Source organism: Paenibacillus sp. fava2, assembly GCF_058313675.1.
In genome coordinates this window covers 4,780,441-4,895,079 of the sequence record NZ_CM177755.1, presented here as the reverse complement: position 1 = coordinate 4,895,079, position 114,639 = coordinate 4,780,441, and the positions used below count along the sequence as shown (strand labels likewise).

The 114,639-nt window shown below is 52.4% G+C and carries 121 protein-coding genes, 1 riboswitch and 1 other annotated feature (1 of these 123 only partly in view); of the genes, 106 read left to right on the top strand and 15 right to left on the bottom strand.

Features of this window, described 5'->3' with window-relative positions:
• The 21 genes from ribH to glpK all read left to right on the top strand — a co-directional run.
• A protein-coding gene (gene ribH, locus AC4G46_RS21575) for a 6,7-dimethyl-8-ribityllumazine synthase (protein ID WP_039879072.1) crosses the window boundary here: on the top strand, window positions 1-143 show its 3' portion. Its footprint begins 325 nt before the window's first position; 143 of the gene's 468 nt are visible here — the last part of the coding sequence; its start codon lies beyond the left edge, outside the window; it ends in the stop codon at window positions 141-143.
• Window positions 144-294: 151 nt separating this feature from the next.
• Entirely contained in the window at window positions 295-1,086 is a 792-nt protein-coding gene (locus AC4G46_RS21570; RefSeq protein WP_491124510.1) for a segregation and condensation protein A, read from the top strand.
• Window positions 1,055-1,660, top strand: coding sequence for an SMC-Scp complex subunit ScpB (gene scpB, locus AC4G46_RS21565; protein ID WP_491124509.1), 606 nt, complete (start codon window positions 1,055-1,057; stop codon window positions 1,658-1,660). The genes AC4G46_RS21570 and scpB overlap by 32 nt, the downstream gene beginning before the upstream one ends.
• 207 nt (window positions 1,661-1,867) lie before the next feature.
• Window positions 1,868-2,554: a DUF2953 domain-containing protein gene (locus AC4G46_RS21560; protein WP_491124508.1), complete on the top strand. Its 687-nt coding sequence runs from the start codon at window positions 1,868-1,870 to the stop codon at window positions 2,552-2,554.
• A 116-nt stretch (window positions 2,555-2,670) separates the two neighbouring features.
• A complete protein-coding gene (gene ytfJ, locus AC4G46_RS21555) occupies window positions 2,671-3,168 on the top strand; it encodes a GerW family sporulation protein (protein ID WP_491124507.1) in 498 nt (165 codons plus the stop codon).
• A gap of 272 nt (window positions 3,169-3,440) precedes the next feature.
• Window positions 3,441-4,646, top strand: coding sequence for a D-alanyl-D-alanine carboxypeptidase family protein (locus tag AC4G46_RS21550; protein WP_491124506.1), 1,206 nt, complete (start codon window positions 3,441-3,443; stop codon window positions 4,644-4,646).
• A gap of 43 nt (window positions 4,647-4,689) precedes the next feature.
• Window positions 4,690-5,355: a nucleoside recognition domain-containing protein gene (locus AC4G46_RS21545; protein ID WP_491124505.1), complete on the top strand. Its 666-nt coding sequence runs from the start codon at window positions 4,690-4,692 to the stop codon at window positions 5,353-5,355.
• A 52-nt stretch (window positions 5,356-5,407) separates the two neighbouring features.
• Window positions 5,408-5,896 (top strand): spore maturation protein, encoded by a 489-nt coding sequence (locus tag AC4G46_RS21540; RefSeq protein WP_179088059.1) that lies wholly within the window; start codon window positions 5,408-5,410, stop codon window positions 5,894-5,896.
• A 243-nt stretch (window positions 5,897-6,139) separates the two neighbouring features.
• Entirely contained in the window at window positions 6,140-7,597 is a 1,458-nt protein-coding gene (locus AC4G46_RS21535; protein ID WP_491124504.1) for a glycoside hydrolase family 1 protein, read from the top strand.
• 174 nt (window positions 7,598-7,771) lie between these two features.
• Entirely contained in the window at window positions 7,772-8,623 is an 852-nt protein-coding gene (gene licT, locus AC4G46_RS21530; RefSeq protein ID WP_491124503.1) for a BglG family transcription antiterminator LicT, read from the top strand.
• Between the two features lie 128 nt (window positions 8,624-8,751).
• Window positions 8,752-10,668 (top strand): beta-glucoside-specific PTS transporter subunit IIABC, encoded by a 1,917-nt coding sequence (locus tag AC4G46_RS21525; protein WP_491124502.1) that lies wholly within the window; start codon window positions 8,752-8,754, stop codon window positions 10,666-10,668.
• A gap of 42 nt (window positions 10,669-10,710) precedes the next feature.
• Complete coding sequence (locus AC4G46_RS21520; RefSeq protein WP_068730014.1) at window positions 10,711-10,986, top strand: HPr family phosphocarrier protein; 276 nt, start codon at window positions 10,711-10,713, stop codon at window positions 10,984-10,986.
• 220 nt (window positions 10,987-11,206) lie between these two features.
• The gene (locus AC4G46_RS21515) at window positions 11,207-11,698 is read left to right on the top strand and encodes a hypothetical protein (RefSeq protein WP_491124501.1); all 492 of its coding nucleotides are present in this window, start codon (window positions 11,207-11,209) and stop codon (window positions 11,696-11,698) included.
• A 606-nt stretch (window positions 11,699-12,304) separates the two neighbouring features.
• Window positions 12,305-12,649, top strand: a complete 345-nt coding sequence (locus tag AC4G46_RS21510; RefSeq protein ID WP_491124500.1) for a peptidoglycan recognition protein family protein — start codon at window positions 12,305-12,307, stop codon at window positions 12,647-12,649.
• A 20-nt stretch (window positions 12,650-12,669) separates the two neighbouring features.
• Window positions 12,670-13,428 carry a pseudouridine synthase gene (locus AC4G46_RS21505; RefSeq protein WP_491124499.1) on the top strand — a complete coding sequence of 253 codons (759 nt, stop codon included), beginning with the start codon at window positions 12,670-12,672 and terminating at the stop codon, window positions 13,426-13,428.
• Window positions 13,429-13,538: 110 nt separating this feature from the next.
• Window positions 13,539-14,063, top strand: a complete 525-nt coding sequence (locus AC4G46_RS21500; RefSeq protein WP_221798098.1) for a redoxin domain-containing protein — start codon at window positions 13,539-13,541, stop codon at window positions 14,061-14,063.
• On the top strand, window positions 14,060-15,748 hold the full coding sequence (resB, locus tag AC4G46_RS21495) for a cytochrome c biogenesis protein ResB (protein ID WP_491124498.1): 1,689 nt from the start codon (window positions 14,060-14,062) through the stop codon (window positions 15,746-15,748). Before AC4G46_RS21500 ends, resB begins: the two co-directional genes overlap by 4 nt.
• On the top strand, window positions 15,745-17,007 hold the full coding sequence (gene ccsA / locus AC4G46_RS21490; RefSeq protein ID WP_491124497.1) for a cytochrome c biogenesis protein CcsA: 1,263 nt from the start codon (window positions 15,745-15,747) through the stop codon (window positions 17,005-17,007). The genes resB and ccsA overlap by 4 nt, the downstream gene beginning before the upstream one ends.
• A 181-nt stretch (window positions 17,008-17,188) precedes the next feature.
• Window positions 17,189-17,905: a response regulator transcription factor gene (locus AC4G46_RS21485; protein WP_068730002.1), complete on the top strand. Its 717-nt coding sequence runs from the start codon at window positions 17,189-17,191 to the stop codon at window positions 17,903-17,905.
• Window positions 17,906-19,351 carry an ATP-binding protein gene (locus AC4G46_RS21480; protein WP_491124496.1) on the top strand — a complete coding sequence of 482 codons (1,446 nt, stop codon included), beginning with the start codon at window positions 17,906-17,908 and terminating at the stop codon, window positions 19,349-19,351. It abuts the gene before it with no gap.
• Between the two features lie 116 nt (window positions 19,352-19,467).
• The gene (glpK, locus tag AC4G46_RS21475; protein WP_491124495.1) at window positions 19,468-20,961 is read left to right on the top strand and encodes a glycerol kinase GlpK; all 1,494 of its coding nucleotides are present in this window, start codon (window positions 19,468-19,470) and stop codon (window positions 20,959-20,961) included.
• A 103-nt stretch (window positions 20,962-21,064) separates the two neighbouring features.
• On the opposite strand, the gene AC4G46_RS21470 is transcribed toward glpK, so the two are convergent.
• The 5 genes from AC4G46_RS21470 to AC4G46_RS21450 form a co-directional block, all read right to left on the bottom strand.
• Entirely contained in the window at window positions 21,065-21,415 is a 351-nt protein-coding gene (locus tag AC4G46_RS21470) for a hypothetical protein (protein WP_491124494.1), read from the bottom strand.
• 52 nt (window positions 21,416-21,467) lie between these two features.
• Window positions 21,468-21,836: a carboxymuconolactone decarboxylase family protein gene (locus AC4G46_RS21465; RefSeq protein ID WP_491124493.1), complete on the bottom strand. Its 369-nt coding sequence runs from the start codon at window positions 21,834-21,836 to the stop codon at window positions 21,468-21,470.
• Window positions 21,837-21,861: 25 nt separating this feature from the next.
• Window positions 21,862-23,502, bottom strand: a complete 1,641-nt coding sequence (locus tag AC4G46_RS21460; RefSeq protein ID WP_491124492.1) for a thiamine pyrophosphate-binding protein — start codon at window positions 23,500-23,502, stop codon at window positions 21,862-21,864.
• A gap of 123 nt (window positions 23,503-23,625) precedes the next feature.
• Window positions 23,626-23,718: riboswitch (cyclic di-GMP riboswitch) on the bottom strand.
• 196 nt (window positions 23,719-23,914) lie between these two features.
• Window positions 23,915-25,165 (bottom strand): methyl-accepting chemotaxis protein, encoded by a 1,251-nt coding sequence (locus tag AC4G46_RS21455; RefSeq protein WP_491124491.1) that lies wholly within the window; start codon window positions 25,163-25,165, stop codon window positions 23,915-23,917.
• Between the two features lie 91 nt (window positions 25,166-25,256).
• Entirely contained in the window at window positions 25,257-26,249 is a 993-nt protein-coding gene (locus AC4G46_RS21450; protein WP_491124490.1) for a helix-turn-helix transcriptional regulator, read from the bottom strand.
• Window positions 26,250-26,344: 95 nt separating this feature from the next.
• On the opposite strand from AC4G46_RS21450, the gene AC4G46_RS21445 reads away from it, so the two are divergent.
• Complete coding sequence (locus tag AC4G46_RS21445) at window positions 26,345-27,247, top strand: SDR family NAD(P)-dependent oxidoreductase (protein ID WP_491124489.1); 903 nt, start codon at window positions 26,345-26,347, stop codon at window positions 27,245-27,247.
• A gap of 96 nt (window positions 27,248-27,343) precedes the next feature.
• Here AC4G46_RS21445 and serA read toward each other — a convergent pair whose 3' ends face one another.
• Together serA and AC4G46_RS21435 are read right to left on the bottom strand one after the other, a co-directional pair.
• On the bottom strand, window positions 27,344-28,936 hold the full coding sequence (serA, locus tag AC4G46_RS21440; RefSeq protein WP_491124488.1) for a phosphoglycerate dehydrogenase: 1,593 nt from the start codon (window positions 28,934-28,936) through the stop codon (window positions 27,344-27,346).
• Window positions 28,937-29,177: 241 nt separating this feature from the next.
• Window positions 29,178-29,404: a binding site (T-box leader), on the bottom strand.
• Between the two features lie 112 nt (window positions 29,405-29,516).
• Window positions 29,517-30,425, bottom strand: coding sequence for a hypothetical protein (locus tag AC4G46_RS21435; RefSeq protein ID WP_491124487.1), 909 nt, complete (start codon window positions 30,423-30,425; stop codon window positions 29,517-29,519).
• A gap of 66 nt (window positions 30,426-30,491) precedes the next feature.
• Here AC4G46_RS21435 and AC4G46_RS21430 point away from each other — a divergent pair, with 66 nt between their 5' ends.
• The 3 genes from AC4G46_RS21430 to AC4G46_RS21420 are packed head-to-tail and all read left to right on the top strand — an operon-like array spanning window position 30,492 to window position 32,304.
• Window positions 30,492-31,085 (top strand): CPBP family intramembrane glutamic endopeptidase, encoded by a 594-nt coding sequence (locus AC4G46_RS21430; protein ID WP_491124486.1) that lies wholly within the window; start codon window positions 30,492-30,494, stop codon window positions 31,083-31,085.
• The gene (locus AC4G46_RS21425) at window positions 31,082-31,462 is read left to right on the top strand and encodes a hypothetical protein (protein ID WP_491124485.1); all 381 of its coding nucleotides are present in this window, start codon (window positions 31,082-31,084) and stop codon (window positions 31,460-31,462) included. The genes AC4G46_RS21430 and AC4G46_RS21425 overlap by 4 nt, the downstream gene beginning before the upstream one ends.
• Window positions 31,456-32,304: a metallophosphoesterase gene (locus AC4G46_RS21420; RefSeq protein ID WP_491124484.1), complete on the top strand. Its 849-nt coding sequence runs from the start codon at window positions 31,456-31,458 to the stop codon at window positions 32,302-32,304. Before AC4G46_RS21425 ends, AC4G46_RS21420 begins: the two co-directional genes overlap by 7 nt.
• A 124-nt stretch (window positions 32,305-32,428) precedes the next feature.
• On the opposite strand, the gene AC4G46_RS21415 is transcribed toward AC4G46_RS21420, so the two are convergent.
• Window positions 32,429-33,370 carry a polysaccharide deacetylase family protein gene (locus tag AC4G46_RS21415; RefSeq protein WP_491124483.1) on the bottom strand — a complete coding sequence of 314 codons (942 nt, stop codon included), beginning with the start codon at window positions 33,368-33,370 and terminating at the stop codon, window positions 32,429-32,431.
• Between the two features lie 85 nt (window positions 33,371-33,455).
• Here AC4G46_RS21415 and AC4G46_RS21410 point away from each other — a divergent pair, with 85 nt between their 5' ends.
• The 43 genes from AC4G46_RS21410 to AC4G46_RS21200 all read left to right on the top strand — a co-directional run bounded on the left by AC4G46_RS21410 (window position 33,456) and on the right by AC4G46_RS21200 (window position 71,226).
• Window positions 33,456-33,836, top strand: coding sequence for a hypothetical protein (locus tag AC4G46_RS21410; protein WP_491124482.1), 381 nt, complete (start codon window positions 33,456-33,458; stop codon window positions 33,834-33,836).
• 227 nt (window positions 33,837-34,063) lie between these two features.
• Complete coding sequence (locus tag AC4G46_RS21405; protein WP_068729974.1) at window positions 34,064-34,678, top strand: genetic competence negative regulator; 615 nt, start codon at window positions 34,064-34,066, stop codon at window positions 34,676-34,678.
• Between the two features lie 81 nt (window positions 34,679-34,759).
• Window positions 34,760-35,455: a glutamic-type intramembrane protease PrsW gene (gene prsW, locus AC4G46_RS21400; RefSeq protein ID WP_491124481.1), complete on the top strand. Its 696-nt coding sequence runs from the start codon at window positions 34,760-34,762 to the stop codon at window positions 35,453-35,455.
• A gap of 338 nt (window positions 35,456-35,793) precedes the next feature.
• Window positions 35,794-37,158 carry a germination protein YpeB gene (gene ypeB / locus AC4G46_RS21395; protein WP_491124480.1) on the top strand — a complete coding sequence of 455 codons (1,365 nt, stop codon included), beginning with the start codon at window positions 35,794-35,796 and terminating at the stop codon, window positions 37,156-37,158.
• 158 nt (window positions 37,159-37,316) lie between these two features.
• Complete coding sequence (locus tag AC4G46_RS21390; RefSeq protein WP_491124479.1) at window positions 37,317-37,970, top strand: flagellar brake protein; 654 nt, start codon at window positions 37,317-37,319, stop codon at window positions 37,968-37,970.
• Window positions 37,971-38,140: 170 nt separating this feature from the next.
• Complete coding sequence (cmk, locus tag AC4G46_RS21385) at window positions 38,141-38,851, top strand: (d)CMP kinase (protein WP_068729968.1); 711 nt, start codon at window positions 38,141-38,143, stop codon at window positions 38,849-38,851.
• Window positions 38,848-39,435, top strand: coding sequence for a lysophospholipid acyltransferase family protein (locus AC4G46_RS21380; protein WP_491124478.1), 588 nt, complete (start codon window positions 38,848-38,850; stop codon window positions 39,433-39,435). Before cmk ends, AC4G46_RS21380 begins: the two co-directional genes overlap by 4 nt.
• A 168-nt stretch (window positions 39,436-39,603) precedes the next feature.
• Window positions 39,604-40,917 carry a 30S ribosomal protein S1 gene (rpsA, locus tag AC4G46_RS21375; RefSeq protein ID WP_068729964.1) on the top strand — a complete coding sequence of 438 codons (1,314 nt, stop codon included), beginning with the start codon at window positions 39,604-39,606 and terminating at the stop codon, window positions 40,915-40,917.
• Between the two features lie 199 nt (window positions 40,918-41,116).
• On the top strand, window positions 41,117-42,442 hold the full coding sequence (der, locus tag AC4G46_RS21370) for a ribosome biogenesis GTPase Der (protein ID WP_068729962.1): 1,326 nt from the start codon (window positions 41,117-41,119) through the stop codon (window positions 42,440-42,442).
• 12 nt (window positions 42,443-42,454) lie between these two features.
• Window positions 42,455-43,072 carry a glycerol-3-phosphate 1-O-acyltransferase PlsY gene (gene plsY, locus AC4G46_RS21365; RefSeq protein WP_491124477.1) on the top strand — a complete coding sequence of 206 codons (618 nt, stop codon included), beginning with the start codon at window positions 42,455-42,457 and terminating at the stop codon, window positions 43,070-43,072.
• On the top strand, window positions 43,065-44,105 hold the full coding sequence (locus AC4G46_RS21360) for an NAD(P)H-dependent glycerol-3-phosphate dehydrogenase (protein ID WP_491124476.1): 1,041 nt from the start codon (window positions 43,065-43,067) through the stop codon (window positions 44,103-44,105). The genes plsY and AC4G46_RS21360 overlap by 8 nt, the downstream gene beginning before the upstream one ends.
• A 67-nt stretch (window positions 44,106-44,172) precedes the next feature.
• Window positions 44,173-44,448, top strand: a complete 276-nt coding sequence (locus AC4G46_RS21355; protein WP_491124475.1) for a stage VI sporulation protein F — start codon at window positions 44,173-44,175, stop codon at window positions 44,446-44,448.
• Between the two features lie 161 nt (window positions 44,449-44,609).
• Window positions 44,610-44,789, top strand: coding sequence for a DUF2768 family protein (locus AC4G46_RS21350; protein WP_068729955.1), 180 nt, complete (start codon window positions 44,610-44,612; stop codon window positions 44,787-44,789).
• Between the two features lie 76 nt (window positions 44,790-44,865).
• A complete protein-coding gene (locus AC4G46_RS21345; protein WP_491124474.1) occupies window positions 44,866-45,504 on the top strand; it encodes a hypothetical protein in 639 nt (212 codons plus the stop codon).
• On the top strand, window positions 45,501-45,869 hold the full coding sequence (locus AC4G46_RS21340) for a 2Fe-2S iron-sulfur cluster-binding protein (protein ID WP_491124473.1): 369 nt from the start codon (window positions 45,501-45,503) through the stop codon (window positions 45,867-45,869). The genes AC4G46_RS21345 and AC4G46_RS21340 overlap by 4 nt, the downstream gene beginning before the upstream one ends.
• A gap of 87 nt (window positions 45,870-45,956) precedes the next feature.
• Window positions 45,957-46,709 (top strand): YphF family lipoprotein, encoded by a 753-nt coding sequence (locus AC4G46_RS21335; protein WP_491124472.1) that lies wholly within the window; start codon window positions 45,957-45,959, stop codon window positions 46,707-46,709.
• A gap of 416 nt (window positions 46,710-47,125) precedes the next feature.
• On the top strand, window positions 47,126-48,604 hold the full coding sequence (spoIVA, locus tag AC4G46_RS21330) for a stage IV sporulation protein A (RefSeq protein WP_090719780.1): 1,479 nt from the start codon (window positions 47,126-47,128) through the stop codon (window positions 48,602-48,604).
• Between the two features lie 311 nt (window positions 48,605-48,915).
• Window positions 48,916-49,188 (top strand): HU family DNA-binding protein, encoded by a 273-nt coding sequence (locus AC4G46_RS21325; RefSeq protein ID WP_042178229.1) that lies wholly within the window; start codon window positions 48,916-48,918, stop codon window positions 49,186-49,188.
• A 163-nt stretch (window positions 49,189-49,351) separates the two neighbouring features.
• On the top strand, window positions 49,352-49,600 hold the full coding sequence (gene mtrB / locus AC4G46_RS21320) for a trp RNA-binding attenuation protein MtrB (protein ID WP_068729947.1): 249 nt from the start codon (window positions 49,352-49,354) through the stop codon (window positions 49,598-49,600).
• Between the two features lie 107 nt (window positions 49,601-49,707).
• The gene (locus tag AC4G46_RS21315; protein WP_491124471.1) at window positions 49,708-50,241 is read left to right on the top strand and encodes a hypothetical protein; all 534 of its coding nucleotides are present in this window, start codon (window positions 49,708-49,710) and stop codon (window positions 50,239-50,241) included.
• A 113-nt stretch (window positions 50,242-50,354) separates the two neighbouring features.
• The gene (locus tag AC4G46_RS21310; RefSeq protein WP_491124470.1) at window positions 50,355-51,224 is read left to right on the top strand and encodes a heptaprenyl diphosphate synthase component 1; all 870 of its coding nucleotides are present in this window, start codon (window positions 50,355-50,357) and stop codon (window positions 51,222-51,224) included.
• Window positions 51,225-51,227: 3 nt separating this feature from the next.
• Complete coding sequence (locus tag AC4G46_RS21305) at window positions 51,228-51,980, top strand: demethylmenaquinone methyltransferase (RefSeq protein WP_491124469.1); 753 nt, start codon at window positions 51,228-51,230, stop codon at window positions 51,978-51,980.
• Window positions 51,973-52,845: a UbiA-like polyprenyltransferase gene (locus tag AC4G46_RS21300; protein ID WP_491124468.1), complete on the top strand. Its 873-nt coding sequence runs from the start codon at window positions 51,973-51,975 to the stop codon at window positions 52,843-52,845. The genes AC4G46_RS21305 and AC4G46_RS21300 overlap by 8 nt, the downstream gene beginning before the upstream one ends.
• Entirely contained in the window at window positions 52,842-53,450 is a 609-nt protein-coding gene (locus AC4G46_RS21295; RefSeq protein WP_491124467.1) for a UbiX family flavin prenyltransferase, read from the top strand. The genes AC4G46_RS21300 and AC4G46_RS21295 overlap by 4 nt, the downstream gene beginning before the upstream one ends.
• Complete coding sequence (locus AC4G46_RS21290; RefSeq protein ID WP_491124466.1) at window positions 53,447-54,307, top strand: menaquinone biosynthetic enzyme MqnA/MqnD family protein; 861 nt, start codon at window positions 53,447-53,449, stop codon at window positions 54,305-54,307. The genes AC4G46_RS21295 and AC4G46_RS21290 overlap by 4 nt, the downstream gene beginning before the upstream one ends.
• A complete protein-coding gene (locus AC4G46_RS21285; RefSeq protein WP_491124465.1) occupies window positions 54,304-55,272 on the top strand; it encodes a polyprenyl synthetase family protein in 969 nt (322 codons plus the stop codon). The genes AC4G46_RS21290 and AC4G46_RS21285 overlap by 4 nt, the downstream gene beginning before the upstream one ends.
• Before the next feature lie 88 nt (window positions 55,273-55,360).
• Window positions 55,361-55,804: a nucleoside-diphosphate kinase gene (ndk, locus tag AC4G46_RS21280; RefSeq protein ID WP_068729935.1), complete on the top strand. Its 444-nt coding sequence runs from the start codon at window positions 55,361-55,363 to the stop codon at window positions 55,802-55,804.
• A gap of 26 nt (window positions 55,805-55,830) precedes the next feature.
• The gene (locus AC4G46_RS21275) at window positions 55,831-56,631 is read left to right on the top strand and encodes a CheR family methyltransferase (RefSeq protein WP_491128946.1); all 801 of its coding nucleotides are present in this window, start codon (window positions 55,831-55,833) and stop codon (window positions 56,629-56,631) included.
• 110 nt (window positions 56,632-56,741) lie between these two features.
• Window positions 56,742-56,903 carry a hypothetical protein gene (locus tag AC4G46_RS21270; protein WP_167360800.1) on the top strand — a complete coding sequence of 54 codons (162 nt, stop codon included), beginning with the start codon at window positions 56,742-56,744 and terminating at the stop codon, window positions 56,901-56,903.
• A gap of 269 nt (window positions 56,904-57,172) precedes the next feature.
• The gene (aroC, locus tag AC4G46_RS21265) at window positions 57,173-58,342 is read left to right on the top strand and encodes a chorismate synthase (RefSeq protein WP_221798043.1); all 1,170 of its coding nucleotides are present in this window, start codon (window positions 57,173-57,175) and stop codon (window positions 58,340-58,342) included.
• Window position 58,343: 1 nt separating this feature from the next.
• Entirely contained in the window at window positions 58,344-59,447 is a 1,104-nt protein-coding gene (gene aroB / locus AC4G46_RS21260; protein ID WP_491124464.1) for a 3-dehydroquinate synthase, read from the top strand.
• The gene (aroH, locus tag AC4G46_RS21255) at window positions 59,441-59,812 is read left to right on the top strand and encodes a chorismate mutase (protein ID WP_090719796.1); all 372 of its coding nucleotides are present in this window, start codon (window positions 59,441-59,443) and stop codon (window positions 59,810-59,812) included. The genes aroB and aroH overlap by 7 nt, the downstream gene beginning before the upstream one ends.
• A gap of 341 nt (window positions 59,813-60,153) precedes the next feature.
• Window positions 60,154-61,707 carry an anthranilate synthase component I gene (gene trpE / locus AC4G46_RS21250; RefSeq protein ID WP_491124463.1) on the top strand — a complete coding sequence of 518 codons (1,554 nt, stop codon included), beginning with the start codon at window positions 60,154-60,156 and terminating at the stop codon, window positions 61,705-61,707.
• Between the two features lie 72 nt (window positions 61,708-61,779).
• Window positions 61,780-62,820, top strand: a complete 1,041-nt coding sequence (gene trpD / locus AC4G46_RS21245) for an anthranilate phosphoribosyltransferase (protein WP_491124462.1) — start codon at window positions 61,780-61,782, stop codon at window positions 62,818-62,820.
• Window positions 62,810-63,640: an indole-3-glycerol phosphate synthase TrpC gene (gene trpC, locus AC4G46_RS21240; protein WP_491124461.1), complete on the top strand. Its 831-nt coding sequence runs from the start codon at window positions 62,810-62,812 to the stop codon at window positions 63,638-63,640. The genes trpD and trpC overlap by 11 nt, the downstream gene beginning before the upstream one ends.
• A complete protein-coding gene (locus tag AC4G46_RS21235; protein WP_491124460.1) occupies window positions 63,633-64,313 on the top strand; it encodes a phosphoribosylanthranilate isomerase in 681 nt (226 codons plus the stop codon). Before trpC ends, AC4G46_RS21235 begins: the two co-directional genes overlap by 8 nt.
• Window positions 64,310-65,506 (top strand): tryptophan synthase subunit beta, encoded by a 1,197-nt coding sequence (gene trpB, locus AC4G46_RS21230; protein WP_491124459.1) that lies wholly within the window; start codon window positions 64,310-64,312, stop codon window positions 65,504-65,506. The genes AC4G46_RS21235 and trpB overlap by 4 nt, the downstream gene beginning before the upstream one ends.
• Window positions 65,506-66,327 carry a tryptophan synthase subunit alpha gene (gene trpA / locus AC4G46_RS21225; protein WP_491124458.1) on the top strand — a complete coding sequence of 274 codons (822 nt, stop codon included), beginning with the start codon at window positions 65,506-65,508 and terminating at the stop codon, window positions 66,325-66,327. The genes trpB and trpA overlap by 1 nt, the downstream gene beginning before the upstream one ends.
• Before the next feature lie 55 nt (window positions 66,328-66,382).
• Entirely contained in the window at window positions 66,383-67,480 is a 1,098-nt protein-coding gene (gene hisC, locus AC4G46_RS21220; RefSeq protein WP_491124457.1) for a histidinol-phosphate transaminase, read from the top strand.
• 48 nt (window positions 67,481-67,528) lie between these two features.
• On the top strand, window positions 67,529-68,623 hold the full coding sequence (locus AC4G46_RS21215; protein WP_491124456.1) for a prephenate dehydrogenase: 1,095 nt from the start codon (window positions 67,529-67,531) through the stop codon (window positions 68,621-68,623).
• Between the two features lie 675 nt (window positions 68,624-69,298).
• Window positions 69,299-69,886: an RNA polymerase sigma factor gene (locus AC4G46_RS21210; RefSeq protein WP_090719818.1), complete on the top strand. Its 588-nt coding sequence runs from the start codon at window positions 69,299-69,301 to the stop codon at window positions 69,884-69,886.
• Between the two features lie 5 nt (window positions 69,887-69,891).
• Window positions 69,892-70,485 (top strand): anti-sigma factor, encoded by a 594-nt coding sequence (locus tag AC4G46_RS21205; RefSeq protein ID WP_491124455.1) that lies wholly within the window; start codon window positions 69,892-69,894, stop codon window positions 70,483-70,485.
• 153 nt (window positions 70,486-70,638) lie between these two features.
• Window positions 70,639-71,226, top strand: coding sequence for a histidine phosphatase family protein (locus AC4G46_RS21200; protein ID WP_491124454.1), 588 nt, complete (start codon window positions 70,639-70,641; stop codon window positions 71,224-71,226).
• Here the strand turns inward: AC4G46_RS21200 and AC4G46_RS21195 are convergent.
• Window positions 71,217-71,471, bottom strand: a complete 255-nt coding sequence (locus tag AC4G46_RS21195) for a hypothetical protein (RefSeq protein WP_491124453.1) — start codon at window positions 71,469-71,471, stop codon at window positions 71,217-71,219. The genes AC4G46_RS21200 and AC4G46_RS21195 overlap by 10 nt on opposite strands.
• Here AC4G46_RS21195 and AC4G46_RS21190 point away from each other — a divergent pair.
• From AC4G46_RS21190 to AC4G46_RS21150, 9 genes are all read left to right on the top strand, one after another.
• Complete coding sequence (locus AC4G46_RS21190; RefSeq protein WP_491124452.1) at window positions 71,460-72,407, top strand: hypothetical protein; 948 nt, start codon at window positions 71,460-71,462, stop codon at window positions 72,405-72,407. The two genes, AC4G46_RS21195 and AC4G46_RS21190, sit on opposite strands and share 12 nt — an antisense overlap.
• A gap of 11 nt (window positions 72,408-72,418) precedes the next feature.
• On the top strand, window positions 72,419-72,925 hold the full coding sequence (locus AC4G46_RS21185; RefSeq protein ID WP_491124451.1) for a gamma carbonic anhydrase family protein: 507 nt from the start codon (window positions 72,419-72,421) through the stop codon (window positions 72,923-72,925).
• 18 nt (window positions 72,926-72,943) lie between these two features.
• Window positions 72,944-73,123, top strand: coding sequence for an IDEAL domain-containing protein (locus AC4G46_RS21180; protein ID WP_038594463.1), 180 nt, complete (start codon window positions 72,944-72,946; stop codon window positions 73,121-73,123).
• A gap of 90 nt (window positions 73,124-73,213) precedes the next feature.
• Complete coding sequence (locus tag AC4G46_RS21175; RefSeq protein ID WP_491124450.1) at window positions 73,214-73,639, top strand: DUF2487 family protein; 426 nt, start codon at window positions 73,214-73,216, stop codon at window positions 73,637-73,639.
• Between the two features lie 218 nt (window positions 73,640-73,857).
• Window positions 73,858-74,412 carry a Rieske (2Fe-2S) protein gene (locus AC4G46_RS21170; protein ID WP_491124449.1) on the top strand — a complete coding sequence of 185 codons (555 nt, stop codon included), beginning with the start codon at window positions 73,858-73,860 and terminating at the stop codon, window positions 74,410-74,412.
• A 5-nt stretch (window positions 74,413-74,417) separates the two neighbouring features.
• The gene (qcrB, locus tag AC4G46_RS21165) at window positions 74,418-75,089 is read left to right on the top strand and encodes a menaquinol-cytochrome c reductase cytochrome b subunit (protein ID WP_042178168.1); all 672 of its coding nucleotides are present in this window, start codon (window positions 74,418-74,420) and stop codon (window positions 75,087-75,089) included.
• A 28-nt stretch (window positions 75,090-75,117) separates the two neighbouring features.
• Entirely contained in the window at window positions 75,118-75,996 is an 879-nt protein-coding gene (locus AC4G46_RS21160; RefSeq protein ID WP_491124448.1) for a c-type cytochrome, read from the top strand.
• Between the two features lie 96 nt (window positions 75,997-76,092).
• Entirely contained in the window at window positions 76,093-76,740 is a 648-nt protein-coding gene (locus AC4G46_RS21155) for a DUF1405 domain-containing protein (protein WP_491124447.1), read from the top strand.
• Between the two features lie 56 nt (window positions 76,741-76,796).
• Window positions 76,797-77,633 carry a sporulation protein YpjB gene (locus tag AC4G46_RS21150; RefSeq protein WP_491124446.1) on the top strand — a complete coding sequence of 279 codons (837 nt, stop codon included), beginning with the start codon at window positions 76,797-76,799 and terminating at the stop codon, window positions 77,631-77,633.
• A gap of 627 nt (window positions 77,634-78,260) precedes the next feature.
• On the opposite strand, the gene AC4G46_RS21145 is transcribed toward AC4G46_RS21150, so the two are convergent.
• The gene (locus AC4G46_RS21145) at window positions 78,261-79,130 is read right to left on the bottom strand and encodes a YitT family protein (protein ID WP_491124445.1); all 870 of its coding nucleotides are present in this window, start codon (window positions 79,128-79,130) and stop codon (window positions 78,261-78,263) included.
• Window positions 79,131-79,288: 158 nt separating this feature from the next.
• On the opposite strand from AC4G46_RS21145, the gene AC4G46_RS21140 reads away from it, so the two are divergent.
• The 23 genes from AC4G46_RS21140 to AC4G46_RS21030 all read left to right on the top strand — a co-directional run bounded on the left by AC4G46_RS21140 (window position 79,289) and on the right by AC4G46_RS21030 (window position 102,270).
• Complete coding sequence (locus tag AC4G46_RS21140) at window positions 79,289-79,618, top strand: nucleotide pyrophosphohydrolase (RefSeq protein ID WP_491124444.1); 330 nt, start codon at window positions 79,289-79,291, stop codon at window positions 79,616-79,618.
• Between the two features lie 59 nt (window positions 79,619-79,677).
• Complete coding sequence (locus AC4G46_RS21135; protein ID WP_491124443.1) at window positions 79,678-80,199, top strand: tetratricopeptide repeat protein; 522 nt, start codon at window positions 79,678-79,680, stop codon at window positions 80,197-80,199.
• Between the two features lie 35 nt (window positions 80,200-80,234).
• Window positions 80,235-81,038 carry a 4-hydroxy-tetrahydrodipicolinate reductase gene (dapB, locus tag AC4G46_RS21130; RefSeq protein ID WP_068723337.1) on the top strand — a complete coding sequence of 268 codons (804 nt, stop codon included), beginning with the start codon at window positions 80,235-80,237 and terminating at the stop codon, window positions 81,036-81,038.
• A gap of 17 nt (window positions 81,039-81,055) precedes the next feature.
• A complete protein-coding gene (mgsA, locus tag AC4G46_RS21125) occupies window positions 81,056-81,478 on the top strand; it encodes a methylglyoxal synthase (RefSeq protein ID WP_277468383.1) in 423 nt (140 codons plus the stop codon).
• The gene (bshB1, locus tag AC4G46_RS21120; RefSeq protein ID WP_491124442.1) at window positions 81,478-82,188 is read left to right on the top strand and encodes a bacillithiol biosynthesis deacetylase BshB1; all 711 of its coding nucleotides are present in this window, start codon (window positions 81,478-81,480) and stop codon (window positions 82,186-82,188) included. Before mgsA ends, bshB1 begins: the two co-directional genes overlap by 1 nt.
• Window positions 82,189-82,272: 84 nt before the next feature.
• Window positions 82,273-83,430 (top strand): N-acetyl-alpha-D-glucosaminyl L-malate synthase BshA, encoded by a 1,158-nt coding sequence (bshA, locus tag AC4G46_RS21115; protein WP_491124441.1) that lies wholly within the window; start codon window positions 82,273-82,275, stop codon window positions 83,428-83,430.
• 10 nt (window positions 83,431-83,440) lie between these two features.
• Window positions 83,441-84,871 carry a CCA tRNA nucleotidyltransferase gene (locus AC4G46_RS21110; RefSeq protein ID WP_491124440.1) on the top strand — a complete coding sequence of 477 codons (1,431 nt, stop codon included), beginning with the start codon at window positions 83,441-83,443 and terminating at the stop codon, window positions 84,869-84,871.
• The gene (locus tag AC4G46_RS21105) at window positions 84,861-85,661 is read left to right on the top strand and encodes a biotin--[acetyl-CoA-carboxylase] ligase (protein ID WP_491124439.1); all 801 of its coding nucleotides are present in this window, start codon (window positions 84,861-84,863) and stop codon (window positions 85,659-85,661) included. The genes AC4G46_RS21110 and AC4G46_RS21105 overlap by 11 nt, the downstream gene beginning before the upstream one ends.
• A gap of 325 nt (window positions 85,662-85,986) precedes the next feature.
• The gene (gene panB / locus AC4G46_RS21100; protein ID WP_491124438.1) at window positions 85,987-86,853 is read left to right on the top strand and encodes a 3-methyl-2-oxobutanoate hydroxymethyltransferase; all 867 of its coding nucleotides are present in this window, start codon (window positions 85,987-85,989) and stop codon (window positions 86,851-86,853) included.
• A gap of 1 nt (window position 86,854) precedes the next feature.
• On the top strand, window positions 86,855-87,745 hold the full coding sequence (panC, locus tag AC4G46_RS21095; RefSeq protein WP_491124437.1) for a pantoate--beta-alanine ligase: 891 nt from the start codon (window positions 86,855-86,857) through the stop codon (window positions 87,743-87,745).
• Entirely contained in the window at window positions 87,738-88,121 is a 384-nt protein-coding gene (panD, locus tag AC4G46_RS21090) for an aspartate 1-decarboxylase (protein WP_068728666.1), read from the top strand. The genes panC and panD overlap by 8 nt, the downstream gene beginning before the upstream one ends.
• 114 nt (window positions 88,122-88,235) lie before the next feature.
• Window positions 88,236-88,877, top strand: a complete 642-nt coding sequence (locus tag AC4G46_RS21085) for a tetratricopeptide repeat protein (protein WP_491124436.1) — start codon at window positions 88,236-88,238, stop codon at window positions 88,875-88,877.
• A 114-nt stretch (window positions 88,878-88,991) separates the two neighbouring features.
• The gene (gene dinG, locus AC4G46_RS21080) at window positions 88,992-91,850 is read left to right on the top strand and encodes an ATP-dependent DNA helicase DinG (protein WP_491124435.1); all 2,859 of its coding nucleotides are present in this window, start codon (window positions 88,992-88,994) and stop codon (window positions 91,848-91,850) included.
• A 117-nt stretch (window positions 91,851-91,967) separates the two neighbouring features.
• Window positions 91,968-92,621: a redox-sensing transcriptional repressor Rex gene (locus tag AC4G46_RS21075; RefSeq protein WP_221797995.1), complete on the top strand. Its 654-nt coding sequence runs from the start codon at window positions 91,968-91,970 to the stop codon at window positions 92,619-92,621.
• Window positions 92,608-93,909 (top strand): amidohydrolase, encoded by a 1,302-nt coding sequence (locus AC4G46_RS21070; protein ID WP_491124434.1) that lies wholly within the window; start codon window positions 92,608-92,610, stop codon window positions 93,907-93,909. The genes AC4G46_RS21075 and AC4G46_RS21070 overlap by 14 nt, the downstream gene beginning before the upstream one ends.
• 58 nt (window positions 93,910-93,967) lie before the next feature.
• Entirely contained in the window at window positions 93,968-94,486 is a 519-nt protein-coding gene (locus AC4G46_RS21065) for a cell wall elongation regulator TseB-like domain-containing protein (protein ID WP_491124433.1), read from the top strand.
• A 657-nt stretch (window positions 94,487-95,143) separates the two neighbouring features.
• Complete coding sequence (locus AC4G46_RS21060) at window positions 95,144-95,686, top strand: hypothetical protein (protein WP_491124432.1); 543 nt, start codon at window positions 95,144-95,146, stop codon at window positions 95,684-95,686.
• Window positions 95,679-97,181 carry an AAA family ATPase gene (locus AC4G46_RS21055; RefSeq protein WP_491124431.1) on the top strand — a complete coding sequence of 501 codons (1,503 nt, stop codon included), beginning with the start codon at window positions 95,679-95,681 and terminating at the stop codon, window positions 97,179-97,181. Before AC4G46_RS21060 ends, AC4G46_RS21055 begins: the two co-directional genes overlap by 8 nt.
• Before the next feature lie 132 nt (window positions 97,182-97,313).
• On the top strand, window positions 97,314-98,186 hold the full coding sequence (locus AC4G46_RS21050; protein ID WP_068728657.1) for a 3-hydroxyacyl-CoA dehydrogenase family protein: 873 nt from the start codon (window positions 97,314-97,316) through the stop codon (window positions 98,184-98,186).
• Window positions 98,183-99,391 carry an acetate/propionate family kinase gene (locus AC4G46_RS21045; protein ID WP_491124430.1) on the top strand — a complete coding sequence of 403 codons (1,209 nt, stop codon included), beginning with the start codon at window positions 98,183-98,185 and terminating at the stop codon, window positions 99,389-99,391. The genes AC4G46_RS21050 and AC4G46_RS21045 overlap by 4 nt, the downstream gene beginning before the upstream one ends.
• A gap of 21 nt (window positions 99,392-99,412) precedes the next feature.
• The gene (gene asnS / locus AC4G46_RS21040) at window positions 99,413-100,708 is read left to right on the top strand and encodes an asparagine--tRNA ligase (protein WP_491124429.1); all 1,296 of its coding nucleotides are present in this window, start codon (window positions 99,413-99,415) and stop codon (window positions 100,706-100,708) included.
• A 22-nt stretch (window positions 100,709-100,730) separates the two neighbouring features.
• Complete coding sequence (locus AC4G46_RS21035) at window positions 100,731-101,462, top strand: DnaD domain protein (protein WP_491124428.1); 732 nt, start codon at window positions 100,731-100,733, stop codon at window positions 101,460-101,462.
• Between the two features lie 286 nt (window positions 101,463-101,748).
• The gene (locus AC4G46_RS21030; RefSeq protein ID WP_491124427.1) at window positions 101,749-102,270 is read left to right on the top strand and encodes a hypothetical protein; all 522 of its coding nucleotides are present in this window, start codon (window positions 101,749-101,751) and stop codon (window positions 102,268-102,270) included.
• 181 nt (window positions 102,271-102,451) lie between these two features.
• On the opposite strand, the gene proC is transcribed toward AC4G46_RS21030, so the two are convergent.
• From proC to proB, 3 genes are all read right to left on the bottom strand, one after another.
• A complete protein-coding gene (gene proC / locus AC4G46_RS21025) occupies window positions 102,452-103,327 on the bottom strand; it encodes a pyrroline-5-carboxylate reductase (protein WP_491124426.1) in 876 nt (291 codons plus the stop codon).
• A gap of 81 nt (window positions 103,328-103,408) precedes the next feature.
• Entirely contained in the window at window positions 103,409-104,656 is a 1,248-nt protein-coding gene (locus AC4G46_RS21020) for a glutamate-5-semialdehyde dehydrogenase (RefSeq protein ID WP_491124425.1), read from the bottom strand.
• 44 nt (window positions 104,657-104,700) lie between these two features.
• Window positions 104,701-105,804 (bottom strand): glutamate 5-kinase, encoded by a 1,104-nt coding sequence (proB, locus tag AC4G46_RS21015; RefSeq protein ID WP_491124424.1) that lies wholly within the window; start codon window positions 105,802-105,804, stop codon window positions 104,701-104,703.
• Window positions 105,805-106,242: 438 nt separating this feature from the next.
• Between proB and AC4G46_RS21010 the strand changes: the two genes are divergently transcribed.
• Window positions 106,243-106,440, top strand: coding sequence for a hypothetical protein (locus tag AC4G46_RS21010; RefSeq protein ID WP_491124423.1), 198 nt, complete (start codon window positions 106,243-106,245; stop codon window positions 106,438-106,440).
• 130 nt (window positions 106,441-106,570) lie between these two features.
• Here the strand turns inward: AC4G46_RS21010 and AC4G46_RS21005 are convergent, their stop codons facing one another.
• The gene (locus AC4G46_RS21005; protein WP_491124422.1) at window positions 106,571-107,482 is read right to left on the bottom strand and encodes a LysR family transcriptional regulator; all 912 of its coding nucleotides are present in this window, start codon (window positions 107,480-107,482) and stop codon (window positions 106,571-106,573) included.
• Window positions 107,483-107,588: 106 nt separating this feature from the next.
• Window positions 107,589-108,158 (bottom strand): hypothetical protein, encoded by a 570-nt coding sequence (locus tag AC4G46_RS21000; RefSeq protein WP_491124421.1) that lies wholly within the window; start codon window positions 108,156-108,158, stop codon window positions 107,589-107,591.
• A gap of 219 nt (window positions 108,159-108,377) precedes the next feature.
• Between AC4G46_RS21000 and leuC the strand changes: the two genes are divergently transcribed.
• The 5 genes from leuC (at window position 108,378) to AC4G46_RS20975 (ending at window position 114,618) form a co-directional block, all read left to right on the top strand.
• Window positions 108,378-109,802 (top strand): 3-isopropylmalate dehydratase large subunit, encoded by a 1,425-nt coding sequence (leuC, locus tag AC4G46_RS20995; RefSeq protein ID WP_491124420.1) that lies wholly within the window; start codon window positions 108,378-108,380, stop codon window positions 109,800-109,802.
• A 33-nt stretch (window positions 109,803-109,835) separates the two neighbouring features.
• Window positions 109,836-110,441: a 3-isopropylmalate dehydratase small subunit gene (leuD, locus tag AC4G46_RS20990; protein ID WP_491124419.1), complete on the top strand. Its 606-nt coding sequence runs from the start codon at window positions 109,836-109,838 to the stop codon at window positions 110,439-110,441.
• Window positions 110,442-110,632: 191 nt separating this feature from the next.
• Window positions 110,633-112,234, top strand: coding sequence for an N-acetylmuramoyl-L-alanine amidase family protein (locus AC4G46_RS20985; RefSeq protein WP_491124418.1), 1,602 nt, complete (start codon window positions 110,633-110,635; stop codon window positions 112,232-112,234).
• Window positions 112,235-112,396: 162 nt separating this feature from the next.
• The gene (locus AC4G46_RS20980) at window positions 112,397-113,839 is read left to right on the top strand and encodes an N-acetylmuramoyl-L-alanine amidase family protein (protein ID WP_491124417.1); all 1,443 of its coding nucleotides are present in this window, start codon (window positions 112,397-112,399) and stop codon (window positions 113,837-113,839) included.
• Between the two features lie 110 nt (window positions 113,840-113,949).
• On the top strand, window positions 113,950-114,618 hold the full coding sequence (locus tag AC4G46_RS20975; protein WP_491124416.1) for a GerMN domain-containing protein: 669 nt from the start codon (window positions 113,950-113,952) through the stop codon (window positions 114,616-114,618).
• Window positions 114,619-114,639 lie beyond the last annotated feature (21 nt).

The window sequence follows — 114,639 nt, the reverse complement described above, 5'->3', positions numbered from 1 at the left end:
GCGTTCCGACAATCTTCGGCGTGGTGACTACCGAGAATATCGAACAGGCAATCGAGCGCTCCGGAACCAAAGCGGGCAACAAAGGCTGGGATGCGGCTACTTCGGCAATCGAGATGGCTAACCTTAACAAGCTGTTTAAGTAAGCGGAATAAGCTCTCCCCTCTTGACGGATTAACCGGATTCGTGCTTATTTATATGTATAAGAAGAAAGCATGGACTATAAGAAATCTTTCTACTTGTGTAGCGTCCTTTTAGCGGCGCTGCACTTTACTTTTTTTAGCAGGGGGAAATCGCGTGACTGTATTGTACAAGCTGGAGACGTTCGAAGGTCCGCTCGATCTGCTCTTACATTTAATTGACAAGGCGGAAATCGACATCCAGGACATTCCGGTCAGCGAGATCACCGAGCAGTATATGGAATACCTGCACAGCATGCAGGAGCTTGAGCTGGATATTACAAGCGAATTCCTCGTCATGGCGGCAACGCTGCTGTCGATCAAGAGCAAGCTGCTGCTGCCCAAGCCGCCGGTGATCGAGATTGAAGATTTTGAATATTACGAGGACGACGGGTATGACCCGCGTGCAGAGCTGGTGGAGCGGCTGATCGAATACCGCAAAATCAAAAGCATTGCCGTGCAGCTCATGGATATGGAAAGCGAACGCAGCCTCATATTTACAAAGGAGCCGGAGGATTTGGGTCCCTTTGTGCCGGCCCAGCTTGATCATACGCTCAAGGGGCTGCATACCTCTGATCTGATCGCCGCCTTCCGTAAGGCGCTTAGCAAAGCGGCGAGAAGATCGTCCTATCAGAGGATTACCCGAGATGAAATTTCAGTGAAGGACCGGATCCGCGATGTTTCGGAGGCGCTGATGCGCAAGGGAATGGGCGGCCGGCTGCGTTTTTCTGCGCTTTTGCATGAGAGCATGGACCGGCATGAGATTGTTACTACCTTCCTGGCTATTCTTGAGCTGATGAAGATGAAGGCGATCTTCTGCTATCAGGAGAAGCTGTTTGATGACATTGTAATGGAGTGGAGAGGAGGAGAGGACTTCAGTGGACTACAAAACGCTGAAATCAATTATTGAGGGCCTGCTGTTTCTGTCCGGGGATGAGGGGCTGTCCGTCCGGCAAATTGCCGACATTACCGAGCAGCGTCCGGATCTCGCGACCCGGGCACTGGAGGAACTGAAAGAGGAGTATGTATCCCAGGAGCGGGGCCTGCAGGTCGTGCAGATTGCCGGAAATTACCGGCTGGCTACCCTGCCGGATCACGCTCCGTATTTCGAGCGCCTGGCTTACTCGCCGGCGCGGTCATCCCTGTCCCAGGCCGCACTGGAGACACTGGCGATTGTGGCCTACCGCCAGCCGATTACCCGGGTGGAAATCGAAGAGATCCGGGGTGTGAAGTCGGAACGGGCGATTCATACGCTGAACAACAAGGATCTGATTCATGAGGTTGGACGGGCAGAGGCTGTAGGCCGGCCAATTCTGTACGGAACGACCAAATCGTTCCTGGACAGCTTCGGGCTGGCCAGTCTGAAGGAGCTGCCGGAGCCGTCGAATTTTGATACTTCCGACAGTCTGGAAGAGGAAACCCAGCTGCTGTTCAACAAGCTGGACAGCCAGATGTCATTCGATGATGTGGATGTTGAACAATAAAGCCCTTATACTTCAGTTCTGACAGCCGTTGCCCCGTATGGGGCAGCGGTTTTTTTATGTTCTCGCTGCGCGTTAGGGACAGGTTTAAGCGGATTTTACGGCCTGTCAGCCAGTTTTCCTGCTATTTGCGTCTGTCCGAATGTTTTCCAGTCCACTTTGCCATACTAACCCAAGGATTCTACAAAAAGGCTGCTTGGAGGTAAAACCGTGACTCTATGGCTTGTTATACCCTTAGCCCTGCTGCTGCTGGCAATTATACTGGTGCTGTCTTCCTCTATTCATTTTCACTTCCGTTTAAACAGAATCGGCAAGGATGACCGTGTGGAATTCGATATAAAAGCTTTATTCGGGCTGGTTAAATTTCACTATGAGCTGCCGAAGCTGGTCTTTGAAGGAATTGCCCGGGGAGTAAAGGTGAAGCTTGAACAAAGCGGGATTACCCCTGCCCGTAAGGAGGATGAATCAGAAGAACAGATCGACAAGGATAAGGTGGAGAACTGGAGGGAGAACGTGAAGGAGGCGCTGCGGGCAACCCGCGGATTCAACCGCTGGATGAAACAGGTTCTATCCCATGTCCGTATCACCCGGTTCGACTGGTCGACAGATTTCTCGCTGGGCGATGCAGCCTCTACTGCCATCGCTACAGGCGTTGTGTCCGGCCTGAAATGGGGACTTGTCGGCTGGATGTCGCAGATGGTAAGACTGCAGCGCAGTCCGAGGATGTTCGTTGTCCCGGTGTTCCGCGATGAGGTTTGTTTTTCAACAGAGGCTGTCTGTACCGGAAAATTAAATGTTGCTTATGTTCTCTATTCAGGAGTGCAGCTGCTGCGTCGTATTGCCAAAGTGGAGGGCGGGCTGTCGAGCTGGAAACGTCTGCTTAAACGTGAGGGCTGATTCCGGCAGGAGAAGCCTATTCTAAGTAACATCTTACATACAAATGCTGCGCACGGGGGATGATATCACCTGTGAAAGACTTGAGAAGTCTTTATAAGCCAAAGGAGGATATCAACATGAGCGACCATCCGATCCAAGGACTAATGCAGACGGCAATGGAAAATATCAAAGGTATGGTGGATGTTAATACGATTGTCGGAGATCCGGTGGAAACCCCGGATGGCAGTGTCATTCTGCCGATCAGTAAAGTAGCCTTCGGGTTTGCCGCAGGGGGCAGCGATTTCCGGGTAGAGGATGACGGTCCGGGCGTCAATGCTAGCGGCAGCAGCGTCAAAATGCTTCCTTTCGGGGGAGGCAGCGGGGGCGGGGTATCGATCCGTCCGATCGCTTTTCTCGTTGTAGGCAGAGAAGGGGTACATATTGTGCCGCTGGATAACCAGACTCACCTGTTTGAGAAGATCATTGACTCCGCTCCCAACCTGATCGACAAAATCCAGAATATGTTCCAGAACAACAACGGGACGCCGGTGGGAGCAGAAATCGTAGGAAATCCGCCAGTAAAAGCGACACCAGTTAAAACAGAAGCCGCGCATCCGAGTTCATCGGCCCATTAGAAGGCTTATAACGGAATGTGCCCGTCTGGAATGCGGAGCTGTATATCAGGGACACCGCCTGCTTATGGCGGTGTCCTTTTTTGGTGCAAGAAAATAGTTGTGTTACGGAGGCAATCGTAAGTACGTGCATCAGCCTGCAGGTTAAGACCGCACCCCGCTATGCGGGGTTATTTTGCTTTTCCAAGGAAGGACATACCTGCCCGGCGTTCAGCATACACTTGTACAGGCAGGAGGAAAAGGACAGGTGAACTGATCAAAACCGGAGGATGAACATGAAACCATTAACTGTAATTACTGTGAAGCCGTCGTTAATTCTGATAATGTGCCTGCTGCTCGCAGTGCTTGTCCCGGTGAATCCGGTAGCTGCTGAGAACGCTTCTGTTTCGACCCATGCCAGGGCGGCGGCACTCATTGATGTGGAATCCGGAAGGCTCCTGTACAGCAGCCGGGGGGATGAGCCGATGCTGATTGCCAGTCTGACCAAAATCATGACGGCGATCGTGGCGATAGAGAACGGGGATCTGGCTTCCAAAGTGAAGGTGGGTAAAAACGCCTTTGCCAAGGAAGGCTCCTCGCTGTATTTGAAGCAGGGCGAAGAGATGCTGCTGGAGGATATGCTGTACGGGCTGATGCTGCGCTCAGGAAATGATGCAGCAACGGCGATCGCTGAGCATGTCGGCGGTTCGGAGCAGGGGTTTGTCTATCTGATGAATGCCAAGGCGGAGGAGCTGGGGCTGAAGAATACCCATTTTGCGAATCCGCACGGGCTGGATGCAGATGGGCATTATTCCAGTGCCAACGATATGGCTGTGCTGACTGCTTATGCGCTGCATAATCCTGTATTCAAAGAAATTGTGGGGACACAGGAGAAGACGGCTGACAATCCGTATGAAAAATGGGATTACAAATGGGCCAACAAAAATAAAATGCTGCGCCTGTACGAAGGTGCGGACGGGGTTAAAACCGGTTATACCAAAAAAGCGCTGCGCTGCCTGGTCAGCTCCGCTACCCGCGGCGGCCAGCAGCTGGTGGCGGTGACGCTGAATGACGGCAATGACTGGAATGATCATGCCGCACTGCTTAATTTCGGATTCAACCATTATCCGCTCAAAACCTTAATTGAACGCGGGGAGGGCATCAGCGGTTACAGCTTTGTTACGTCCCGCAAATTTGCCTACCCGCTTGGTCAGGGCGAGGAAGCCAGAATAACGACCAAACTGGTTCTGAATGGTGAGCCGGCTGCCGCCGGGGAGAAGACAGTCCGGGGCAGCAGCTTCGGACTGAAGGGCACTGTAGTGCTGCAGCTCGGAGGTAAGGAGATTGGCCGGGTGCCGGTCTATGAGCCGGACCGGCTCCCGCCCGAGGAATCCATGTACATGAAGCGTTACAGTCCGGCGGGAACAGCCGCATATCCGGCAGATAACTGGCTTCAGGCGCTGGGGAGTGCACTGCGGGCACTGCTGCAAATGGGAAGATAATAAGCGTACCGGGGAAGAGAGCCGGGTAGGAGGAGGGACCGGGATGATTAACGGGATCTGGCTGGGGATGATCGTGATCGGCTTTGTGTTTGCAGCCGTGAACGGCCGGATGGATGCTTTTACTGCCGCCGTCTTTGACGGAGCCAAGAACGGGGTCACTGTAAGCTTTGGCCTGATTAGCGTACTGGTATTCTGGATGGGGATGATGCGGGTGGCCGAGGATGCGGGCCTGCTTCGCAAAATAGCCCGGCTGCTCGGGCCGGTGGTAGGCTTTTTGTTCCCGGATGTGCCTAAGGGCCATCCGGCGATCGGCTATATTCTGTCCAATATGAGCGCCAATCTGCTTGGGCTGGGCAATGCGGCAACGCCAATGGGCATCAAAGCAATGCAGGAGCTGCAGACGCTGAACCCTGATAAGGAGACAGCGACTCCGGCCATGTGCACCTTGCTGGCACTGAATACCGCCAGCATTACGCTTATTCCGGCTACGCTGATTGCGATCCGGCTCAACTACGGCTCAGCCGACCCGGCCGGTATTGTCGGCACAACGCTGGCGGCAACCGCCGTAGCCACGCTGGCCGCGATTGGTGCGGACAGGCTGATGCGCAGGCTGACTCTGCTGCGCAGGCCGCCGAAGCCCCCCGCAATCAGTTCTGGCGATCACACCGCCGGAGGCCGCGCCCTCCCGCATACTTCAATGAAAGGGTGAGCATGCCTTGTTCCAGCTAATCAGCCTCATCTCGGCCTGGGCGATTCCGGTCATGATCACCTTTATCCCGCTATATGCTTTTACACGCAAGGTTCCCGTGTATGAATCCTTTGTAGAAGGAGCCAAAGACGGCTTCGGCACGGCAATCGCCATCATTCCGCATCTGGTCGGCATGCTTGTTGCCATCAGTGTGTTCCGGGCCTCCGGGGCGCTGGATTTCCTTATGGGCTTCATTGCCCCGGCGCTGGAAGGCCTCGGTGTCCCGCCGGAGGTGCTGCCGCTCGGGCTGCTGCGTCCGCTGACCGGCACCGGCTCGCTGGCCTACACAACGGATCTGATCCGCGTTCACGGGCCTGATTCCCTGATCGGCATGATTGCATCGACTATTCAGGGGAGCACAGACACCACATTGTATGTGCTGACAGTCTATTTTGGCGCTGTGGGAATCCGCAATGGGCGTTATGCGCTCAAGGTAGGCCTGTTCTCCGATATCGTCGGCTTCATTGCCGCCATTGCTGTATGTTTATTGGTCTTCGGCTAGCCGGATCTGGGCGGTTGAAAATGAGGGTTTGAAATTCCAGAATTGCTGTGTTAGGATTAAAGTAATTAAATAATCCTTAAATTCATCGTTTAATGGATTGTTACTGGCCGGGCCAGGCAAAACCTAAACTGATGGTAAAGCATTTGTCTTCTCTTTTTGGAGGTGGCAATTTCTTTACTAACGGTTTAGGTTTTTCTTGTTTTCGGGCATCATACTTATAAAATACAGAAAGAGGTTATGTTCATGGCTACAGCAAACACAGGATTCCCGAAGAATTTTTTGTGGGGCGGCGCTACGGCAGCTAACCAGCTTGAGGGCGGTTTTGACTTGGACGGCAAGGGCTTGTCTACCGCCGATATGATTGCCCATGTGCCGAAGGCGCTGCGTAAAGGCGATCATTCGATGGAGATTTCCTCGGAGCGCATTGCCGAAATTCTTGCGGGTGACCTCAGCGAGCGTTTCCCCAAACGTGAAGGGGTGGACTTCTACCACCGTTATAAAGAGGATATTGCCCTGTTTGCCGAATTGGGCTTCAAAGTATTCCGCATGTCGATCAACTGGGCGCGGATTTTCCCGAACGGTGATGATGCCGAGCCAAACGAAGCTGGCTTACAGTTCTACGATAATGTGTTCGATGAGCTGCTAAAATACGGTATTGAGCCGCTGGTAACACTGTCCCATTATGAGACACCGCTTGGTCTGACCCTGAAGTATAACGGATGGGCCAGCCGTGAAGTGATTGGCCATTATGTAAAATACGCCGAGACTGTATTCACCCGCTACCGGAACAAGGTGAAATACTGGCTGACCTTTAACGAAATTAATGTCCTGACTATGAGCCCATACACGGGTGGCGGCATTCTGTCCGACAAGGTTGAGCACAGGCTGCAGACCATTTATCAGGCACTGCATCATCAATTTGTGGCAAGTGCTATGGTAACGAAGCTGGGTCATGAGATCATTCCTGGTGCGCAGATCGGCTGTATGCTCGCCCGCATTGAGTCTTATGCACACACCTGTAACCCGGAAGATGTGCGCAAAGCCCAAGTGGAGAACCAGATGAACCTGTTCTTTACCGATGTGCATGCCCGCGGGGAATATCCGCACTACATGAACCGTTATTTTGCCGAAAATAACATCGTGATTGCACGCGAGCCCGGGGATGATGAGATCATTGCCGAGCACACTGTCGATTTCATTTCCTTCAGCTATTACATGACACTTACTGTAACTGCTGGTCCTGAAGGCGAAGTAACAGCGGGTAACCTGGTCGGCGGGGTGAAAAATCCTTATCTGGAGGCTTCCGACTGGGGCTGGCAGATCGATCCTGTAGGTCTGCGCATTACGCTCAACACGCTGTATGACCGTTACCGGAAGCCGCTCTTTATTGTGGAGAATGGACTGGGCGCCATCGACCGTGTTGAAGCTGACGGCTCAATCCATGATACCTACCGGATCGATTACCTGAAGCAGCACATTATCCAGATGAAAGAAGCAGTCAAGGACGGCGTTGAGCTGATGGGCTATACAGCCTGGGGGCCAATTGACCTGGTGAGCATGTCCACTTCGGAAATGTCCAAGCGTTACGGCTTCATTTATGTTGACCTGGATGATGAAGGCAAAGGCACGCTTGCACGCAGCAAAAAGGATTCATTTGACTGGTACAAACAGGTGATTGAATCGAATGGTGAAGTGTTATAAAACGTTTTCATAATATTGTTGTCATTCTGCCGGCAATGTGATAATATGCATATACGGGAAAACTAAAACTGGATTGTTACTGAACTTTCAGGCAAAACCAGAAGCTGGCATTAAGTATTCAGTGCCTGTTTTGGTTTTGCCTTTTTACTACTCTGACGGGCGTAAGGTGATGGAATGAAAATTGAGAAGGTGCTCAACAATAATGTCGTGACCGTACTCGATGCCAGTCAGAATGAGCTGGTTATCATGGGCCGGGGAATTGCCTTCAAGAAGCATACCGGCGATGTTATTGATGAGGACAAGATTGAGAAGGTATTCTCACTGGATAACAAAGAAGTCTCACAAAAGCTTATGACGCTGCTGTCGGACATTCCGATTGAATATGTTGAATGCTCCGATGAAGTGATCCGCTATGCGGAGACGGTGCTGGGCGAGAAGCTGCATGACAGTGTGTACATCTCGCTTACAGACCATATCCATTTCGCCATCGACCGGCACCGTCAGGGGCTTCAGCTCAAGAATGCGCTGCTGTGGGAGATCAAGAGGATGTACCGCAAGGAATTCTCAATCGGCCTCAAGGCGCTGCAGATTATTGAAGACCGCCTTGGCGTATTGCTGCCGGAAGACGAGTGCGCTTTCATCGCAATGCATCTGGTCAACGCCCAGCTGAACGGGGAAATGCGTGAAACGGTCAGCATCACGAATATTGTGAAGGACATCTCGAATATCGTGAGGCGCAGCTTTTTGATCGAGCTCGACGAGGAGTCGCTCAGCTATTACCGCTTTCTGACGCATCTGAAGTTTTTTGCCCAGCGGGTGGTTCAGGGCTCACCGGTTGACGAACGGGACAGGGATCATACGCTGCACGATCTGGTCCGCGTCCAATATCCGGAAGCCTACGCCTGCGCAGAGAAGATTGCGGATTACACCCGCAAAATATACAAGCGGAACTTGTCCAAGGAAGAAATTTTGTACATGACGATTCACATTGAGCGGATTGTCAGAAACGATGAAACAACCGAATAAGAGCACGGGATTGTTACTCTAAGCAGGCAAAACCTAAACGCTGAATAGTATATGCGGCATTATCGCGATACTATGGGTGTTTAGGTTTTTTTGTTCCAAAAAACTCGGAATTGAAGGAGCATATTAAGATGGATAAAACAGCACTCTCCAAAGACATATTGAAGCTGGTGGGCGGAGAAGAGAATATCGAACAGGTTACCCACTGCATGACCCGCCTGCGCTTTAACCTTAACGACAACAATAAAGCGGATAAAGCCACCCTGCAGAAAACACCGGGCGTTATGGGTGTAATGATCAACGGGGGCCAGTTCCAGATTATCATCGGTAACGATGTGCCGGTTGTATATAACGAGCTTGTCAAGAATATGAAGGGCGCTCCTGAAGGAAGAGTGGGTGCAGCCTCAGCTGATGCGGGGCCCAAGAAGAAAAAGAATGTGCTGAGCAGCATTCTCGATTTCATCTCCGGCAGCTTCACTCCGATCCTGCCAGCGATCACCGGCGCAGGTATGATCAAAGGGATCATTGCCCTGCTGGTTGCGGCAGGATGGATGGGTACCACCAGTTCAACCTATGTCATTCTTTCGGCGATCGGTGACGGCGCCTTCTACTTCCTGCCGATCATTCTGGCAGTCAGTGCGGCCCGCAAGCTGGGCAGCAATATGTATATTGGCGCAGCAATCGGTGCTGCCATTCTGCATCCGACGATAACAACGCTGCTTGGCACTGGTGAGCCGGTTACTTTTGCCAGCCTGCCGGTTGTTGCAGCAACGTATTCCTCGTCGGTTATTCCAATCATTATCGCGGTATGGCTGGCTTCCTATGTAGAAAAAGCAGTAGATAAGGTTACACATGCTTCACTTAAGCTGATTATTGTTCCGACTGTTACGCTGCTCGTAATCGTGCCTCTAACCCTGATTGCAGTTGGCCCGATTGGCGTTATCATCGGTAACGGCCTGACCGACGGCATTTCCTGGCTGTTTGATAATACAGGCTTGTTTGCGGGCCTCCTACTGGGCGGCACCATGTCCCTGCTAATCATTACAGGTATGCACTATGCGCTGATTCCGATCATGATCGCCTCCATTGCCAGCCTTGGATATGACTATATGATTCCGATTATGATGGTAGCCAACTTTGCCCAGGCCGGAGCAACCTTCGGTGTGTTCCTGAAAACGAAAAACAGCAAGCTGAAGCCGCTGGCGCTCTCAACAAGTGTTACAGCGCTGATGGGGATTACAGAGCCGGCAATGTATGGTGTAAATATGCGTTTCAAAAAGCCTTTTATCGCCGCGTTGATCGGCGGAGCTGCCGGCGGAGCATTCCTGAGCCTGTTTAAAGTTAAAGCTTATGTTATCGGCGGTCTGGCTGGATTGTCCGGGATTCCGATGGTACTTGGCGCAACGTTTATATACTCGCTGATCGGATTTGCCATTGGTATTGCTGTAGCTGCGATCGTAACTTATATCCTGGGCTTTGAAGATGAGCCTGAAGCTGCAGCAGCAGCGGTTCCGGCTGCAACGGCTGATGCAAATGCCGCTTCAAACTCAGCTGTGATTGCTGATGCGCTGGAAGCTGAAGCTGCTCCAAAGGTTACTGAAGATATCTACAGCCCGATTACCGGTGAAGTTAAACCGCTCAGCGAAGTGAATGATCCGGCCTTCTCCGAAGAAATTATGGGTAAAGGCTTTGCGATTCAGCCGTCTGAAGGACGGGTAGTATCTCCTGTAAACGGCAATGTGTTCTCCCTGTCAAAGAGCGGACATGCAATTGGTCTGGTCAGCGACAACGGCGCTGAATTGCTGATTCATATCGGAATCGATACCGTGAAGCTGAAAGGCCTGCATTTCTCGCCAAAAGTGACAGCCGGCACCAAAGTATCCGTTGGTGATCTGCTGATGGAATTCGACCGTGCCGAAATTGAAAAAGCGGGCTACAGCACCATTACACCTGTGATTATCACCAACATTGCCGAGTACAGCTCCATTAAGCCTGCAGGCCGTTCCACAGTGAAGGAGCAGGAGCTGCTCTACACCGTGCAGGCCTAAAACCCAAAACTATTCCAATAGAAGAAAGTGAGTGAAGCTGTTATGCAAAAAACATTCAAAATCGTTGATGAAGACGGCATCCATGCCCGCCCGGCCACAGCGCTGGTCAACACAGCTACCAAGTTTAAAGATACCGAGGTGTTCGCCGAAAGCGGCGGCAAGAAGGTTACCCTCAAATCAATTCTCGGCGTGTTGTCGCTCGGCCTGGAGCCCGGCGATACGCTGAGCCTGATTGCCGAAGGCGGCCAGGCTGAGGAAGCACTGAGCGCGCTCCAGGATGTTATGGTTAAGGAAGGGCTGGGAGAGGTTCAGGAGTAGGACTGGCTGAATGCCGCCGGGTAATCACACTGGCCTTGTCACAGATGATGAAATACTGGTGTTCCGGTGCCTGCATTTGCAGGTATTCGGGCACCAGTTTTTGGTGTGAGCTGCTTTACTCCAGGAATCCCGGAAATATGCTATCGTCTTATGGATGATAAGACAGGAAGTTTGTTTGAAGTGTCTGTTCCAAAGCATATTTCGTTGGGGGGATCTAAACATGCCGATGGTGCTCATTCTGCTGGCCTTATATGCAGGCATTTTGTACTATCTGTTTAATAATGGGGCCGATTTTATTCAAAAGGAATGGGACGCCGACAGAGAGTGGCTCCTGAAAAAAGCCGGCTGTGTCCTGGGAGTTTGGGTGCTGATCACCGTACTAAATATTTTCCTCCTGCTCTTTAACGGCCAGTTTCTCGATCAGAGCAGCTTGATCTTTTATAATGTGTTTTGCGCTGCGGTTGGTTTCTCGGCAGCACTTGGATTATTAGCAGACAGACGGATATTTAGCGGGGCTATTTTCCTGCTGTACCTGTTGGATCTGTTTCAGTTCAACCGCTACGCAGCAGTGGTAACGGGTGACTCACTGGAGGATAGCGGGGTTAGCTTGGGACTTTCCTTTAATTTGTTTATTAATTTTGTCGTGTTTCCGCTCGCTATGCTGGCAGACTATCATATCAGCCTGGAGGAGCCGGAGAATGAATACTGGTGACATACAGGTGGTTTGTACAAGCCGGCGATGACGCCAGCGTCGGCATCTCATATCACATAGTTGTATTTAATCCGCTTACATTTCGTGTTCTCACCCAGTTGCCGGAACTAGTTGGAAAAAAGACATCTAATTCCGCCTGTTTTGGCTAAAATGATGCTTTTGCGATAATCTAAGTGTGCTTTTTCCACCTAATTTCTGGATTTGTCTGAAAAAGAGTAAATTAGATAGCATTTTTCCACTTAGGTTTTGCTGATGCTCCTTTCTGAAGTGTACTCCGGGGTGAGGGTTTGTTTTTGCCTTCAAGCGCAGCGGATGGGCGGGAGTATGGGAGGGGATTTTGGAACTGTAGGAGCGTAGCGTCCGCCTGAAAGCTTTTCGGAGAAAAGCTCGCTACGGAAGCATAGTCAGTCTGCAGATTTCTAACGCAAATGCGGTACAAAATCAGGAAATCCAAACCTAACAGCGGCCGGAAGTCCAAAAGTTCTCGCAGTTACGGCTGCAGCCCATCCGCCCCCCATCAGCAAGATTTTAAGGAAACCAACCCGTCACCCCGCCCTTCCCCCAATCATATGCTAATGCAGCAATACGGAGGGAGGCCGGCATGCGTTGGAATATAAAGGATTTATTCTGCATCATTCCCGCTGTCCGTCGATAAACGGCAAGGGGTTTGATTTTTGGGTAGGGACGGACGGCGGAATTTACGCTGCTCCGCTGTTGACGGACCCGGATTATATCCACATTTGTCTGGAAGGGGATTACGGGGAGGAAGTGGGAATTCCGCGGCTTCCGGGCCGCCGGGAGCAGCTGTTTGCCGCAGGCAGGCTTATTCTGGAGCTGGCTGCGCGCTATCATATTTCGCCGCTGGTGATTGAGCCGCATAATAATTCATGTCCGGGAGCATTTTTTCCATGGAATGAACTTGTGATTTATCCCGCTGATGGTTATCATTAACCTGAGGTGAGTAGTCGAAAATGGAAAGATTACAGAAAATTTTGGCGCAAGCAGGTGTTGCGTCCAGACGCAAGTGTGAAGAATTGATTTTGGCCGGTAAAGTGGAGGTCAACGGGGAGCTCGTAACTACGCTTGGCACGAAAGTGGACCCCGAACAGGATATTATTAAGGTGGCCGGAAAACTGATCCGGGGCGAAAATAAAATCTACATTATGTTCAACAAGCCCAAAGGTGTCATTACAAGCGCATCCGATGACAAGGGCCGCAAGGTAGTAACGGATTATTTGAAGGGGATTAAGGAGCGGGTATACCCGGTGGGCCGCTTGGACTATGACACAGAAGGACTTTTGCTGCTGACGAATGATGGGGAGTTTGCGAATCTGCTGACCCATCCGAAGCACCATGTCCCTAAGACGTATCTGGCCACGGTCAAGGGTGTACCGCACGGCACGGCGCTGGACAAGCTGAAGTCCGGCATTAAGCTGGAGGACGGCATGACCGCACCGGCTGAAGTGGAATATAAGGATGTCGATGAGGAGAGCAAGGAATCGGTGATCAGCATTACTATCCATGAAGGCCGTAACCGTCAGGTCCGCCGGATGTTTGAAGCGATCTCGCATCCGGTTGTCCGGCTCAAGCGGATTTCCTTCGGGGACATTCTGCTGCAGAATCTCAAGCGCGGCTCCTATCGCCATCTGACCAAGGATGAAATTAACCATCTGCAGCAGATTGCCAAGGCCGGGGCGCTCAAAGCAAACCAGACTCGTAAAGACACATAACGTTCACAATTTCCTCTCCTAAAACTGTGACAATATTCGGTATAATGTTCATAGGATGTTCACACCTGACAACTAAAGTATGAATTGCGTCACAGAAGGGGGCTTCGCGTGTGGGCAAAGCGAGAAAGCCGATTCAAATCGTAATTCTGTTTCTGATACTTTTGCTTGGAGGCTATGCAATCGGCACTTCGGTGTTCGGCGGAGACGGAAAACCGCATGAAGGCAGTAAAGCGCCTTCCTTTGAACTGCTGGGGCTTGACGGCCTTACCCATACGCTGGACGAGTACAAGGGGCAGCCGGTCGTGCTGAATTTCTGGGGCTCCTGGTGCGGTCCCTGCGTGAAGGAAATGCCTGCTCTTCAGGCCCAGTATGAGAAGTGGAAGGATGAGGGGGTAGTTGTTGTCGGCGTCAATGTCGGAGAAGATCAAATGACTGTGGAGAATTTCGTTAAGCTGGTTGATATCAATTTCCCTGTTATTATGGATACCGGACGTGATGCAGTACGCAGCTATGGCGTTTCCCCTCTGCCGACTACCTTTTTCATTGACGGAAAGGGAAAAGTGGACAGCATTCACATCGGGCAGCTGGATCTGGACTCGCTTGAGGCGCAAATCGGGAAGCTGGTGGACCCATGACCTCAAAGGAACCTCTGATCAGTAATACCAAATGCGAATGCGGCCATCAGAACCCGGTTGGAACAGTGCTGTGCGAGGCCTGCGGCAAACCTTTGGATGAAAAGGAGCTGGAAGCTGAGAGTAATCTGGAGATGCGCTACGACGGTGTTGCCCGCCGTTCCCAGCGCGTCAATCCGGGCCTGATTGACCGGGTGTGGAACTTTTTTTCATCTGTCAAAATAGCAATCTATCTGATTGTACTGACCCTCCTGGGCTCCATGCTGGGAACCATTTTCCCGCAGGAGAGCACTTTTCTTAACATTGATGCTTCAACCTACTACAAAGAAACGTACGGAAGAGCCGGGAATATATATTATAGACTCGGCCTTTCGCACACTTATGAATCATGGTGGTTTGTGACCCTGCTTGTGATGATCGGCGCTTCGCTCGTGATTTGCAGCCTGGACCGTGTGCTTCCGCTGTATAAGGCGCTTACCCGCCAGAAGGTACGCAAGCACCGTCAGTTTCTTACCCGTCAGAAAGCTGTTCTGGTAACACCGCTGACGGCTGAACCTGAAGCCTGGGTAGCAGGACTTATGGAGCCGCTGAAGAAGAAGGGCTACCGTGTCAAGACGGACGGGACGGCTTTGCTGGCCGAGAAGCACCGTTTCAGCCGCTGGGGACCTTATGTAATACATATCGGCCTGATTATATTTTTACTTGCCGTACTGGCGCGTGGATTGCCTGGACTCAACATGGATCAGCATCTTGCTTTTCAGCAGGGTGAGGCCACTCGGATTCCGGATACAACGTATTATCTGAAGAATGAACAGTTTACAGTCGAGTTTTACAGTGATGAGGAAATGCCTGAGGAGTTCCGCGGTAAAAAGGTGCTGCCCAAGCTTTATGAGACCAAGGCAGTGCTCTACGAGTGTACAGCTGACTGCACGGACCCGTCCAGGGAACCGCAGCTTTCGGAGGTCGCCAGCCACGATATCAGAGTTAACTCACCCTTAAGCTACAAAGGATTGAAAGCGTATCAGTTTGATTACGACCTGACTCCCGTACTGCGCTCGGTGCAGCCGGTGCTGGTAAATACGGCCACCGGAGAGGGCTACGGCAAATTCAAGCTTGATATGAGGAATCCGGAGCGCATGTTCCAGTCGGGACCGTACACCCTCTCCCTGAAAGAGAAGTATATGGATTTCGGTCTTAATGATGAGGGCCGTCCGGTATCCAAATCGCCTTATCCGAATGCGCCGGCCTTCCTGTTCCTGATTACGGGTCCGGGGCTGCCGGAAGAAGGCCAGCAGTATTTTTATTTTCCCAAGCAGGTGGATAAGGAGCAGTTCCAGCAGCAGGCGATCAATGACCGGCTGGGCGGCGGTGGGCGTTTTCTGGAGCTTGAGGTGCAGGACATGGGGGATGTGGATTTTGCCGCATCGACCTCCTATCTTAATATCCGGATAGACCGTGCGATGCCGTTTGTATGGATCGGGGCAGGGATTGTTATGCTGGGGCTTGTACTCGGCTTCTACTGGCAGCACAGACGCATCTGGCTGCGTGTGGAGGACGGGGAGCTTGTGCTTGGCGGGCATACCAACAAGAACTGGTTCGGCTTCCGCCGCGAGATCGTGGCCATTTTGCACAAGGTAGACCTGATAGTCGATGAAAAATCATTGGACAACGGGGGAGGTCTGGCATGAGCCTGCTCGATTTCAGCAGTGATGTGTTTATTGTTGCCTTCTTTTTGTACAGCGGTGCGTTTATGCTGTATACGATCGCCATCATGGGCCGCCGCTGGTCGGGCCGCAAGCCGGAGGAGCATACCGCCCGCTTCGGCAAAATCGCATTTATCGCCTCATCACTCGGACTGCTCTGCCATCTTGCTTATTTCATTACCCGCTGGATCGGGGCCGGCCATATTCCCGTCAGCAATATGTATGAATTCATGACTTTTCTATCGATGATGATTATGGTAGCGTTCACTGTGATTTTTGCCATCTACCGTAAAATTATTCTCGGGGTGTTCGCGGTTCCGATCTCCATAATAGTCATGGCTTATGCTGCGGTGTTTCCGCAGGAAGTACAGCCGCTGATCCCCTCATTGAAATCGATTTACCTGAATATCCATGTCACGCTTGCGGCGCTGGGGGAATCCTTTTTCGCAGTCGGCTTTGCCGCAGGCCTGATGTATCTGCTGCGCACCGTGAATTTTGACAGCACTGCACGCAGTGACCGCAAGCAGCAGCGCCTGGTTGAATTTACTCTCTTCTCAATCATTGTTATAATTGGATTTCTCGGTAGTGTGTTCGCCTTCCGCGGAGCCGGGTACGAATCTGTTTTTGTCCGCAGCGATGTAACGATTGACAGCGCCGGGCAGGGAGATAGTACAATAGAGAAAGTGAGCTATAAAATGCCGCCGATTGTGGCACCCTACCAGAGCGAACCCGAGTATTTCCAGCCTTTTCTCGGCATAACGGAGCCTTTGTTTGAAGCCCCTTCCTGGATGAACGGGGTTAATGCCGGTCGCAAATTCAATACTGTAATCTGGTCGCTTTTATCCGGTCTGATCCTTTATGGCATTCTCCGGCTTATCATCCGCAAGCCGCTGGGCAAGGCGATTCATCCGGTGCTGGACGGGATTGACGAGAATGATCTCGATGAGATCACGTATAGGGCCATTGCCATAGGCTTTCCGATCTTTACGCTGGGGGCATTAATCTTTGCCATGATCTGGGCACAGATTGCCTGGGGACGTTTCTGGGGCTGGGATCCCAAGGAGGTCTGGGCGCTGGTAACCTGGCTGTTCTATAGCGCTTATCTGCACCTGCGCCTCGCCCGCGGCTGGCAGGGACGCAGGTCGGCCTGGCTTGCTGTATTGGGCTTCCTGGTTGTCATGTTCACCCTGGTGGGTGTTAATCTGGTCATTGCCGGGCTTCATTCCTACGCGGGCACAGACTAGGGCTGCCAGGCAGCTGCGGCTTCGCACAGGAATCTGAGATACTGCAAGTTATGAATCATTCGTTTATCCGGTGTTATTTTGCGTTATAGTAATGTAAATCCCATGATTGTAAATTCCATGCCTCGGGCGTGATAAGTACCAGGGTAATGTTCAACTGTATTTGATGGAGGGGTTGTTGTTAATGGCTGAGCATCTGAATAGAATTCTGGTGGTGGATGACGAAGAGCGCATTCGCCGCCTGCTGAAAATGTATCTCGAAAAAGAAGGCTACGAAATTGACGAAGCGGAAGACGGCGAAATGGCTCTGCGCAAAGCTACAGCCAATGATTACGGTCTTATCCTGCTGGATGTGATGCTGCCGGGAATCGACGGGATTGAGGTGCTGACAAGGCTTAGAGGTGTCAAATCTACTCCCGTTCTGATGCTGACCGCCAAGGGTGAAGAAATCAACCGTGTACAGGGCTTTGAAATGGGAGCCGATGATTACGTGGTTAAGCCGTTCAGCCCGCGCGAGGTTATTTACCGGGTAAAGGCCATTATGCGCCGTTCCTCGGCGACGGCCTTTTTATCCAAAGAGAGTAATTCCAGCAACAATATTGTGTTTCCTCATCTCATTATTGAGCATGATGCCCACCGTGTTACGGCAGGCGGCCAGGAAGTCAGTCTGACCCCTAAGGAATATGAACTGCTTCATTATCTGGCGATATCACCGGACAAGGTATTCTCCCGTGAGGAACTGCTCAAGGATGTGTGGAATTATGAATTTTTCGGAGATTTACGTACTGTAGACACGCATGTGAAAAGACTCCGCGAGAAACTGAATAAGGTATCACCGGAATCGGCAGCAATGATCACCACGGTATGGGGAGTCGGCTATAAGCTTGAGGTACCTAAATAGGTGAGCTTCTGGAGAAGCTTGGTCGGCAAGCTGTGGGCTACGATCATCTGCCTTGTTGCTGTTGTGCTCATTACGGTAGGGCTATTTCTGCTCCCTTACATCGACAGCAACTTCGCCAATTCCGGGGCGATCAAACGTTTATTTATGTATGCCTGCATGATCGGGTTTTCATTGACAACGTTTTTTGCGTTGTTCCTGTTTACCAAAATTACACAGCCGATGCAGCAGGTCATTGAAGCGGCTAACAATATCCGCCGCGGACAATACGGCACCAGGCTGAATCTCCGTACCAGTGATGAGATCGGCCAGCTGGCGACCTCGTTTAATCATATGGCTGCAGAGCTGGAAGAGAATATCCGCAGCCTGAATCATGAGAAGGGGCACTTGTCCAGTGTGCTTCGCAGCATGACTGACCCTGTGATTACCTTTGATAATGAGGGTCACGTCATCCTCACCAACCCTCATGGCCAGAAGCTGCTGGAAACCTGGAGCGATTTGAACCTGGAGCATCAGGAGGATGGCATTGGCGGGCAGGAGCAAGCACATGCGGCCTTCCATGCAGTTCCGATCCCGCTGCGTCCTTTATTTATGGATACGCTCAGCCATGGAGGGGATCAGCGTGCCAATGTGCATGTCCGCCAGGGTGTATGGTCCGTTCATATGGCTCCGCTCTATTCCGAGAACCATATCAGGGGGGCGGTCGCCGTTCTCCGGGATGTGACTGAGGAAGTTCGGCTGGAGAAGATGCGCCGTGACTTTGTGGCCAATGTATCGCATGAGATCCGCACACCGCTCTCCATGATGCAGGGCTACAGTGAAGCGCTGCTTGATGGTATGGCATCCTCTCCGGAGGAGAGAAATGAGCTGGTCCAGGTGATTCATGATGAATCGCTGCGGATGGGCAGGCTAGTCAAGGATCTGCTGGATCTGGCACGGATGGAAGCCGGTCATACGGACATGATGATGGGACAGGTTGAAATGGGAGAGCTGCTTGACCGGATCTACCGTAAATTCTCGGTACGGGCTAAGGAACGCGATATTATTCTGGATCTGCATAGATCCGAAGGACCGCTGGTGCTGAAGTCTGCTGACATGGATAAGCTGGAGCAGGTTCTCACTAATCTTCTGGACAATGCTTTCCGGCATACGCCTGCGGACAAACAAATCTCGATTCTGACCGCCTCTGTTGTGCTGGAAGGCCGCCGTTATATTGAGATTGCGATCCGTGACCAGGGCGCCGGGATTCATCCGGATGACCTTCCTTTTATCTTTGAACGTTTCTACAAAGCGGACAAGGCCCGTGTGCGCGGGGAAACGGGCGGTACCGGACTTGGGCTGGCCATTGTCAAAAATATCGTCGAATCACACCACGGACAGATTTTTGCCGCCAGTAAGCTTGGCGAAGGCACGACTTTTACGCTACGGCTTCCTGTCGAAAAACAGTAAATCCGGACTTAGACTGACAGCGCCTCTGAATGCAGAGGTGCTTTTTGTTGAAAGGACTCCTTTAATCTTGTTCATCGTGGAACACAATATACCCGTCACTTTAGGAGGCATTATTCATGATTTTATCATTGGATCAAGGGACTACGAGCTCCCGGGCTATACTGTTTAATCTGGAGGCCGGCATGGTTGCCCAAGGGCAATATGAAATTAAGCAGTCCTTTCCCCGGCCCGGTTGGGTAGAGCATGATCCGGAGCAAATCTGGGAGAGCCAGCTGATGGCAGCCAGAGATGCGATTCAGGCCAGCGGGATAGCTGCGGCGGACATAACAGCAATCGGTATCACCAACCAGCGTGAAACAGCCCTGATCTGGGACCGGACTACTGGCGAGCCGATATACCCGGCTATTGTCTGGCAGGACCGGCGGACTGCACAGCAATGTGAGGAGATAAAGCGGCAGGGGCTGGACCGGGAGATTGCAGACAAGACGGGGCTGGTTGTGGATGCCTACTTCTCTGCAACTAAGCTGGCCTGGATCCTTGATCATGTGCAGGGCGCCAGAGAGCGTGCAGAGCGCGGGGAGCTGCTGGCAGGGACGATTGACAGCTGGCTCATCTGGAAGCTCACAGGCGGCGCTGTGCACGCTACAGACGTGACCAACGCCTCCCGAACGATGCTGTTCAACCTGCATGAACGAAGATGGGACGATCAGCTTTTACAAGAGCTGCATATTCCACGCTCCATCCTCCCGGAGATCCGCATGTCCGGCGGCGAATTCGGTATAGCCGATGCTGGGTGGTTCGGTGCGGAGATTCCGATCCGCTCGGTACTCGGCGACCAGCAGGCGGCACTGTTCGGACACACTTGCCTTGAGGCAGGCAGTGCCAAAAATACGTATGGGACAGGCTGCTTCATTCTTATGAACACTGGGACGGAAGCTGTTGTCTCCAACCACGGCCTGCTGACAACGGTAGCCTGGGGAATGGGGGACGAGCTGTATTATGCACTCGAAGGCAGCGTGTTTGTGGCCGGAGCAGCCGTGCAGTGGCTTCACGAAGGGCTTGGTTTGATCGAAGGTCCGGCTGACTCTGAGCAGCGGGCAGCTGAAGTAGAGGACAGTGAAGGGGTGGTTGTCGTGCCGGCGTTCACCGGTCTGGGCGCTCCGTACTGGGATATGTACGCGCGCGGAGCTGTCTTCGGATTGACCCGGGGGACAACGGCGGGGCACCTGGTCCGGGCAACACTGGAAGCGCTGGCGTTCCAGTCCCGTGATGTCATTGGCGCAATGGAGAAGGATGCCGGCATGCCGCTGACCGGTCTGCGTGTGGATGGCGGAGCCGTCCGCAACAATCTGCTGATGCAGTTCCAGGCCGATATTCTCGGCAGTACAGTGACCCGTACAACTTACGCGGAGACAACGGCGCTTGGCGCTGCTTTATTGGCCGGATTGACCTCAGGAGTCTGGTCGAGAGAGCAGCTTGAGCGCTTTAATAAAGCGGAACGTGATTTCGTACCCCGGATGGACGGAGAAGAGCGCGAACGCCGTTATAGTGTATGGCAGGATGCCGTTGAGCGGAGTATGGGCTGGGAAAAGCATGAGTCACGGCATTAACACAGGACCGGGCTGCTATACCACATAAATACAACAGGAAAAAAGCAACCTGCAGCAAGGAGAACCTTGTCTGCAGGTTGCTTTTTTAATTTAACATTAATTGTTATTCTTGAAAGGAAGGAACGATCAGCATATTATCAAGTCCCGCTTTACGGCCAAGCCGGGAGAGCTGCATCTTGAGCAGCGGGTTGTTTTCGAGTGCTAAAGTCACCTGCTGAAAGCCCTCCGACTTATACATAATGAAGCAGCTTTCCAGCAGGGGCACGACATCCGGTGCGGTGACATTCAGCTTGCGGCAGTCAATTTGCAGGGAATATTCTGAAGCTGTGATGGGATTGACTGTCTGCTGGTAAGCCTGCATTGTTTTGAGGCCATCCTCATTGGAGAAGGTGCCTTCCAGTTGCATATGAACAATCTTACTCACGGAATCTGCTTTCAGAACAAACCTGCCCATTCCTTCCAGCCCCCAAATCGAAAGATTTACATTCAGACTGCCGGTTCTAAAGTTACTTGATTTCTTCCAAGGTAGCAAGCAGCACATTGAAGGCGGAGATTACCCGCGGAGCGCCGATTGCCGGAACCAGATGCAGCAGGATGCCTTTGATCTGATCGACTGTCATGCCGACACGCAGTGCCATTACATAATGTACGCCCAACTGTTCATACTGGCCCATCGTGATCAGGGCAGAGATAACAGCAATTTCTTTCCAGTCTGCACCGATCGTGGTCCGCTGAAAAATATCGCCATATGCGTTGCCCATAATATACTCAGCCAGCTCCGGAAAATGCTCTTTAATCGGCGCCAGCTGCTTATTGCCATAATCTCCGGACAAGTTGGTAAAATGCTTGAATCCACTGTTCACTGAACTTTCCACGTAAAAACCCCCTGAATGATGTTAATTAAAGATTCAATACACGGTGCGCTGTCGGAGGCATTTCGTCACGGTCGGTGAGCAGTTCAATTACTGCTACCTTGTTGGAAGCTACCGCTGCATCAATAGCCGCAGCAAATTGTTCAGCCGTTTCGCACTTATAGCCTACAGCTCCGAGAGATTCACCAAATTTTGCCGCATCCATCGGAACCTCGAAGAGTGTGCCGTCAATTCTGCCGGTCGTCTTTTCCATACCTTTGAGGGCCATATCCAGCTGCATGTTATTAACGACAATGAAAATAACCGGCAGGTCTTTGCACACAGCAGTATTAATCTCAGCCCCTAGCATCATGAAGCAGCCGTCCCCGGTGATGCAGAAGACGGTTTCGTCCGGAGCAGCAGCCTTGGCTCCGATCGACATGCCGATGGAATTGCCCATGCAGGCGAAGTAGGCATCAAAGATAAAGCTTCCAGGCTTCTTGACGTTATACCATTTTACAGCATGGAAGCCGTGGCTGCCGTCATCTACAAAGACGGAACTGTTATAAGGAATCTGATCGCTTAAAGTGCTCAAGACCGAAGCGATCGAAAGTTTAGGCAGATCAGGCAATTCGTCGCGGTAATTGGCATCTACTGTTATTTCGTGTTTGACCGCAGTATCCCGGTCAATATTCTCCAGATAGTAGCTAAGGTTGTCACGCAGATCCCCGCTGACTGAAATGGTTGGTGAATTCAGGATTTTGCCGACGAAGGTAGGGTCGGAATCAAACTGGATCAGCAATGCAGGGTGATTCTCCGCCTTGAGATTGCAGATGGTCATATCGCTCAGGCGTGAGCCGAGCACGATATACAGATCGCTGCTGTTCAGCAGATCATCCCCGTGCTTGCATCCGCCCACACCTACCGGTCCATGATACAGCGGATGATCCCAGGCGATGGCTCCTTTGCCTCCCGGTGAGGTAACGACAGGAATATTGAAGGTTTCAGCCAGCTGTACCAGCTCCTGGTGGGTGCCGGAACGGTTTACGCCTTTGCCGGCAATAATGAGCGGGCGCGATGATTCGTTGATTGCGGCAATTACACGCTCAAAATTGCCGATGCTGACAAGCGGCTCGTGTTCAGGAATAACAATACGGCATTCTTCCAGCATTTCTGTCTGGACATCAAAGGGAATGCACAGATGCACCGGACCGCGTTTGCCGCTGAGGGCAATAGAGATGGCATGATTGAAAATCGTGCTGAAATGATCCCCGCGCTCTACCAGCTTGCTGAACAGCGTAGCGGGTCTGAACATATCCGCCAGATCAGCCAGATAAGAGGAGGAATCCTGGCACTGCGGAATTCCGAGTTCTTTAATCGACTGATGCCCTGTAATAAAGAGAACAGGAAGATTGTTGGCCTTGGCATGTGCTGCAGCAGTAAGAAGATTCGTTCCTCCCGGACCCGAGGTTCCGAAGGCGACTCCGAGACCTCCGGTTTTGAGTGCATAGCCGGCGGCTTCAAAGCCGGAGCTGGACTCATGTCTGCCCGGAATAAATTCGATACCGTAATCAACCATCTTAAGAGCTATAGGACAAATAGATTTGCCGATAATACCAAAGGAATGTGTTACGCCAAGGCTGCGAAGTGCCTCCGCCATATAATCTGCGACTGTTTTCAAATGCTCCACCCTATCCGTTGTGTATTTGTCTAGCGATTCTAGCGACTCTAGTGACAATAGAATACCTGTACTCAAATGAGCACAGGCCAGTTGCAAGTATAGCCGTTCAGAACGTAATGGTGCTTACGTCCCGGCTGCAACCTGGCTATCCTGGTCCCAGAAACTGAGACTGTAGATCCATGGCTTTGCGTCATTTCCTTTCGGAGAATTTTGCCATATAAAGTTAGGTCCAATGGATAATATTTCATTGGTTAATTTTACTTTTACAATATATTTTTAACTCTATCATTGTCAATACAATAATGCAGAAAAATACGAAATTTGACGAATTGCAGAACGATTTGGTGAAACCTGAGAGCACATCCAAAAAAAAGCTGCCGCTCTATGTGAGCGGCAGTCTTAGGGCCTGAGAACCAGTATTTTAGAATTTGAAAATATGAATGGTTTTTTGCAGCTGGAATACAGCTTGCGTCATTTTGTCGGTTTCATCGGCGACAGATTGCAGGGCGTTGATCTGTTCATTCATTGCAGCAGATACTTCTTCGGTGCCGGCTGCGGTCTGCTGGGTTATTGCGGATATGTTTTCAATGGCGCTGGATATTTTAAGTGCGCTTTCCAGCATCAGGTCACTTTCCTGGGAGAAGGAAGCTATCTGCTCGGTTATGTATTGCACGCTCTGTACAATCTGCGAGAAAATGTGGGCTGTCTCTACAATCAGCTCATTCTGCACCTGTACAACCTCTTCATTGATGGCGATATTCTCTACGGCCTGCTTGATATCGGATTCAATGCTGCGGATCAGGCCGAATACTTCTTTGGTTGATGCGGTGGATTCTTCAGCAAGCTTACGGACCTCCTGGGCCACAACGGCAAAACCTCGGCCGTGTTCGCCGGCGCGTGCTGCCTCAATTGAAGCATTCAGCGACAGCAGGTTAGTCTGCTCGGCGATCTCAGTAATGGATTTGGCAATCAATGAAATCCCGCGGGCGTTCTGGGAGAGGGCCTCAATGGTACCGGCAACCTTGCCCGTAGCTTCGATATTTTTGCGCATGCCTTCAGCCTGGGTATCTACCGACAGCCGTCCTTGTTCTACCAGTTCAAGCGTATGTATAGAGCGTTTATTCATTTCCTTGGTGGAATGTGTATAGTTGGCTACCTTTGTCTCAATATCTTTAATCGATTCTGTCATGTCCGCGATATCTGCGGAGATTTCATTGGCACCGACAGCAAGTTCATTAGAGGAGGAGGCAACCTGTGCCATTACTATTTTGAGGCTGTGGTTCTTGTCTTCGATCCCTCTGCTGGCATCCATAACGTGCTTGGTAATTTGTGAGGCTTCGGTTAAAATTTTCTTGAGCTTGTCGATCATGATGTTGAAGGAGCGGCTGACCTCACCCATAGATCCGTTTTCATCAGCCCGGCTTGTAAAATCGCCTTTGGCAATGGTGTGGGTGACATTGGAGAACTCGTCAAAAGAAGATGTAAGCGTTCTCTCGACAAAGCGCGCAAGGGGATAAGTCAAGCCTGCAAGCGCCGCAATGAGAATGATGCCGAGAATGAGTTTGCCCATAACTACCATCGTAATTAATACCGGAACAGCGAACAATGCGGCGACAAGATAACAGCCGGCTACAATTCTCTGTTTTAACGGAAGCTTGGTCATCCAATCCATAATAAAGTTCCCCCTAAAAAAAATGGTGTGTATTGGTATAGTATAGGTGATTGACGGGGGAACAGTCTATTGTAAAAACTGACATAAAAACTCAAATCCCGTTTCCGGCAGAAGTGGAATTACGGGTCATTTCTTCATATAAAGCAGAAGTTTCCTGCAAAGCAGCCATCAGGCTGACTACCAGCTCCTGCGGACCGGCTGCCACAGCCTCCTGTCCAAGCGATAATATGATTTTACAGGCAGATTCCAGGGTGTGGAACTCCGCTTGAGCCTCCAGCCAGCCTCCTCTGGCAGACTGCCGGGTGGACAGAACGGTTGTATACCGCTCCTGTTGAAGCGAATGCAGGCCCGAGCTGCTGAGCAGCAGGGTGACAGGATAACGGGGCAGTGCTGCCTTGAATGAAGCGGTGGATTGCTCCCAATAGTTCGCCAGATCAAACCCCGGCGGACGGGTAAAGGTTTCACTGGTTATTTCAGCTCTAGTAATCCGCGAAACCCGGAAGGTCCGCATTTCACCTCCGCACTCGGCAGCAGCATACCAGACCCCGCGTTTGGCTACCAATCCCAGCGGGGCAATCTTCCGCACCTTTTGTTCGCCATTGTTGCTGTAAATCATGGAGACCATCCGGTCTGTCCATACTGCTTCCTGCAGCAGGGGGAGGTAAGGATAAGCTTCGCCTGAAGGGTGCCAGCCTGCGCCGTCAATATGGATGCGCTGAGTCAGGAGCTGGAGCGGAGAATCCTGCGGCTTGGCTGCTGCCGCTGCTTCCAGCTTACGGACTGCAGAAGAAAAGTCCTCCTGTATCCCCAGCGCCTCCAGAACAGTGGTGTCCGCCGTCAGAAGCAGCGAGCCGATCTCCCGGGGTTTCATGCCTGTAAGCGTGGTTCTGTAGCCTTGGGGCAGCATCCAGCCGCCGTCCCGGCCTCTTTCAGCTATGACTGGAATACCTGATGCACTAAGCGCCTCCATGTCACGCATAACAGTCCTTTCGGAAACCTCAAGCAGCCCGGCCAGCTCGCGTGTGCTTATTTTGCCGCGGGCCTGCATCAGAAGCAATATGGATAATAAACGGTCGGCCCTCATTTTGTTCTCTCTCCTTTAACGTTGCTACGTATTGTATAGTTTATTACAAGTGTATCATTTATATATGACAGTTGGTGACATATATACCGGTTATAATGATTAAAGACAACAGGGAAGCACATATTATGAACGATAACCGGAGAGGAGCTGGATTAAAGATGACACTGCAAGGAAAAGTGGCACTGGTTACCGGAGGAAGCAGAGGGGCGGGGAGGGGCATTGCCATCGAGCTGGCCCGCGCGGGAGCATTTGTTTATATCACCGGCAGAAGTACGGGGCCACAGCAGGCCGGCCAAGTAAAGGGGACAATAGATACGGTCTGTAAAGAGATTCTGGAGATCGGCGGTGAAGCGGCCGCGATCCGCTGCGACCATACAAATGATCAGGAGACGGAGAAGGCAATCCGGCAGATTGCCGAGGAAAAGGGCAGACTTGATATCCTGGTTAATAATGTCTGGGGCGGAAATACCATGCCGATCGGCCTGGAGCCGTTCTGGGAGCAACCGCCGGCGCACTGGGACAATATGTTTGAAGCAGGAGTCAGGGCGCAGCTGATGACCAATTATTATGCGGTTCCACTGATGCGCAAGTCCAAGGACAGCGGCGGACTGATTATCCATACGACATTCTGGGACAGGGATAAATATACGGGGAATTTCTATTATGACCTGGCCAAAAATGCGCTAAACCGTATGGCTTACGGTTTGTCCGTAGAGCTTGCTGCAGACGGGATTGCGGTTATACCGCTATCACCTGGCTGGATGCGGACCGAGCTGGTATTGGCAGAGTTCGGGACGGATGAAGAGCACTGGCAGGAGATAGAGGCGCTTAAGAATACTGAATCTACAGCGTATATCGGCCGGGCGGCAGCTGCGCTGGCGCAGGACGGCGGGAAGCTGGCCCTATCAGGAATCCCGCAGCAGGTCGGGGCGCTTGCAGAGAAGTACGGCTTCACGGATTCGGACGGGCGTAGAGTTCCTGTCTTCCGGATTCTTTAATAACGGAAGCCACCAATTGAATGGAAAATGCCCGTCCGGAGCAGCGCTGCCATGAGCGCGTTCCGGACGGGCATTATTTATTTGCAGGGTCTGTTCCTACTGCAGAATAACCTCTTCCGCAGTATTGATTTCAGGAAGTCCGGCAAGCTTCACCAGCACATCCTGAGGTACCGCTTTATCTACAGTAAGCAGCATGATCGCTGCTCCTCCGACTATTTTACGGCCTACCTGCATGGACGCGATGTTGACATCATTTTCACCGAGCAAGGTTCCGACGAGACCGATGATCCCCGGCTTATCGTTGTGGGAGATGAGAATCTGGTTACCTTCCGGAGCAATATCAACAGGGAAGTTGTTCACCTGTACGATGCGTTCGCCGTAGCCCTGCAGCAGCGTGCCGGCTACCAGACGCACTTCATCCGGATCTGCCTTCAGTGTAACGGTAATCAGGTTCGTGAAGCCCTTGGTCTTAGGCGATTTCGTCACGACAACGTTCACGTCACGGGTTTTGGCCAGGTGCATCGAGTTGACGATATTGACATCGCCGGCGAAGTGGCGGGACAGCACACCTTTGACGATATAGCGGGTCAGCGGCTGCGTATCCACATCGGAGAGATCGCCGGCATATTCAACGTTAATTTCACTGATTGCACCGTGGGTAAGCTGTGTTGCGAAGCTTCCCAGCTTCTCGCCGAGCGTGAAGTACGGCTGAAGCTTGTTCATTACGCTTGGAGCAACCGGCGGGATGTTGACGGCGTTGATGAACGGCTCGTTGCGCAGGATATGCAGAACCTGCTCCGATACATCGATGGCGACGTTCTCCTGGGCTTCAACGGTCGAAGCGCCGAGATGCGGAGTGACAATGATCTTCGGATGCGACAGGAACGGATGGTCAGCCTGAGGCGGCTCCTTCTCGAATACGTCAAAGGCTGCTCCGGCAACGATGCCGCTGTCGATCGCTTCAACCAGCGCCATTTCATCAATAACGCCGCCGCGGGCACAGTTGACGATGCGCATGCCCTTTTTCATAACCTCGAACTGCGGGCGGGAGATCATGTGGCGTGTTTCAGGTGTCAGTGGTGTGTGTACAGTAATGAAGTCAGCTCCGCGCACGATGTCATCGACCGAGGCCAGCTTCACTTCCAGCTTCTCGGCACGGTCAGCTGTCAGGAACGGGTCATAGGCAAGAATGCTCATACCGAATGCTTTGGCGCGTTTGGCTACCTCGCTGCCGATCCGGCCCATACCGAGCACACCGAGTGTCTTGCCGCGCAGCTCAACGCCAAGGAACGTTTTACGGTCCCACACACCGTTGATGGTTTTGGCGTATGCCTGCGGAATGTGGCGGGCCAGTGCCATCATCATGGCAAAGGCATGCTCACAGGTAGTGATGGTGTTTCCGTCTGGAGCATTAATAACTACGACGCCGTGCTGCGTAGCCGCCTCCAGCTTGATGTTGTCAACTCCGACTCCGGCACGGCCGATAACTTTCAGGTTGGTGCCGGCAGCGATTATTTTCTCGGTAACCGTTGTCTGGCTGCGGACAAGCAGACCGTCATATTCGCCAATGATGGCAATCAGCTCGTCTTCGCTCAGTCCTGTTTTCTTATCCACAACTACATCGCTTGCGTCCATCAATTGCTGAATACCCAAATCGCTGATCGGATCCGACACTAATACTTTAAACATGGTTTCTTATCCCCCTTAAAAGTTAAAAAGCTTATATGCCTAAGGATGCCCTCATGAGGCAACCGCAGTACCGATAGCAGTCAAACTGGCTGGCAAACATTGCCGGAATAACGGGGCAACGCGCTGTCGCATAAAAGAAAAAAGCTGCAGACATACACGAAATGCTGAGTGGTGGGCCTTTTAGACCAATTATAATGAATCCGGGTAACAAAAAAACTCCCAACCCCATACTACTGCCGTAGTAAGGGACGAGAGTTGTCGTGGTACCACCCTAATTCACTGCAACTGTTCAGGAAGCAGCCTCATTGGCCGTAAAGGCCACACTGATAACGGAGATGATCCGATTGCATCTACTATTCGTTCGATACAATATCTCAGGAGCGCTAAAGAACACTGTCCGCCACCGGTTTGCACCACCCACCGGCTCTCTGTAGACATTCAGAATCTTTGTTCCTTCATCGGTTTTGCTTGATTAATTTTTCATAATGTAACATGGTGATGCCAGCTGTGTCAATAGGCTTATTCTGCCTGGACTGCCTTGAAGTGAGCTTTATTTTTCGTTATGATGCAATAGCTGGCTTTACTCATAAAAGAACGGAAGCTGCGGTACAATTTCCTTGCCGTAATATTGTTCACGCCACTTCATGAAGTCCTGCTCCTGAACTGCGCCTGTGGAGATGAGCAGCGTGATGGACGACTGGACATCCTTCAGGCCGAGTGAGCTCGCAGTGCCGGAGTAGATCATATCATCAATCTTGGCTGTAATATCCTGCGGATCGTAGGCACCGTAGATTTTGCGGTTCAGCATGATATTCGCGACAGTCGAATTTTTGAGCAATAGAGGCATCTTTTTCCAGGACACAAAGGACAGCGTCTTAATCGCTCCTGTCTCTGCAGGAATGCTGCTGCTCGTTTTGGAACCCCACTTAAGCATGGAATCATAGAAATTCTTTTGTCCCAGCAGCCCGAACTTGATGGCACTAGCCGTAAAATTGTCATTCTTCAGCGCCTTGGAGGTTTCAGAACCGGAGCTGCCGGCGGTCACCTTGCTTGATGCCTGGGAGAAGAGCGTTAGACTCTTAAGAATATTAAGCTGAGCCTGGGACAGCAGCGGCGAGCTGGTAAACAGGGAGTCTTTACTGACCTTGTCGTACTGTTTGTCAGCCAGAATACTGAGATTTTTGAGCGTTGCCGCGTTCGTGCGGGCATCCGTGCTGCGCGCCAGATTATCCACTTCTTTATTCCAATTCCGCTTGAATTCCCGGTAAGGCAAAAATACGTTATGATAGAAAGCAACAAGATCCTGCTGCTGATACGACCCGGAGAATTCCTCCAATGCCCCTTCAGCATCGGTCAGGTGGGCATATTTCGCTTCAGTCTTGTCAGCTCCAACCTTCACTCCCGTAAAAAATGCGGCAAATGCGCAGATCAGGAAAAATAGAAAGCCCAGTGTGTATAACATTTGAGTGCGGGAGTTACGGCTATTCATAATTTAGTGCTCCTTCTTCTGGGGAAATTATCTTATGTAAAAACAAATTAGAACAGGCAGGTTACAATGAAAAAATTCAAATTTGGCAACATCAAGATCAAAAAGGCCGACCCGCAGCAGCTGACAGACAAGCTGCTTCTGCTAAATCTCTATATTACACAGGGCCTTACTTTATTTATCGGTCTGATATGGATATTATTGCAGAAAAGAAATCCCATTGACATATTAAATTTTCCTGACAGCGCACAATTTGTGCTCTGGGGCCTTGGTCTGGCTGGCATTATGCTGGTTGTGGACTTTTTGTTAACACATATTGTACCTCAGGACAGTATGGATGACGGAGGCATAAATGAGCTCCTGTTCGGCCGCCGGCCGTTCTGGCATATTATTATCATTGCGGCGATGGTTGCGGTGTGCGAGGAGCTGCTGTTCCGCGGCGCCATTCAGCACGCTTTCGGCCCCTACTGGACCAGCATTTTGTTTGCGGTGATTCATGTCCGCTATCTCCGCCACTGGATTCCGACCGGGTGGGTATTCCTCAGCAGCTACGGGCTTGGTTATATTTACATTCACACCGAAACATTGTGGGCGCCGATTCTTTGCCATTTTCTGATCGACTTGTTTTCAGGCCTGGTCATCCGCTACAGGAGGGAGTCATGAACGAGGAGTTAAGCCGGGTTAAATCCCGCCGCAAGTCCGCTGAGCGCAAAAGCCGGCCTTCAGCCGGTATTAACAGTAAAACAAAGGCAGTCCAGACATCGACTGAAGCGGACTCCAGACAAGGAGCTAAGCCATCGGCAGGCCTCTCCAGAAAAGCAAGATATGCGGCAAGAGGCGCTGAGAAGGCGGACAAGCAACATAGGATCGCCGCCGAGGAAGAAGCGGAGACCCCTTCCCGCTCCGAGAGTTATCCTTCACAGCGTGTCCGGTGGAGTAAAATATTTGTCAACACGCTGAGTGTCCTGTTTATTCTGCTGCTCGGATTCCTTGTCTGGTGGGGAATCGAGGGCGCACCAGAGCTGAGAAACTTATGGTAGCCGCCTGGATTATTAGTGCCGCCGCTGCCCTTCTGGTTGGACTGGGAATTATAGGCACAATCATGGTTTTCTCCGCTTTCGGGCGGAGCATTATTGCCGAGGAAATATTCCTCGGCGGCCTGCCGCCGGAATTTGACGGCTTCCGGATTCTGTTTATTACCGATATCCATCGCCGGCGGCTTCCCGAAGCTCTTCTAGCACCGCTGGCCGGAAAGGTGGAAGCCGTCTTTCTGGGCGGTGATATAACGGAGAAGGGCAATCCGCTGACCAGGCTGGCAGATAATATGAAGCTAGTCGCATCGCTTGCTCCGGTATATGCGGTTCACGGTAACCATGATTACAAGGCAAAGACTAATCTTGCTGATAATATCATCCGGGCCAGCGGAGCAAGGCTGCTCATGGACGAGAATGTCTTTATTGAGCATCAAGGCGGCAAGCTGCTGCTGACCGGGGTCGACTTTCCGCGGCAGGGGGGCAAAAAGGGGTATGCCCCCCTGCCGGCGGTACCTTCCCATGAAGCTGCGTACTTCCGGATCATTCTCGTGCATGACCCGCTGTGGTTGTCAAGGCAGGATTCCGTTCCGGCAGACCTGATTCTGGCCGGCCATACCCACGGCGGCCAGGTTGTGCTTCCTTTCGGCCTGCAGATGCATGCCGATCCGTTCTACCGTACATACAATGCCGGCAAGTTCACTATTCCAAGAAAAGACGGCAGCGGAGCCCAAGCCAAGCTGCTTATCAGCCGGGGCTTCGGCACTGCGCATCTTCCCGTGCGCTGGCGGAGTCCGGCGGAGATTCATGTGCTTACACTGCGCCAGGGTGAGGACAGGGGGAAGGCCTGAACCTAACAGGCCCTTCGGCGACCTGTTTTGTTTTTATGTATGGTATTATTGTAAACGCAAAAAAGGGGCCCGCGGCAATAGTGCCTGGGGTCCCTTTTTTTGGAATCGGGTAAGTGCTTTGTGCTTAGCGCTGCTTGAGCTCTATGCTGCGCGGATCAACAAAGCTGTAGCCTTTGCCTTCAAGCGTAGTCAGCAGCGTGTCGAGCGCCTGGACTGTCCAGGGGAGCTCGTGCATAAGGATATTACTGCCGGAATGCAGCTGATCCGTAACGTTTTTGACCAGTGTTTCCGTCTTTGCCGTATCCTTCTCCTTCATCTCCCAGTCGAGTGATCCTACAGACCAGGTCATGTAGAGCATTCCGTTCTCGGCGGCTACCTGCTTGCCCACATCTCCGCCTGCACCATGCGGCGGACGGAAGAAAGCCGGGGCTTCTCCGGTTATTTCCTTGACGATGGTCTGGACATCCCCGATCTGCTTTTGCACTTCTGCGTAACTTTTATCCTTCAGCACGATATGATCCCAGCTGTGATTGCCGATAATACCTCCGCGTTCATGCAGCAGTTCAAGCAGCTCGGGATGCTCTTTTACCCTATAGCCGTTAACAAAGAAGATCGCCTTGGCCTGATGCTTGTCCAGCGTATCCATGAGGGCATTGATCATCTCCGCTTCCTTCGGGCCGTCATCGAACGTTAGAAGAACTACCTTTTTGTCCGTACCTTCCTCATTGGGAACAATATCGTAATTTTTGTTCATATGGTACAGCAGCGGAATTTCGGCAGCCGCCGGATCACTGCTTGATGGAGTGGCCGTACTGGATCCCGGAGCAGCTGAAGCTGCCGGGGTTACGGTTGCTTCCGTGCCATCCTCCGGTGCCGGACTGGAGGATGCGCTTGGCGCTACGGTGCCTGCGGCATCTTCCGGCGGTGCGGCAGACACTTCTGCAGTTGCAGCCGGAGCTGTCGCAGTGCTGTCCTGTGAAAGGTCTTCATTGTTGTTGCCGCTGCAGGCTGACAGCAAAAGGGTTGCCAGCAGCAGGGCTGAGATTGCTTTACCCACTTTTTTCATCTCGCTTTCTTGTTGTTTGGCTGTATGAGCGGGAATCTTTCCGCGAACACTAAGCATGATTTTACCATACAAGGAGGTTAGAGATATGAATACTTCGTCATTTCTGTGCGGAGTTGTGCTTGGTGCAGCCGCGAGTATGATTATGTCCAGAAAACGCAGTGCCATGATGTCTTCGCTCATGCAGTCCGGCGGCCAGCTCCAGGGTTCAGGGGAAAAAGCGCGCGACAAAATTGTGGGCATGGCGTTGACCGGGTTCGGCAGTACGGCAGCTGACGGCTCGCATGACAAAGCAGACAAAACGGAACACAAGACATCTTCTCAGGCCGGGCAAAGAGATGATACGTCGCTGAAGTCGAGGGAGTCCAACCTAAACATGCTGAAGGATTTCATCCGTACAAATCCCGATGTAAAACATGAAGTGGAGCAGATTCTGAAGGACACGCATACAGTCATACCCGGTTTGTAACCGTAAGGCAGCAGTAAAGAATCATTTTGGGGATGATTCCATCCGCAGAATGATTCTTTTTTTGTTCAAAATGGGTGCATAGTGGTAATGAATGATTAAATATATTTATTTACGTGCATTTAGTGCGCCAAAATGATAACATACTTACATAGTAACCATTTTTGGCTCATTACTCGGGACTCATCATACATTAATATTAAATGAGCTTGCAAAAGGAGGATCCTGTCATGAGAATAGAGCGATTAGGTCAAGATAAGATACGGATTTTCCTCACTTTTGACGACCTGAGCGAGCGGGGCATCCAGAAGGAAGATATGTGGCAGGAAGTTCCCAAGGTGCATGACCTTTTTACGGAAATGATGGACCAGGCGTACAGTGAGCTTGGCTTTGACGCTACCGGTCCGCTTGCCGTTGAAGTGTTCGCATTGCCCGCGCAAGGTATGGTCGTTATAGTGACCCGGGGAAAATATGATCACCATCAATACGGTGGAGCCGGGGAAGAAGAAATGCCTGAAGAGATTTACGAAATGGAAGTTACATTAGAACAAAGCGACTCCATTGTGTATGCATTCCGCGATTTTGAGATTCTGGTCGAAGCGGCTCATGTACTCATCGGCAATATTACTTCCCAAGGAAAACTGTATTCTTATAATGATAAATGGTACCTCTACTTCGATCCGAAGGAATATGAAGAATCTGTGCTCACGGGACTGGTTGCCGTATTGTCCGAGTTCGGTGATTCATCTCCGGTGACAGAAGCTGTGCTGGACGAATACGGAAAGACAGTAATGGCTGAGAACGCCATTGAGCTGTTGTGCACACATTTTAAGCGCCAGGAATAAGCAGAGAGCGGGCCTTGGCATCAGCCGGGCCCCTTTTGTAAACAGGTTTGCGGTAGAGAAAGTTTCGGGGGAGGAAGTTCGGTGCTTTTGTTATCGGTTATTACGTCGGCAGTGGCACCAGGACTTGCGCTGCTGACTTTTTTCTATCTAAAAGACAAGTACGACCAGGAACCGCTTCATATGGTCATAAAGGTATTTTTGCTGGGACTGCTGATTGTTTTCCCGGTTATGATTATTCAGCGGGGCATGGTGCTCGGGCTTGGAGGCGGAGCGTATGTGGATTCTTTTCTGATTTCTGCCGGAGTCGAAGAGTGCCTGAAGTGGTTTGTGCTGTACCATATGATTTACAATCATACCGAATTTGACGAGCCTTATGATGGAATACTATATGCTGTAGCGATTTCGCTCGGCTTTGCAACAATTGAGAATGTAATGTATGCCTGGTACAGCCATGCTACACTTGGGTCCATGTTTATCAGGGCACTGCTTCCGGTCTCAGGTCATGCGATGTTCGGCGTCATTATGGGCTATCATATGGGCCGGGCTAAGTTCACCAAGGGAAAGAAGCCGAGAGGGATACTGCTGGTGTCCTTGCTGCTGCCCTGGCTATGGCACGGAATATACGATTTTATCCTCGCCACCATGTCGAACTACTGGGTCTGGTTCATCGTACCTTTAATGGCAGTATTGTGGTATGGAGGCATGGGGAAGGTGGCGCTGGCCAACAGCCGTTCACCGTTCCGTTTTCTGAAGCGTGAAGAAGAGGTTAACCTTTAAAAGAGATGGACACACTTAAATCTACCGGAAAGTTCCGTATTAAGGAATTCCAGAGAGGAGAGAGGTGTCTTTTTTTGCGTGTAAAAGTCCGGATTGTATGCAGACAGTGTGGCGAATCCTACATATTGAGAGGCAGCAAGGAGCAGGGGATCGTCCAGACCGGTTTCAAGCAATGCCTGTGCAGCAGCAGCAGTGGCTTTGATATTGAAGAGCGTGGCTGACCCGGGCGCTGCTCTGGAAGTAATCTCTTTTTTTTTGCTGACTGCATCGGTGCATAACTCTTCTCAGTTATTGTCAAACTAACGGCAATAAGCTACTGAAAGGAGTCTTGCAGCCCAATGTACAAAAGATTAAGTGCCATAATGTTCCCGCTTACCGCGCTGCTGCTGGTTGGAGCGCTGGTCTGGGGGTATCAGGAGAACCAGGAGAAAAACTCGATTCTGATTAAAGCGGAGAACCAGTATCAGCGTGCTTTTCATGATTTGTCCTATCATGTGGAACGTCTTCATGGTGAACTCGGGAATACCCTTGCCGTGAATTCTGCCTCTAACGGGATGCACCGCAAAGGTCTGGTTAATGTATGGCGGCTGACCAGTGAAGCGCAGAATGAAATCAACCAGCTGCCGCTTACACTGCTGCCGTTTAGTGAAACCGAGGAGTTCCTGTCCAAAATCTCCAATTTTTCCTACAAGGCTGCCGTACGTGATTTTACCAAGAAGCCGTTGACCGAAGGGGAAATGGCAAATCTGATGGCACTCTACAAAAACTCCGGTGAGATCTCCAAGGATCTTCAGGAGGTGCAGGAGAAGGTTATCGGTAAAAAGCTGCGGTGGATGGATGTGGAAACAGCGTTGGCGACCGAGAATAAAGCTGAGGACAATACGATTATCGACGGGTTCAAGACTGTGGATAAGCGGGTTGCAGCGTACCCTGAGCTGGACTGGGGGCCATCTGTAGCCAGTATCTATGATAAACGGTCTGTGAAAAAGCTGGGCGGCAAGCCGGTCACCGCCGAGGATATCAGAGCCAAAGCAGTGAAACTCGCCGGGGCCGGAGCTAACGCAAAGGTGGACATCCGTGAAAACGGTAAGGATACCGAATGGGCTTCGTATACGGCTACAGTGACCAGCCAGGACCACCAGAAGCCGCTCACCCTGAATTTCACCAAAGAAGGCGGGCTGCTGGTGAGCTACAACGACAACCGTGAGGTTGGAGAGGCAAGGGTTTCACTGGAGCAGGCGGCGGTTAAAGGAGCGGAATTCCTTGAGAAAAAAGGATTTCCCGGCATGACGGCGGTCAGCGCGGACCGGTATGACAATCTGGGGAATCTGACCTTTGTTAGCAGCCAGGACGGGGTGCTGATTTATCCGGAAAAAATCACAGTCCGTACCGGGCTGGATACGGGGGAGCCTACAGGCTTTCAGGCCAGCGATTATGCAAAGGAGCATCAGGAGAAGCGGGAGATTCCCAAACCGGGCTTAACCCTTGAACAGGTCAGAACGCATCTCAATCCGGAATTCAAGGAGATATATCACCGGCTGGCCTGGATTGAGAATGAGGATGCAACCGAGCTGCTCACCTATGAGTTCGGAGGCAAAATCAACGGTTCACAGTACCGGATTTACCTCAATGCCGCCGATGGAAACGAAGAAGCGGTGGAGGAGGTAAGGACCTCCTCAGGGGCTCAGGATAAACAAAGATAAAGTATAGTCTGAAGGAGGAGGCTTCCGCCCGGAGCGCTCCTCTTTTTTTGCGGCTACAAATTTGGCCGGGTTCTCTGTAACTTTTACTAACCCGGTGCCAAAAGGCCATGCTATAATCGGTAATGTGATTAATTACTAACTCTGTGGCGGTGACCGGATTGTATCCCAAAATTAATGAACATCTTTACATACAGGTAGCTTCAAGCGATGCGGCTGAGGCTGAGATTGAATACAGGTCCAGGATTGCGGACATTGAGGATGATGCGATTCTGATTGAGATTCCCATGCAGATCGGCAAGGCCCGGCTTAAAAAGCTGTATATGGGAGATGAGCTTTCCGTTTATTTTCTGACTGAGGGCGGGATCAAAAACTATTTCAATACCCATGTAATCGGCTTTAAAGAGGATGTGATCAAGATGATCAGAATCCGCAAGCCGGAAGCAGAACATATCTTCAAAATCCAGCGCCGCAGCTTCCTGCGGGTTACCGCAGAGCTTGAACTGGCCGTCAAGGACGCGCTTGGCAGCCGGATTCTTGTCCGTACCGATGATGTCGGCGGCGGAGGAACTTCTTTTCTTAGCGACGGCAAGGTCAAATTTGCTGTTGCCGACAAACTTAGCTGCTGGATGCTGCTCCCTTACCGGAACGGCAGTATTGAGCACGCCTATTTTGAAGGAGAGATTGTGCGGATGAAGCAGCTGGACAACAAACGCAATCTCGTCATGCTGAAGTTCTCGTCGATTTCTGATGCTGAGCGTCAAAAGATTATCCGCTTTTGCTTCGAACGGCAGTTCGATTTCCGCAACCGCTGACCATTTCTGCGTATATTTTTACCGGATTAGACCCTTATGCGGTTTTGCACTGTGTTCCAAACTGTGGTATAATTTTATAAGTCGCAGGCAATGCCTGCTTTTTTCTTGATAAGATCAGCAGGTTCCTCACGGATATCCGGCTGAAAGAGTGTTTGAGGAGGAATGCCCCGTTGGACAGGCAGGGTACACATACTTACGACAGAATTAACGTCGCCATCGACGGACCTGCCGGGGCAGGCAAGAGCACTGTTGCCCGATTGGTAGCACGTAAACTTTCTTACATTTATGTTGATACGGGTGCCATGTACCGCGCAATTACCTGGTATATGCTCCGTGAAGGCATTCCGCCTGAAGATGAGCATCAAGTGAACCGGATTGTCCGGGATATGATCATTGAGCTCATTCCGGAGGAAGATGTACAGAAGGTGCTGATCAATGGGGAAGACGTAACCCCGCACATCCGCAGTCTGCAGGTCAGCGGCCAGGTGTCACAGTACTCGAAGCTTGAAGAGGTACGTGACAGGCTTAGTCATCTGCAGCGTCAAATGGCGCTCCGCAAAGGAGTGGTCATGGACGGCCGCGACATCGGTACGACCGTACTGCCGGATGCCGAAGTGAAGATTTTCATGACGGCAAGCGTGGAGGAACGGGCTCTCCGGCGTTACAAAGAGCTGAAGGACACGGAAACAGTGACTCTCGAGCAGCTTGAACACGATATTGCAGCACGTGACCGTCTTGATGAAGGGCGGGAAATATCACCGCTGCGCCGTGCGGAGGATGCTATTCTCCTGGACACGACCTTTATGGATATCAATCAAGCCGTGGAAGCCATTGTCTCCCACTGCAGATCTCATGTTGACGGGGAGAGAAATCATTCATGATTTATGTCATTTGCCGTGGATTGCTTCGCTTGATTTATGCCATCCTGTTCCCGCTTAAAATTGTGGGAAGAGAAAATGTGCCAAAGGAGGGCGGGGTACTGCTCTGCGCGAACCACATCAGCCTGCTCGATCCGATGACGATCGGGATCAAGCTGAAACGTCAGGTCAAGTATATGGCCAAGGCCGAACTATTCGCAGTTCCCGTGCTGGGCTGGCTTATCGGGAAGCTTGGCGCTTTTCCTGTCAAACGTGGCGGCGTAAGCAAAGAATCCATTAAAACGGCCCTTAATACGCTTCGCGGCGGACATGTAATGGGCATCTTTCCGGAAGGAACGCGCAACTCTGATACCGGTGTGGCGAAGAAGGGCGCAGCCAGCTTTGCGCTCCGCAGCGGGGCAGCAGTGGTTCCGGCCGCTATCATCGGTTCCTACAAACCGTTTCGCCGGATGACCGTTATTTACGGAGAGCCCGTTGATCTGAGCGCTTTTGACGGAGCGGGCAGTGATTCTCTGGAAGAAGTCACCGATGTTATAATGGGACGGATTCATGAGATGATCCGGACCGGCAAGCCAAGCGCGAGGTAGCTCCGCGAATTTAAGGTATTTACAGTTACTGAGGAATAACGGCATAACCGCTATTTTTTGGAACATACTATCGTAATACTGTAAATGTTATACAAGTAATGATTGTTTTGAACCCTGCTCTTACGCGGGTTTAAATAAATGGGGTTTTGAATCGAGGAGGGTAATCACATGTCTGAAGAAATTAAAAATCAGGAAGCTGCGGCTAATGTTGAGAACAACGAAGCCGTAGAAGCGACAGAAGCTGTGGAAACCGCTGCACCTGTTGCCAGCAACGAAGAAGAAGTGACTAGCCAAGAAGGTTTGGAAATCATTTCTGTGAAAAAAGGCGATACCGTGAAAGGAACAATCGTCAAAATCGAAGATAACCAAGCTTATGTAAGCATTGGATATAAATACGACGGTGTGATTCCGATTCGCGAACTTTCTTCCGTACAGCTGGACAACGCTGCAGCAGCAGTTGAAGTTGGACAGGAAGTGGAATGCAAAGTAGTAAGCGTCAACGACAACAAGGAAAGCCTTGTGCTCTCCAAACGTGCCATTGACAGCGAAAAATCTTGGGAAGATCTTGAAAAGTACTTTGCTTCCCAGGAAGCGTTCGAAGTTACTGTGGCTGACGTTGTCAAAGGCGGTCTCGTAGCTGATGTCGGCGCACGCGGATTTATCCCGGCTTCCATGGTTGAACGCCACTTCGTAGAAGATTTCAGCGACTACAAGGGCCGCACCCTCCGCGTAAAAGTGAAGGAACTGGACCGTGAGAACAGCAAGGTTATTCTTTCCGCGAAGGAAGTGCTGGAAGAAGAATTCGAAGCTAACAAACAGAAGATCATGTCCGAACTAACTGAAGGACAGATCATCGAAGGTACAGTACAACGTCTGACCCAGTTCGGCGCATTTGTTGATGTGGGCGGCGTTGACGGTCTGGTTCACGTATCCGAGATCGCTTGGAACCACGTTGAGAAGCCGTCCGATGTTGTATCCGAAGGCGACAAAGTTACTGTTAAAGTACTTAAAGTTGATCCGGAAAAAGGCAAAATCAGCCTTAGTATCAAAGCTGCTGCTCCAGGTCCTTGGGATTCCGCTGCAGGCAAAATCAACATTGGTGATGTAGTAACAGGCGAAGTTAAGCGCCTCGTTAACTTCGGAGCATTCGTTGAACTGCTTCCAGGCGTTGAAGGCCTTGTGCACATCTCGCAGATTTCCCACAAGCACATCGGTACTCCGCACGAAGTGCTTAAGGAAGGACAAGAGGTTCAGGTTAAGGTTCTGGACTTCAATCCATCCGAGAAGCGCGTCAGCCTCAGCATCAAGGAAACCGAAGAAGCTCCGGCTCCTACGGCTAAACCTGAACGCAGAGAAAGACAGGACAGAGCTCCAAAAGAAGTTCTGAACAATCCTAACGTTTCGCTCAGCAACGAAGGTCTCAGCTTCACACTGGCTGAGCGTTTCGGCGACAAGCTGGACAAATTCAAGGGCAATAACTAATCCCTTAAATTAAGCTTTGCACAGCAGTATAAGAATGCTGCATAAGGCGACTTATGTGTTCTTATATGTGGTGTCATACCGGGTAAAGTAATCGGCGAGCCCTCATTTGAGGGTTCGCCGATTGTGTTTGTATGGAGTTAGCCAATTGTAATGTTTTTTGCTATGATGAGAAACGTAAGGAAGACAGGAGGAATGGAATATGGCAAGACCCGTTGTGGCCATTGTAGGCCGGCCTAACGTCGGAAAGTCGACGATTTTTAACCGGCTGATTGGTGATAAACTGGCCATTGTAGAAGATAAACCGGGAATTACCCGGGACCGGATTTACGGTATTTCCGATTGGAACGGCAAATCCTTCAGTGTCATTGATACCGGAGGGATTGAAGTGGACGGTGAGGATTTCATCCTGAGATCGATCCGCGTCCAGGCGGAGCTGGCTATTGAAGAAGCGGATGTCATTATTTTCATGTGTGAGGCCAAGAGCGGATTGACGAATGCAGATGAAGAGGTAGCGCAGATTCTGTTCCGGTCCGGCAAGCCGATCGTACTGGCAATCAATAAAGTGGATAACATGAAGCGTGCCGAAGACATCTATGAATTCTATAGTCTGGGTATCGGCGATCCGATCGGTATTTCCGGCAGTCACGGTACAGGTGTCGGCGATTTGCTGGATGCGGTTGTGGAAAAGCTTCCCGATAAGGTTGATGAAGAATACGACGATGATGTCATCCGTGTTGCGCTGATCGGACGGCCTAACGTAGGCAAGTCCTCGCTGGTCAACGCCATTCTGGGTGAAGAACGCGTAATTGTCAGTGATGTAGCCGGGACTACACGCGATGCAATTGATACTCCTTTTGAACGGGATGGGCAGAAGTATGTCCTGATTGATACAGCGGGTATGCGCAAGCGCGGAAAGGTTTACGAGAGCACTGAGAAATATAGCGTTATGCGCGCCATGCGGGCTATTGAGCGGGCTGATGTTGTTCTGGTTGTTATTAACGGCCAGGAAGGCATCATCGACCAGGATAAGCATATTGCCGGTTATGCCCATGATGCAGGCAAAGCTTCTATTTTTGTCGTAAACAAGTGGGACGTCGTGGAAAAGGACGACAAGACCATGCAGCATTTTGAAAATACTATCCGTGATCACTTCCTGTTCATGACCTATGCTCCGGTTGTATTCCTGTCGGCATTAACAAAACAGCGCCTGCAGAAGCTCCTGCCGGTCGTGCAGCATGTTGCGCAGCAGCATGCCCTGCGGATTACAACCCACCTGGTTAACGATGTTGTATCCGATGCCGTGGCCATTAACCCGCCGCCTACAGATAAAGGACGCCGTCTGCGCATTAACTACGTAACCCAGGTTGCCGTGAAGCCGCCGACGATTGTGGTGTTTGTTAATGACCCTTCGCTGATGCACTTCTCCTATGAGCGTTATCTGGAGAACAAGATCCGCGCAGCGTTCAATTTTGAAGGCACACCGATCCGCCTCTTTACGCGGCGTAAATCTGATAACGAAAGTTAGGGGAGAAGAGTAGTGGCGTTTGAACTTCTGGTTATCGTAGTAAGCTATTTGCTTGGCTCTGTCAGCTTCAGCGTATTGCTTGCCCGGCTGCTTAAAGGGATTGATATCCGCCAATATGGCAGCGGTAACGCCGGGGCGACCAATACGCTGCGGGTGCTTGGAAAAGGACCGGCAATTCTGGTGCTGATTCTGGACGTGCTGAAGGGCATTGCCGCTGTCTGGCTGGGGACATGGGCCGGCGGCTGGGGAAGCTGGGTCGCGGTCGGCTGCGGAATTGCAGCCATTATCGGTCACAACTGGCCGGTGTATTTCCATTTCCGCGGGGGCAAGGGGGTTGCTACGGCGATCGGCGTCATGGCGACACTGTTCTTCTGGCCTGCGCTGGCAGCGGGCGTTATTGCCATTGTGTCTATTGTCTTGACCCGTTATGTGTCACTAGGCTCCCTTATTTTTGTGGCGCTGACTCCGGTATTTCTTTTGTTTGCTCAATTTACGGCACCGGAGCTGTGGGGCAGCCTGATTATCGCAGTCTTTGCCTTCTGGCGGCACCGCAGCAATATCGTGAAGCTGTCTCAGGGAAGAGAGAACAAAATCGGCTCCAAGGCCAAGGAGGGGAATCGTGTTGTCTGATAAAGTAACCGTGCTGGTCGCAGGCAGCTGGGGAACTGCGCTGGCCGCTGTGCTGGCGGCTAACCACAAGGAAGTTTATCTATGGACACGGAGGCCCGAACAAGCTGCCGAGATCAACGAACACCATACAAACGAGCATTTTCTGCCAGGCATACGTCTGCCTGAGAATATCATTGCCACTACGGATATGGAGCAGGCTGTTTCCGGCTCCAAAGCAGTGGTAATTGTCTCGCCTTCCTCCGGCATGCGCCAGGTGGCGCGCAGCCTCAAGGCTTTCTGGAAGGATGATATGCTCTGCATCCATGCGACCAAAGGCTTCGAGACGGAAACCATGAAACGGATGTCCACGGTTATTTCCGAGGAGCTGGGCTGTAAGGAGGGAGAGATCGTTGTCCTCTCCGGGCCGAGCCATGCTGAGGAGGTCGTCCGCCTCTGTCCGACAACCGTGGTGGTTGCTTCTGCAGATGAAGCGCGTGCAGTCACTGCACAGGGACTGTTCATCAATAACGATTTCCGCGTATATACCAACCGCGATCAGCTGGGTGTCGAGCTGGCTGGAGCCTTAAAGAATATCATCGCTCTCGGAGCAGGGCTGTCTGATGGTCTGGGCTTCGGTGACAATGCCAAGGCTGCGCTGCTTACCCGCGGACTTGCCGAGATTGCCCGGGTAGGGGTCGAGCTTGGCGCCAATCCGCTGACCTTTTCCGGACTGGCCGGACTCGGTGACCTTGTGGTTACGGCAACGAGCCAGCACAGCCGTAACTGGCGTGCAGGATCGATGCTGGGACAGGGCAAACCGCTGGCCGAAGTTCTGGATTCCATGGGGATGGTTGTGGAAGGGATTCGGACAACGGAAGCCGCCTATGCCATTTCTGTCCGTTTAGGCGTGCAGATGCCGATTACCGACCAGATCTACCACGTTCTGTTCAAAGGCAGAACCCCGCGCAGTGCGGTGGAGGCGCTGATGGGCCGTGACCGTAAAACGGAAATGGAAGCTATCTCACAGGAAACCTGGGAGCAATGGCATTCCTGAGGACTGTTCACCTTTTGCCGGATATTCTCATATGTTGTAGTGGGGATTGACGGAGGAGGGAAGAAGAGTGAACAAAGATTTTTCCAAGGATGCCCTGAATGCCATCAACAAAAAGACGGGGAAGAACATCACACCAGGCGCAATCAAAAAGCTCGCAAGCACGGTAAAGCCGGGCACCACGCAAAATGAAGCCCAGCTCCGCCAGTTGATCAAGCAGGTGTCAGCGATGGCTAAAGTGCCGGTCACTGAGGATACTGTGCAGGAAATCGTAAATGCGGTCAAAAAAGGCGGTACGAATTCCGGCACAATGGAGTCTTTAATGAAAATGCTGATGAAAAAATAGCTCGCCTCTTTGGGTCACTCAAGGAGCAAAGAAGCCGGTATCTAGCAGATTCCGGTTTTTTTGCTCTTTTTTGCTGCAGATTACACTTTATAGGTACCGCGGCTTATGGTTCATGCTATAATATTTGCAATTCAATATAACCGGCAGGAGGCAGAGTAATTATGGACCCTATGACTAAGATGTGGTTGTCGCTGATTGCGATACTGATTATGGGAGTATCCGTATTTCTGATCACATTTGCCCGCAGCAGGACAAAGGGGCTGCTCAGAGCAGTATTATCGGTCATTGCTTTTGTCATCATGCTGATCGGTCTGCTCAGCGGAGCGGCATCAATTATGTAAGCATTTACAAACAGGCTCAGTCAGATGTATTTCTGGATTATCGTTTGACGATTTCTCAGGAATGGGGCGTGCGCAGATGGCAGAGGCGGGAATTTCATACATACAGGAGACAGCATTAAGGAAGGTTGCCGAAGCACTGGATTTAAGCTGGATGGAGAAGCCGCCGGTCTGGCTGCTCGGAGGGAGCTGCGGTCTGCTGCTGCATAATGTTTCATTAAGCAGACAGCCTGCCGATATTGATCTGTACGCTGATCTGGAGGATGCAGCACCGCTGCACGAGGCACTTAGCTGCTATTCGGCAGACAATGGGCCTGAGGAAGATTACAGCGGTGATTGCTACTCAAGACGCAGCCGTTATATAGTGGGGGAAATGAAGGTGGAGCTGGTCTGCGGATTCCGGATCGGCAATCCGCCCTTTGGATACGCAGTGAATGTACATTCGCTGCTCGGTCATGCTCCTGTCAGCGGAATCAGCGGCATCAGCCTGATCCGGCTGATGCCGCTGGCACATGAGCTGCTGTACAGTATGCTGCGCGGGAGAACCGAACGCTGCCGGAACATTGCCGCCGTGATGCATAGCGGCCTGCAGCAGCATACTTCGCTGCTTGAGCAGCTGGCAGAGCAGAACGGGCTCGACCCGGCCTGCCGTGCAGAGCTCCGCAGACTGCTGGGGCAGCCGCCGGAGACAGAATTCAGGAAGGAAACTGCACGATGAAATCGCAAAGAGGAATTACGGTTACTTTTCAGCCGGATGAACGCAGGGCTGTAGTCAAGCAAGGCACAACACTGCTGGAGGCAGCACGCAAAGCCAGCGTTGTCCTGCCGACACGCTGCGGAGGCAAGGCAGCCTGCCTGATGTGCAAGGTAACAATCAGCCGGGAAAGCACGGATGCCGTGCGGCCGCCGGATGAGGCTGAGAGACGCAAGCTGGGCAGCCTGGTGGAGCAGGGCGTGCGGCTGGCCTGCCAGACGGCTGTACAGCAGGACCTGAGCGTTAATGTGCCTGAGGATCCGCTCAAGGCCGCAGTACGGCGCCGGCTGGAGGCTGCGCGTCGCGGCGAAATGGACGAGCTGTGGTAGGACAGTGCTGTTAACATTGATTATTTGGCGTACTGATTATACGAATACATTACACCTGCTGAGTTGAGCTGGCGGGAGGAGATGGATATGGATAATAACATGGGGCCGGGCAGTATAGGTTCCTCTATCCTGAAGCTGGCGCGGCCGCTGCTGCTGCTGTGTGTCCTGGCAGGCTGCATGTATCCCGAAGAACAGCAGCAGCCGGGAGGCGGCAGCAGAGAGAGTGTCCGGCGCGTACAGGCAGCTGTAGAGGAGTATCAGCAGAGGGAAGGGCTGCTGCCGATTCTGAACAGTGATGCGGACACACCGCGTTATGAGAAATTTGTGGTTGATCTGGAGAAGCTGCGCTCGCAGGGGGATCTGGATGAAATCCCCCCGGCTGCATTTGAGCAGGGCGGGAACGCTTATTTTCTGATTCTCGATGAGGAGACGGCACCTGTTGTTAAGCTGATGGATCTGGTTACCGTGCAGAAGGTAAACGATGTCCAGCGCCAGGTCAACCGCTACAAGTCTGCTCACGGCGGAAGTCTTCCGGCAGGTGAGGAGTATTATCCCGGGGTCTATGCTGTCGATCACAAGCTGGCAGGAACGTCAGCGGTCACACTTAACAGCGTCTATTCGGGCCAGCCGCTGAAATTCATTATGGACGGTGAGGGGAAGGTGTATGTTGATTACTCGGCTGATATTATGAGTGCACTCGGGCAGTCCGGGAATACTCCGGACGCAGATCAGGACCTGCGGACTGCGCTTGAGGCAGCTTCCTACTATGTGCCAGTGAAATCCCTGCCCTACCTTTGGATCGGCGGCAAGCCGGTTCCGCAGCCTCCGCACAGTCCATAGATTATGTTCGCTAGCCCCCCTTAACCCGGGGGCTTTTTATTTTTTCACAGGGCTGTAAAAGCTCCAGTGAAGTTCTATCCGCTATTTTCTGTTCATATGCTGGATGAGAAGGTTTCCGGGCATCGTGACGCCCTTTCTGTGCGCAATTGCTGACGCGTGTGAAATTCCTGCATAAAATGCGCAGCTGCGGGTCATAAATCCGTTCCGGATACATATGATGATACTAGTCCAAATGCATGTCCGAGCATTCGGAGTTTAGCGCGGGGCAAGAATGTTCCGCTAAGGCAGGCTAGGCTCCCTGGCGGGCAATGCCAAAGTCCGGTGGATGTCCTGCAAGGGTCCGTTTACCGGCGGAACGCGAAGTCGATGCTCTTCAGGCATTTTTTCTTCGGAGTAATATGAGGAGGGGATCTCTTTTGGAAAAAGTGGATATTTTCAAGGACATTGCCGAGCGTACCGGCGGAGACATTTATCTTGGCGTCGTCGGCGCGGTTCGCACGGGAAAATCGACATTCATCAAGCGCTTCATGGAGACGATTGTTCTGCCGAACATTACGAGCGAAGCAGACCGGGTAAGAGCTGTGGATGAACTGCCTCAGAGCGCAGCGGGCAAAACAATCATGACAACCGAGCCGAAGTTTGTGCCGAACAACGCGGTACAGATCAAGGTTGCAGAGGGCCTTGAAGTGAATGTGCGGCTGGTCGACTGTGTAGGATATGCCGTCGAAGGCGCAAAGGGCTACGAGGATGAAAACGGGCCGCGCATGATTTCCACCCCGTGGTTTGAGGAACCGATTCCTTTTCAGGAAGCGGCGGAAATCGGCACACGCAAGGTCATTCAGGAGCATTCCACACTGGGTGTAGTAGTGACCACGGACGGCACCATCGCTGAAATTCCGCGGCACTCGTACATTGACTCGGAAGAGCGTGTTATCGCTGAGCTGAAGGAGGTCGGCAAGCCGTTTGTGCTTGTGATCAACTCCACCCGTCCGCGCAGTGAAGAGACCCAGCAGCTCCGCGGTGAGCTGGCTGCCAAATATGATATTCCGGTAATGACGCTCAGCGCCGCCAATATGTCGGAGGATGATGTGACCGGTGTGCTGCGGGAAGTGCTGTATGAGTTCCCGGTACATGAGGTCAATGTCAATCTGCCGAGCTGGGTAATGGTGCTTGGCGAGAACCACTGGCTGCGCAGCGCTTATGAAAATTCCGTCCGTGATACGGTAAAAGATATCCGCCGCCTGCGGGATGTGGACCGTCTGGTATCACAGTTTACCGAATACGACTTTATCGACCGTGCAGGCCTCAGCGGCATGAATATGGGTCAGGGTGTGGCGGAAATTGACCTTTACGCACCGGAAGAGCTGTATGATCAGGTACTGATGGAAGTGGTCGGCGTGGAGATCCGCGGCAAGGATCATCTGCTGCAGCTCATGCAGGATTTCTCACATGCCAAGCGTGAATACGACCGCTTCTCGGAAGCGCTGGAGATGGTCAAAACGACCGGATACGGCATCGCCGCCCCTTCGCTGGCTGAAATGGCCCTCGATGAGCCGGAGCTGATCCGCCAGGGCTCACGCTTCGGGGTACGGCTGAAGGCGACAGCGCCGTCCATTCATATGATCCGTGTCGATGTGGAGTCCGAGTTCTCACCGATCATCGGTACGGAGAAGCAGAGCGAAGAGCTGGTTCGCTATCTGATGCAGGACTTCGAGAACGACCCGATCAAAATCTGGGAATCCGACATTTTCGGCCGCTCGCTGCATTCCATTGTGCGTGAAGGCATTCAGGGCAAGATCGCCATGATGCCGGATAATGCCCGCTACAAGCTGCAGGAAACGCTTGGACGGATCATCAATGAGGGCTCAGGCGGACTTATTGCCATCATTTTATAAAGCAGCCGGGCTGATCAGACAGTCTGCAATCAGGAGAGCGGAATCATCCGCTCTCTTTTTTGTACTCTCGTAGAAGAATCTAACATTATTAGCCTATCATTTCAGTGTGACGGGCCTATTGAAATGCTACTTTCTGCTCCTTTTTTGAGTAACGCCTTGAAATTATGGGTGGGCTGTATTACTATAAGTTTGTTGCGCTTCTAGGAAGAGAGGCGCCCGTATCTAGTAATTAACGGGATTATCACGTATATTTTGCGTTGAAACGGAAACAGTGTATGATACCGGAAATTTACCCAGGGAGGTGAGAAGACATGAATAAATCAGATTTGATCAACGTGGTTACAGAAGCAACTGAACTTCCCAAGAAGGATGCTACTAAAGCGGTAGACGCCGTTTTCGAAGCAATCACTAATGCTCTGCAGAGCGGTGACAAAGTGCAGCTGGTTGGCTTCGGAAACTTTGAAGTGCGCGAACGTTCCGCACGCAAAGGCCGCAACCCGCAGACTGGTGAAGAAATCGAAATTCCTTCCAGCAAAGTACCTGCTTTCAAACCAGGTAAAGCGCTCAAAGACGGAATCAAATAGAGATTTCTACATATCGATCCTATATTCTTTCCGAGTCATAACGATGCCGCCTTTTAGGCGGCATTTGTTTTTCCAAAGCCTAAACCAGGCAAATGCTTCCAAAGTCAGTTTTGTACGAAGCTGTTCATGAAGCCAGGCTCACAAACTTTTAGGAGGATGAACTATGACTGAGAAGAACAACGGCGTAAGTCCGGCACCTGCAGGCAGCGAGTACATTGTGGTCAAAGCCAAGGAGAACGGCGTCCAGGTCATCGGGCTTACCCGGGGGCATGATACTCGCTTTCACCACACGGAAAAGCTCGACAAGGGCGAGGTGCTCATCGCCCAGTTCACCGATCATACCTCAGCGATGAAAATCCGCGGCAAGGCAGAAATCTGGAGCAAACACGGACAACTGGAAAGTGAAAGCTGAAAAGCAGGCATAGCCTGCTTTTTTTCAAAATATAACTAGATATAGGCAAGCCGGCATGTTCGTATAATGTCACGGCCTGGCGGAAACGATGGATAAGGGGGCAGGCTATGAACCGGGGCTGGCTGATCGGAATGGTGTTGCTGGTGACCGCTGCCTCTGCTGTAATTCTGCCGCAGCTGGCTACCTTGGAAGCTGGCCTGCCGCAGCATGCGGTGGAGACGCTTGGCGGGGATGGAACCATACTTGCTGATGAGAATATCGTAGATACGCTAAGCAGCCTGCCCTTCAGTCTGGACATCGGGAGCGCCGGCTGGAAAAACGGGGTTTTATCGCTTGATCTCAAGGTAACCGGTAATGATCACGAGCCGGAGGAGCTGTACCGGAACATGGCACTGGCGGTTTCTTTTGCATTCCAGGAGACGGACAATGTTGATCAGCTGCTGCTGCGGATTGTCGCGGAGGATAAATGGCTGGACAGCCGCCGTCTGCTGCTCGCAGGTGATATCCGCCGTACGGAATGGTCACTCCGGCTTCAGGAGCTGCTGCAGAATACAGGCAACCGCCCTTTGCCGGATGTTTTGAAGGAGGGCTTCCGTATTAGTGAAAGTGAGCTGTGGCGCAAGCAGTTCATTTATCCCTGATGTGGGTAAAAGAAACTAGAACGTGCCATGTGCGTGACAAAAAAACATGTGATATAATAGACAAGATTGTGAACAAAGATATTGTAATAACGTCAATGGCTTCGGAGGCTGAAATGAAACCGTACCGCATACCGCAATTAGCTAAACCTTACACCGACTACGACATGATTCAGCGGCATACGGAACTGCCGCCTTTTTCAGATGGTCGCAGTCATTTGTTATATATTTTTCTGAGTTACGGAAATGCGGGTGAAGACCGCAGCAAGGAGCTGTATACGCTGGTTACAGGTCTGGTTCAGCTTGCTCTTGACACGCATGAGAGCATTGAGCACGTGAGCGATGACCCGGGCGGAGATGTCATGCGTTCCCGGCAGCTCAAGGTGCTGGCCGGTGACTATTTCAGCAGCTGGTTCTACCATCTGCTGGCCAAGAGCGGCCAAATCGGAATGGTGGGCAGCCTAAGCTCGGCCATCGCCGATTTTAACGTGCTGAAAGCCCGGCTGTACAGCAAAATGAAGGAGCGGCTGCTCTCCTCGGAACAATACCTGCGGCATTCGGTACAGCTCAATATGCGGCTGTTCCTTTCTTTTACACCACATATTGAAGAGAGCCTTGCCGGCCTGTGGGAGAAGCTGCTGGCCGAATTCAGCCATTGCGAAACTGTATGCTCCGAGCTGCGGCGCGGCAATGATCCGGCGGCGGCACGGGACGGGTATTGCTACTGGAAGATACTCGAGAGTGCTGCAGAGGAAGAAACAATACTGCTCCGGGAGCAGAAGCTGGACCTGAAGGACTGGAAAAAGCTCAAAATGAAATATAAATGCGATACCCTGCTGACCGACAAGCTGCATCAGTCGATTCAGTCCATTCAAGGACTTTTACAGGGTATTAAGGACGAGCATCTGGTAAGTGGGCTTAACACTGCTCTGGACCGCTTCCTCCTGCAGACGAAAATTTCCGGACAAGCAGCCGTGGAGGGGTAAAGAATGACTATAGAGAAGACTTCCGCTCTGGGAGAAACGAACGCACAGCCGAAAGAGCAATTTGTACATTCCGTGTTTGAGAGCATTGCCGGTAAATATGATCTGATGAATGATATCCTGAGCTTCCGCCGACACAAGGCCTGGCGCAAATTCACAATGCGCAAGATGGCGATGAAACGCGGGGATTCTGCAGTGGATTTGTGCTGCGGTACCTGTGACTGGAGCATCGCGCTGGCTGAAGCAAGCCAGACCGGCTCTGTAGTGGGCCTGGATTTCAGTGCAGGCATGCTGGAAGTGGGACGCGGCAAGGTTGAGGCCCAGGGCCTTCAGGACCGCATTTCACTGATTCAGGGCAATGCGATGGACCTGCCGTTCGGCGACAATTCCTTCGACTACGCAACGATAGGCTTCGGGCTTCGCAATGTGCCTGATCTCGTTCAAGTGCTGAACGAAATGAAGCGTGTGGTGAAACCCGGGGGAATGGTTGTCTGTCTGGAGCTGTCCAAGCCGATGAAGCAGCCATTCAAGGGCATTTATTATTTTTATTTCGAAAAGGTTCTCCCGCTCCTCGGCAAATTGTTTGCCAAGCGGTACGAACAATACAAATGGCTACCCGAATCACTGGCCCTCTTCCCGGACAGAGAGCAGCTCTCGGTGATTTTCCGTGAAACCGGACTGACGAAAGTGGAATCCTTCCCCTTGACCGGAGGCATCGCAGCACTACATATTGGGTTCAAGGAGAACTGTAATGTTTAAAAAAGTTGGCGTTTTTCTACAAATGATCAAGTTTGAGCACACTGTTTTTGCTTTGCCTTTCGCCTTTATGGGCGCACTGCTGGGATCGGTCGTCATGTTTGGCGAATTGCCGTCATGGCCGCAGATCGGCTGGATTGTCGTCGCCATGTTCGGCGCACGGAGTGCGGCCATGGGGCTGAACCGGCTGATTGACCGGATCAGTGATGCTAAGAATCCCCGGACAGCCGGGAGAGCCATCCCCGCCGGCCTGCTCAAGGTCGGAGAAGTATCGGTATTTATCGCTATTTCCTTTTTCTTATTATTCTGGGCTGCCTTCAAGCTGAATCCCCTGTCGGCCAAGCTTCTGCCGGTAGCCGTTTTTCTGCTTGTGTTTTACTCCTTCACCAAAAGGTTCACCTGGGCCTGCCATCTCATCCTTGGGCTGACGATTGCACTCGCTCCGCTGGGAGGCTGGGTAGCGGTTACAGGAAATGTAGACTGGACAGCGATGATCTTTTACTTCACGATTGTTTTCTGGACAGCCGGCTTTGATATTATCTACTCCTGCCAGGATGTCGAATTTGATGAGCGGGAGGGCCTTTATTCAATCCCCGTCCGCTTTGGAGTGGCCCGTGCGCTGTTTATTGCCAAGGCTTTCCACATTCTAACCGGAATCGGATTCATTTCACTGCTCTTTATGGCAGACCTGAGCTGGTGGTATGTGGCGGGCATGATTATTGCTTATATTATCCTGTTCTATGAGCATCATATCGTGTCGCCAAGCGATTTAAGTCGCCTTCAGACGGCGTTCTTCACCATGAACGGTGTGCTCAGCATAGTGGTATTTTCCTTCACTCTGATTGACCTGGTGGTGCAGTTCAGATGACCGGGCCGAAACCTAAACATTTCGTAGTTGGCATTACCGGGGCAAGCGGCGGGATTTACGGGGTTCGTCTGACAGAAACCCTGCTGTCGCTGGGATACACTGTCCATCTTGTGGTCAGCAATGCGGGCTGGCGGGTGTTCAAGGAGGAGCTGGGTTTTAACGTCACAGACCGGGAAGGCTTTTTGAACGGACAGTTCAAGGGCCATCCCGGTTCTCTGCTTTATCACCCGATTGCTGATATCGGCGCCTCCATAGCAAGCGGATCCTTCCGGACGGAGGGAATGGTTATTATGCCCTGCTCCATGGGTACACTGTCTGCTGTAGCACATGGAAGCTCGGATAATCTGATGACTCGGGCTGCTGATGTAATGCTGAAGGAAGGGCGCCCACTGGTGCTGGTGCCGCGTGAAACTCCGCTGCATGCTATTCATCTTGAGAATATGCTGAAACTGTCCCGGCTTGGAGTGAAGCTTATTCCGGCGATGCCGGCATTCTATTTCGGTCCGAGCACTATGGATGACCTGGTGGACTTCATGGTCGGCAAGGTTCTCGACAGCTTCGGTATTGAACACAGCCTATTCCGCAGATGGGGGGAAGATGAATGAAGGACCAGCAGCATACGGTAATCGGTAAAATCAGCTACACCAACTCATGGCCGGTATTTCACAATTTTAACCCCTCTGCCCTGAAGCATCCGGCAGAGATGGTGAGTGAAGTACCTGCCATTCTTAATCAGGGGATGTCCAGAGGGACTATCCAAGTCGGGGCATTATCCTCCTTTGCCTATGCAGAAGCGAGCGACCGGCTGCTGCTGCTGCCGGATCTGTCGGTCAGTGCAGACGGGCCGGTCAAGTCGATTCTGCTGTTCTCCAGGGTTCCGGCAGCACAAATAGGGAGCGGTCGGATTGCCGTTACGAACACATCAGCCACCTCAGTGAATCTGCTGAAGATTCTGATGGAACAAGCCATCGGCGGCAAACCAGAGTACATTACGGCTGAGCCTGATCTGGACAGTATGATGGATCAGGCTGACGCTTGCCTGCTGATTGGCGACCATGCGATCAAGGCGGCCTGGCAGGACCAGGGTTATCTGGTTACAGACCTTGGGCAGGTATGGAAAGACTGGACGGGTCACAGCATGACCTTTGCCGTCTGGGCCGTTAACCGCGAAGCGGCAAAGGACAAGCCGGAGGCTATTGCCGAGATTGCCGCAGCTTTTGTGGACAGCAAACAGCGCGGTGTGCGTAATCCTGCACCAATTATCCGGGAAGCCTGTTCGCGTATTGGCGGCACTGCTGCATACTGGGACGGCTATTTCAGTAATTTATGTTATGATTTTGGGGAAAGGCAGCAGGAAGGTCTGAACCTCTATTTCCGCTATGCCTATGAGATGGGCCTGCTGCCGCAGGAAGTGAAGATGGAGTTATGGAGCCGCAATCTGCTGACACGGGTGAAAGAATGAAGCGAATGCAAATTTTCGGAATGCTGAGTAAGGACATGGACCAGATAGAAAAAGAGCTGTACCGCAGTGTACAGGGCGATGATGAACTGCTGGCGGAAACCTCGCTACATCTGCTGAAGGCCGGCGGCAAACGGCTACGCCCTGTCTTTGTACTGATGGGCGGCAAGTTCGGGCAATATGATCTCGAGAAGCTAAAGCGTGTGGCGATTCCGCTTGAACTGATACATAGCGCTTCGCTGGTTCACGACGATGTAATCGACGATGCCGAGCTGCGCCGCGGAGAGCTTACCGTCAAGGCCAAGTGGGGCGACAAGATCGCCATGTACACCGGTGATTACATTTATGCCAAGGCGCTGGTAATGGCTTCGGAGCTCCAGAATCCGCGGATTCACCAGATTCTTTCCAAGGCGATGGTGGAGATGTCGATCGGAGAAATGGAGCAGATCCGCGATTTCTTCAACAGCGGACAAAGTGTCCGCCATTATCTGCGGCGCATCCGCCGCAAAACAGCGCTCCTGATAGCCATCAGCTGTGAGCTGGGGGCGCTGGCTGCCGACGCAGAGCCGGAGACGGCCCGCCTGCTCTATAATTACGGATACAACGTCGGGATGGCCTTCCAGATCCGGGATGACCTGCTGGATCTGTCGGGAACCGAGAAGCAGATCGGCAAGCCTCCCGGCAGTGATATGCGGCAGGGCAATATTACGCTGCCGGTCATTTACAGTCTGGAAGACAGCCGGCTGCGTACACCGCTGCTGGATGAGCTTGCGCTGATCCGCAGCGGACAGGCCGGAGTCGGCCGTGCCATTGATCTGATACTGTCCGGTGACGGTATTACCCGGGCAGAGGAGCTGGCATCACGTTATATTGACAAGGCGCTGGCCGCACTGGAGCAGCTTCCTGTCAACAAGACCAGACGCAATCTGCGCGATATTGCCTATTTTGTGACCGGACGGGCATATTAACTGCCGGAGAGCCGAATATTAAGCGTTCACAGATGGCGTGCTTTCTGATAATATCAGAAAATAAAAAGTGAAATTGGAGAGTGGCTCTATGGAAAAGACGTATCTGATGATCAAACCGGATGGTGTTCAGCGCGGATTAATCGGACGTATTGTAGCCCGTCTGGAGGATAAGGGGTTTAAGCTGGTTGCCGCCAAGCTGATTAAGGTTACGGAAGAGCAGGCCAAGAAGCACTATGCAGAGCACGAGGGTAAGGACTTTTTCCCGGAGCTTGTAGGCTTTATCACTTCCGGTCCTGTGTTCGCAATGGTGTGGGAGGGCGATGACGTGGTTGCCCTGTCCCGGCTGCTGATCGGCAAAACAAAAGTAGGCGAAGCATTGCCCGGAACGATCCGCGGTGATTTTGCCAGCCACACTCCGCTTAACCTGATTCACGGTTCGGATTCTCCGGAAAGCGCAGCACGCGAAATCGCCAATTTCTTCGCTCCTGATGAACTGGCTGACTACAATAAAGACATCGCGGTCTGGATGTAAATTTCGGCAGGAGGCAGGGATGAATGATGGCTGATCGTGAAGAGACAACAGTGCAAGACCCGGATTATACCGGCTTTATTCATAATGTTAAGCAGAGCACAGGAATAGATCTTGCCCAATACAAGGAAGCGCAGATGAAGCGCCGCCTGACCACACTGCGGATGAAGAACGGATATCATACCTTTACTGATTTTTTTGCCGCAATGATGAAGGACAAGGCTTTATTCTATGAATTTCTGGACCGGATGACCATCAATGTATCTGAATTCTGGCGTAATCCGAACCGCTGGGAGGTGCTGAGGGATGTTATTCTGCCCGAGCTTCAGCGCTCAGGCCGCCGGCTGAAGCTGTGGAGTGCCGCGTGTTCAACCGGAGAAGAGCCGTATACACTGGCGATGATCCTGTCGGACAAGAATTTGCTGACCCAGACCGGCATTCTTGCAACGGATATTGATGATGGTGCACTATCCAAGGCGAAGCAGGGACTCTATCTGGAGCGTTCCCTGAAGGATGTGCCCCAGGATGTAGCAGCCCGCTATTTCACACCGGAGGGTCCGGTGTTCAAGGTTAGTGAAACGCTCAAGAAAAATATCGAATTCCGCAAGCAGAATCTGCTGCTCGACAAATTTGATGACGGCTTTGATCTGATCATCTGCCGCAATGTGATGATCTATTTCACAGAGGAAGCAAAGAATAAGCTGTATCACAAATTCTCGGCCAGCCTGCGTCCCGGCGGGTATCTGTTCGTAGGCAGCACAGAGCAGATTTTTACTCCGGCGCAATACGGATTTGAATCGACGGAGACCTTCTTTTACCGTAAAAAATAACAGGATGCACAGAGCGGCCGGTGTTCTGCCCGGAGCGGGTATACTTTATCCTCTTTTCAGTGATAATGAGAAGTAGGTACCGTATGCTATGCGAAAGGTCGTTAATCCACATGGACAAAAGCAAGGTCATTGCCGCGTACAGACGCGGGTTTCTGACTGTCCGCGAGTGCGGGCAAATTCTTGGCGTCGAAGAGCTGCAGCTGCAGAGCCTGCTCAGGCAGGAGGAAGGTAAGCAAAGCATACCTGAGGCGCAGCAGAGGATCGGAAGCTAGACGTGGAAGCTCTGAACCGTAATGTGCGCAGCGCCGCCTGAGCTCGAAAGAGTCGGGCGGCGCTGTTGTTTGAAATGAAAGCGCCCCCCGCAAAGTACTTGAGTCAGCACCAATGTAAAGGCTCCGCTTTGCGGGGGTATTTTGTATAAGGCTGCCGTCCGAGCGGAGCTTATCCTTTCTTGTCAAAGCGTGTAGGCTATACTATAATGAGGCAAGAGTTTTAATATTTTAGCGGTTTACAGTTTAAAAGTGTGAAAGGGGAACGCGTCATGAGTTTACGCTACTTAACAGCGGGGGAAACGCACGGCCCCCAGCTTACAGCCATTATCGAGGGATTGCCCAGCAATCTGACACTTGATTTCGAAGAGCTTAATTTTCAGCTGCACCGCAGACAGAAGGGCTACGGCCGCGGACGCCGGATGCAGATCGAGAAGGATACGGCACAGATCGTCGGCGGAGTACGCCACGGGTATACAACAGGTGCCCCGGTAGCCCTTGTAGTGGAGAACAAGGACTGGACACACTGGAAGAATATTATGAATATTGAGCCGATTCCCGGCAGTGATGAGGAGAAGCGGCGCGTGAACCGTCCGCGTCCGGGACATGCAGACCTAAATGGCGGACTCAAATATAACCATACAGATCTGCGCAATGTGCTGGAGCGTTCCAGCGCCCGCGAGACGGCAGCACGAGTAGCGGTAGGTGCTGTTGCCCGCCAGCTGCTGGCGGAGTTCGGTGTCAAGATTGCCGGACAGGTGATCCGGATCGGCGAGATTGAAGCGCCGGCAAACGATCTGCCTATTGATGAGCTCATTGCAAAGACCGAAGAATCTTCTGTGAGAGTTGTAGATAAAGAGACCGAGCAGAAGATGGAGGCTTACATAGACAAGATTAAGGAGGAAGGCGACTCCATCGGCGGTATTGTGGAATGTATCGTGGAAGGTCTGCCTGTCGGCCTCGGCAGCTATGTGCAGTACGACCGTAAGCTGGATGCGGCAATTGCCGGAGCGGTTATGTCGATCAACGCGTTCAAGGGCGTGGAAATCGGTATCGGCTTCGAAGCAGGCGTTCTGCGCGGCTCGCAGGTGCATGATGAGATCATGTACGATCCATCCCGCGGATACTACCGGGCAAGCAACCGGCTGGGCGGATTTGAAGGCGGTATGACCAATGGAATGCCGGTTGTCGTCCGCGGCGTTATGAAGCCGATCCCGACTCTGTACAAACCGCTGCAAAGCGTAGATATCGACACCAAAGAGCCGTTCACGGCGCAGGTGGAGCGTTCCGATGCCTGTGCGGTCCCTGCAGCCTGTGTAGTGCTGGAGAATGTTGTAGCCTGGGAGCTTGCCAAAGCCTTCCTCGACAAGTTCGGCGGGGATTCGCTTGAGGAGATCAGAGCCAACTACAATAATTATCTGGCCCAGCTGGAGAGCTACTGATATGCGCAGCATAACAGTAGATTTGGGCGAGCGCTCCTATCCGATCCTGATCGGCAGCGGATTGCTGCAAGGTATCGGGGAGCGCTGCAGGGAAGCGGGCTTACCGCTGCGAAGCCCGCTGCTGGTGGTCAGTGACAGTGAGGTAGCTCCGCGTTATCTGAGCGTGGTGGAAGCCTCGCTTCGCGGACAGGGCTATACTGTGGTCAGTCATGTTATACCTTCAGGTGAGGCCTCCAAGTCGCTTGCTGTGTACGAAGAAGTGATCACAACGGCCATTCAGGCCGGGCTGGACCGCAGCTCAGCGGTCCTGGCGCTTGGCGGCGGAGTCGTCGGTGATCTCGCGGGTTATGTGGCTGCTACTTATATGCGGGGAATCGGGTTTGTGCAGATTCCGACAACCATCCTGGCCCATGACAGCAGTGTCGGGGGCAAGGTGGCTGTTAATCATCCGCTGGCGAAGAATATGATTGGCGCCTTTTATCAGCCAGCCATGGTCCTGTATGATCTGGATACACTGCGCACGCTTCCGCCACGCGAGGTGTCTTCCGGTCTGGCTGAAGTGGTGAAGCACGGCCTTATTCTTGATCAGGAATTTGCATACTGGTGCCGTGAGAATGCTACAGAGCTGCTGGCTCTGGATGCCGAGGCGCTGGGTTATGCACTGGAGCGCGGATGCGCCATTAAGGCACGGGTGGTCGGTACAGACGAGCGTGAGAACGGACTGCGGGCCATTCTGAACCTGGGACACACAATCGGCCATGCCATTGAAGCGGTAGGCGGCTATGGTGTGTTCCTGCATGGAGAAGCGATCTCGATCGGTATGGCCGGTTCAGCGCTGCTTGCGGCCAAGCTGGGCCGGGATCGCAGCATTTACGAGGATACTGTATCCATGCTGTCCGCGCTGTCGCTGCCGGTCAGACTGCCGGCGGAATACAGCGAGGATGAATTGATGGAAGCAATGATGCATGACAAGAAGTTCAAGGAAGGCAAAATGACCTTTATTGTGCCAGATTCAATCGGTGCTGTGAGCATCATTAATGATATACAGCAGAGTGACGTGCGTGAAGTTATAGCACAGCTTAAGAAGGAGGGGAGCCCATGGTAAACCGGGGGATCCGCGGCGCAACGACCGTCGTCAATAATGAAGAAAATGAAATTTTACGTGAAACCGTAGTACTGCTCCGGGAAATTGTCGAGCGCAATGATGTTATTGCTGAAGATATTTGCAGCGTTTGGATTACTGTGACCGGTGATTTGGATGCTACGTTTCCGGCACGGGCCATCCGCGAGATCGAAGGCTGGGAGCTGGTGCCGCTGATGTGCTCCGTCGAAATTCCTGTTAAAGGCGGCCTGCCGAAGTGTATCCGTTTGATGGTGCAGGTCAATACGGACAAGTCACAGCGGGATATCCGTCACGTCTACCTCAATGAAGCAAAGAAGCTTCGCCCTGATCTCTCACAGAGCAAGTAATTAATTTGCTGCTGCGGGTTGTCAATGAACACCGTCATCATGTATAGTGTAGTTAGCCGAGAGAAGATGAGTTTAGTTTGAGCCTAGTTGAGTATAGTTGAGATGAGTGCAGGATGTTAGATCTGAGGCATTCCGTTTATTTTACATATGTCCGCATGGATGTACTTCATGGTAGTATTTGTGCTACCCGTATATTCTCTACAGGACGATGTTATCTAATTCGGAGAATAATGCCCTGTCCAGTGCGCTTTTTCATATACTTACCTACACAACCTCTACTCCGGTAGAGGTTTTTTTGTATTCCGGATTATAGATTTGACCATTCCAAGGAGGTATTCCAAATGACGTACCCTGGCATCGAAGAAGTGGTGAAGCTGTCGCGGGAGTATAACCTGATTCCTGTAGTAAAAAGACTGCTGGCTGATATGGAGACGCCGATCCGGCTGTTTCAGCGGTTTGCCGGTGAATCCCATGCCTTTCTGCTGGAAAGTGTAGAAGGCGGAATCCAGTGGGCCCGTCATTCTTTTATCGGCAGCGATCCGTTTCTGACCATCTCGGGAAAAAAGAACGTCATCCATGTCAAAGTTGGCGATGAGCAGAGACGGCTCACCGGCAAACCGATCGAAGAGCTCAAAGCGCTGCTCCGCTCCTATCGCAGCCCCAAGCTGGAAGGGATGCCTCCTTTTACCGGCGGGGCGATCGGGTTCTTCGGATACGACCTGCTGCAATATTATGAGAAGCTGTCCCCGCATGCGGTAGATGACCTCGGGACGGATGACATCCGGTTTATGTTCTGCGACCGCATCATTGTGTTTGACCATGTGAAGCAGCAGATCCTGCTCATAGGGAATCTGCACATTAAGGACGGCGATACGGATTCGGATATCCGGGCTGCCTACGAAGCCCTGAACGGCAAGCTGGAAGACTTCGCTGAAGAGCTGCAGAAGGAAGGACCCAAGGAAAACGTCAACCGCCGGAGCATACCGGAGGATATTGAGCTGGGCCAGATTCATTCCAACCTGACCAAGGAGCAGTACATTGCCAATGTGGAGCAGGCCAAAGAGTACATCCGTGCGGGAGATATTTTTCAGGTAGTGCTGTCTCAGCGGCTTCATATTGAGACCGAGGTATCTCCGCTGCATGTGTACCGGATGCTGCGCACACTGAATCCTTCCCCGTATATGTACTACCTCAAGATGGATGAGGAGATCATCGTCGGCACCTCTCCGGAGGCGCTGGTGAAGGTAGACGGCAGCCGGGTGGCTACGCGGCCGATTGCTGGAACCCGGCCGCGGGGAGCGGACGAGGCTGAGGACCGGGCACTGGCCCAGGAGCTGCTGGAAGATGAAAAGGAACGGGCAGAGCATCTGATGCTGGTGGACCTGGGCCGCAATGATCTGGGCCGGGTATCGAAGTTCGGCACAGTCAAATGTGATTCCTTTATGGAGATAGAGAAATACTCACATGTCATGCATATGGTATCCAATGTGTCGGGAACGCTGGATGACAACAAGGATTTCTTCGATGCCTTCCTGTCCTGCCTGCCGGCAGGAACCGTATCCGGTGCGCCCAAGCTGCGGGCGATGGAGATTATCTCCGAGCTGGAGCGGGAAGCCAGGGGCGCTTATGCAGGAGCGATCGGGTACCTTGGCTTCTCCGGGAATATGGATTCCTGTATTACGATCCGTACGATTATCTTCCGCAAAGGCCGGGCCTACGTACAGGCCGGAGCGGGTATTGTCTGGGATTCGGTGCCGGAGAAGGAATACGAAGAGACCCTGAACAAAGCGAAGGCGATGTTAAAAGCAATCCGGATGGCAGAGGCCATGTTTCCGGCAGAGATTAGAGAGCCGCAGGTAATCAATCAGGATTACATGTACGAATATACCCCGTAAGCGAAGAAACCAGTGAAGATTAGAAGAGCCGAGCAGAGAATGCTCCATACTACTTTTAGGAGGACTAAAACTATGGAAGCAAGCCAGTTAATACAATCAGGAATTGCGGGATTAATCGAAGGAAAAAACCTCAGCCGGGCGCAGGCCCGTGAAATAATGGGAACGATTATGGATGGCACTGCATCAGCGGCACAGATCGGTGCCCTGCTGACCGCCCTGCGGATCAAGGGAGAGACGGTTGAAGAAATTACCGGCTTTGCCGAGGCGATGCGCGGATTTGGAACCCCGGTGCTCACAGAACGCACCAGGCTGCTGGATACCTGCGGTACCGGAGGCTCAGGCATCCATAAATTTAATATCTCTACCGCTTCTGCTATCATCTCCTCAGCTGCGTCTGTACGCGTCGCCAAGCATGGCAACCGCTCCGCTTCCGGCAGAGCAGGCAGTGCAGATGTGCTGGAAGCGCTGGGTGTGAACATTCACCTGAATGCGGAGCAGGCCCGCCAGTGCCTGGACAGTATCGGAATCTGCTTCCTGTTTGCGCAGATTTATCACCCGTCCATGAAGCACGCCGCTGCTCCGCGCCGCGAGCTTGGTGTCCGGACCGTCTTCAATATGCTGGGCCCGCTGACCAATCCGGCGGGAGCCGACCGGCAGCTGATGGGCATATATGACCGGAATAAGACCGGTATTGTCGCTAACGTACTGAAGGAGCTGGGCTCCAAGCGGGCCATGATTGTAAGCAGTCTGGATGGTCTGGATGAAATCAGCATTTCGGCGCCTACACAGGTGTCTGAATTGAAGAACGGTAATGTAACCACGTATGAGATTACACCGGAAGAACTCGGCCTGAGCCGCCATCCGCTGGAGGCAGTGCTTGGCGGGGATGCTGCCGAGAATGCCGCCATTATTACAGCTGTGCTTCAGGGGGCGCTTACCCCGTACCGTGATATTGTCCTGGCTAATGCCGGTGCCTGCATCTATGTTGCCGGACTGGCGGAGAGCCTGAACGAAGGTGTGGCGCAGGCCCGCCAGATGATCGATTCCGGCAAAGCACTGCTCAAGCTGGAGCAGCTCAAAGCCATGACAAAGGAGCTTGACTATGTATCTTGATAAAATTGTTGCCACCAAAGTAAAAGAGGTTGAAGCCCTGGGCACAAGCTTCTCTGTAGCAGTAGCTGAAGAGGTTATAGCAGGTTTGCCCGCTACCAGGGGGTTCAGGGATGCACTGGTACAACGCCGGAACCGGGAGATGGGGCTGATTGCAGAGGTTAAGAAGGCATCGCCGTCAAAAGGGCTGATCCGTGCGGATTTCGATCCTTCTGCTATTGCCCGAGGCTACGAGGCAGGCGGTGCCGATTGCCTTTCGGTTCTGACTGACCAGGACTATTTCCAGGGCAGCAATGCATTTCTGCAGCAGGTAAGAGATGCGGTGAGTCTGCCGCTGCTGCGCAAGGATTTTATCATTGACGAGCTGCAGATTTACGAAGCGCGGATACTGGGTGCGGATGCCATCCTGCTGATTGCGGCGATTCTCACTGCAGAACAACTGGCTTCCTTTACGGACCTGGCAGCCTCTCTCAGCCTGGATGTGTTGATAGAGATTCATGACCAAAGCGAGCTGGAGCTGGTAATCAGTACCGGTAAAATCAATAATCCTCAAGTGCTGCTCGGCATCAATAACCGCAACCTGCGCACATTTGAGACCCGGCTGGAAACATCAGCCGAGCTGGCCGCTCTGGTGCCGCCAGGAGTGCCTGTAATCAGTGAGAGCGGAATCGCCGGTCCAGCAGATATTGATTATTTGAGCTCAAGCGGTGCAGTCGGTGTACTGGTCGGAGAGTACCTGATGCGGCAGGATAACGTAGAGGAAGCGGTACACGGGCTGCTCGGACCGGTCTCAGCAGGAAAGGATCGTGCCCTGAATGGCTGAAGCGCTGGTAAAAATCTGTGGACTTCAGGACGTTGAAGTGCTAAAATCTATGAAGCGATTGCCGCTCGACTATATCGGCTTTGTATTTGCTCCCAGCCGCCGCAGAGTCACTGTTGAACAGGCAGCCCTGCTGGCTGCCGAACTGTCAGCCTGGGAAACGGGCAAAGCTCCCGGCGCGGCCGGAGTCTTTGTGAATCCTGAACTGGAGGAGCTGCAGGAGCTTCTGGCTGTTGTGCCGCTGGATGTGATTCAGCTGCACGGGCAGGAGAGTCCGGATTACTGCAGAGAAGTCAAGCTGGCTTTTCCCCAGGCTAAGGTGTGGAAGGCGCTTTCGGTGGCCGGCAGCGGACAAGCGGATGGCGCTGGAGCCGAGAGCATGGTGGACAGCTATGCAGGGACTGTTGACGCACTGCTGCTGGATACATACGATCCGCAGGGCAGCGGCGGTTCAGGCCGTACCTTTGACTGGGGCAGGATTCCGTTCTTCCGGCAGGCTGCGGAAAGGCATGGACTGCCTTTATTTGTAGCAGGAGGACTTCATCCGGATAACGTTGGTGAATTACTGAGAGATTACAGTCCTGATGGGGTAGATGTCTCCAGCGGGGTAGAGAGCAGCGGGGTAAAGGATATTGCCAAAATGACTTCTTTCGTGGAAAGGGTGAAGCAATCATGATACAAGTACCGGACAAATACGGGCGTTTTGGTTCTTTTGGAGGCCGCTTCGTTCCCGAAACCTTGATGAATGCACTGATTGAGCTGGAGGAGTGCTATGCCAAATTTTCGGCGGACCCGGCTTTTCAGGAAGAAATAGCGTATCTGCTGAAACAGTATTCCGGGCGTGAAACGCCACTGTACTATGCAGAGCGGCTCACCAAACAGCTTGGCGGGGCCAAGATCTATCTGAAGCGTGAGGATCTCAACCATACCGGAGCCCACAAGATCAACAATGCGATCGGGCAGGGGATTCTGGCCAAAAGAATGGGCAAGACCAAGGTTATCGCCGAAACAGGCGCCGGCCAGCACGGGGTGGCTACCGCAACGGTAGCGGCACTGCTGGGCATGGAATGCAAAGTATTCATGGGCGAGGAGGATACCCGCCGTCAGGCGCTTAATGTGTTCCGCATGAAGCTGCTTGGCGCCGAGGTCATTCCGGTGACTTCCGGTTCCCGTACCCTCAAGGATGCCGGCAATGAAGCGCTGCGCTACTGGGTCAGCAATGTTGAGGATACCTTCTATATTCTGGGCTCAGCAGTCGGCCCTCACCCTTACCCGATGATGGTCCGTAACTTCCAGCGGATTATCGGCGACGAGACACGGCGCCAGATTGTGGAGGCCGAAGGCCGTCTGCCGGATCTGCTCGTTGCGGCTGTCGGCGGCGGTAGCAATGCCATCGGCATGTTCTATCCGTTCATGGAAGACGAGAGTGTAGGAATGATCGGTGTGGAGGCTGCCGGTAAAGGCGTCGACACCCCTTTTCACGCGGCAACCATGAGCAAAGGAACGCACGGGGTATTCCAGGGCTCCATGAGCTACCTGCTGCAGGATGAATACGGTCAGGTGACCGAAGCCCATTCCATCTCAGCCGGTCTGGATTATCCCGGAGTTGGCCCGGAGCATTCCTATCTCAAGGACATCGAACGGGCCAAGTATGTTCCCGTTACCGATAAGGAAGCGCTCGACGCCCTCAAACTGTTATGCGTAACTGAAGGGATTATTCCGGCTCTGGAATCGGCGCATGCCATCGCCCATGTTGCCAAAATTGCCCCCGGACTCAGCAAGGATGATATCGTGGTGATTTGCCTCTCCGGGCGCGGGGACAAAGACGTGGAATCCATCATGGCTTATACGGAAGGGGCGGATTTGTAATGACCACTGAAACGACCAACCGGATGGATGTCGCTTTCCGGAAGCTTAAAGAGGAAGGCAGAACAGCTCTGATCCCTTTTCTTACCGTAGGCGATCCCGATCTTGAAACTACGCTGGATATTATCTCCGAGCTCGAGGCTGCCGGAGCGGATGTGCTGGAGCTTGGGGTTCCTTATTCCGATCCGCTGGCGGACGGCCCGGTCATCCAGCGGGCCTCATCCAGAGCACTGCGCGGCAAGGTTCACCTCCGCACCTGTATGGAAACCGCGCTGAAGGCCCGGCAGAACGGCAGCAAGCTGCCGTTCATCCTGTTCACCTACTACAATCCGGTGCTGCAGATGGGCCTGGATACGTTTTTTGCCGAGCTGGATACCCATGAGATCAGCGGGCTGATCATTCCCGACCTGCCTGTAGAAGAGTCGGAGGAGATGCGCCGGCGCAGCCGCGAAGCAGGAGTGAATCTCATTCCGCTGGTTGCCCCGACCTCCAGTGAGCGGATTGAACGGATCGTTTCCGGTGCCAGCGGCTTTGTATATTGCGTATCCTCGCTTGGTGTGACAGGGGAACGGTCCTCTTTTCACAGCGGTGTAGACGACTTTATTGCTTCGGTCCGCCGTGCAACGGATCTGCCGGTAGCCGTAGGCTTTGGAATTTCCACCGGCGAGCAGGTGGCCCGCTTTGCACAAATATGTGACGGTGTCGTTGTGGGCAGCGCGATTGTCCGCAAGGTGGAAGAGGTTATACCGCTGCTGGAAAACCCGGCCACCCGCAGTGACGGGCTGTTGCAAATTCGTGAATTTGTGTCACAATTAAGACCATAACAGTCAAGCCTGCCTGAAGCAGGCTGTTACAATTCATGGAGAGTGAGGACTACAGATGAATCCGAAACCGAATATCGTTAACCTCCCTGTCTACAAGCCGGGAAAACCTATTGATGAGGTTAAAAAAGAGCTTGGCCTGGAAGAGGTTATCAAGCTCGCTTCCAATGAAAATCCGTATGGTGCTTCGCCGAGTGCCAAAGCGGCCATTATCGCGGATCTCGACAACCTGTTCCTGTATCCCGACGGCTCAGCGGCTGATCTGACGGCCGCACTGGCCGGACATCTCGGTGTTCAGAGCGAGAATATCATTTTCGGCTGCGGTTCGGACGAGATCATCGCCCTGATCTGCCGCGCCTTCTTCCTGCCCGGCGATGAGACCATCATGGCTGATCAGACCTTCTCCGTATACAAGAGCAATGCGGATATTGAAGGTGCTGTAACCATTGAAGTACCGCTGGCAGACGGGACCCACGATCTTGACGGCATGCTTGCCCGTGTCACTGACAAGACCAAGGTCATCTGGATCTGCAATCCGAATAACCCTACTGGAACAATTGTCCCGCACAATGCACTCGTTAAATTCCTGGATGCAGTACCGGCCGGAGTAATGGTGGTGCTGGATGAAGCTTACTTTGAATATGTGACAGACGAGTCCTACACAGATGGAATCAAGCTGCTGGAGCAGTATCCGAATCTGGTTGTGCTGCGGACCTTCTCCAAGATTTATGGTCTTGCTGCCCTGCGTATCGGTTACGGTGTTGCCAGCCCGCAGATCATCAATCTGATCAATAAGGTGCGCGAGCCGTTCAACACTTCCCGGCTGGCTCAGGCCGGAGCCCTGGCAGCGCTGGCTGATCAGGACTATGTGGCTGAATGCCGCCGGCTTAACAGTAAAGGGATTGCACAGCTGCAGGAGGATTTCCGGCGTCTGGGCCTTCATTCCTTCCCGGCTAACGGGAACTTCATCATGGTCGATGTACGCAAGCCTGCTGTAGAGGTATTTGAGGCCCTGCTGCGTCTCGGCATTATTGTCCGGGCGGGACACCGTCTGTACCCGACTTATATCCGTGTGACTGTGGGTTCAGCGGAACAGAACAAGGCTTTTATCAGTGCACTGGAACAGACGCTGTCTGAACAGGAAGTACGGGCTTAAACAGATTCCGTACAAGACGAACTAACAGAAGGCAGGTAGTACAAAGATATGACGACAAAAATAGCAATCTTCGGTGTCGGTCTGATCGGAGGCTCACTGGCCCTTTGCTTCAAAGGCAAGGAGGGCCTGACCGTCGTCGGCCATGCCCACCGTCCTGAATCTGCGGTGAAATACGTCAGCAGGGGAGTAGTGGATCATGCTACGCTGTCTGTTGAGGAAGCGGCGCTTGACGCCGATTATATCTTCCTGTGCGTGCCTGTCGGCATGCTGGAGGAGTACCTGCAGCAGCTGAGCAAGCTTCCGCTCAAGCCGGGCTGCATCATTACGGATGTCGGCAGCACCAAAGCCAGCATTGCAGCCTGTGCGGTATCCCTCGATATTCCCGGCGTCCATTTCATTGGCGGCCATCCGATGGCCGGCTCGGAACGTTCCGGTGTGGAAGCCGCTTCTTCCCTGCTGTTCGAGAATGCCTACTATGTGCTGACCCCGCCGCCCGGAGTGCCGGAGGAAGCCTATGAGGCACTGAAATCCCTGTTATTACATACGAGAGCACAGATCGTCCGGCTTGATCCGGAACGTCATGATGAAATTGTCGGGGCCATCAGCCATTTGCCGCATATTATCGCTGTAGCTCTTGTGAATCAGATTCATGCGTATGATTCAGAGGATTCGCTGTACAGTACACTGGCTGCAGGGGGATTCCGGGATATTACCCGGATTGCCTCCAGTGATCCGATTATCTGGCGCGACATTCTGCTGAATAACCGTGCAGTGATGCTGCGGCTTCTGAAAGACTGGAATGAGGAGGTTTCTTCCTTCATTCAGCTGTTGGAGAGCTCGGATGGCGCCGGTATCGAGGAGGCTTTCCATGAAGCGGGCAGCTTCCGCAGCCAGCTGCCGGAACGCCGCAAGGGTATGATTACCCCGTTGTTCGATTTGCACATTGATGTTCCCGATCATCCGGGGATTATCGGCCGCATCGCCACCGAACTCGGGGATCAGGGAATTAACCTCAGCAACGTACAGATTATTGAGAGCCGTGAGGATGTGCCGGGGATCATGCGACTGTCGTTCCGACAGGAGAACGACATGGAGCGGGCCAAGGTGCTCCTGCAGCATAACGATTACACAGTATACGTATAGACAGCAGCGCTGCTGCAGCCAGAATCATTTAAGTGCAGGAGATAGGAGCTGTCTATGAATAACAGCGCGTGCCGGTTAAGCCGGTACGCGCTGTTTTGGTTGCAGCCTGGAGAGCTTCAGAAGCCGCCGGGTGGCAGGGAAAAAAGTTTTTAACAAAAAAAAGAACCGCTTACAAAGTAAGCGGCTACAATTCACAATGGGTATTGGAATCGTACAGTGTTTGGATAGGAGTGGAGAGAAACCATACTGTACTTTTATTATATGTATCCGTTTACATTTTGTCAACACTTTCTTTAAAACTTATTTGAGTCCAGCGGCTTCTCCGGATTTCGACTTTTCCTGCCATATGGTAGAGAATAGGTTTACAAAAGTCTACTAATTTCATCCTGATAGAATGTATGCTATACTGGTTAAGTATGTTTATAGATTGCAGTTGGAAATATTTGAATGTGCAATTTTATTTCTGTATTTACATACAGCATTTCTTAATTGCCGGAACGCTGAATATACATAGGAAGTATTGCGTTATTTAGTAAAACTTACCGTTTTTAACTTTAGGATTTATGGAATTGCAAATTTGGAGGATTCACCGCAACTTTTTTACCCCAGGCCGGTATATACAGTTACGGACCTGACGGGTTAATCGTGCAAGGGCGAGGAGGGCTAAAACTCACCATGACGGATTCCCAGTTGATCCAGTTAATCAAGCAAGGAAACACAGAACTATATTCGGAACTGATGCGGAGATACCAGCGAAAGATACTGGCTTTTGTATACCATATGCTTAAGAATTCGCATATGGAGCTCATTGCAGAGGATCTCTGCTCAGAGACATTCTACAAAGCATTCCGGAGCCTGCATTCCTTCCGTGAAGTGGATGCTTCGTTCTCAACATGGCTGTACACGATCGCCCGCAACACGGTGCTCAGTGAGCTGCGTAAGAACCGAGCGGGAAATGTCTCGCTCGAAGAGAGCGGCTATACGCCGGTAGCACCGGCGGAGGTGGCACCAGAACAGGCTGCACTGCGCAAGGAACGGATGAATCTGGTCCGCGAAGCAATCAATAATCTCCCGGAGAAGCAGCGCTCGGCGCTGATTTTGCGTGAATATGATCAGATGGACTATCAGGAAATTGCCGTCATTTTGGATCAGAGTGTCAGCTCCGTGAAATCACTGTTGTTTCGTGCAAGGAGCAGTGTGAAGCTCCAACTCGAATCCTATTTTTATGAGCCTGAAGTGGAAGAGCAGGCTGAGAGGGTGTAAGGCCAATGAACTGCAGGGAAGCGCAGGATTTCATTCCGCTGTTGTGGGATGCTCCCCCCACTGATCCTAAGCGGATTGAGCTTGAAAGACATATCGCAGGTTGTTCTTACTGTGCCGCTGAATGGGCTATCTGGCAGGAGAGCAACGAGCTTATGCAGGACCTGAGACTGGAGATCAGCGCTGAACGCGCTGAGGCTGTCAATCAGAAGGTTATGGAACGCATTTATCTGGAGAGCCCGTGGCTGATGCCGGGTGACGGGAAATCTGCCGGCAATACCAACGTTTTCCGCCGCAGGCTGAGCCTGTGGATCGCCTGCTTTCTGGCCGTGTTTTTATCGAGCTTCTTATATTTCACCTTGTTCAAAACACCTGCCAATACAAGCTCGGCACAGAGCGGCATTATTGATTCAGGTGTAGCCGGACTTACGCTGGAATGGTCCTCATCCTATCCTGCTACAGAATCCGGGGGAAGCATTATTGAGCCGCTTGTAGTGAGCATGGGGCCCACACATCCGCAATACTGGATGGTATTATCCATGCTGGGCGTAGCGCTGTCGATCTTTCTGCTGACAAGGCTGAACCGTTACCGCAGACAATGACAAGGTCCCTTTACCCCGGGTAAAGCGGACCTTTTTGTTGCTTCAGGCATTGAAACCTCTTCAAAAACGTTCATAATACTTCAAAAAGAAGACATTTGTTTGCTTTCATGATACATTATTAAGCAAACATACTGGATGGAAGGGTGATAGGCGATGCTGGTCGGCTTGATACGCCATGGACTGACGGATTGGAATGCAGCAGGCAAAATACAGGGACAAAGTGATATTCCGCTCAATGATGAAGGCCGGAGGCAGGCTGACATGCTGGGTGAGCGGCTGCTGAATGAACCCTACCGCTGGGATTTCTGCATAACAAGCGGTCTGTCCCGGGCAGAAGAGACGGGGAAGATCATTGCCGGGAAGCTGGGTATCCCTCTGATCGAGCCGGATGAACGAATCCGGGAACGTGCTTACGGTCAGGTGGAAGGGATGACAGCTCTGGAGCGAGAGGCCAAATGGGGAAAGGACTGGAATCTGCTTGAGCTAGGACAGGAAACCGATGAGCAGCTGCAGCTGCGGGGGCTTGCTTTTATGGAGGACATTACCGCCCGCTATCCCGACAGTAATATACTGGTCATCTCCCATGGCGGATTTCTCGCCCAGCTCTATGTAGCGTTATACAAAGACAAGTACACAGAACGTCTCGGCAATCTGTCCCTGACCATTATTGAGAAAAGCGAACAGGAATGGAATGCGCTTTTGTATAATTGTACTCGCCATATTTTACAGAATCAGCGGTAACCCGAGCTTTCGGGTTTTTTTTTTTTTGAGAAAAAAGGAATAAAAAGGGCTGTATTTCCCATAATGGTAGTAAAACAGTGAGGCGATGAATGATGAATCTGGCGGATATGCTCACATACGCGGACATTGGCCAGCTCACCGCGATAGCGGGACGCTACCAGTGCGATTGCAAACGAAACTCGAAACATGATTTGATCCAGAGTCTTCTCATCCTGCTTGGAAGCCGGGATTTCATGGATTCTCATATCCGGAGCTGTAAACCGGAGGAATTGCGGTTTCTGAACACACTGCTTTTTGATGAACGCAGCCACTTTAGTCTCGAGGATCTGCTGGCCGCAGCGAAACAGGCATCCTTTGATATTCCGGACGGGAAAGACGGCGGATATCGTGAAATGGTCAGCCGTTTCAAAAATGGAGGCTGGCTGTTCAGCGGTGCCTCACAGCAGAGCAAGTATCTGTTTCAGGTTCCGGAGGATTTGAAACGCCGTTTCCTTGAACAAATGGGCAGTTATATCAGGGAAAAAGTAGTGTACGCCAGCGAGCCTGGCGTGTACCGGTCCGAAGGGGATTTACTGGCTGGCGATCTGCTGCTGTTCATGCGGTATGTGAAAGAGAATGAGCTTGAGCTGAACCAGGAGGGCGCACTCTATAAACGTTATCAGCAGGGGCTGATGAATGCGCTCCAGATACCCGAGCCGCTGCTTGGCAAAGGCGGGTGGAGATTCGGTTACGGCAGAGCGTGCGAGCACTATCCGCCCAGAATGGCCCTTTTGTATGATTATGCAAGACACCGCCGTTATATTTCTGAAGAGGGCTTCCGTTTGAAGCTGACAGCTGCCGGAGAGACACTGCTTGCCGAAGGAAAAACCGAAAGGCTGATGCAGATATTCTTCTTTTGGTTAAAACTTTATAAAGGTGCTGTTCCCAATCTTCCATCAATCGTATACTGGATTAGTAAGAGCGCCGGAGAGTGGGTAAGCATCTCTTCCTTGACGGAAGGAATAGGCTGGCTGATCAAACCGTTCTACTATGACGATGCGGCCTCCATTCTGGAACAGCGCGTTCTAAGGATGATGCTTCATCTGGGGATGATCCGGCTGGGGGAGACCCCTGACGGGCCGGTCGTTATGATGACTCCATGGGGAATGGAAGCGGCTACTCCAAGGCGGCTGCCTAAGTAAGGGGGAGGAATATGCGGATTGCTTACGGGAATTACATACCGCGGACTGACGAATCTGTATACGTGGCGGAAGGTGCCAAGCTGGTAGGTGATGTGACGGTAGGGCAGTATTCCAGCATCTGGTTCAATGCAGTGCTCCGGGGAGATCTTGCTCCGGTAGTTATCGGGGAACGCTGTAACATTCAGGACGGGGCTGTAGGGCATGTCGGCAATGGCTTGCCGCTGATCCTGGAGGACGGGATATCGGTGGGGCATTCCGCAATCATCCACGGCTGCAGGATAGGCAGAGGCACATTAATCGGAATGGGTGCAATTGTTTTGAACGGAGCAGAAATTGGTGAATATGCTTTAATAGGAGCCGGTTCAATTGTAACCGAAAACAAAAAAATCCCGCCGTATACATTGTGTCTTGGTTCTCCTGCTAAAGTCGTCCGCGAGCTCACGGAACAGGATCTGCTCCGGATGAAGCAGACCAGTGAAAGTTATGTAATCAAAGCAAAAGAATATGGAATCTTCTAAACAGCGGAGGTGTATCGAATGGACAAAATGAAGGCTACCTATGAAGTGATGCTAGGACTTGCGGCAGAAATGGTGTGGGATGAAGCGCTGCGAAAGCGTCGTACCGACATCTTGTACCGGGAGATCGACACGGCGCTGGCGGCCGGAGATAAAGCGGCATTCCGTTATCTGACTGAAGAACTGAAGAGTCTTGCATAAGAAATGCGCTTAGCGCATTTCTTTTTTTGACTTATCCGGCAAGTCCATATTAAATAGATTAAAAGGAATCCATGTGAAGGGATGATTACGGTGAAATTCAGTGAATTTACAGAGGAAAGCTGGAAAGAACATGGCAAATACTATGATACCTGCCTGCTCCCGTTCACCGGACTGTCGGGTGAGGAGAGCCCGCCTGAGGCGGCAGCCGTGCTGGAGAGGCTCCGTGATCTGCTGGAACTGATCGAGCAGCCGTTCCGGGGACGCGTTGTTGTATACCCGGCAATACAGTATGCAGCAGGTCAAAATACAGATTATCTGAATGGAGTGTGCAGAAAAGTCAAATCCAGTAACTTCCAGCATGTGATAGTTGCTTCAGCCGTTCCGGGAGTGTCGGAACAAGATATTTATGAAAGCGATTTAGTCTTTGCTGTGTCTGGATTTGGACCGGATTGTAAAGTCCCGGATAAGTCCGAAATAAATGAAAAAATCCATGCTTTGTGGCAAAGTGTAACATGAGTTAATTGTGACAGAAAATCAACAATTCATAAAAACGGAGTGCAGATGCCTGTCACAAAATAGACAAAATTCTTGACGGGTATTGGGGCCTAAGCTATGATAAGGGTGAATTGATATGACATGTGATTTATGTCATTGTAACCGGATTCTTTACATTAAATGACTGTGCATGACCTGCAGGTGCCTTCTCCATTTTTGAAAAGGGGGTTACACACCGTATGAGCAGTTACAATGAAGAGCCTGAAATTAATCCGCCCAAACCGCCCAGCCGCAAGGAGATGTCCCGCAGGCAGTTTCTGACCTATACCCTTGGCGGAGCCACTGCATTTATGGGAGCAGGAGTCCTTCTTCCCATGACGCGTTTTGCTGTAGACCCTATTTTACATAAGCGGGGGGAAGGGGAGTTCATCAAGGTTGCAGAGGTCTCGCAAATAACCGATGTTCCGCAGGAGTTTAACTTTGAGCTCAAGCAGCAGGACGGCTGGTATGCCAGTACAGCTACATTGACGGCGTGGATCCGAAAAGATGAGGGCGGAAATATTTATGCGCTTTCACCGATCTGCAAGCATCTGGGCTGTACGGTGGGCTGGAACAATGATAAGGCTTTTCCCGACGAATACCATTGTCCCTGCCATGGCGCACGTTACACGAAGCTGGGCAAGCAGCTGGCGGTTGCAGCTAAGCCGCTCGACCAGTACAAGACCAAGATTGAAAGCGGATGGGTGTATCTGGGTGATATTGTACCTAATACCGAAGCCAATAAGGAGGCGTAGCCCTGATGTTTAAAAATATCTATAACTGGATTGATGAACGTCTGGATATTACGCCAATCTGGAGAGATGTCGCCGATCATGAGGTTCCTGAGCATGTCAACCCGGCCCATCACTTCTCGGCATTCGTGTACTGCTTCGGGGGTCTAACCTTTTTTATCACTGTCATTCAGATTCTGTCAGGCATGTTCCTGACCATGTATTATGTACCGGATATTATTAATGCCTATGCCAGTGTGGAATATCTGCAAACCAAGGTTGCTTTTGGCCAGATCGTACGCGGCATGCACCACTGGGGGGCTAGTCTGGTCATTGTCATGATGTTCCTGCATACGATGCGCGTGTTCTTTACAGGCTCGTATAAAGCGCCACGCGAGATGAACTGGGTGGTGGGAATGCTGATCTTTTTTGTCATGCTGGGTCTGGGACTGACCGGATATCTGCTGCCATGGGACAATAAGGCTTATTTCGCCACCAAGGTTACACTGGAAATTGCCAACTCCGTGCCGGTTATGGGTCCTGTGTTAAAAGAGCTGATGCAGGGCGGAACGATTGTCGGTGCAGAGACGCTTACCCGCTTTTTCGCCCTTCATGTATTCTTTCTCCCGGCGGTCCTGCTTATACTGCTCGTCGGACACTTTATTATGATCCGCAGACAGGGAATATCCGGCCCGCTGTAGGCTAATCGACGAAAGGAGGGAGAACGGAATGGCACATAAGGGCAAGGATGGATCCGGGGAAAAGGTAGTGTATGTCGGTGACTCCCGTGTAAGGAAGGGCAGCGGATTTATTACGCCGCCTGACTATACGGCTTACCCGGGGAAATCGGAGGCGTTCATTCCGAACTTTCTGCTCAAGGAATGGATGGTCGGGGTAGTTGTGCTGGTAGGCATTCTTGTGCTCACGATTTCCGAGCCTGCACCACTGGGATTTCCGGCAGACGCCAGGGCTACTGTTATTCCAATTCCTGACTGGTATTTTCTGTTTCTCTATCAATACCTGAAGCTGCCTTATGCCTCGGGTGATTATATCGTGCTGGGAACCCTGGGAGTCACAGGTGTGGCTTTCGGCGCACTGCTGCTTGCCCCGTTTCTGGACACAGGCCGTGAACGGCGCTTCTACAAACGGCCGATTGCTTCCTCACTGATGCTCCTTTCACTGGCGGCGATCGTCTATTTAACCAATACGGCCTGGACTGAATATAAGCATGAAATGGCTGAAACCGGCCAGATCCCGGAAGATGTGCAGCGTGAGGAGAAAGCTGCGGAGAACAGGGCCAAGGGCTTGCCCACCACCAGTGCGGTACAGCCTGAGGATATCGCAATCGTGGACAAGGATGATCCGGCGATGGCACTCTTCAAGCAGGCGACCTGCGTCACCTGCCATGCTGTGGATCTGAAGGGCGGGGGCGGGCCTTCCCTGCGCGGGGTTGGCGATACCCATGATCAGGCGGCCATCCTGGCCATTATCAAGGAGGGTCAGGGCCAGATGCCGCCGATGTATGAAACGGCGCTTGGTGCCGGGCTTACCGACCAGGATATCGATTCGCTGGCGGCGTGGCTTGCCAAACAAAAAAGCGAACAGTAAAATAATGATAACGCGAACCTGATCGTATTCTTGCGGTCAGGTTTTTGTCTGTGTAAAGACTGTGAAATGTTCTGATCTGAGAGGGTGAAACTGTGTATGCCGGTTAACATGTTAGACAAGCTGTTCAAGCACCGGGGGATCATATGGCTGCTCTTTATCGTCAATCTCCTTGGAACGATTTACGGATACATATGGTACGGCAATCAACTGGAGTATACTGCGCAGAACTATCCGGCCTGGCTGCTGCCGTTCGTGCCGGACAGCCCGACAGCCAGCCTGTTCTTTACAATTGCGCTGTTACTGCTGCTGTATCCCCCGAAAGGCATCAAGGGGACGCTGGTGCGTGAGCTGATCGAAGCGCTGGCTGTAGTTACTTCTGTCAAGTACGGCATATGGGCGGTTGGTGTTATTTTTGCCGGGGGATACCAGGGAGATACGGTCAGCTGGAAGGACTGGATGCTGGTGGTGTCGCATACCGGAATGGCGGTAGAGGCCCTGATCTATGCCCGGTTCTTCTCGTTCCGGCGGATGCTGCCGGTGGCTCTGCTCTGGACGCTGGCTAATGATATGGTTGATTACTCAGCAGGAGTCTATCCTTGGCTGCCGTCAGTATTGGACGACGATGTAACCCAGGTGCAGTATCTCACGATTCTCCTGACGCTGCTGAGCGCTGTCGCAGCCTGGGTAGCCGGCCCGAAGATAAGGCGGCAAGAGCCCTTGCAGCGGACCGGAATCCGGCGCTGACGGGCTGTTCTAACTCTTGTCCTCCTGCCATAGATTAAGGGTAGGAGGGATGTCTCATGCCGCGCAAGTGTTATAGGGTGCTGAGTGGATTCATATTGTGCTGGCTGCTTGCCGGCATGATCGGCGGGAGTGTATCTGCAGGGAGCGGAGCCCCGGCGCTGACCGGCAGTAACGGAGCAGAACGGCTGGAACAGGCGGCTGAAGCACTGTACAGCTATGTGCTGGAAGGTGATGTGGTTAAAGCAAGGCAGAAGAGCGCGGAAATCTCCGAGATCTTTGTGTCTTCCACTTTTGACGGACTGACTTCGGTTGAAGGCGTCAATGCGCTGTCCGGGGTTATTATGGATCTCAAGGCGACCCTTGCGGCTGCCCAGATCGATCCCGGAAAGTGGGAAGCGGCAGCAGCCAGAATGAGGCTTGCCGCCAACAGTCTGAACCATCCGCGTCAGCCGATGTGGCAACAGTATTATAAGCTGATCCGTGAGGATCTGAACGATATGGAGCAAAGCGCCGTGGCCGGTAACACGGAAGGGTGGAAAGCTGCGGTCTCCCGGCTGCAGAGCAGATATGACACGATCCGCCCGGCGGTCGTTATCTCAAGCCGGCCGGAAGCTGTCAGCGCCTTTGACTCCTGGCTGTCTTATGCAGCCGGGGTTACCGGTTCCGCTCAGCCTCCCGAACGTTCGCGGCTGCTGGAGATTGTCTCCTACGGCCAGGACGCGGTGAGGGTGTTATTCGGCAAGGAACGCGATGAACCTGCGTTATCCCTGCCGCTTGCCCCTGCAGAATATGGAGCCTGGGGTCTGCTGGCAGGTGTCTTTATCTTCACCGCTCTCGCCTACGCCGCTTTCCGCAAATACCGGGGCGAGCGCGAGGATCTTAGGCCGGTATAGGACGGCGGTGCTGGACTCTCTGCTTGCTGGAACAAGTTGTTCAGCGCCGCTATAAGGTGACTGATTCTGAATAATTTTAAATTAAGGCTCCTCTCCCGGCTAAATGCTGTCAGAGGAGCCTGTTGGCGTATGCACGTTTGATGAGCTGTAGTGGTGGAAGAGTAGGGGGGCATATGAGGATGGGGGCTTGTCATGAGGATGGGATGACATAAGGACGGGATTATACAAGTACCGGATGTCATGAAGTCGAGATAGACAAGAACGGGATGGCACGAAGACGGGATGTTATGATGACGGATGGACAAGAATGGGATGGCACAAGGAGCAGATCACACAAGGACGGGATCGCTTAAAGTACGGTAGCGGTAGCGATCTGTTGCATATTGTGCAATAGAATCAGGAAAATCAGGCGAAAAAAGAAAATCTGTTGCATTTCGTGCAACAGATTTTCCGGTTGAAGGCCTTTTGGAGCTCTAGAGGTAAAATCTATTGCAGAGAATACAATAGATTGACAATAAGGAGCTGGAAACTGGCAGATCTATTGTACAAAATACAATAGATTGGTGCAGCTGCTATTTTAAAGCCACCGTTTTAGGAATAAGTCCTGCTAATTCAAACCCAACTAACTCAGGACTCCCGGAAGCCCTCGCCCATTACATCGTGTACATCGCTGATAATCACGAACGCCGTAGGATCGACGGATTTGACCAGCTGGCTGAGCCGGCGGATCTCCTGGCGGGAGACGACGCAGTAGACCATATGCTTTGCCTGCTTGGAATACGCGCCGATGGCCGGAATCAGCGTTACACCGCGTTCCATTTCGGCAGTAATCAGGTCGGCAATCTGCGGGGCATCATCGCTGATGATTGTGAAGGCTTTGGCGGCGTATGCCCCCTCCTGGATAAAATCAATGACCCGCGATGCGATGAAGACGGCCACCAGGGTGTACAAAATCTTTTCACGGGGTATGTAGAGCAAGGATGCGCCGATAATGATAATATCGACAACGAGGATAATCTGGCCCATGCTCCAGCCAAATTTACGTCCCAGGATGCGAGCCACGATATCAACCCCGCCGGTTGTTCCGCCGTAACGGAAAACAATGCCCAGGCCAAGGCCGAGTGTAACGCCTGCATATAATGAAGCAAGAATAAAATCATGCTCCGTTGTGAACGGGACGAGCCACCCCTTGTCAATCGCCTGTTCGAACACCCAGAGGAAAAAAGTCAGGGAGCCGATGCCGAGTCCGGTATAAACAATCTGGTTGGAGCCTAGCACTTTCCAGCCCAGCAGAAACAGCGGAAGGTTCAGCAGCAGGGTGGTTAGGAAGATTGGAATGCTGAAGGCATAATTGAGCAGGATGGTAATCCCGGTTACTCCGCCCTCCATCAGCTGGTTGGGAACAATAAAGTACAAAAGCCCGAACGCATAGACCGCTGTTCCCAGCATGATGGGTGCTATGGTTTTACCGATATTCATTACCTTTAATGAGTTCATTTAATCCCTCGCCTAGCCCTTATACGGGCAGAATGTTCTAGCCTGGCTTTCATGAGGTGAAGCAGTAAATATAAAAAAGATTTGTCTTCAAAACGTCTTTACGATAACATAGGGGCAAACATAAGGCAAGATCATACAGGGGGGCGCAGCTGCAAATTATGGAAAAAAGTCTAACCGAGATTCAGCGCGAAGTTGACGCTTATATCTCTCAGTTTAAGGAAGGTTACTTCAGTCCGCTGTCCATGCTGGCCCGGATGTCCGAGGAAGTCGGGGAGCTGGCGCGTGAAGTAAACCATCAGTTTGGTGAAAAGCCAAAAAAAGCCGATGAAGCAGACAACTCCATTGAACTGGAGCTGGGTGATATTCTGTTCATTACGGTTTGCTTTGCGAATTCACTGGGGATTGATCTGACCGAGGCTCACAATAAAGTGATGCACAAGTTCAACACCCGTGACGCCGGCCGCTGGACCCTTAAAAACACCGATTAGGCCCTTATATCATATGCTGTACCAAACGAACGGGATTTAGCCGTAAGGATGGTGAGTATATGGATCATAACGATTATATCAAGGCCGCATACCGTTCCATTTTGCGCAGCGATTTCGCGCAGGCGATTGAATCTTTTGAGGCTGCAATTTCAGCCAGCCCGGACGATGCCGAAGTCAGATACCGGTGCTCCATTACCTACGCCCGCAGCGGGATGGTGGAGAAAGCGCTGGAGCATGCGGTCGCTGCGGTGAGACTCGATGATATGAAGCCCGAATACCGGCTGCATCTCCAGCATCTGCAGGCGCTTCAGCTTGTGCAGGAGGCCAAACATCTGCTGGAAGATGATGCGGGCGGGACATCCAATCCGTATCATCCGGTTACACTTCTTAAAGAAGCAATTACGCTAGACCCCTTATACGGAGACGCCTATGTATGGCTGGCCATTGCGCACAGCCGGATGAATGAGCATGTACAGGCGATCGCCGCCATGAAAGAAGTCATTGCGCTTCATCCGGATGATACCGGATTGCGCCAGCTGATGAAAGACCTGCAAAGGTCATTGCAAAAATATATCCATTAAAAAATGGAACCAGTAGAAGCGAGGAGGATTTAAAGGTGAGCGACAAGATCAGAGTGATTGTCTCCGGAGCAGGAGGCAAAATGGGTAAAGAGGTTGTTAAGCTGGTGCTGCAGGATGATGAGCTGGAGCTGGCAGCAGCAGTAGACCGTTCCGCAGTCGAACGTGATGCGGGCCGTATGGTGGGACTGGATGAATGCGGAATAACTGTTACTTCCGATCTGGAAGCTGCCTTAGCAGGGAGCCGCGGAGATGTAATGGTTGATTTTACGATTCCGCAATCGGCTTATGCCAATACTTCGCTTGCAATCAAATACGGGGTGCGTCCGGTTATCGGGACAACCGGGTTCACTCCGGAGCAAATTGCCGAGCTGGACAAGCAATGTCAGGAGCAGGGAATCGGCGGGCTGATTGCCCCGAACTTCTCGATCGGAGCAATTCTGCTGATGAAATTTGCCGCACAGGCATCGAAATATTTCCCGCATCTGGAAATTATCGAGTATCATGGAGATCAGAAGCTGGATGCCCCTTCGGGTACAGCGATCAAGACGGCAGAAATGATCTCAGAAGCCAGAGAAGAGCTGCGCCAGGGCCATCCGCAGGAGGAAGAGCTTATTGAAGGCTCGCGGGGCGGCTATTATAACGGCTTCCGTATTCACAGCGTGCGTCTTCCAGGTGTATTTGCGCAGGAAGAGGTTGTGTTCGGCGGCTTCGGGCAATCGCTCAAAATCCGTCATGATTCGTACGAACGGGCAGGCTATATGCCAGGGGTTAAGCTGGGAGTCCAGAAGGTAATGGGGTATACCGGACTGATCTACGGCTTCGAGCATTTTATTGAATAGACAGGGGAGAGACCAACATGCTAAAGATTGCCTTTATCGCACATGACCGTAAAAAAGAAGAAATGGTCAATTTCGTTACCGCCTATGAAAATGTTTTTACCGGGCTGGAGCTGTACTCTACCGGAACAACGGGACAGCGGATTATGGAAGCAACCGAGCTGAAAATCAACCGGTTCATGTCCGGTCCACTCGGAGGCGACCAGCAGATCGGCTCTCTGGTAGCGCAGGATGAGCTGGATCTGATTATTTTCCTGCGTGATCCGCTGATGGCCCAGCCGCACGAGCCGGACATTACGGCGCTGCTCCGTTTGTGCGATGTGTACGGCATCCCGGTGGCGACCAATATCGCAACGGCGGAAATTCTGGTGAAGGCAATCGACCGCGGGGATTTCGGCTGGCGGGAGCTTGTACATAAGTACAAACCGGGTGTGGACGAGTAATGAAGCTGGACATACTTGTATTCGGGGCGCATGCCGATGATGCCGAGATCGGTATGGCCGGAACCATTGCCAAGCATACGGCTGCGGGTCTGAAGGTAGGCCTGTGTGACTTGACCGCTGCCGAGATGTCATCGAACGGCACTGTGGAGCGCCGCAAGCAGGAAGCGCAGCAGGCTGCCGATGTGCTTGGTGCTGCTGTGCGCAGTAATCTGGGGCTGCCTGACCGCGGCCTGTATATGACGGAAGGGCATCTGGCTGCGGTGACCGCAGAAATCCGCCGGTTTGCTCCGGCTGTCGTATTCGCGCCTTACTGGGAGGACAGGCATCCGGATCATATCGCCTGCAGCAAGCTGGTGGAGGAGGCTGTATTTAATACCAAGCTGCGCAAATACATGCCGGACAAGCCTGCGGTGCCTGCACCGCTGCTGTATTTTTACTTCATCAATGACCTGGGCCGTACTGACCTGATTGTGGATGTAACGGAGCAATATGCTGTGAAGGAGCAGGCACTGTCCTGCTACCGTTCCCAGTTCGAAAAAGCTCCCGGCGAGGATGTGGTATCCACCCCGCTTAATGAGGGATACATTGAACGCGTCCGCTCACGGGATATGCTGCTTGGCCAGCGCAGGCTCATTCCCTTTGCTGAAGGCTTTGCCACCAGGGTTCCCCATGCTGTTGACCTGTTCCTTAACGGGGGCAAGGCGGAATAAGCTTTATTTTGTTGTGCGATGCAACTATAATAAATCCATGACATTACTTAAAGTAAGAGATCAGTCTACGAAGGGGACGGAGCTATGAACCGGCTAAAAATAGGCATCACCTGTTATCCGTCTCTGGGCGGCTCGGGCGTAGTGGCGACTGAACTGGGCAAGCTTCTGGCGGAAAAAGGCCATGAAGTCCATTTTATTACACACAGTATCCCGTTCCGGCTTGGAACGTTTCAGAAGAATATATTTTATCATGAGGTTGAGGTTAACGATTATTATGTGTTCCGTTATCCTCCTTATGATCTGGCGCTGGCGACCAAAATGGCCCAGGTAGCCAAAATGCAGGGGCTGGATCTGCTTCATGTCCATTATGCGGTACCGCATGCCGTCTGCGCATTTCTTGCCAAGCAGATGCTCGGCAATGATATGAAGGTTGTTACCACCCTGCACGGCACCGATATTACGGTGCTGGGGCAGGATGAATCACTCAAGGATCTCATCCGGCTGGGCATTAATGAGAGTGATGCGGTTACTGCCGTTTCAATGGATCTGATCAACGAAACCCGGAAGGTTCTGGATATTACAAGAGATATCGACCTGACTTATAACTTTGTTGACAAGCGGGTCTATTATCCGCGGGATGTAACGGACCTCCGCGGCGATTATGCCGATCCCGACGAGAAAATCCTGATGCATATCAGTAATTTCCGCCCGGTCAAACGGGTGGGCGATGTGGTTGATGTTTTTGCCAAGGTGAGCCGGGAGATCAAGGCGAAGCTCCTTCTGGTAGGGGAAGGTCCGGAGCTGCCGAAGATTCAGGCCAAGATCAACGAAATGGGCCTTGAACACAAGGTACGCTTCCTCGGCAAGCAGGATGAGATTGCACAGGTGATCTCGCTGGCTGACCTGCTGCTGCTGCCTTCGGAGAAGGAGAGCTTCGGGCTGGTTGCGCTGGAGGCGATGGCCTGCGGCGTGCCTACGATCGGTTCCCAGGCTGGCGGCATTCCGGAGCTGGTTCAGCACGGCAAAACCGGCTTCCTGGCGCCGATTGGCGATACGTCTGCTATGGCCAAATATGCCGTGAAGCTGCTGTCGGATGAGGCGTTGGCCGAGCAGTTCCGCGAGGCTTGTCTGAAGCGTTCCTGCAATGACTTCAGCCGGGACAGCATTACGAATCAATATGAGGATATTTATTACCGTGTGCTGGGGCGCAAGGTGCTCGGAATGGATGCCATCCGGGGGTAAGGAGAACGATATGGAATGGACAATGGCACCGGACGGTATGGCGGCGGCAGCCCGGAAGGTGATTACAGGGCTGCTTGAGAGCGGCCGTGAGGCTTATTTCGTCGGAGGCTGTATCCGCGATGAGCTGCTGGGCCGGCCGGTTCATGATATCGACCTGACCACTTCGGCGTTGCCCGAGGAGGTTATGGCCGTCTTTCCGCGCTGCATCCCGACAGGGCTTGCCCACGGGACGGTTACAGTGCTGCAGGACGGCTTCAGCTTTGAAGTGACGACTTACCGGACGGAGAGCGGCTATGCCGATCACCGCCGTCCGGAGCATGTCTCCTTTGTAAGCGATGTTAAGGAGGATCTGCGGCGGCGTGATTTCACCATCAATGCGATCTGCTGCGGGCTTGACGGGGAGCTGGTCGATCCGTTTCTGGGGGCGCAGGATTTAAGCGCCCGGCTGATCCGCTGCGTAGGCAGTGCGGAGGAGCGCTTCGAAGAGGACGCACTGCGCATGCTGCGCTGTGTGCGGTTTGCGTCGGTGCTGGATTTTGCCATCGCCAAGAATACGTGGCGGGGGCTGCTGCGCCAGCGCGACAAGCTGGCGCATATTGCCGTCGAGCGCGTGCGCGCCGAGACGGAACGCATTGCCCTGGGGCCGCACCCTGTGCGCGGCCTCGGCCTGCTGGCGCGCAGCGGGCTGCTGGCGCGCGGCAAAGCCCCGTTCCCCTGGACCGGCGAAGATTTGGCGGCAGCTGCCGCCATACTGGCCGGGATCGGGGAACTGGACAGCGCCCGCCTGCGGTGGGCGCTGCTCCTCCATGCCCTGGGGCAGTCGGCCGAAGCGGCCGACAAGCTCCTGCGGGCATGGACGTTCCCGGGGGCGGCGCGCAGCTCCGTCGCCGCCGTGCTCCGCGTCCGCGAGGCGTGGGACGCGGCACTGGCCTCTGTAGCGACGGATTCTCCCGGCGCTACAGAGCAATTGCGGCGGCGCTGGATCGCCGCCGTGCTGTCCATCGGCGCGGAAGCTGCCGATGGGTGGGTGACGCTGCTGGCGTCGCTGCCGCAGGCCGCCGCAGGCAGCGCAGGCGGCGCGGAGCAGCCTGCACAGAGCACCGGCATGGCAGCGCCAGCCGGCAAGCCCGTCTTGCGTGCAGCTGACAGCGCAGCGCCAGCGGGCGGTCCCGTCTCACGCGCAGCTGACAGCGCAGCGCTGATTCGCCAGCACATCCCGCCCGCGACTCTCCAGTCATGGACCGAAGAGATGCCAATCCGCTCGCTTGCCGAACTGGCAGTTTCCGGCAAGGAGCTGGCCGGTCTGCTTGGGAAGACTCCCGGGCCGTGGCTCGGCGTGCTGCTGAATAAGTTGCTGCTGGCTGTAGCGGCGGGGGACTGCCCGAATGACCAACAAGTACTGCTTCAGGAAGCAAGAAGGATGGATATAGATGAATCATGATAAGATGGCTGCCCCCGGCCTTCCGGCACGGGACAGCTTCGTTTCCGGCTGGCAGGACCGGCTGCAGCTGCTTGACTCGGTGGTTTCGACTCAGGAGGAAGCGAAGAAGCTTGCTGAGGCAGGTGCCCCTGAAGGTACAGCCGTCCGGGCTGAGGAACAGACCGGCGGCCGGGGCCGGATGGGCCGGAAGTGGCATTCGCCAAAGGGTAAGGGCATCTGGATGAGCATTGTGCTCCGCCCTGACCTCCCGCTTGCCCTGACGCCGCAGCTTACGCTGCTGGCCGGGGTGGCTGTCTGCACAGCCATCCGTGAAGTGACCGGTGTGCCGGCCGGAATCAAATGGCCGAATGATCTGCTGGCCGGCGGACGCAAAATCTGCGGTATCCTGCTGGAATCCTCCCTCCGGGAAGGAGGCCTGCATTATGCCATCGCCGGCATCGGAATTTCCGCCAATCTGACTCCGGAGGACTATCCTGATTTCCTGCAGGAGGTCGGCACTTCTCTCCTGATTGAAGGCGGAGGCATCCCGGTCGACCGTGAACAGCTGACCCGGGCTGTGCTGACTGAGCTGGAATATCTCTACTGCCTGTACCTGGATCAGGGATTCCGGCCGGTGAAGGAGCGCTGGGAATCTATGTCGGTGACGCTCGGACGCCAGATAAGCTTCACAACAGCCCAGGGCCGCTCTGAAGGCAAGGCAGTGGGGCTGGATGAGAACGGCGGACTGCAGCTGCTGGATGAGGCTGGCAACATCACCAGCATCCTGTCAGGAGAGATAGAAATGATCTGATATGACAAGGGTTCCATCCCTTGTCATATTTTTTTCGTGTAATTGGCGTCGTGTTTTGGTATACTATGGACAGAGACGGTATCGCCTTGGCGCGAACTGTACTCCGGCTAGGCTTTAATAACTGAGTAATTGCTTTTGGATGTACCTTCATAACTGTACAGGACGGTTACGTTGGATTCTGCTCTGAGCCGTAAGGACCGAGACAGAAGGGACGATCGCGAGTGACTCTTTTTTGCCCTTCGGACCTATTTAGCCGATTATGCTAAAGGGTTTTTTTGTTTGCGCGTTTACGCGTACTTTAACTGCGAAAAGGGGAATGGAGAGAGTGGCTGACAAACATGCACTGAACATTGTAAAGATGAAAAAAATGAAAGCGGAGGGTGTGCCCCTGAGCATGCTGACCGCTTATGATTATCCTTCGGCGCTGCTGGCCGAAGAGGCGGGGATTGACCTGATCCTCGTTGGTGATTCACTGGGAAATGTGGTACTCGGCTATGATACGACACTGCCGGTAACGATCGACGATATGGTCTACCATACCCGCTCTGTCGTCCGCGGGGCGCAGAACACTTTTATAGTGGCTGATATGCCGTTTATGACCTATCACGGTGGTGTGGATGAGACACTGCGCGGTGTACGCAGACTGATGCAGGAGGGCCGTGCCCATGCGGTTAAGATGGAAGGCGGGCTGGAAATCTGCGAAGCCGTGTCTGCTGTCACTAAGGCGGGAGTGCCGGTTCTCGGACATATCGGCCTGACTCCGCAGTCGGTCAATATGATCGGCGGCTACCGGATTCAGGGGAAGGACCCTGAGGATGCACAGCGGCTGATGAATGAGGCTAAGGCGCTTGAAGCGGCCGGTGCTTTCGGGATTGTACTTGAGCTTGTGACTGAAGAAGTGGCGGAAGCCATTACAAAGGCGCTTAGCATTCCGACGATCGGCATTGGAGCAGGACGATACTGTGACGGTCAGGTGCTCGTGTTCCATGATCTTGTGCGCTATGCTTCGCCATACCGGGAGAAGCGTTTCGTCAAAACCTATGCCGACGTCGGCAGCATTATCCGCGAGGGGATCAGCAGTTATGTCAAGGAAGTGAAGGAGCGTTCCTTCCCTGCTGAGGACCATGTTTTTAACGCGGATGAGCATGTACTGGAATCTTTATACGGCGCTGCCGGAAAAGGAGAGAAGTAAGATGAGAGTGGTCAGAACAGTAGCACAATTGCGCGAAGCACTTGATTATATGCGTCAGGGAGGGCATACTCCGGTTGGTTTTGTGCCGACTATGGGATACCTGCACGAAGGACATGCCAGTCTGCTGCGCAAGGCCGGTGAGAAGAGCAATACGGTGGTGATGAGCATTTTTGTCAATCCGCTGCAATTCGGACCGAATGAGGATTATGCCTCTTATCCGCGTGACGAAGCACGCGATCTGGAGCTTGCTGAGCGGGAGGGCGCAGATATCGTCTTCATTCCGAGTGTGGAGGAAATGTACCCGCAGCCTACACTTACCAAGATCTCGGTATCCTCACTGACTACCAGTCTCTGCGGCGCTTCCCGTCCGGGGCATTTCGACGGTGTAACTACTGTAGTTAACAAGCTGTTTAACATGGTACAGCCTGATTATGCATTCTTCGGTCTTAAGGATGCCCAGCAGGTAGCGGTACTGCGCCGCATGGTATCCGACCTTAATATGAATGTTGAAATTATTGCCTGTCCAATCGTCCGCGAGAATGACGGGCTGGCGCTCAGCTCGCGCAATGTCTATCTGTCTGCAGAAGAGCGCAGCCAGGCGCTTGTGCTGTCCCGTTCATTGAAGGCTGTTCGCCAGGCAATGGACGAGGGTGCGGTCCGTACTGCTGATGAAGCCCGGACGCTTCTTGTCTCGGAAATTTCCTCTGCGCCGCTGGCCGTGATCGATTATGTGGAAATTCTGACTTTCCCTGATCTGGAGGCTCTGGAACCGGGATCAGCGCTTACTGCCTCCGATAGTGAGATCATCATTGCGCTGGCAGTCAAATTCGGCAGAACCCGGCTGATCGACAATAATGTATTTATTCCGAAGGAGGTTCCCGCCCTTGTTTAGACATATGATGAAATCCAAAATTCACCGGGCGACGGTGACAGAAGCCAATCTTAATTATGTAGGAAGCATTACGATTGATGAGGATCTGATGGAAGCAGCCGATCTGCTTGAGAACGAAAAGGTACAGATTGTGGACAACAACAACGGCTCCCGGCTGGAAACCTACGTTATTCCCGGCCCGCGCGGCAGCGGCGTCATCTGCCTGAACGGGGCGGCGGCCCGCCTGGTGCAGCCTGGCGATACAGTCATTATCATCTCTTATGCAATGCTGTCCGCTGATGAACTGGCCGGCCACAAGCCGACGGTTGTGTTTGTGGATGCTGACAATAAGCCGGTCAAGCTGGCTGACCATGAGCTGCACGCTACAATCGCCTGATAAGGCAGCTGCAGGCCATGTAATCAATGGCAGGGATGAACCGCCCCGACTTTGCGAAAAATGAAGGCAGGCAAGCTTAGGCTGATTTCATGTTCAGTAAAGGGGGATGGCCCGATGTTTCAACATTTATTTGCTGAGATGAACAAGATGCTCCAGGAGATTGCCCGTGACTACCCCTCTTCAGAGGGAGAGTACCGGAATGAACTGATCCGCAAGTACAACATGCTTCACAGGCTCAGTGATAAAGTGATGGATGAGTGGCTGGCCTTTGCCGAGCAGCTGAGCCAGTTCCGGGAACAGACTGAGCTTGCGCTCGAGCCTGAGGAAGAAGTGCCTCAGCAGGAGGCGCCAGAGCTTGCCATGGATTCTTTTGTCCGGGGCCAGGGGTATTATAAGCTCCTGATGTACGGCAAATGTATCCAGCAGTTTCAGGAAGTGATCCGGCGTTATCCGGACAGCCTGGCCGCCCGGCTGTATCTGGCCATGGCTTATCTGCAGGAAGGGGACGGGGAGACGGCCTGGAGCCATCTGAACCATATGCTCGCCCTGATCCGGGAGAGCAAGCTTAAGGCGATGATCTATAATGCATTGGGCTGCATCAGGGCCTCACAGGAGCGCTTCCTTGAGGCAAGTGAACTGTTCGGTTTGTCTTTGCAGTATGATCCGGCTCTGCCGGAGCCGAATGTCAATCTGGAGGTCTGCCGCAAAAAGGGCGGTAAGCTCCAGTTCGGGGACCAGCTTGTTTCGCTTTTGTAATCATAGCCTTCATTTAGGCGATGCATCCACTTGAACAAGCGGCTTGCATCGCCTTTTTACGTAACTTCTGTTATGCTGATATGGAGTCTCAAGTGAAAGGGAATAGAACTTACAATGAAATTTGCCGTGCTTGATTTTGAAACTACGGGAACCCAATCTGTGGGTGAGATCATCCAGGTTGGCCTTGCCATTATAGAAGAAGACCGGTCTGTTTCCCGGGTATATGGGTCCTATGTCAAGCCCGGAACACCGATTCCTCCTTTTATTACAGGCTTGACCGGCATAACCGACGCGGATGTTGCGGATGCGCCGGAGCTGGATGAAATGATGATGGAGCTGGTCCCGCTGCTGGATGATGTTGTGCTGGTAGGGCATAATGTCGCATTTGATTTTCACTTTTTACAGAATGCCCTGGACCGCTGCGGCTACTTGCCGTTTCAGGGCCGGATTCTCGATACGATTGATTTTCTCAAAATATGCTTTCCGTCGCTGACCACCTATCAGCTCGGTGCAGTCAGTGCGCATTTCAAGCTGACGCATGAGCGTCCGCATCAGGCTGACAGCGATGCATTGGCCACTGCGCTCGTGCTGCTTAAATGCCTTGACGAGCTGTACAGCCTGCCGCTGCTGACCATTCAACGCCTGAATGAGCTGTTTGCCGGCGAAGATAGCGATCTGGCCTGGTATTTTGATGGCCTGCTTCATGAGCGGGAGATGGAAACCTTCCAGCCGGAGGGCGAGCTGACCTTTCACCGTCAGCTGGCACTTGCGGTCGGCGACTGGAATGAGCTTGTTTCACCGCGCGAGGAGGGTTCCGGCAATCCTTTGGAGAATGTATCCTTTGAGGACTACATGGCTGAGGTAACAGCCCGGCTTAAGGATACGTTACCGCAGTATGAGACGCGGGAAGCACAGGAGATAATGATCGGCGAAGTAAAGACCGCCCTTCAGGAAGAAAAGCATCTGCTGATTGAAGCGGGTACCGGCACCGGCAAATCGCTGGGCTACCTGCTGCCGGCTATTTATCATAGCGTGCGTACGGACCAGAAGGTGATGGTCAGCACACATACAATCAATCTGCAGGATCAGCTGCGTGAGCGCGACATCCCCCTCCTGACTACAGTGGTCCCGTTTCCGTTCAAGGCTGCCGTCTTTAAGGGAAGAGGGCACTATTTGTGTCTGCGCAAGTTTGAACATAAAATAAATAACAAGGACTTCGTAAGTACCAGGGAAGAAACGCTTACAGCAGCACAAATGATTGTGTGGCTTACCCAGACGCTGTCCGGTGACGATGAGGAGCTGAATCTCAGCGGCCGCGGCGGCGACTTCTGGGAAAGTGTAGCCAGTGACACCGACTCCTGTCTGGGCCGGTCCTGTCCGTGGTTCCGTAAATGCTACTACCACCGGGCCAAGCATGAAGCCGGAATTGCCGATGTAGTCATTACGAATCATTCCAAGCTGTTCGCAGATGTAAAGGCGGGACATCAGCTGTTGCCTGCCTATGAGCATCTTGTTATAGATGAGGCCCATCATCTGGAGGATGTGGCGGGCAAGCATCTGGGCATGCAGATGAAGTATTTCACTGTGGCCCATACGCTGACACGGCTATACAAGGACAGTAAGAGCGGCCAGCTCCCGGCACTGCGCCAGACCCTGCAATCATCTGGAAGCGAGCAGGCCTCCGAATGGAGCAGTGTCATCGACCGGATCTATCCGGATCTGCTTACCGTCAAGGAAACCTGGGATGTGCTCAGCGACAAGCTGTTCGGACTGCTGCCAGACCGCAGTGATGCGGCAGCTGGTGAGGCCGGACAGCTGGTGTCACGCCTGCACCCCGGCAAGAAGCCAAGGGACTGGGAGGAGCTGGCTGCGCTGGAGAACACACTGAATCTCAGCCTCAGTGATATTATCCGCAGGGGCGACAAGATGCTCAGTGAAATGCGCGATACCGACAGCCAGTCCTCCTCGGACAGTCTGGTAACCGACATCGGCGGCCTGTTTAAGGATCTGGCCTCGATCCGCGAGCAGATCCGCTTCTTCATGGGCCTGAATGATGAGAATGTTGTGTACTGGATGGAAGGCAGCAGCAATTACCGAGGCAAATCCCTGCAGCTGTATGCTGTACCGGTAGATGTCAGTGCCCAGCTCAAGGAGCTGTTCTTCGACAAGAAGAAAAGTATAACGCTGACCTCTGCAACGCTGTCTGTGGATAAATCCTTCCAGTTCATGATCGATAATCTCGGACTGGGCGAGGCTGCGGAGCAGGACAGGCTGATGACAGCGCTGCTGCCTTCACCGTTTAATTACCGCGAACAGGCACTGCTTGTTATCCCGCGTGATTTTCCGAGCGTAAAGGGCAGTGTAGGGGATGCCAGGTTTGTTGACAAACTGGTGCACTCACTGGCAGAAGCTGCTGTGGCAACCAAAGGCCGTATGCTGGTGCTGTTTACTTCCTATAAGATGCTAAGGCAGGTCTATGACCCGCTTAAGGATGCACTGGCCGCAGAGGACATCGCTGTACTTGGGCAAGGTGTAGAAGGGGGGAGCCGCAGCAAACTGATCCGGCGTTTTCAGGACAATTCTGCGGCGGTACTGCTCGGAACCAGCAGCTTCTGGGAAGGCGTGGATATTCCCGGAGATGCGCTCAGCTGTCTGGCGATTGTCAGACTGCCGTTCCAGCCCCCGAACCACCCGCTTGCAGAGGCCAAAGCCGAGCTGCTGCAGGCACAGAAGAAGAACCCGTTCATGAAGCTGTCGGTACCCCAGGCGGTCATCCGCTTCAAGCAGGGCTTCGGCCGGCTGGTTCGCACCGCCCAGGATCGGGGAATTGTCATTGTATATGATACCAGGGTCATCGAGTCTTACTACGGGAAGTATTTCCTGTATTCACTGCCCGGCCCCAAGATGGAGCATATGCTGACTGACCAGATGGTTCCGAGAATCGAGGAATGGCTGGAGGGCGGCATTTCCTAAACTGCATTCATTTCATTCTTAGTCTAGTTCCGCATCAGCTTCCTGTTTGCTTGAGTATCGGGGAGCGGTGCGGCTTTCATACACATCCGAGTTATACTAAATTTAGGAGGAGAAGACATGAAATCGGACAAAATATCGGAGGCTGTCGTACGCAGGCTCCCAGTGTATCTGCGTTTCTTGAATGATCTCCAGAAACGCGAAATTGCAACCGTTTCTTCCCAGGAGCTGGGACAGAAACTTGATCTTAATCCGGCACAGATCCGCAAAGACCTGGCTTATTTCGGGGACTTCGGCCGGAAGGGCATCGGCTACGATGTATCCTATCTGATTGAAAAGATCCGCCATATCCTTAAGCTTGACCAGCAGATCAACGTGGCTCTGGTCGGTGCGGGGAACCTGGGCCACGCCCTTTCCAATTATAATGCTTATCTGAAAGATACGATGAAAATCACTGCCGTATTCGACTCCTACGCACCCAAGGTCGGCCAGAAAATCAACTCCCTGACGGTTCAGCCGATGGAGGAGCTGGGCCAGACCATCCGTGAGCAGGGGATCCGGATCGGCATTATTACCGTACCGGACAGTGAAGCGCAGAATGTAGCCGACATTCTGGTGGAATCGGGCATCGAGGCTATTCTTAATTTTGCTCCGGTTATTCTGAAGACTCCGCCGTCGATCCGTATCCATGCGGCCGATTTTACGACTGATCTGCAGAGCCTTGCCTACTATTTGCATGACGGAAAGGAAGAAATTACCGATGAGCAGCAATAAAACGATAATCGCGAACGGCCGGTTTCTTGTAGCTGGCTCACTTCAGCCTGTCCTGAGCGGTTATATGACGATAGAGGATGATCTGATCACATACATAGGAGAAGATAAGCCTGCAGCAGAAGAAGGCGTTCTGACGGTTGACGGCAGCCGTCTGCTGTTCATGCCCGGACTGGTCAATACCCACGGCCATGCGGCGATGTCGCTGCTGCGCGGATATGGCGATGATATGGTGCTTCAGACTTGGCTGCAGGAAAAAATGTGGCCGATGGAAGCGAAATTTACCGGTGATGATGTGTACTGGGGAACAGCCCTGTCCGTTCTGGAGATGCTCAAGGGCGGAACAACTACCTTCCTTGATATGTATGATCATATGGACCGGGTGGCCGAGGTTACAGAACAGTCGGGTATCCGTGCTGTTCTGATGCGCGGTGCTATCGGTCTATGTCCTGAAGATGTGCAGAACCAGAAGCTCGCAGAAGCCGTGGAATTTGCCCGTAACTGGCACGGCAAAGCGGACGGCAGAATTACGGCAATGCTCTCGCCTCACGCGCCTTACACCTGTCCGCCGGACTTCTTCGTGAAATTTGTTCAGGAGGCTCATGATCTGGACCTGCCGATGCACACGCATATGTCCGAAACCCGCCATGAAGTGGAGCAGAATGTGACCGATTACGGCCTGCGTCCGGTGGCACATCTGGAGAAGCTGGGCATGTTCACCCGCCCGTCTCTGATCGCCCATGGTGTTCATTTGAATGATGAAGAAATTGAAATTTTGGCCAAATACAGTGTGGGAGTATCCCATAATCCGGGCAGCAACCTGAAGCTGGCAAGCGGGGTTGCACGTGTGCCGGACCTGCTTCGTGCGGGAGTCAAAGTCTCACTGGGCACTGACGGGGCGGCAAGCAACAACAACCTCGATATGTTCGAGGAAATGCGTCTGGCTGCGCTGATCCATAAAGGAGTCAGCGGGGATCCGACCGCCGTACCTGCGCCGGAAGCGCTGCTGATGGCAACGGAATACGGGGCAGCTTCCATCTTCCTGAACAATGTCGGCCGCCTGGCTGCTGGCATGAAGGCGGATTTTATTGCCATTGATATTGATCAGCCGCATCTGCTGCCGCATTCTGACCTGCTCTCCCATGCGGTATATTCGGCAAGTGCCAAAGATGTTGAGCATGTCTGGGTTAACGGCAAGCAGGTTGTTAAGCACGGCCAGTGCCTGACACTGGACGAAGAGGAGATCCGCCGCAAAGCGCAGGAAACCTTTGAAAGCCTGCTAACAAGATAATCGAATGCAAGGCGACCGGATCTTACGGTCAGTTATTTAGAAGAAAGGGAGCTGCACTTTGAGGAAAAGGAAAAAATGGCTTCCGCTGGCGATCAGTGCGGCACTGCTCCTTTTGTTCGGACTAGGTCAGTTCTATGCCTATATCATGAAGGACCAGTGGGCCGAGCGCAGCGCAGCCAGGGAAGTGGCCAGAAGCCGTGCCGGACTGACTGAGGTGACCAAAGCCCAGAAATCCGTCTGGGATGAAAATGCAGCCTATTGGGTGCTTACAGGAAAGAATGAGGCGGGCACCGAGCTGATGGTCTGGGTCCGCTTTACACTTGACGGTAAACCGGCAGGAGGCGACAACGATATTTACGCGGCAGAGCTGTCGAAGGGTACCTCAGAGCAGCAGATCCGGGAGAAGCTTGCTTCTGAGCTGCCCGGTGCCGACATCAGACGGCTTTTGCCCGGCGTATTTAATGGAGAATATGCATGGCAGGTCTTCTACAAGCAGGAAGGACGGTATTATTACCAGTTCTACCGGTTCAGCGATGGTACGGCAATCGGGGAAGGCTATAGCCTGCCGAGTAAATAATACAGCAGGAACGGCATAAGCAGCAGGTGGACGTAATGGTCCGGCTGCTGTTTTTGTTATGCTAAATCTTGTGAATATGATGATTTATGCAATTTTTGATATACAATTAATATAGCAATTCTTATACTGAAGCGGTTGTTAGTCAAACATTGGTAGAGAGAGAAATTACAGTGGATACCGAACGTGATCTTAGGCAGGCCGGGAAAATGTTTGTGAAAATTCTGGGCGGGCATTTATTCGGCATCTATCTGCACGGTGCCACTGATTAATTACCGCCTGGCGGAGTACACTGGAACAAGCTTCCCCGGTGATGTGAATCCTCCTGAAAATAGGGGGATTTTACGGTTTATATTACGGAACGGATTAACGGAGTGACAGATAAAGTTGTCTGGAATGCCAAATAGAAGACATGGATGATCTCATCATTCATGTCTTTTTTGTCGATATGAAATAGAAAAAAGGAGTGTAACCAAAAATTAGTATCGAAAATTTAAAATATATTCACAAATTTATGCGGAATCGTATATACACCTATGATATACTAGTCCATGTACTTAAGACATGCGAAAGAGCATGCCGGATAATAAGTTATCGCTAAACATGCTATCTTCATTATTTCTTTATTATATTGGCTTACATCTGAGAGGAGGACGTTGCTTGAAATTACGTCTCGTACCTGTGCTGTTAACGTCTCTGTTGTCTGCGGCGCTGCTGTTTGGAGGCTGGTATGCTTACCGCCAGTTCGCTGTCCAGGATCCGCTCCAGAAAATTGTATCATCCTATGAAGGAGTCAATGAATCACATATTAGTATTAACCGCAATGAAGTGACTTTGAAACTTAATCTTGAACCTGGAACGAAATTGCGTGAGCTTGTGCAGTATGTTAATAGTGAAGGTAAGTCAGCAATCGGCAGCCGTACGCTTAAGCTTGATGTTGACCAGAACTCCAGTGCATTGCTTGATGAATATTGGGACAAGGCGATGTTTTCCGTAGCAGAAGCGATGGAGAGCCGTAAATATACACTGATTCCTGCCAAGCTAGACGGACTCAAAGCCCAAAGCTCCGAGTTTCAGAATGTGACAGCAACGACAGAAATCGACGACAATAACGTCTACGTGAGCCTGAGTGACGGTAAACAGAGCAAGTTTATTATTTTACCGCGGGTTCCCGGAACGATGGGAGTGTGGAATAATGCCTAAGTATTGGAAGGAAATCCTCGCCGGTTTTGCTCCGGTGCTGCTCGTTTTTATGGCTTTTGTCGGCATTAATATTTTCCCGGTTGTTATCGCTGCCGGCATGCTCGGGGCCCTGCTGCTGATTGCCCATCTGCGCGGCGGTTTGACAGTCAATGCCGGTGCAGACAAAAAGCGCAAGAAGAACGGCCCGTCGAAGCTTACCTTTGAGGAGATCGGCGGCCAGGACAATGCCAAGCAGGAGCTGCGTGAGGCCCTTGACTTTCTGATCCGTCATGAAGAGATCAGCAAGTTCGGGATCCGCCCGCTCAAGGGAATTCTGCTGACCGGACCTCCGGGGACAGGGAAGACGCTGATGGCCAAAGCTGCGGCACATTATACCAATTCCGTCTTTGTTGCGGCATCAGGCAGTGAGTTTGTGGAAATGTATGTAGGTGTCGGTGCCGGACGTATCCGTGATTTATTTAAAGATGCCCGTACCCGTGCCGTTAAGGAAAATAAGCAAAGTGCCATTATTTTTATCGATGAGATTGATGTGATCGGCGGCAAGCGCGAAGGCGGACAGCAGCGCGAGTATGACCAGACACTGAACCAGCTGCTGACTGAGATGGACGGGATCTACAATAACGATGCACCGCGGATTCTGCTGATAGCCGCAACGAACCGTAAGGAAATGCTGGATTCCGCATTGCTGCGTCCAGGTCGGTTTGACCGCCACATTCAGGTGGATATGCCCGATAAAAAGGGCCGCAAGTCCATTCTCGACCTCCATGCCAAGAATAAGCCGCTGCATGCCGGTGTTGATCTGGACAAAATCGCCGAGGAAGCCTACGGGTTCTCCGGTGCCCAGCTGGAAAGCGTCATGAACGAAGCGGCGATTTATATGATGCGCGAAAATCTTACCGAAGTGGAGCAGCGCCATCTGTCCTCAGCAATCGACAAGGTGATGATGGGCGAGAAGACAGACCGTGAGACCAACCAGGAAGAAAAGCGGCGGGTGGCGATCCACGAGCTGGGCCATGCGATTATGGCGGAGCTGCTGCGTCCGGGAAGCGTTAGCCAGGTAACACTGACTCCGCGGGGACAGGCACTCGGTTATGTGCGGCACAATCCGCAGACAGAGCAGTACCTGTATACAAAGGATTATCTGGAGCACCAGATCATGATTGCGCTTGGCGGTGCAGCCTCCGAGGAAATGTATTACGGGGGACGCAGCACAGGATCACGCGGTGACTTTGATCAGGCCCTGAATATTGTAGAGACCATGATGAAGTCAGGCCTCACCTCACTGGGGATCGCAAATCTGCAAATGGTTACCACAGAAGAGCTTATGAAAGAAAACAGTAAAATACTGGATGATCTCATGATCCGGACGCGTGACCTGCTGGAGAATCAGCGTAACATCTTTGATTACTCCCTTGACATCCTTATGAAGGAAGAAGTTCTCTCCGGAGAGCAATTTCGTTGTCAATTTCGTGACAGTGTAAAATTACCGGCATAAATATTTATGCCGGTTATTTTTTTTTACTTTTGAGACATGCTAAGATATTATTATATGTCGTGCTACATATTTTTTTCGACAGACAAGGTACAATACAAAAGTATAGATACCTGAAAGGATGGAGGCTTTTACATGAAGTTTAAAAAGATTGGTGTCATCGGCGGTGGCACAATGGGACAAGGGATTGCCGAAATGCTGGCAGCCAAAGGCCTGGATGTATTACTGGTGGAGAAAAACGCAGAAAGACTGGACTACTCCTATGAGATGATCGAGACAAATCTCGATAAGCAATTGGAGAAATGGGCAATTACCCAGGCTGAGAAGAAGCTGATTCTGAGCCGTATCCAGAAAGTGACACACTTCGCTGAGCTCAGCTCCTGCGATATGGTCATCGAAACCATTACTGAAGATCTTGAAGATAAGCAAAAAGTGTTCAACCAGCTTGACCAGGTGTGTCCAAGCCACATTATTCTGGCCAGCAACACTTCTACACTAAGCTTGACTGAGCTTGCCAGCTCTACAATGTATCCTGAACGCGTTATTGGCATGCATTTCATACATCCTGTCGGCAAGGTGGATCTTGTCGAAATCGTGCGCGGTCTGAAAACCTCTGACAGCACTTTTGAAGATACCAAAACCTTTGTTGATGAAATCGTTGAGAAGAAGGGCGTAATGATTTATGAATCCCCGGGATTTGTAACTTCACGCCTAATTTGCCTGTTCATTAACGAAGCTATGCACGTCCTGCAGGAAGGTGTTGCTTCACCTGAGGATATCGATGACGCAATGCGTATCGGTTACCAGTTCCAGCACGGGCCGCTTGAAATGGCTGACCGTTTCGGCCTGGATTCCGTACTTGCCGCACTTGAGAACATGTTCCGTGAATATGGAGAGCTGAAATACCGTCCATCCACGATTCTTAAGAAAATGGTGCGTGCAGGACAACTGGGTGCTAAATCGGGCGAAGGCTTCTTCAAGTATGACAAGGATGGTGACCGTGTATGAACGTTCTAGTAATTAACTCCGGCAGTTCTTCTTTGAAATATCAGCTGTACAATATGACTGATGAGTCTGTTCTGGCCAAAGGTCTGGTAGAGCGCATCGGGATGGATTCCTCCATTCTGACCCATAAGCCGACCGGCAAACAAGATGTAACTGAAGTCAGCGAAATTCTGGAGCACAACACCGCAATCCGCAAAGTGCTTGCCTGCCTGACTGACAGCGAGCATGGTGTAATCAGCTCTATTGAAGAAATCAATGCTGTAGGCCACCGTGTCGTGCACGGCGGTGAGTACTTCAAGGAATCCGCCCTGGTGGACGGCGACGCCAAGTCCAAAATCCGCCAGCTGTTTGACCTTGCACCGCTGCACAACCCTGCTGCAGTAATGGGGATTACAGCAACTGAAATCAATATGCCGGGTGTACCGCAGGCTGTTATTTTTGACACTGCATTCCACCAGACTATGCCGGAAAAAGCTTATATGTACGCCATTCCAAGAGTGCTGTACAACAAATACAAAGTCCGCCGCTACGGCGCGCACGGTACTTCCCATGACTTCGTAAGCAAAGCTGCTGCCGAGTATCTGGACCGTCCGCTGGAAGATCTGAAGATCATTACCTGTCACATCGGTAACGGTGCGAGCGTAACTGCGGTTCAGGGCGGTGTATCCGTTGACACTTCCATGGGGATGACCCCGCTGGAAGGCCTGATGATGGGTACACGCAGCGGTGACCTCGATCCGGCTATCGTTCCTTATGTAATGAACAAGGAAGAGCTGTCTGTCGGCGAAGTGAACTCCATGCTGAACAAGCACAGCGGTCTGCTGGCTATTTCCGGCGTGAGCAGCGACATGCGCGACATTATCGACGGAGCAGAGAAGGGCGAGCCCAATTCTACGCTTGCTTTTGAAATGTATGAATACCGTCTGCGCAAATACATCGGTTCCTATGCAGCAGCTATGAACGGTGTGGATATTATCGTCTTCACAGCGGGTGTCGGCGAGAATGCCTCACTGCTGCGTGAAAGGGTACTGAACAATCTGACGTTCCTGGGCATCGAGCTTGATGCTGAGGCTAACAAGGTCCGTTCGGGTGATCCGCGCCGCATCTCCACAGCTGATTCCAAGGTGCAGGTGCTGGTGGTTCCGACAAACGAAGAGCTTGTCATTGCCCGCGATACCTATCGCCTGGTGCAAGGAATTAACGGCTAAATTAGAGGAGAGATCTTAGGCATGGCTAACAAAAGTGTGATCAAGAATGTGAATGAGCATGTCGGAGAGAGTGTTGTCATCGGCTGTTGGGTGAACAATAAGCGCTCCAGCGGTAAAATTCAATTCCTGCAGCTTCGGGATGGTACAGGTTATATCCAGGGCGTTGTGGTGAAATCGGAAGTGCCTGAGCAGGTATGGGACGATGCCAAGAGCCTCACCCAGGAAAGCTCATTGTACGTAACGGGCATTATCCGTGAAGAGCCGCGCAGCCAGTCCGGATATGAAATGACAGTTACCGGAATCGAAGTGCTGCATCTCACTGAGAATTATCCGATTACCCCTAAAGAGCATGGCGTTGACTTCCTGATGGATCACCGTCACCTCTGGCTGCGTTCCTCGAAGCAGCGTGCGGTACTCGTGATCCGTGCGGAAATTATCCGTGCGATCCAGCAGTTCTTTAACGAAAATGACTTTACCAAGGTGGACCCGCCGATCCTGACACCAACCTCGGCTGAAGGAACCACCAACCTGTTCCATACGAAATATTTCGATGAGGATGCCTACCTGACACAAAGCGGCCAGCTGTATATGGAAGCTGCAGCTATGGCGCTTGGCAAGGTGTATTCCTTTGGTCCTACCTTCCGTGCAGAGAAATCCAAGACCCGCCGCCATTTGATTGAGTTCTGGATGATCGAGCCGGAAATGGCCTTCACTGATCATGAAGAGAGCCTTGTAGTACAGGAGAACTTCATCAGCTTTATCGTGCAATCCGTCCTGACGAACTGCCGCGCTGAGCTTGAAGCGGTAGGCCGCGATGTCTCCAAGCTGGAGAACATCAAAGCACCGTTCCCGCGGATCACCTATGATGATGCGATCAAGTTCCTGAATGATAACGGCCATGAAATTGCCTGGGGCGACGACTTCGGTGCACCGCATGAAACTGCGATTGCTGAAGCTAACGACAAGCCTGTGTTTATTACGCATTATCCGGCGTCATTCAAGGCATTCTATATGAAGCCGCACCCTGAACGTCCAGAGGTTGTGCTATGCGCGGATATGATCGCGCCTGAGGGCTACGGTGAAATCATCGGCGGTTCGCAGCGTATCGACGATCCGTTACTACTGGAACAGCGCTTCAAAGAGCATAATCTTTCCATGGATACTTACAAGTGGTATATGGACCTGCGTACCTACGGTTCCGTGCCTCACTCCGGCTTCGGTCTGGGACTTGAGCGCACAGTAGCCTGGATCTGCGGTCTGGATCATGTGCGTGAAACGATTCCGTTCCCGCGTACACTGTACCGTCTATACCCTTAAATAAAGTGAAAGGGGCAGAAGTATGGACGGCAAAGGATGGAATACCTGGGGTGAGGGCGCAGCATTTGGTCTTCAGCACGGGATGGCCGTCATTCCTTATGCACTCTTAAAATATTACCGGAAGCTGAATCTCAGCGGCGACGAAGCGATGCTCCTCATCCACCTGCTGTCTTTCCGGCAGGTGGAGGGCATTGATTTTCCGTCGCTGGAGGATCTGCAAACTGTGACCGGCCGGAGCATTTCCGTAATTGCCGGAGAGCTGCAGAAGCTGATGAAGGAAGGCTTTATCAGCATTGACGGAACCAATGACGAGCTTAGGGATTTTCATTACGAGCAGTACAATTTTACAGGATTGTTCAACAAGCTGGGTGCTGTTCTGGCTGAAGTTGCTCAAGAGGCTGCTGAGGGCAGATCTGCCGGATCTAATCATTCCGGTCATGCTACAACGCGGATTGCCGCAAGTCCTGCTGCTACAGTAGCTGTGGAAGCGGAGAGCCGCAATCTGTTCAGCATCTTCGAGAAGGAATTTGGCCGGCCGCTGTCGCCGATGGAGTGTGAGACCATTTCCGGCTGGGTCGATCAGGACCGGTATCCGGAGGAGCTTATTCTGCTGGCGCTGAAAGAGTCAGTATTTGCCGGCAAGGTTCATTTCCGCTACATTGACCGAATCCTGCTGGAATGGTCACGCAACCGGGTGAAGAATGCCCAGGACGTCAAGAACTATAACCAGAAATTCCGCAACGGCGGAAGATGATGGCCTGAATGATGAAAAGTCTGCTGCCTTGGGCAACCAAGCGCGGCAGGCTTTTTTTGCTTTTGTACGTGCCTCCTCAGTTCAGAGTAAGGTGTGGTGTGGTGATGGCCGCATTGGCTAAATGGGAAAGTAAGAGTTGACGGGGGAGTGGCAGATTGGAGGTCAGATGGCAAAGATTGCAGCGAAAAGTGGTATCAGGTAAAATTTGACTGTTGTAGTATGGAGTGGATGAGTATATTTGCTGTCTCTAGCAGAAAATTTTTGTTATTGATATGGAGGAGCATTAATGCGGATAAAAGGTATAGCTATTTCTTTGGCGGCTGCAGCTATAGTATCCGGCATCGCAGCAATCGTTATTACACTTTCAGCAGGAGACTCAGAATTCGTGCAAGAGCAGCTTATTGTGGATAATGCATCAAAGGTGTCCAGTCAGACTCAACCCCCTGCAATGCAGCAGCCAGAAGAAAAAGTGAATGTCGTGGCAGAAATATCGGGCACCAATGACGGTAAGGAATTATCAGTTAGCATGGGGGCAGAGGGGGATACCAGCTTTGCAATTATGAACAAGGAACAAGGCGATGTGGTAACGATTAAAGTCGAATCGGAGCAGGCAAATAAGCTTGAAGTCGGCATTATGTCTGTCTCCAGCGACCAAGTGTACAGTGAGGTGATTCCGGACGGGACAGGGGAGATCAAGATTACGGTGCCGTCAGACGGAGAATATCGGATGTACATCAAAAATCACTCATCAAAAGAGGCCCGTTTCCTTCTGATCCTGGACGAGCCGCTCACAGGTCCGCTTGTATGATTTGATTTCAATACAGGCAGGGCAACTAATAGAAACTCCCCCGTCAGTAATCCTTATCGGATGCTGACGGAGGAGTTATTGCAGGCGCAGCGGAGTTGGCTGGTGTTCCGCTGACTGATAGAATTGTCTGACAAATAGCGTTTTATGGACTTAGATCAGCTGTTCAGAATCATCCAGGAGCTTACTGGTTCTTAAACAGCTCTTTTTCCACGGCTGCCCCCATCTCACGGGAGCGTTCGGCGCAGCGGTTCACTGCGGCGATGACCGTTTCGAAGAAGTCGCCCTTGTCCAGCGCTTCGATCGCTGCCTGGGTGGAGCCGTTTGGCGAAGTGACCTTTTTGCGCAGGGATGCCGGATCCTCTCCGGTCTGCTGTACCATCCGGGCAGCTCCCAGTACGCTCTGCACGGTCAGCTCTGAGCTCTGCTCAGCTGTTAATCCGCCGCGGATGCCCGCAGCAGTCATCGCTTCCATCATGTAATAGATGTAGGCCGGTCCGCTGCCGGAGATACCGGTCAGAATCTCCATCCGTTCCTCTTCGATAACGGAAGTGATGCCCACCGATTCGAAGATATTTAGTGCCAGACGCCGGCCGTCCTCGCCGACTTCCTTGGAGAAGGCGATGCCTGTTGCGCCGAGTCCGATTGTGCTTGAGGTGTTCGGCATGGTGCGGATCACCGGCTGCGGCGTGCCGAGCAGACCCTGGATGGTGCGGATTGTAAGACCCGCAATAACGGAGACGATAAGCTGGTCCGGCTGGAGCAGCGGAGCCAGCCCGCGCAGCGCTTCAGCAGCATCCTTCGGTTTCATTGCCAGGACGATAACCTGGGCATTCTTCAGGATTTCCGTTTTTTGCTGCGGGTCATTGCTGCCCTGCACGCCATAACGGCTGCGCAGTTCGGCCAGACGTTCGCTGCTGCTGCGGTTGAGCATGGTGATGCTGTCGGATGCAATAACATTGCGGGCAATCATGCCCCGCACAATGGCTTCCGCCATCGAGCCTGCCCCGTAGAATACGATATGTTCCTTAATAAGTGGAACGGATGGTTGCTGACACATGTTATGAGTCCCCCTAAAAGTTTTGTGAGCTTAACCTCACTGTATGATCCGCGTACAAAACTCTCTTCGTAAGCATCTCCGTTATCCCCGGATTTGTCCGGTTCCGCGGATGATATATTTGCAGGAAGTCAGTGCAGGCAGACCCATGGGCCCGCGGGCATGCAGCTTCTGGGTGCTGATGCCGATTTCGGCGCCAAAGCCGAATTCGAATCCGTCGGTGAACCGGGTGGATGCATTATGATACACTGCTGCAGCATCTACCTCCTGCAGGAAACGTGCGGCATGCCCGGCATTTTCGGTAACAATGCATTCCGAATGCTTGGTGCTGTATTCAGCGATATGACGCAGCGCTTCATCCAGCCCGCCGACGATACGGACATTAAGAATGTAGTCATTATATTCGGTTGCATAATCCTCAGCGGTTACCGGTACCGCCCAAGGAATCAGGGCTACCGTTTCCGGGCAGCCGCGCAGCTCAACATTAACCTTGCGGAAGGCTTCAGCCAGCGCCGGCAGATGCCGGGCGGCATATTCACGGCTGACAAGCAAGGTTTCCATGGAGTTGCAGACAGACGGGCGCTGGGCTTTGGCGTTAACGCTGATCCGTTCGGCCATTTCAGGCTGACAGCCTGCATCCAGATAAGTATGGCATATGCCTGCACCTGTTTCAATTACAGGCACTGTGGCGTTCATGACAACATTCTGGATCAGTGAGCTGCCACCGCGCGGGATGATTACATCCAGCAGGCCATTCAGCTTAAGCATCTCGTCAACAGAAGAACGGTTAGGATCTTCAATCAGCTGGAGGGCTGCAGGCGGAATGGACGTTTTGGCCAGCGCCGTGTGCAGCACTTCAACGATTTTGCGGTTGGAGGAGAGAGCAGAGGAGCCGCCGCGAAGAACCACGGCGTTGCCTGTCTTCAGGCAAAGGCCGGCGGCATCCACCGTTACGTTCGGACGGGCTTCATATATAATGCCGATCACTCCGAGCGGGACGCGGATTTTTTCGATAGACAGGCCGTTGGGACGCTCAAATTGTTCGAGTGTATCTCCTATAGGATCAGGCAGGACGGCAATCTGCTGCAAGCCTTCAGCGATTGCGCCGATCCGGCTGACATCCAATGCAAGGCGGTCGAGCATGGATTCCGGCGTACCGGCCTTACGCCCGCGCTCCAGGTCTTCGGCGTTGGCGGCGATAATGGACTGAGCCTCCTGACGCAAAGCATCAGCCATGACAAGCAATGCTTCATTTTTCTGGCCGGTGGTTAAGCTTGCTAGAACTCCTGTAGTCTCTTTGGCTAATGTGGCCTTATTAATCACTTCACTCATATTGTTCCCCCCTGAAAGGTAGTGTATGTTAATTGCCTTATCTGTTAGCGCAGCGTGATCCATTCATCACGGTGGATGACTTCAAGCCGGTGAACTTCACCAAGCTTGGGAACGATCTCCCGGCTCGGCAGGCCTTGAATGCTGCGGAGCTGGGTATCATCGTAGTTGACGATCCCCCGGCCCAGCAAGGTTGCATCTGGTCCAAGGACCTCAACGACATCACCGGAGTGGAAGCTGCCCTCGATCCGTTTGACACCTACCGGCAGCAGACTGTGTCCACCATGGAGCAGGGCTTCAACCGCTCCGTCATCGACATAAAGCGAGCCGAGCGGTGTTGACATAAAGCCGAGCCACTGTTTTTTGACCGGCAGGGAGGCGAGGGTAGTGTCAAAATAAGTGCCTTTCCCCGTGCCTGCTGCAGCCAGGCGCAAATCTCCGGGTTCAGAGGCGCGGCCGATAAAGACCGGAACCCCGCCGCGGGTTGCAATTTTGGCGGCATCAATTTTGGAACGCATTCCGCCTGTTCCGACACTCGAGCCGGCACCACCTGCGTAGGCATAGATTTCCGGCGTAATCTCCTCCACCCGGCTGAAGCGGACTGCTTCGGGATTCTTCCGCGGGTCTCCGCTGTACAACCCGTCCATATCGGTCAGCACCAGGAGGCGCGAGGCCTTCAAAAGATTGGCAACCAGTGCTGACAGTGTATCATTATCCCCGAATTTCAGCTCGTCGACCGATACTGTATCATTTTCGTTAAATACCGGGACGGCACCCTGTCTTAGCAGCTCCTCGACCGTCATCATCGCGTTATTCATCGCCCGGCGGCTGCAGAAGTCCGTGCGGGTCAGCAGAATTTGGGCGGTCGGCAGTCCGTGATGGGCAAAAGCCTCCTGATAAGCCTGCATCAGCATTACCTGCCCGACAGCAGCTGCAGCCTGCTTCTCATGCAGCAGCTTTGGCCTGGACGGATAACCGATGCCGCGGAATCCTGCGGCTACGGCCCCGGAGGTTACCAGCAGTACTTCACATCCGTCCTGGCGCAGAGCGGCAAGCTCAGCTGCGAAGAAGGCTACAGCCTCGCGGTTTAAGCCGCCTTCAGGGCCGGTCAGCGAGCTGCTGCCGATTTTGACTACAATACGTGTGGCCACTTTATCTTCACTTCCCTTTCAGAATTTCAGACTTGAAAACGACAAAAAGCCCCCATCCTAAGACTAAGCAAAGGACGAAAGCATGTTAACTTCCGCGGTACCACCTTCATTGATGAGGGAACATCCGACTTCATTCTCATAACGGGAGTATCCGTCCTGCAGGCAGCAGGCCGCTCGGGGGTAGGATTCAGAAATAACAACCGCGGTAAATTCTCTCAGCCTTCCGGAATTTACTCTCTGCTCACGGATAGAGACATTTCTTACTGGTCCCGTCTGCACGTTTCACTATTTGACAAATAGAATACCATGGCGGTGTACGGTTTGCAAAGGGAGTTTGCAGGAATATTTTTATGCGCTGAAGCTGCAGTGAAATGAGATGTTTACGCGCGGGGGGAACGGGTAATTTACTTATAATCTGTTACCAGGAGGTGCATCCACTTGAGTAAAGACAAGGTAATCGCGCAGGAACAGACTGAAAATGCCAAAGAGGCAGCGGAATTTCAGAATCAGACGATCCGTGATTTTGTTGAAGAGCGTGCTGCAGACACCAGAACCAAAGGACCGGTCAATGAGAGCACGACCCGCCTGCCGGACAACCAGAACCGGATGATCACTCAGCATAACCGCCAGATGTGATAAGGCTGTATGAACAGCGTGTCTGATGATCATTGTCAACGATGATTAGGTAGAGAATATAGAAGAGGCTCCCGGAATTCCGCTGACCAGCGAACTCCCGGGAGCCTTTTTATGCGGGTGTAATACAGATTCAGGCTTCCGCCAGACTGGCTACCGTATCCTTGAAGGTTTCAATAAATACCTCGGCTGCTTTGGAAAGATAGCGTCCCCTCCGATAGGCGATAACCAGTGTACGGCTCGGCACCGGCTCAGCCAGCGGCAGAAAGACGGGAACGAATTCACTTCGGGGGGCACGGGCGATAAAATGAGGTACCAGGGTAACCCCCATACCTGTGGCAACGAGGGACTGAATGGTCTCCATATTGTTGCTCTGAAAAACAATCTTCGGCTCAAAGCCGGCTTCCCGGCAGAGCTCCATCGTCATTTTGCGGAAGCCCTGGCCTTCTTTGAGTACAATAAAGGGCTCGTCCTTCAGTTCCTCTAGTGTAGTCCGGAGGCCTTCAGCCTTGCGAGAGGCCAGCGGATGGTCCGGCGGTACGGCCAGGTCGATCCGCTCCTCCCCGAGCACCTCATAGGCCAGTGTCGGAATTTCCAGCGGAAGGGAGAGCAGGCTTAAGTCCGTCTGACCGCCGGCGGTCAGCTTTTCCAGGTTCATAGAGGAATCCTCAAGCAGCGAAATTTCAATATCCGCATAGTTCTGCTTAAACACCGGCAGGACATGAGGAAGAAGATGGGCACCGGTAATCGGCATACTGCCGACAACCACACGGCCGGTGCGCAGTTGTGATATATCCGACATCTCCTGTCGCAGCAGCTCCACGGCAGCTATAATCGATTCCGCCTGCTCGACGAACCGTTCGCCGGCATGCGTCAGCTCAACTGAACTCGTATTACGCTGGAACAGCATTACCCCGAGTTCCTTTTCCAGCTTGGACAGCTGCTGGCTGAGCGAAGGCTGGGCTACATGCAATTTCTCTGCGGCACGCGAGAAGTTGCGCTCCGCTGCGATTTGCAGCGCGTACTGCAATTGTCTTAATTCCATAATCGTACCCCTTGTTTGCTTATAATACTTATAAGTATAGCCTATAAGAGGTCATTTTAATATAGCCCTGGGAGCTAGAGAAGCAAGAGAACCCCGAACGGGGCTCTTATTTCATTTCGGCCAGAGCCTTATCCATCTGCGCTTCATTAGCTTTAACAGAATCACTGTCAACAGCCTCAACGCCGAGGAAAGAATTCTTGGTGTTTTGATAGAACGCGGAAGCGAAATCCTTAATCGGCTCCCCGTCAGTATGCCTGCCCTCAACTACAACAGCTTTGAAGAGATTGGTCAGCATGTACTCGGCGTCCTCCATATGAGCCAGATAATTGCCGGCATTGTACTCCTCAACCACTTGTGATTCAAAGTCCGTCAGTTCTTCGGGAGAAGAGGAGTAGGCCTTGGCCAAAACTTCCACAGCGTCAGCCTTTTGGGTAGGCTCTGTATCCGATTGGGCAATCTGTCCGATAGCCGATTCCCAGCTTACGGACGGATTGCCGGCCGTGGGTTCAGCAGCAGGAGTATCTGCAGCGGGTGCAGCCGTTTCCTGTACTCCCTGTGTAGCGGCAGGAGCTGCCTGGTCTGCCGTTTCATTTCTTGCCGCAATCTGTCCGATGATACTGCCCAGCACAACTACTACTAGCCAGAACAGCCAGCGCTTGTAAAATGGTTTTTTCATTACTCTCTCCCCTAAGTCTAGTATTTTTGAAAATGATTTTATCAGATTTCGGAGTGGATTCAAAAATACATACCCCAATAATACTGCTTATAAGCGCAGGCTATTACTTTTATAGAAATCATATCTTGGAATTATAAACACGGCGATGTTATATTTAGAACATTCAAGAGAGACTCCACACTCTCTTCCAATGAACGATTCTACTAATGAGGTGAAATCATGAGCAACAAGACAATGTTTGAGAAAATCTGGGACAATCACGTTATTCATTCTGAGGAAGGCAAACCTAGTATCATTTATATCGATCTGCATCTGGTGCACGAGGTTACTTCCCCGCAGGCTTTTGAAGGACTCCGCCTGAGTGGCCGCAAGGTACGCCGTCCGGAGCTTACTTTTGCAACAATGGACCACAACGTTCCGACCAAGGACCGTTTCAATATTACGGATCCGATTTCCAAACAGCAGATCGACACCCTGTCGCAGAACTGCCGCGATTTCGGAGTCAGACTGTTTGACCTGAATGACATCGACCAAGGGGTCGTACACGTTATGGGACCGGAAATCGGTCTGACCCACCCGGGCAAAACGATTGTATGCGGCGACAGCCATACCTCCACACACGGCGCTTTCGGCGCACTGGCCTTCGGGATCGGTACAAGTGAAGTTGAGCATGTGCTCGCGACCCAGTGCCTGCAGCAGTCCAAAGCCAAAACAATGGAAGTCCGCTTTACCGGCAAGCGCAATCCGGGCGTAACCGCTAAGGATATGATTCTCGGTGTTATCGCCAAATACGGCACGGACTTTGCAACCGGATATGTTATTGAGTACACCGGCGAAGCGATCCGCGAGCTGTCGATGGAAGAACGGATGACGGTCTGCAACATGTCGATCGAGGGCGGGGCGAGAGCAGGTCTGATTGCTCCGGACGATACTACCTTTGAATATCTGCGCGGCCGTGAATATGTACCGCAGGGTGAAGCTTTTGACGCTGCTGTTGCTTCCTGGAGAACACTGGTGAGCGATGAAGGCGCACAATATGACACTGTTGTTGAGTTCGATGTTGAGACATTGATCCCGCAGGTAACCTGGGGCACAAGCCCGGGTATGGGGACAGACATCAGCTCAAGCGTGCCTAATCCTTCGGATTTCACTACTGAAAATGAACGTAAAGCTGCTGAAAAAGCGCTTGAATATATGGATTTGACTCCAGGCACCCCGATGTCCGAAATCGGCATCGACTATGTGTTTATCGGCTCCTGCACCAACGGCCGGATTGAGGACCTGCGCGCTGCTGCACAGGTAGCCAGAGGCCACAAGGTATCCGACAAAGTTACTGCGATTGTAGTTCCGGGCTCCGGACGCGTTAAAATGCAGGCGGAGAAGGAAGGTCTTGACAAAGTATTCACCGAAGCAGGCTTTGAGTGGCGTGAAGCAGGCTGCAGTATGTGCCTGGCGATGAACCCTGACGTTCTGCAGCCTGGACAGCGCTGTGCCTCGACCTCTAACCGTAACTTTGAAGGACGCCAGGGACGCGGCGGACGCACGCATCTGGTATCCCCGGCAATGGCGGCTGCCGCTGCCATCAAAGGCCGGTTTACTGATGTCCGTGACTGGAATTACAAGACGGAAGCCGTCAACGCATAGAAACTTTGAGAGAGAGCGGGAGGAAATAACACTATGGAAGCTTTTAAACAATTAAACGGAATCGTTGCCCCGGTTGACCGGGTAAATGTTGATACAGATGCTATTATCCCTAAGCAGTTCCTGAAGCGGATCGAACGGACCGGGTTCGGACAATTCCTGTTCTATGAATGGCGTTTTGACGAGGCGGGAAATGACAATCCTGCTTTTGAGATGAACAAGCCGCGTTACGAAGGCGCATCTGTGCTGATCTCCCGGGCCAACTTTGGCTGCGGCTCCTCCCGGGAGCACGCTCCATGGGCGATTATGGACTACGGCTTCAGAGTGGTAATTGCACCTTCCTATGCCGACATTTTCTACAATAACTGCTTCAAGAACGGTATCCTGCCGATCAAGCTGTCTGAGACTCAGGTTGATGATCTCTTTAACCGTACAGCTGAGCATGAGGGGTATAAGCTGAATGTAGATCTGGAAAATAAAACGCTGAGCGATGATTACGGGCTGAGCATCAGCTTTGAGCTGGATGAGCACCGCCGCCAGTTCCTGCTGCAGGGTCTGGATGACATCGGACTGACCCTTAAGCACGCCGACGAAATCGCTGCCTATGAAGAACGCCATGGTGCCAAGCTTTTCGCCAGATAAGGACAGCATAATCCGTTAACTTTACAAATTTTACACAAAACTTCTATTTCCGTGTACCGGAGATAGAAGTTTTTTTGCTATAATCGATATATTCATTGCCTGCACAGGCAACTTTTGGGGATTTCTGTCGTCTATAGCTTATCTGTGTATTATCGTAGTAACTATTATTTTCCAAAAAGGGAGAGTACGGGATGAGAAGAGCCGGACAACGGGTGTTATTGCTATTGCTGCTGCCGCTGCTGCTGCTGGCATTTGCCGGCAGGGAAGCTGCAGCCGCCGGACAAGGTGCCGGCCGGATTGTGATGGACAATCAGGAGCTTGCGCTGCCCCAGGGAATCAGCCTTGAAAACGTAAATGGAAGCGTTATGATTCCTATCCGGGTAGTAGTTGAGAACCTGGGCTTTGAGGTGCTGTGGGAACAAAAGACGAAGAAAGTAACGGTTCAGCAGGACGGAAAGACTGTTCAGCTGGCGGTGGGAAGTAAGACTGCTGAAGCTGACGGTGTAACCTTGTCACTAAATGCGGCACCCAAGCAGAACGGAGGAACCGTGCTTGTGCCGATCCGTTTTGTAAGCGAGCAGTTCGGGCTCAAGGTCGGCTGGGATAACAGCGACAAGACCGTGTATCTGAGCGGCGGGCAGACAAGCGGTACTGCGCCTTCCGTTGACCCGCTCCCGGCAGCTACTGCAACACCTCAGCCTGCTGCAACGGCAACACCTCAGCCTGCCGCCTCACCAACGGCAGCACCCTCTCCAACAGCGGTAACAGGCCAGGACGATGACATTGCGGGCGGGGTTAACGGTCCTCAATCTACTCCTGTTCCCGGAAGTGCCGGTACTGTGGCTACCACGCCTCAGGTGCTGGGAGCGGTGTTCAGTGAGAACCGGCTGATTGTAGCTGCGGCAGGAGGCGCCAAGCCTGCTGTATCCAGACTCAGCGGTCCTGACCGGATCATCGTTGATTTTGCAGGCGCATCCTTTGCCCCTGATTTTGTGGGCAGTCTGCCAAGCGTTGCACCGAACGGTACGCCGCAGGGCAAGCTTGATGTCACAGGATATCCGCTGGTTACGGAGGTAAGATATGCGCTGTTCAGCACGAGCCCCTCTACCGTCCGTTTTGTGATCCAGACCGTGGGCAGCCAGCCGTATCAGCTGAGCACAGACAGCAGTACAGGGCTTGTAACGATTGATCTCAACACAGCAAACAGCGGAGGCACTCCTGCAGCCGGCGCAGGGAGCTCTGGCAAACCGGTTGTCGTACTGGATGCCGGACACGGCGGCAAGCAGCCGGGGGCAGTGAGCCCTAACGGCAAGCTCGAGAAGGATGTTAATTTTGCGGTAGCCAATAAAGTCGGTGCCCTGCTTGCCCAGGACGGCAAGGTTGAGATCGTGTACACACGTACGACCGATCAGACCCTTGGTCTGCAGGACAGGGTTAATATTGCCGAGGCTGCCAAAGCCAATCTGTTCATTTCGTTTCATGGTAATTCACTGGATGTAACCTACCCCAACCGGGATAAGGTTAACGGCAGTGAAACCTATTATTCAAGAAGTGAGAGTCTGCCGCTGGCCCAGATTTTACATAAGCATCTGGTAGCAGGGACCGGCTTTAAGGATAACGGTGTCCGGAGCAAGAGTCTCCACGTGACCCGGGAGACTAGCATGCCGGCAGTACTGCTCGAGGTCGGGTACCTGACTAATCCCGGCAATGAAACGGCAATGTTCACTGAAACGCTGCAAAACAATCTGGCAAGGGAAATTGTGGCCGGAATCTATGAATATCTCGGATTGTAACGGATAAAGAGGCTGAGGAAATGCGGAGGAAGCGGATGTTTTCTGGAATTAATTCGCAACTTTTGAGCTGTACAGGCGTCTAACCAATGTCGAAGGTTGTCAGTAGCCAGGTCATCACGAACGCCATTATCTGGCGGAATACTAGATTCTTAGAGGTGAAAGATGAAGAAATTTGCTTTTACGCTGTTGCTGATGCTCTTTGTACTGGTGTTGCCGGAGCATGGACAGGCTGCTGCCGCGAACAACAAGATTTTTCTCGACGGGAAGGAACTGACTGCAGGTCAGAGTGCTCCGGTCGAGAATGTGGGCGGCTCCGTAATGGTGCCGCTGAGAATGATCTCCGAAAACCTCGGCTACAAGGTCGACTGGGATCAGGCCAGCAAGACGGTGACGATCGGGCAGACAGGTACTACAATGAAGCTGGTTGTAGATCAGACTGCTGCTTCCGTAAATGACAAAACCGTAGTGCTTACCAATGCGCCTCTGAACCGGAACGGGACTACACTGGTGCCTATCCGGTTTGTCAGCGAACAGTTTGGGCTGACTGTCAGCTGGGACAACGATCAGAAGATTGTAACTCTTATTACCCCGGAATCCGGCGGAAATAACACGGGCTCAGAGGGTGGAGCCGCTGACGGCGGGTCAACCGTAGTTGTACCTCCGGCAGAGCCGGCTAAGAACCTGACAATGGTAAACGGCATCAGTTTCAATGAGAACCGGTTGTCCATTGCCATGGAAGGAAATGCGGTACCTAAGGTATCCAGGGCAAGCGGGCCCGACAGGATCATCATTGACATTGAGAACGCCACCTTTTCCGATATTTTCGGAACCGGTCAGATTCTTGATCCGAACCTTAACGGCAGCCTAACCGTAACGGGTTATCCTGACGTTACTGCAGTACGCTATTCACTCTACAGTACCAGTCCTTATACTGTCCGCTTCGTCATTGATACAACCAGCCACAAGAATTATTCCGTTGAGGTGTCAGGTGAAACCTCGAGACTGGTTGTTGTGGATCTGAATGCAGTCAGCACTGACAATCCGTCAACCCAGCCGGGCAACAACGGCCGGAAGCTGATTGTACTGGATGCCGGACACGGAGCCAAAGATTCAGGGGCTGTCGGAGTGACGGGCAAATACGAAAAGAATTTTAATCTGGCTATTGTACTGAAAGCAGCGGAGCTGCTCAAAAAAGAAAATAACATTGACGTTGTACTGACCCGCAGCGATGATACCTTCCTTGAATTGAAGGACCGGGCGGCGATGGCCAACAATCTGAATGCGGATCTGTTTATTTCCGTGCATGCGAACAGCAGCAGCTCATCGGCTGCAAGCGGAACGGAAACGTATTACCAGCGGGAGTCCAGCAAAGCGCTGGCAAACGTGATGCACAAATATCTTGTGCAGGCCACCGGCCTGAGTAACCGCGGTGTCCGCTACGGGAATTTCCATGTTATCCGCGAAACCAAAATGCCTGCAGTCCTCCTTGAAGTAGGCTATCTCAGCAACAAAGGCGATGAATCACTGCTTTTCTCAGAGAGCTTACAGGATAAGGTAGCAGCAGGTATAGTCAGCGGAATCAAAGAGTATCTGGGATTGAAATAGCAGCCACGCGGCAGATTAGGGCCGCAAAGTCCAGTCTGGCCTCAGAAGTGGCGGACTGATCGGGCTTTGCCGCCCGGTCTGCCCATATTCATCTATAGGGGGTAATGTTGATGAACAAAAAATTAACGTTAACAGCAGTCTCGGCTGTGCTTCTGATGCTTATTGCCGGCTGCGGGGATAAACCGACTGCGGCTCCGGCTGCCGATGCGGCGCAGAACAACACTGCAGCGGTAAGCGGAGCTGGAGGGAACGCCGGAGAAACGCCGGATAACGGAGCTGACAACAGCGGCGGAGAAATCGTTACGCCGTCTACTGCTCCTCAGGCGGAACCAAGCCCGACTCCGGCTGCAACCGCTGAACCGGCACAGCCGCAGAAGCAGAGCCAGAGCATCGAGGTATATTACACGGACCCTCAGCAGATGGATCTGGTTACCGGAGCCGCAACAATCAGCTTTGCAAATGATACAGAGAAATATACCGAAAGCTTCAAGGCGCTGCAGACCAGCAGCAATGCCGAGCAGGTGTCGCTATGGGGCGGCATGGAGCTGAAATCGCTTGAGTTCAAGGACGGTCAGGTCACCCTGGATATCCATAAGCCGGATGAAGCGCAGCTGGGCGCCGGCGGCGAAGCGATGGCGATCAGTGCCCTGGCCAAGACATTCTTCCAATTCGAAGATGTGAAGGCGGTTGAGCTTCTGGTTGACGGTGAGCAGGTGGAAAGTCTGATGGGACATGTCGATCTGGAGCATCCCCTGACAAGAGAGAACAGCGGCCTGTAACCTCCGGTGCAGGAAACCAGG

Bases quoted from the DNA above. Each gene is read 5' to 3' on its own strand.
- dinG (WP_491124435.1), top strand. From the start codon at position 88,992: ATGAAATTTGCCGTGCTTGATTTTGAAACTACGGGAACCCAATCTGTG.
- AC4G46_RS21180 (WP_038594463.1), top strand. From the start codon at position 72,944: ATGGACAAAATGAAGGCTACCTATGAAGTGATGCTAGGACTTGCGGCA.
- AC4G46_RS20980 (WP_491124417.1), top strand. From the start codon at position 112,397: ATGAAGAAATTTGCTTTTACGCTGTTGCTGATGCTCTTTGTACTGGTG.
- AC4G46_RS21430 (WP_491124486.1), top strand. From the start codon at position 30,492: ATGAAAAAATTCAAATTTGGCAACATCAAGATCAAAAAGGCCGACCCG.
- AC4G46_RS21325 (WP_042178229.1), top strand. From the start codon at position 48,916: ATGAATAAATCAGATTTGATCAACGTGGTTACAGAAGCAACTGAACTT.
- AC4G46_RS21170 (WP_491124449.1), top strand. From the start codon at position 73,858: ATGAGCAGTTACAATGAAGAGCCTGAAATTAATCCGCCCAAACCGCCC.
- ypeB (WP_491124480.1), top strand. From the start codon at position 35,794: ATGTACAAAAGATTAAGTGCCATAATGTTCCCGCTTACCGCGCTGCTG.
- licT (WP_491124503.1), top strand. From the start codon at position 7,772: ATGAAAATTGAGAAGGTGCTCAACAATAATGTCGTGACCGTACTCGAT.
- der (WP_068729962.1), top strand. From the start codon at position 41,117: ATGGCAAGACCCGTTGTGGCCATTGTAGGCCGGCCTAACGTCGGAAAG.
- AC4G46_RS21210 (WP_090719818.1), top strand. From the start codon at position 69,299: ATGACGGATTCCCAGTTGATCCAGTTAATCAAGCAAGGAAACACAGAA.
- AC4G46_RS21155 (WP_491124447.1), top strand. From the start codon at position 76,093: ATGCCGGTTAACATGTTAGACAAGCTGTTCAAGCACCGGGGGATCATA.
- hisC (WP_491124457.1), top strand. From the start codon at position 66,383: ATGAATCCGAAACCGAATATCGTTAACCTCCCTGTCTACAAGCCGGGA.
- AC4G46_RS21275 (WP_491128946.1), top strand. From the start codon at position 55,831: ATGGCTGATCGTGAAGAGACAACAGTGCAAGACCCGGATTATACCGGC.
- AC4G46_RS21105 (WP_491124439.1), top strand. From the start codon at position 84,861: ATGAATCATGATAAGATGGCTGCCCCCGGCCTTCCGGCACGGGACAGC.
- AC4G46_RS21110 (WP_491124440.1), top strand. From the start codon at position 83,441: ATGGAATGGACAATGGCACCGGACGGTATGGCGGCGGCAGCCCGGAAG.
- AC4G46_RS21200 (WP_491124454.1), top strand. From the start codon at position 70,639: ATGCTGGTCGGCTTGATACGCCATGGACTGACGGATTGGAATGCAGCA.
- AC4G46_RS21195 (WP_491124453.1), bottom strand. From the start codon at position 71,471: ATGAGAATCCATGAAATCCCGGCTTCCAAGCAGGATGAGAAGACTCTG.
- AC4G46_RS21340 (WP_491124473.1), top strand. From the start codon at position 45,501: ATGAAATCGCAAAGAGGAATTACGGTTACTTTTCAGCCGGATGAACGC.
- aroH (WP_090719796.1), top strand. From the start codon at position 59,441: ATGGTAAACCGGGGGATCCGCGGCGCAACGACCGTCGTCAATAATGAA.
- trpA (WP_491124458.1), top strand. From the start codon at position 65,506: ATGACCACTGAAACGACCAACCGGATGGATGTCGCTTTCCGGAAGCTT.
- AC4G46_RS21020 (WP_491124425.1), bottom strand. From the start codon at position 104,656: ATGAGTGAAGTGATTAATAAGGCCACATTAGCCAAAGAGACTACAGGA.
- AC4G46_RS21535 (WP_491124504.1), top strand. From the start codon at position 6,140: ATGGCTACAGCAAACACAGGATTCCCGAAGAATTTTTTGTGGGGCGGC.
- AC4G46_RS21000 (WP_491124421.1), bottom strand. From the start codon at position 108,158: ATGAAAAAACCATTTTACAAGCGCTGGCTGTTCTGGCTAGTAGTAGTT.
- AC4G46_RS21070 (WP_491124434.1), top strand. From the start codon at position 92,608: ATGAGCAGCAATAAAACGATAATCGCGAACGGCCGGTTTCTTGTAGCT.
- AC4G46_RS21190 (WP_491124452.1), top strand. From the start codon at position 71,460: ATGGATTCTCATATCCGGAGCTGTAAACCGGAGGAATTGCGGTTTCTG.
- AC4G46_RS21515 (WP_491124501.1), top strand. From the start codon at position 11,207: ATGCCGATGGTGCTCATTCTGCTGGCCTTATATGCAGGCATTTTGTAC.
- AC4G46_RS21295 (WP_491124467.1), top strand. From the start codon at position 52,842: ATGACCGGGCCGAAACCTAAACATTTCGTAGTTGGCATTACCGGGGCA.
- AC4G46_RS21485 (WP_068730002.1), top strand. From the start codon at position 17,189: ATGGCTGAGCATCTGAATAGAATTCTGGTGGTGGATGACGAAGAGCGC.
- AC4G46_RS21135 (WP_491124443.1), top strand. From the start codon at position 79,678: ATGGATCATAACGATTATATCAAGGCCGCATACCGTTCCATTTTGCGC.
- AC4G46_RS21215 (WP_491124456.1), top strand. From the start codon at position 67,529: ATGACGACAAAAATAGCAATCTTCGGTGTCGGTCTGATCGGAGGCTCA.
- AC4G46_RS21435 (WP_491124487.1), bottom strand. From the start codon at position 30,425: ATGAATAGCCGTAACTCCCGCACTCAAATGTTATACACACTGGGCTTT.
- AC4G46_RS21185 (WP_491124451.1), top strand. From the start codon at position 72,419: ATGCGGATTGCTTACGGGAATTACATACCGCGGACTGACGAATCTGTA.
- AC4G46_RS21380 (WP_491124478.1), top strand. From the start codon at position 38,848: ATGATTTATGTCATTTGCCGTGGATTGCTTCGCTTGATTTATGCCATC.
- AC4G46_RS21085 (WP_491124436.1), top strand. From the start codon at position 88,236: ATGTTTCAACATTTATTTGCTGAGATGAACAAGATGCTCCAGGAGATT.
- ndk (WP_068729935.1), top strand. From the start codon at position 55,361: ATGGAAAAGACGTATCTGATGATCAAACCGGATGGTGTTCAGCGCGGA.
- leuD (WP_491124419.1), top strand. From the start codon at position 109,836: ATGGAAGCTTTTAAACAATTAAACGGAATCGTTGCCCCGGTTGACCGG.
- AC4G46_RS21235 (WP_491124460.1), top strand. From the start codon at position 63,633: ATGGCTGAAGCGCTGGTAAAAATCTGTGGACTTCAGGACGTTGAAGTG.
- AC4G46_RS21350 (WP_068729955.1), top strand. From the start codon at position 44,610: ATGGACCCTATGACTAAGATGTGGTTGTCGCTGATTGCGATACTGATT.
- AC4G46_RS21545 (WP_491124505.1), top strand. From the start codon at position 4,690: ATGATTAACGGGATCTGGCTGGGGATGATCGTGATCGGCTTTGTGTTT.
- AC4G46_RS20975 (WP_491124416.1), top strand. From the start codon at position 113,950: ATGAACAAAAAATTAACGTTAACAGCAGTCTCGGCTGTGCTTCTGATG.
- AC4G46_RS21045 (WP_491124430.1), top strand. From the start codon at position 98,183: ATGAACGTTCTAGTAATTAACTCCGGCAGTTCTTCTTTGAAATATCAG.
- trpC (WP_491124461.1), top strand. From the start codon at position 62,810: ATGTATCTTGATAAAATTGTTGCCACCAAAGTAAAAGAGGTTGAAGCC.
- bshA (WP_491124441.1), top strand. From the start codon at position 82,273: ATGAACCGGCTAAAAATAGGCATCACCTGTTATCCGTCTCTGGGCGGC.
- AC4G46_RS21470 (WP_491124494.1), bottom strand. From the start codon at position 21,415: ATGGGCAGGTTTGTTCTGAAAGCAGATTCCGTGAGTAAGATTGTTCAT.
- AC4G46_RS21345 (WP_491124474.1), top strand. From the start codon at position 44,866: ATGGCAGAGGCGGGAATTTCATACATACAGGAGACAGCATTAAGGAAG.
- AC4G46_RS21205 (WP_491124455.1), top strand. From the start codon at position 69,892: ATGAACTGCAGGGAAGCGCAGGATTTCATTCCGCTGTTGTGGGATGCT.
- serA (WP_491124488.1), bottom strand. From the start codon at position 28,936: ATGTTTAAAGTATTAGTGTCGGATCCGATCAGCGATTTGGGTATTCAG.
- qcrB (WP_042178168.1), top strand. From the start codon at position 74,418: ATGTTTAAAAATATCTATAACTGGATTGATGAACGTCTGGATATTACG.
- leuC (WP_491124420.1), top strand. From the start codon at position 108,378: ATGAGCAACAAGACAATGTTTGAGAAAATCTGGGACAATCACGTTATT.
- ytfJ (WP_491124507.1), top strand. From the start codon at position 2,671: ATGAGCGACCATCCGATCCAAGGACTAATGCAGACGGCAATGGAAAAT.
- AC4G46_RS21035 (WP_491124428.1), top strand. From the start codon at position 100,731: ATGGACGGCAAAGGATGGAATACCTGGGGTGAGGGCGCAGCATTTGGT.
- AC4G46_RS21290 (WP_491124466.1), top strand. From the start codon at position 53,447: ATGAAGGACCAGCAGCATACGGTAATCGGTAAAATCAGCTACACCAAC.
- AC4G46_RS21550 (WP_491124506.1), top strand. From the start codon at position 3,441: ATGAAACCATTAACTGTAATTACTGTGAAGCCGTCGTTAATTCTGATA.
- AC4G46_RS21050 (WP_068728657.1), top strand. From the start codon at position 97,314: ATGAAGTTTAAAAAGATTGGTGTCATCGGCGGTGGCACAATGGGACAA.
- AC4G46_RS21415 (WP_491124483.1), bottom strand. From the start codon at position 33,370: ATGAAAAAAGTGGGTAAAGCAATCTCAGCCCTGCTGCTGGCAACCCTT.
- AC4G46_RS21285 (WP_491124465.1), top strand. From the start codon at position 54,304: ATGAAGCGAATGCAAATTTTCGGAATGCTGAGTAAGGACATGGACCAG.
- glpK (WP_491124495.1), top strand. From the start codon at position 19,468: ATGATTTTATCATTGGATCAAGGGACTACGAGCTCCCGGGCTATACTG.
- mgsA (WP_277468383.1), top strand. From the start codon at position 81,056: ATGCTAAAGATTGCCTTTATCGCACATGACCGTAAAAAAGAAGAAATG.
- AC4G46_RS21525 (WP_491124502.1), top strand. From the start codon at position 8,752: ATGGATAAAACAGCACTCTCCAAAGACATATTGAAGCTGGTGGGCGGA.
- proC (WP_491124426.1), bottom strand. From the start codon at position 103,327: ATGTGTCAGCAACCATCCGTTCCACTTATTAAGGAACATATCGTATTC.
- mtrB (WP_068729947.1), top strand. From the start codon at position 49,352: ATGACTGAGAAGAACAACGGCGTAAGTCCGGCACCTGCAGGCAGCGAG.
- trpB (WP_491124459.1), top strand. From the start codon at position 64,310: ATGATACAAGTACCGGACAAATACGGGCGTTTTGGTTCTTTTGGAGGC.
- AC4G46_RS21030 (WP_491124427.1), top strand. From the start codon at position 101,749: ATGCGGATAAAAGGTATAGCTATTTCTTTGGCGGCTGCAGCTATAGTA.
- AC4G46_RS21160 (WP_491124448.1), top strand. From the start codon at position 75,118: ATGGCACATAAGGGCAAGGATGGATCCGGGGAAAAGGTAGTGTATGTC.
- asnS (WP_491124429.1), top strand. From the start codon at position 99,413: ATGGCTAACAAAAGTGTGATCAAGAATGTGAATGAGCATGTCGGAGAG.
- AC4G46_RS21410 (WP_491124482.1), top strand. From the start codon at position 33,456: ATGAATACTTCGTCATTTCTGTGCGGAGTTGTGCTTGGTGCAGCCGCG.
- AC4G46_RS21005 (WP_491124422.1), bottom strand. From the start codon at position 107,482: ATGGAATTAAGACAATTGCAGTACGCGCTGCAAATCGCAGCGGAGCGC.
- AC4G46_RS21505 (WP_491124499.1), top strand. From the start codon at position 12,670: ATGGAAAGATTACAGAAAATTTTGGCGCAAGCAGGTGTTGCGTCCAGA.
- trpE (WP_491124463.1), top strand. From the start codon at position 60,154: ATGACGTACCCTGGCATCGAAGAAGTGGTGAAGCTGTCGCGGGAGTAT.
- AC4G46_RS21455 (WP_491124491.1), bottom strand. From the start codon at position 25,165: ATGGATTGGATGACCAAGCTTCCGTTAAAACAGAGAATTGTAGCCGGC.
- AC4G46_RS20985 (WP_491124418.1), top strand. From the start codon at position 110,633: ATGAGAAGAGCCGGACAACGGGTGTTATTGCTATTGCTGCTGCCGCTG.
- bshB1 (WP_491124442.1), top strand. From the start codon at position 81,478: ATGAAGCTGGACATACTTGTATTCGGGGCGCATGCCGATGATGCCGAG.
- AC4G46_RS21445 (WP_491124489.1), top strand. From the start codon at position 26,345: ATGATTAAAGACAACAGGGAAGCACATATTATGAACGATAACCGGAGA.
- rpsA (WP_068729964.1), top strand. From the start codon at position 39,604: ATGTCTGAAGAAATTAAAAATCAGGAAGCTGCGGCTAATGTTGAGAAC.
- AC4G46_RS21310 (WP_491124470.1), top strand. From the start codon at position 50,355: ATGAAACCGTACCGCATACCGCAATTAGCTAAACCTTACACCGACTAC.
- aroB (WP_491124464.1), top strand. From the start codon at position 58,344: ATGCGCAGCATAACAGTAGATTTGGGCGAGCGCTCCTATCCGATCCTG.
- AC4G46_RS21300 (WP_491124468.1), top strand. From the start codon at position 51,973: ATGTTTAAAAAAGTTGGCGTTTTTCTACAAATGATCAAGTTTGAGCAC.
- AC4G46_RS21315 (WP_491124471.1), top strand. From the start codon at position 49,708: ATGAACCGGGGCTGGCTGATCGGAATGGTGTTGCTGGTGACCGCTGCC.
- AC4G46_RS21420 (WP_491124484.1), top strand. From the start codon at position 31,456: ATGGTAGCCGCCTGGATTATTAGTGCCGCCGCTGCCCTTCTGGTTGGA.
- AC4G46_RS21145 (WP_491124445.1), bottom strand. From the start codon at position 79,130: ATGAACTCATTAAAGGTAATGAATATCGGTAAAACCATAGCACCCATC.
- AC4G46_RS21305 (WP_491124469.1), top strand. From the start codon at position 51,228: ATGACTATAGAGAAGACTTCCGCTCTGGGAGAAACGAACGCACAGCCG.
- aroC (WP_221798043.1), top strand. From the start codon at position 57,173: ATGAGTTTACGCTACTTAACAGCGGGGGAAACGCACGGCCCCCAGCTT.
- AC4G46_RS21335 (WP_491124472.1), top strand. From the start codon at position 45,957: ATGGATAATAACATGGGGCCGGGCAGTATAGGTTCCTCTATCCTGAAG.
- AC4G46_RS21520 (WP_068730014.1), top strand. From the start codon at position 10,711: ATGCAAAAAACATTCAAAATCGTTGATGAAGACGGCATCCATGCCCGC.
- AC4G46_RS21055 (WP_491124431.1), top strand. From the start codon at position 95,679: ATGCCTAAGTATTGGAAGGAAATCCTCGCCGGTTTTGCTCCGGTGCTG.
- AC4G46_RS21450 (WP_491124490.1), bottom strand. From the start codon at position 26,249: ATGAGGGCCGACCGTTTATTATCCATATTGCTTCTGATGCAGGCCCGC.
- trpD (WP_491124462.1), top strand. From the start codon at position 61,780: ATGGAAGCAAGCCAGTTAATACAATCAGGAATTGCGGGATTAATCGAA.
- AC4G46_RS21540 (WP_179088059.1), top strand. From the start codon at position 5,408: ATGATCACCTTTATCCCGCTATATGCTTTTACACGCAAGGTTCCCGTG.
- panC (WP_491124437.1), top strand. From the start codon at position 86,855: ATGAGAGTGGTCAGAACAGTAGCACAATTGCGCGAAGCACTTGATTAT.
- resB (WP_491124498.1), top strand. From the start codon at position 14,060: ATGACCTCAAAGGAACCTCTGATCAGTAATACCAAATGCGAATGCGGC.
- ccsA (WP_491124497.1), top strand. From the start codon at position 15,745: ATGAGCCTGCTCGATTTCAGCAGTGATGTGTTTATTGTTGCCTTCTTT.
- AC4G46_RS21075 (WP_221797995.1), top strand. From the start codon at position 91,968: ATGAAATCGGACAAAATATCGGAGGCTGTCGTACGCAGGCTCCCAGTG.
- AC4G46_RS21405 (WP_068729974.1), top strand. From the start codon at position 34,064: ATGAGAATAGAGCGATTAGGTCAAGATAAGATACGGATTTTCCTCACT.
- AC4G46_RS21270 (WP_167360800.1), top strand. From the start codon at position 56,742: ATGGACAAAAGCAAGGTCATTGCCGCGTACAGACGCGGGTTTCTGACT.
- AC4G46_RS21140 (WP_491124444.1), top strand. From the start codon at position 79,289: ATGGAAAAAAGTCTAACCGAGATTCAGCGCGAAGTTGACGCTTATATC.
- AC4G46_RS21150 (WP_491124446.1), top strand. From the start codon at position 76,797: ATGCCGCGCAAGTGTTATAGGGTGCTGAGTGGATTCATATTGTGCTGG.
- AC4G46_RS21425 (WP_491124485.1), top strand. From the start codon at position 31,082: ATGAACGAGGAGTTAAGCCGGGTTAAATCCCGCCGCAAGTCCGCTGAG.